Below are 113,854 nucleotides of genomic sequence, written 5' to 3' on the forward strand. Positions count from 1 at the left end.
CAGCAACACCCAACGCACCCACCGCCTGGCACCCTGGCTGGAGTACTACAACACCCAACGCCCACACACCGCACTCGGCGGTCACCCACCCATCAGCCGCCTGTCACCAACCTCATGACCGAGTACAACTAGCGGCCGCGTGCCGGAGGCGGCGGCCGTCGCCGGGAGGGCGGGCCGGGCGGATCAGGCAAGGGAGGAAATGATGCGGGTCCCGGCCTCGGGGGGATGGGCCGGGACCCGCGGTCCGTGACGAGGCGTCAGCGCGTGGCGGCCTCGATGTTCTGCTGGGACTTGCGGATGTCCTGGCTGCCCTGCTCCAGCGCGAGGGCCATCTTGTCGAACGCGGTCTTGGCCTCGGCCCAGGCGCTGCGGAACCGGTCGGCGCCGGGGCCCCACCAGGCGGCGCTGCTGCTGACCGTGCGGCCGTTGAGGTCCCTGATCAGGGCGTCCAGGTTCTTGGAGTGCTTGCTGAAGATCCGGGACAGCTCCTCCAGCTCGCCGAGGTTGGCGCCGCGCTTGTCACCGCTCATCGCTCCGACCCTCCGTCGCCGATCCGCCGCCCGCCGGGAGCGGGACTTCAACTGGAACGTTTTCCGGTCCTGCCGCACTGCGAAAGAATGGCGCCAGCCTACGCCTCCCCGATCACGGGAATCCAGCGGCACATCGGAGATCGGGCGGCGAAACACCCGTAATCCCGCCGTTCGACTGTGACCGGATGTGGCCACACGGCCCCCGCCAGGTGGAGGTTTCGCGGCCCGGCGCCACCGTCCGGCGACGCTCCGCAATGCCGTGACCGGCTTAATTACTGTCCGTCAAGGGCATTTCAGAGCGACCACGCCGCGGGCTTTCCGGAACGACGCCCGCAATGCCGGAAAGAACGTCAGCGGGAGCTCGGGGCCGGGTCGTTCACCGGCTGCGCCTTCGGATCGAGGACCCGCTCGCCCACCAGGACGATGTCGTCGCCGCGCTGGCGGAAGTCGAACCGGCGCGGGACCGACTGGGTGACCTTGCCCGTGCGGTAGCGGACGACGGTGTGCTCGATGGCGTCCAGCGTGATCCGGTCGCCGGTGCGGACGGCGCGCCGGGCGTCCAGGCTGGTGCGGGCGCCGGTGTAGGCGGGGCCGCCCTCGACGGGGGCGCGGTTGCTGTTCTCCAGCTCGTGGAAGGCCCGCTCCTGGACGCGGGCGACGCGCGGGGAGATCCGGACGCCGAGGACCTCGGTCGGCACCTCGGGATGCGGGCGCGCGTGCCGCTGGACGAGCGCCTCGGAGCGGCCCTGGAGCAGCGTTCCGGCGGCGGCCGTGAGCTGCCGGGTGGTGACCGCGTCCACGGCGGACGGGCCGCTCCGGACGGCGGACGACGGCGCCGCGAGGCAGCAGGCCAGGACCACCCCGAGTCCGGCCCGGGTCCAGTGGCGAGCCATCCGGCCCCTTCCCATGCGTTCCCGCTCGCTGACGAGGCTGATCAGCGGCGAAGCTCGGTGGCGAAGCTGATCAGTGGCGAAGATACACCGGCGCGGCGGGGCTTCGGGCGATCCTCGGGAAACGGGGGAATGAAAACCGTTGCCACCCCGTTGGGAGGGGTGAACAGCCGAGAACCAGGGAGGAACGATGAGGAACAGGATCCACCCGGAGTACCGGCCCGTGGTCTTCCGCGACCGCGGTGCGGACTACGCCTTCCTGACCCGTTCGACGGCCGAGACGGACCGGACGATCGAGTGGACGGACGGCCGCACCTACCCGCTGGTCGACGTGGACGTGTCGTCCGCGAGCCACCCGTTCTACACGGGCCGCCAGCAGGTCCTGGACACCACCGGGGCGGTCGAGCGGTTCAACCGCCGGTACAACCGGAGCTGACACGTCCGGACGCGCCCGCCGGGCCGCCAACGCGCCCCGCGCGGCCCCGGGCACGTCCGATCCAAGGCCCGCGCCTCCCCGAGGCGCGGGCCTTCGCCGTGCCCGGACGCCCCGGGGACCGCGCCGCGCCCGGGGCGGGCTTCGCCCGAGAGCGCCTGGTGGCAGGGGTTCGCGCGATAGGTCCCGCTGAGCGGCATCCGCCCTGAAATCTGGCCTCCCGGTGCAATAAGGAGGGCCTTACGAAAACCTCGAACGGCGGTTATCTAGACTGCGTGCGAGGTTTAGGGAGGAGACCCACGTGCGCAAGGTCCTGATCGCCAACCGCGGTGAGATCGCGGTTCGTATAGCCCGTGCCTGTCGCGATGCGGGGCTGGCCAGTGTCGCGGTGTACGCCGAACCCGATCTGGAGGCGCTGCACGTACGGGTCGCCGACGAGGCGTACGCCCTGGGCGGCCAGACCGCGGCGGACAGCTACCTGGACATCGAGAAGCTCCTGAAGGTCGCCGCCGAGGCCGGTGCGGACGCCGTGCACCCCGGCTACGGGTTCCTGGCGGAGAACGCCGACTTCGCGGCGGCCGTCGAGAACGCGGGGCTCACCTGGATCGGCCCGCCGCCCGCCGCGATCACCGCGCTCGGCGACAAGGTGCAGGCCCGGCACATCGCCCAGAAGGTGGGCGCGCCGCTGGTCGCCGGCACCAAGGACCCGGTGTCGGGCGCGGACGAGGTCGTCGCGTTCGCCGAGGAGCACGGCCTGCCGATCGCGATCAAGGCGGCGTTCGGCGGCGGCGGCCGCGGCCTGAAGGTCGCCCGCAGGCTGGAGGAGGTCGCCGAGCTGTACGAGTCGGCGGTCCGCGAGGCGGTCGGCGCGTTCGGCCGCGGCGAGTGCTTCGTCGAGCGGTACCTGGACAAGCCGCGGCACGTCGAGACCCAGTGCCTGGCCGACAAGCACGGCAACGTCGTCGTCGTGTCCACCCGGGACTGCTCGCTGCAGCGCCGCCACCAGAAGCTCGTCGAGGAGGCCCCCGCGCCGTACCTGTCGGACGAGCAGCTCGAGCTGCTGTACACCTCGTCCAAGGCCATCCTGAGGGAGGCCGGCTACGTCGGCGCGGGGACCTGCGAGTTCCTCGTCGGCCAGGACGGGACGATCTCCTTCCTGGAGGTCAACACCCGGCTGCAGGTCGAGCACCCGGTGACCGAGGAGGTCGCGGGCGTCGACCTCGTCCGGGAGATGTTCCGGGTCGCCGACGGCGAGGAGATCGGCTACGACGACCCGGTGCTGCGCGGCCACTCGTTCGAGTTCCGGCTGAACGCCGAGGACGCGGGGCGCGGCTTCCTCCCCGCGGTCGGCACGCTGACCGCGTTCGACCCGCCGTCCGGCCCCGGCGTCCGGCTGGACTCCGGCTACGTCGCCGGGCAGACCGTCCCGCAGGCGTTCGACTCGCTGATCGCCAAGCTGATCGTGACCGGCGCGACCCGCCGGCAGGCCGCCGAGCGGGCCAAGCGGGCGCTGGACGAGTTCGTGATCGACGGCATGCCGACCGTGCTGCCGTTCCACCGGGTCGTGCTGGACGACCCGGCGTTCGTCCCGGCGGACGACGAGACGCCGTTCAGCGTCCACACCCGCTGGATCGAGACGGAGTTCGACAACCGGATCCCGCCGTTCGACGCCGCCGCCGCGGGCGAGGAGGCCGAGGCGGGCGAGCGCGAGCGCGTCACCGTGGAGGTCGGCGGCCGGCGCATCGAGGTCGTGCTGCCCGCCGGCCTGGGCGCGTCCGCGGCGCCCGCGGCCGGCAAGGGCGCGCCCGCCAAGCGGCGCGGCGGCAAGAAGGGCGGCGGCGCCCAGGCGTCCGGCGACTCCCTGGTCAGCCCGATGCAGGGCACGATCGTCAAGACGGTCGTGGAGGACGGCGCGACGGTCGCGGCGGGCGACACCATCGTCGTCCTGGAGGCCATGAAGATGGAGCAGCCGCTCACCGCGCACAAGGCGGGCACGATCAGCGGCCTGTCCGCCGAGGTCGGCCAGACCGTCTCCTCCGGGGCGGTCATCTGCGAGATCAAGGACTGACGCACGGCTTCTGCCACGGCACCCCCGTCCGGCCCGGTTCGGAGGGGGGTGTCGTTTTCGTCACTAAAAGCGGTTTTTACGGAACGCGTGCGGCGGCCCGGTCGTCGGCCCTCATGAGGGGGCAGACTGACATCATGAGTTCCGAGATCCGTACCGTCCGGCCGGTACTCCGCGCCGCGGTATCGGCGATGGTCCTCGCCGTGGCGGTGCTGGCGGGCCTCGCGGCCCCCGGCCTCGCCGCACCCGCGCACGCCGCGTCAGCGCACTCCGCTTCCGCGCACTCCGCGTCCGCGCTGCCGGCGTCCGCGCAGGCCGAGCCCGCGCGGGCGACGGCCCAGGCCGTGCCCGCCGACACCGTCGGGCAGATCGCCAAGGGCCTGCTCGGCTCGCGGCTGTACGTCACCAGCGACTCCGGCGCGAACCTGTCGGCGGCCGACCAGCAGCAGATCAGGTCGGCGCTGAACGGCGACCACGACGCCGACATCCGCGCCGTCGTCGTCCGCAACGACGTGAGCGGGCCGCAGGTCGGGCAGATGCTGAAGGCCGTCGCGAACCGCGTCGGCAAGGGCCAGACCTACGTCGCGATCACCGCCGACGGCACCCGGATGGGCGGGATCTCCAAGAAGCTCGACAGCAACGAGATCAACCAGCTCGTGACCCGCACCGACGGCTCGCCGCTCAAGCAGCGGCTGATCCAGTTCGGGAACCTCGCCGAGAAGAAGGTCGACGACCAGGCCCGGTCCGGCGCGGTCGTCGGGTACGTCGTGATCGGCGTCCTCGTCCTGATCGCGGCGGCCGTCACCAGCGTCGTCCTGGTCGCCCGCAAGCGGCGCCGCGAACGGCACGCCCGGCAGATGGCCGACCTGAAGCAGGGCGTCCAGGAGGACGTCACGCTGCTCGGCGAGGACATCGCCCGGCTCGACCTCAACGTCATGGACCCCGGTCTCGATCCGGAGACCCGCGCCGACTACGAGCGCGCCATGAACTCCTACGACAAGGCCAAGACGGCGACCGAGCGCGCCCAGAGGCCCCAGGACATGCAGGCCGTCACCACCGCGCTCGAGGACGGCCGGTACTACATGACCGCGACCCGCGCCCGCCTGGCGGGCGAGCCCGTGCCCGAGCGGCGCCCGCCGTGCTTCTTCAACCCGCAGCACGGCCCGTCCGTCCAGGACGTGACGTGGGCGCCTCCGGGCGGCGTGGCGCGGTCCGTGCCGGTCTGCGCGGCGGACGCCCGGGCCGTCATGGAGGGCCACGACCCGGACGTCCGGATGGTCCCGTACGGGGGCGGCCGGCGGCCGTACTGGGACGCGGGCCCCGCCTACGCGCCCTACGCCGGCGGCTACTACTACGGCTACGGCGGCTTCGACCTGCTCAGCGGCCTGCTGCTCGGCACCGCGCTGGGGTCGATGATGGGCGGCGGCTTCGGCTGGGGCGGCGGCTACTACGGCGACGGCGGCGGATTCGGCGGCGGCGACGGCGGCTTCGGGGGCGACGGCGGCGACGTCGGCGGCGGCTGGGACTTCGGCAGCGGCGACTTCGGCGGCGGCGGAGACTGGGGCGGCAACGATTTCGGCGGCTTCTGAGGTGGTCTCCCGAGCATGACCCGCATCCCAGGCGACCCGGGGCCCTTGGGCCGCGTCCGGTACGCCCTGGGGTTCCGGCTGCCGCCCCGCAACCGCGAGTGGGTGCGGCACGACCTCACCGACGCGGGCTGGCGGGGCCGGCTGCTGCTGAGGCACCTGTACGTGATGGTCCCGGTCTGCCTGCTGCTGGCGCTGCTGCCCGGCCCGACGTGGATCCGCGCCGCCGTCCCGCTGCTGGCGTTCCTCGCCAGCACCCTCACGGTCGCGATCACCGCCGAGGACCTGCGGCGGTCCCGCCTGCACCGCCACGGCCTGCACTCGCCCGACCGCCGCTGACCGCGCGCCGCCGACCGCGCGCCCGCCGACGGTGGCCGCCGACCCGTGCGCCGCCGACCGGCCGGTCACGGCGCCGTCAGGGCGTCCTAGTACGCGTGCTCGGACATCAGGCGGCGGGACGCCTCGGTGATGCTGCCCGACAGCGACGGGTACACCGCGAACGTGTGCGCGACCTGCTCGACCGTCAGGTGCTGCTGCACGGCGACCGACACGCCGAGGATCAGCTCGCTGGCCCGCGGCGCCACGATCACGCCGCCCAGCACGATCCCCGTGGACGGCCGGCAGAACAGCTTCACGAAGCCGTCCTCGAAGCCCTGCATCTTGGCGCGCGCGTTGGTGAACAGCGGCAGCATGACCGTCCGGGCGTTGACCTCGCCGGAGTCGACCATGTGCTGCGTCACCCCGACCGACGCCACCTCGGGGTCGGTGAAGATGTTGGAGGCGACCCAGCCGAGCTTCAGCGGCTGGACGGCCTCGCCGAGCGCGTGCCACATCGCGATCCGGCCCTGCATCCCCGCCACCGACGCCAGCATCAGGATGCCGGTGCAGTCGCCGGACGCGTAGATGTGCGGGACGGACGTCCGGGAGACCTTGTCGACCTCCACGAACCCGCGCTTGTCGCAGGAGACGCCGACCTCCTCCAGGCCGATGCCCGTGGTGTTCGGCACCATCCCGACCGTCATCAGGCAGTGCGTGCCCTCGACCTTGCTCCCGTCCTCCAGCGTGACGATCACGCCGTTCCCGGACCGTTCGACGCCCGCGGCCCGCGACCGCGACATCACGTTCATCCCGCGCCGCAGGAACACCTCCTGCAGCACGGACGCGGCGTCGGCGTCCTCCGTCGGCAGGATCCGGTCCCGCGAGGACACCAGCGTGACCTTCGACCCCAGCGACAGGTACGCCCCGGCCAGCTCGGCGCCGGTGACGCCGGACCCGACCACGATCAGCTCCTCGGGCAGCTCCGGCAGGTCGTACAGCTGCCGCCAGTTGAGGATCCGCTCCCCGTCCGGCTCGGCGCCGGGCAGCACCCGCGGCGTCGCGCCGGTCGCGATCAGCACGATGTCGGCCCGGATCCGCCGCTCCCCGACCGCGACGACGTGCGGCTCCACCAGCCGCGCCTCGCCCCGGACGATCTTCACTTCCTCGTAGGCGAGCCGTTCCGCGACGTCGAACGACTGGGCCCGCGCGAGGTCCTTGACCCGCTTGTTCACGTTGGCCATGTCGACCTCGAGGCCGCCGACGATGCCGTCGGGGCCGCCGCTGAAGCGCAGCCCGAGCCCGGCGGACTCGGACATGACCGCCATACGGGTCGACGTGGCGATGAGCGTCTTGGAGGGGACGCAGTCGGTGAGCACGCACGCGCCGCCGGGGCCGTCCCGCTCGATGACGGTCACGTCCGCGCCGAGCTGCGCCGCGACGAGTGCGGCCTCGTAGCCGCCCGGTCCTCCTCCGATGATCACGATGCGGGTCACATCTCCCATTGTTTCCTACTCGGACCAGTGATAAGACCCGCGGGGGCGCGATCGCCGCTCCGCGCCGGTCCCGGCCCTCGTGTGGCGTAGCCTTGGCCAACGTGGCTCTGTACGCGGCGTACGCCTCCAACATGGACCCCGAGCAGATGGCGAGCCGGGCTCCCCACTCGCCCATGCGCGGCACCGGCTGGCTGACCGGCTGGCGGCTGACCTTCGGCGGCCAGGGCTTCGACGGGGCCCTCGCGACCGTCGTCGAGGACGACTTCGAGCAGGTCTTCGTGGTGATCTACGACGTCCCGGCCTTCGACGAGAAGGAGCTGGACGCGTGGGAGGGCGCCGCGCTCGGCGTCTACCGCAAGATCCGGGTCCGCGTGCAGACGCTGGACGGCGACGCGCTGTGCTGGCTGTACGTCCTGGACGACTACGAGGGCGGCCTGCCGTCCGCGCACTACCTCGGCATCCTCGCCGACGCCGCCGAGGCGGCCGGCGCCCCGGACGACTACGTCAAGGACCTGCGCGCCCGGCCCTGCAAGTCACTCGGCGACTGACCCGCCTCCCCGCGCGGGCGGGCCGACACGGCGCGGCGGACGCCGGCGGTAGTGTCGGCGATGTGAGCAACGACGCTTTTGACCTGGCGCGGGCCGCCGCCGACGAGCTGCGGACGCGCACCTCCATCGATTCCTTCGACGTGGCGCTGGTGATGGGGTCGGGCTGGGTCCCGGCGGCCGACGCGCTCGGGACGCCGGACGACGAGCTGCCCGTCACGCTGCTGCCGGGGTTCGCGGCGCCCGCCGTGGAGGGCCACGCGGGCAGGGTCCGGATCGTGGAGGTCGGCGGGCACCGGGCGCTGGTGTTCCTCGGCCGGACGCACCTCTACGAGGGGCGCGGCGTGGACGCGGTGGTGCACGGCGTCCGGACGGCGCTGGCGGCGGGCGTCGGGACGGTGGTGCTGACGAACGCGGCGGGCGGCCTGCGGCCGGAGCACCAGCGGGTCGGCGACCCGGTGCTGATCTCCGACCACCTGAACCTGTCGGGCGCGAACCCGCTGACCGGGCCGTCGTTCCTGGACATGACCGAGGCGTACTCGGCGAGGCTGCGGGCGCTGGCGAAGGAGGCCGATCCGACGCTGGCGGAGGGCGTCTACGCGGCGTTGCGGGGCCCGACGTACGAGACGCCGGCGGAGATCCGGATGCTGCGGACGATGGGCGCCGACATGGTCGGGATGTCCACGGTGCTGGAGACGGTCGCGGCCCGGCAGGGCGGCGCGGACGTGCTGGGGATCTCGCTGGTCACCAACATCGCGGCGGGCCTGTCCGGGGAGCCCCTGGACCACGAGGAGGTCCTCGCGGCGGGCCGCGCGGCGGCGGGCCGGATGGGCGAGCTGCTCGGCACCGTCCTGACGAAGCTCTGATCATGAGCGATCTTCGCAGGTGCGCGGAGGAGTGGCTGGCGCAGGACCCGGACCCCGGCACCCGCGCGGAGCTGCGCGCGATCCTGGACGCGGGCGACGACACGGCCCTCGCGGACCGGTTCGGCGCTCGGCTCGAGTTCGGGACGGCGGGGCTGCGCGGCGAGCTGGGCGCCGGGCCGAACCGGATGAACCGGGTGACGGTGATGCGGGCGGCGGCGGGCCTCGCCGCATGCCTCCCGGCCGGCGGCCGGGTGATCGTCGGGTTCGACGCGCGGCACGGGTCGCGGCGGTTCGCGCAGGACACGGCGGCGGTGCTGACGGGCGCGGGGCTGCGCGCCGAGGTGTTCGCCGACCCGGTCCCGACGCCCGTCCTGGCCCATTTCACGAGGTCGTTCGACGACGTCGTCGCGGGCGTCATGGTGACGGCGAGCCACAACCCGCCGCGCGACAACGGCTACAAGGTGTACTGGGGGGACGGCGCGCAGATCGTCCCGCCGCGGGACGCGGAGATCTCCGCCGCGATCGACGCGGTCGGCCGCGTGGACGAGCTGCCGCTCGGCTCGGACTGGACCGTCCACCACGACACCCGCCTCTACCTGGACGCCGTCGCGGACCTGCGCCTCGGCGGGGATCGTGACATCTCGATCGTCTACACCCCGATGCACGGCGTCGGGCGGGACGTCCTCCTCGCGGCGTTCGAGCGGGCCGGGTTCCCCGCGCCCGTCGTCGTCCCCGAGCAGGCAGAGCCCGACCCCGACTTCCCGACCGTCACGTTCCCGAACCCCGAGGAGCCGGGGGCGCTCGACCTGGCCCTCGCGCTCGCCCGCGACCGGGACGCCGACCTGGTGATCGCCAACGATCCCGACGCGGACCGCTGCGCCGTCGCCGTCCCCGGCCCCGGCGGCTGGCGGGCGCTGACCGGCGACGAGGTCGGCGGGCTGCTCGCCGAGCACGTCCTGCGGCACACCGCCGGGGACGACCGCCTCGTCGTGACCACGATCGTGTCGTCGTCGCTGCTCGGGTCGATCGCGCGCGAGCACGGCGTCCGGTCGGCCGAGTCCCTCACCGGCTTCAAGTGGATCATGAAGGCGGGCGGGCCGGGCGACCGGCTCGTGTTCGGCTACGAGGAGGCCCTCGGCTACAGCGTGGGCGACGACCGGGGCGTCCTGGTCAACGACAAGGACGGCATCGGCGCGGCCCTCGCCGTCGCGGCGCTCGCCGCGGAGGCCCGCCGCGCCGGCCGCACCCTGCTCGACCTGCTCGACGACCAGGCCCGCCGGTACGGGCTGCACGCCACGTCCCAGCTGTCGGTGCGGGTCGACGACCTGTCGCTGATCGCCGGCGCGATGGCGCGGCTGCGCGCGGACCCGCCCGCCGAGCTGGGCGGCCGCGCCGTCGAGGCGTTCGACGACCTGTCCGGCGGAGTGGACGGCCTGCCGCCCACCGACGGCCTGCGGTTCCGCCTCGGCGGCGCCCGCGTCGTCATCCGGCCGTCCGGCACCGAGCCCAAGCTGAAGTGCTACCTGGAGGTCGTCCGCCCGGTGTCCGGCGACGTCGCGGCGGCCCGCGAACGCGCCGCCGCCGACCTCGACGCGCTCCGCAGGGACGTCTCCGCCGCGCTCGCCCTCACCTGACCGCGCCGCCCGGCCCGCCGGCCGGCCCTTCCGGGCGGGCCCGGCGGCGCCGGCGCCGGGTCACCTCACCGCGCCCGCGACCAGCAGCCCGACCAGTGCCACCAGCGGGACCAGCAGCGACGCGAGGGCGGGGACCGACCATCCGACCGTCCCGGTCGCGCCGTCCTTCTCCGCCTCCGCCTCGGCGGCCCGGTCGGGCGCCCCCGACTTCGCCTTCGACCGGCGCCGGTCCCGGATCTCGTTCAGCTGCTGCGCCGCGTACGCCGCCGGCGTCCGGCCCTTCAGCACCGCCGCCGTCTTGTCCTGCGACCGGCGCGCCCGCGCCTCCGCCTTCGCCTGCGCGCGCGGCGACGTCTGGTGCACCCACGCCCGCGTCTCCAGCTCCCGCCCGCCCGGCCCGTCGAACTTCACGGTGACCGCGTTCGTCCCCACGATCTCCCGGACGGCCGGCCACGGCGCCCGCGTCTCCCGCAGCGGGTTGCGGACCGTGACCGCCTCCTCGTCCCCGATGATCGCCGGACGCAGCCCGACCGTGTAGGCGATGCCGCAGCCGAGCAGCAGCAGCGCCCCGATCGTGAAGGCGGTCAGCGAGTACGTGGCGTCGCCGGTGACGCCGAACACCAGGTCGATGATGTTCAGCGCGGCGAACACCAGCCACACGTAGGCGGCGATGCGCCCGCCGGTGGAGCGGATGGTCAGAGCCGATTCATGCATGGCCCGATCATGCCAGGGGCCGCGCGCCGCTCCACTTGAGCTGCGCGAATCCGGGCTTGATCACCCCGTTGATCAGTTCCAGCCGCTCGTTGAACGGCACGAACGCCGACTTCATCGCGTTCACCGTGAACCACTGGAGATCGTCCCACCCGTACCCGAACGCGTCCCGCAGCTTCGCGAACTCCCGCGACAGCGTCGTCCCGCTCATCAGCCGGTTGTCGGTGTTCACCGTCACCCGGAAGCTCAGGCTCCGCAGCAGCCCGATCGGGTGCTCCTCGATCGACTTCGCGGCGCCGGTCTGGATGTTCGACGTCGGGCACATCTCCAGCGGGATCCGCTTGTCCCGCACGTACCCGGCGAGCCGCCCGAGCCGCGCCTCGCCCCCGTCCACCTCGATGTCGTCGATGATCCGCACCCCGTGGCCGAGCCGGTCCGCGCCGCACCACTGGATCGCCTGCCAGATCGACGGCAGCCCGAACCCCTCTCCCGCGTGGATGGTGAAGTGCGCGTTCTCCCGCTGGAGGTACTCGAACGCGTCCAGGTGCCGGGTGGGCGGGTAGCCCGCCTCCGCGCCCGCGATGTCGAACCCCACCACCCCGAGGTCCCGGTACCGGACGGCCAGCTCCGCGATCTCCATGGACCGCGCCTGGTGCCGCATCGCCGTGACCAGCGTCCCGACCCGGATCCCGAAGTCACGCCGGGCCTTCGCGAACCCGTCCAGCACCGCCTCGACGACCTGCTCCAGCGTCAGCCCGCCGCTGAGATGCTGCTCCGGCGCGTACCGGACCTCCGCGTACACGACCCCGTCGGCCGCCAGGTCCTCGCCGCACTCGTACGCGACCCTCGTCAGCGCCTCGACGGACTGCATCACCCCGACGGTGTGCGAGAACGTCTCCAGGTACCGTTCCAGCGACCCGGAGTTGGACGCCTCCTCGAACCACGCCCGGAGGTTCTCCGGGTCGGTGGTGGGCAGCGCCTCGTACCCGCCGTCCCGCGCCAGGTCCACGATGGTCGCGGGCCGGACGCCACCGTCGAGGTGGTCGTGCAGCAGCACCTTCGGTGCCCGCCGGATGTCGTCAAGAGTCGGCCGATCGTCCATCTTTAGAATCTACTGCCCGCGGCACCCCGCGGACCTCGGCGACTCTTGCCGACACCCGGGTCGCTCAGTCGGCCTTCGCGTAGTCGCCGATGTTCCCGGCGAAGTCGAACATGATGCACGGCTCGTCCCCGACGACCCACGCGTCATGACCGGGCGAGAGCACGAACACGTCGCCGGGCCCGACTTCCTGCTCGGCGCCGTCCCCCGTGCGCACCCGCATGCGCCCTTCGACGACGTAGCCGTTGTGGTGCACCTCGCAGAGCTCGGTGCCGGCGATGTCCCGGACGGACTCCGTCCAGCGCCAACCCGGCTCGAACGTCGCCTTGCCGAACACCAGCCCGGACATGTTCACGACCTCCAGGTGCCCCCTGGGGAAGTCGCGCCGCTCGTCCGGCTTCTCGATGCTCTTGATCTCCATCATGACGATTCCCCCTCTCGTCATCACTTCCACGCTTCCACCGGCCCTGACCAGGGTCAAGACCCCCCTTCCGGGCACCGAAAGGCCAGGACGCGCACGCGCGGCGGCCCTAATGGTCGTAGGTCATGCCGATGCCGAGGGTGCTCTGCATGGGGAGGAGTCCGGTGCCGACGATGTCGAGAACCACGGGCATCAGCACATCCGCCAGTTCCTTCACCTCGCCGGACGTGAGCAGGTCCCACGGGCCGGCGGCGAGTTCGTCGGTGCGCTTCTCGACCGCCGCGCGAACCCGAACGCCCTCCTCGGTGGCGCTGACCGCCGCAGCGCTCACTTCACCGGCGCGCCCCGTCGCCCCCTCGCCCGCCCGCACCAGGCCGCGAGCGGCGAGACGGTCGCGGGCGGCGTTCCACTGGTCGTCCGTCCACTGCCGGCTGGCGAACACCTCGGCGGGAGCGGCTCCCACGGCGGCGTGCGAGACCAGCGCCTCGGCGGGACCGATGCCGTGAGCCCGGAGCGCCGCTATGTGCCCGTCACCGCGGTGCTCGCGCAGGACGGTGGCAGCCTGCCACAGGACCATGTGCGGCTCCTCAGGCCACGGCAGTGCGGCGTTGGCGGCGGCCATCGGACGGTCCGTCACGTCCGCAGCCTCGGCGACTCGACGCACCGTCCGGGCGGCTTGCCGCAGTTCGGCCGAACCGATCCGGTCGCCCAGGATCCTGCGCAGCACCCGGTCCATGGCGGTACGGCGTGCGGCGAGAACCTGCTCGGGCGTCGCCGTCCGCCAGGCCGGCGCCATGTACCGCTCCACCATCTCCGGGTTGAAGCTGTAGAAGAGCTCGCTCACCGTACGCGCGTCCACCGCCCCCAGAGGAGCGGCCCGGTACGGGAAGTAGCCCGGCCAGCGCTCGTCGACGGCATACCCCAAGGCCGCAGCCTCTTCGGAAGCCTCAGGCGCGTAGTACAGGACGGCATGGACGGGCTCGAGCAGCTGCCACATCTGCCGAACGGTGCTCAGGTCATGCGTCATGGTCATCTCCGTCGCCTCGCGCCCGCCACTTCGCGACCCGCGAACTTGTCACTGTCTAGATTCGGGTACAGCTTCACCTCCGAGCACGAACTTGTCAATGCCTAGTTCCGGGTAGGCGGCCGCTCAGCCCTCCGAGGCGCGGCGAAGAAGAGCCCGGACGTCGTCGACGTACACCAGCCGCCGGAACGGAAACCGGCGGTACCTGATCGGGAAGCGGAAAGAGGCCCGCTCACCCGTCCGGTGCTCCACAAGCACGCGGACCTCCCGGTCCAGGCGCGGCAGTTCACGGTAGAAGAGCCCTACGAGGACGCCGAGTCCACCCCAGGTCCGGGACGGCAGCGCATCCCCGTAGACCAGGGCGGCGCAACGACACGCCCGAGCCTTCGCGCGAACGGCAGGCCAGAACGAGTCCTCGCCCCTGAGGCGGTCCCAGTCCACGGCAAGGTCCTCATGCGTGGGCTTCTGCACTCGCACCTGGCCCTGGCCATTGGCCTGGTCGTGGAGGCTCCGTCCCGACCCCGACCTACGCCCCCCGGACTGCACGCTCGTCGTCGAGCCGTCCAGGACGACCCACCGGAGCGGCACACCACCGAAGCGGCTCCGCTTCCCCTGGGCCGTCCTCAGAGCAGCGTGCAGGACCTGGACGACCTCAGTCCTGGCCTCGGCAGAGAAGCCGTCCAGCTCCCGCACAGCGCTCAGGAGACGCGGTCGAGGATGAGGGGGTGAAGGTCCGGCGTACCGTTCTCCTCGATCGAGAACGCGCCGTCGAGCGATTCCAGAGCGCGCGCGAACCGGGACTCGTCGTCGGCGTGCAGGGTCAGCAGCGGCTGCCCGGCCGTGACGCGGTCGCCCGGCTTGGCGTGGCACGTGACCCCGGCCGCGAACGACACCGGGTCCTCCTTGCGCGCGCGCCCTGCGCCGAGACGCCACGCGGCGACGCCGACGCCGTAGGCGTCCAGACGAGTCAGCACGCCGGACGACGGCGCCGCGACGACGTGGTTCTCCCGCGCGGACGGCAGCGCCGCGTCCGGATCGCCACCCTGAGCACTGATCATCCGGCGCCAGACGTCCATGGCGGACCCGTCCTTCAGCGCGTCCGCCGGGTCCTTCCCGGAGACGCCGGCGGCGGCCAGCATCTCCCGCGCCAGCGTGAGCGTCAGCTCCACCACGTCGGACGGCCCGCCCCCGGCCAGCACCTCGACCGACTCCGCCACCTCGACGGCATTGCCGACCGCGTTGCCGAGCGGACGGTCCATGGCGGTGAGCAGGGCGACCGTCCGCAGCCCGTGATCGGTGCCGATCGCGACCATCGTCTCGGCGAGCTCGCGGGCCGTCTCCGGCGTCTTCATGAACGCGCCGGAACCGACCTTGACGTCCAGGACCAGCGCGCCCGTCCCCTCGGCGATCTTCTTGGACATGATCGAGGACGCGATCAGCGGGATCGACTCGACGGTCCCGGTGACGTCCCGCAGCGCGTACAGCTTGCGGTCCGCGGGGGCGAGCCCGCTGCCGGCGGCGCAGATCACCGCGCCGGTGGAGCGCAGCACGTCCAGCATCTCGGCGTTCGAGAGCGAAGCGCGCCAGCCGGGGATCGACTCCAGCTTGTCCAGCGTGCCGCCGGTGTGGCCGAGGCCCCGCCCGGACAGCTGCGGGACGGCCGCGCCGCACGCCGCGACCACCGGCGCCAGCGGCAGCGTGATCTTGTCTCCGACGCCGCCGGTGGAGTGCTTGTCGGTGGTCGGGCGGTCCAGGGCGGACCAGTCCATCCGCTCGCCGGACCTGATCATCGCCTCGGTCCAGCGGGCGACCTCGGCCCGCGTCATGCCGTTGAGCAGGATCGCCATCGCCAGCGACGCCATCTGCTCCTCGGCGATCTCGCCGCGCGTGTAGGCGTCCACCGCCCAGTCGATCTGGTCGGCGGTGAGCGTCCCGCCGTCGCGCTTGCTGCGGATGACGTCGATGGCGTCCACGGTGTCCTCTCGGTTCGGAACGGAGACCCTGGGGTCGGACCTGGGTCCGACCCCACGGGTGAGGGGGCGGGGCGTCAGGCCCGGGAGATCAGGTCGTCGGGCCCGAAGGCGTCCGGCAGGACCTCCGACATGGGCAGGATGCCGCGGACGGTCTCCAGCAGCATCGGGGCGCCGCCGTGCTCCCACAGGAGCTGGCGGCAGCGCCCGCAGGGCATCAGCGGGTCGCCGTGCCGGTCGACGACCGCCACCGCGACGAGCCGCGGCGACCCCGTCTCGCCGGGCCCGAACAGCGCCGAGACCAGGGAGCATTCGGCGCACAGGCCCACCCCGTACGAGGCGTTCTCGACGTTGCAGCCGGAGATGACGCGCCCGTCGTCCACCAGCGCCGCCGCCCCCACCGGGAAACCGGAGTAGGGCGCGTACGCGCGCTCCATCGCCTCCCGCGCTGCGGTGCGCAGGGCAGGCCAGTCGATATCGGTCATGCACCCATGATCTCTCAGGACGGTGCCGGGTCAGCGGGCCTCGCCGCGCCGGTACCGCAGGCCGTCGGCGGCGGGCATCCGCAGCCGCTGGCTGGCGAGCGCGAGGACGAGCAGCGTCGTCAGGTGCGGGCTGAACGACACGAGCTCACCGGGGACGGCGTCGCTCAGCAGGAACCAGACGAGCAGCGCCGCCGCCGCGACCAGCGACAGCACCGCGCCGACGTAGGCGCCGCGGACCTCGCGCCGCCCGAGGTCCGTCACCACCTGCGAGCGCAGCCGGTTGGCGCGCACGCCCTGCCACACGGCGACCCCGACGAGCAGGATCGTGACGAACAGCAGCAGCGCGTGCACGGACTGGCCGCCGCCCCGCACGTTCATCGCGTCGGTGTAGCCGAACAGCAGCGACCCGGCGGCGAGCCCGCCCGGACGCCAGTTCCCGAAGATCATCGAGGCGAGGCCGATGTAGCCGCGCCCGCCGGTCTGCCCGTCCTGGTAGAGGGTCGCGGCGACGGTGACGAGGAACGCGCCGGCGAGGCCGGAGAACCCGCCCGAGATGATGACGGCCGCGTACTTCATCCGGTACACGTGCACGCCGAGGGACTCGGCCGCGTACGGGTCCTCGCCGCAGGACCGGATCCGCAGCCCGAACGGAGTTTTCCACAGGACCAGGAAAGTGAGCGGGATCAGCAGCAGGCAGACGACGGTGAGCAGTGACAGCCCGTTCGTCACCCCGCGAAGGATGCCCGCGATGTCCGACACCAGGAACCAGTGGTGGCTCTCCAGCGAGCCGAGCCAGTCGGGGCTCTCCCAGCCGCCGATCTTGCCGCCGGACAGCACCGGCAGCGTCAGCGTCTTGATCGGGTCGATCGGCGGCGACTGCCGGGGCCCGCCGCCGAGGTCCTTCGCGTGCCCGACGTTGAAGATCAGCCCGGCCAGGAACTGGGTGAGGCCGAGCCCGAGGATGTTGATCGCGACACCGGACACGATGTGGTCGACGCCGAACGTGACGGTAGCGACGGCGTGCAGCAGCCCGCCGAGGGCGCCGCCGAGGATGCCGAACAGCACCCCGATCCAGGGACCCCACTGGTAGCCCGCCCACGCGCCGGTCCAGGTCCCGAGGATCATCATGCCCTCGAGCCCGATGTTGATCACGCCGGAGCGTTCCGCCCACAGCCCGCCGAGCCCGGCGAGGAAGATCGGCACGGCCAGCCGCAGCGCGGCGCTGACGGTGCCGCTGGAGGTGACGTCGTCGGCTCCGTCGATCACCCGGACGAGCGACAGCAGCACCAGCATCCCCGCCGCGATCAGCAGGTAGTGCGGCCAGCGCAGCCGGAACTTGCCGGTCCCGGCCTTCGCCGGCGCGACGGTCTCGGTCGCGGTCATGAGGTGCTCCCAGCGGCCTCGCGGGCCAGGTCACGGCCGGTGGCGAGCTCCGCGGCGACGGACCGCTGCTGCAACCGGATCTCCCAGCGCCGGACGAGCTCGTAGACGATGACGACGGTCAGCACGACCACGCCCTGCATCACCCCGACGATCTCCTTCGGGACCTCGACCTCCTGGAGGATGTCGGAGGTCTGGTCGAGGAAGGCGAACAGCAGTGCCGCGAGCGCGATCCCCGCCGGATGGTTGCGGCCGAGCAGCGCGACGGTGATGCCGGTGAAGCCGAGGCCCGCCGGGAAGTTCAGCGAGTAGTCGTAGGACTCGCCGAGCAGCCCCGGGATGCCGATCAGCCCGGCCACCGCACCGGACGCCACCATCGTGATCACGATCATCCGCCTGGCGCTGACACCGCTGGCCTGCGCGGCGGACGGGGACAGCCCGGAGATCTTCAGGTCGAACCCGAACCGGGTGTAGTTGATGACCACCCAGAACACGACGCCGACCACGATCGCCAGCGGCAGCAGCCCGTACACCGCGCCGGGCAGGTCGATGCCGATCGCCGACAGGAAGCCGTTCAGCGGCCCGACCCGTCCCGAGTGCGGGATGGTCGCGGTCGCGACGTCGTTGCTGTTCGGCCGGGGCTCGGCGAGCCGCTTGTCGTTCAGCAGGTAGGCGATGACGCCGGTGGCGATCGCGTTCAGCATGATCGTGGACAGCACCTCGCTGACCCCGCGGGTCACCTTCAGCACGCCCGCGATCGCCGCCCACAGCCCTCCGACCAGCACCGCCGCGACGATCACCAGGAGCTGCCCGAACGGCGCGGGCAGCGAGACCGCGCCGCCCAGCGCGGCGGCGAGGAACGCCGCCAGCCGGTACTGGCCGTCCACGCCGATGTTCAGCAGCGCCATCCGGAAGCCGATCGCGACCGCGACCGCCGACAGGTAGTACCGGGTGGCGCGGTTGATGATGTCGACGATGGAGTGCTGCTGCGTGCCGTAGTCGACCATGCTCTGCACGGCGCTGACGGGGTCGGCGCCGGTCAGCCGCAGCAGGATCATCGTGATGCCGAGCGAGATCAGCAGCGCGAGGATCGGCGCGCCGATCTTCAGGCCGAGCCCGGTCGGGCCGAGCCCGCGCAGGATCGCCTTCCACGCCGGCACCGGCTCCGGCCCCGCCTTCGCAGGACGTCCGCCCTCCGAAGGATCGGGCTCGGCCGGCCGGGGAACCTCCACCCGCCCGGCCACCGCACCGGCCTCGGAAGCCGCATCGGCCCCGGAAGCGGCATCGCGCTGGGACTCCGCGTCCTGCTCGGCCGCCGCGCCGGACTCGGCCGCAGGGCCGGACGCGGGCGCCGCGTCCGACTCGGAGGCCGCGTCGGACTCGGATTCTGCGTCGGATCCGGACGCAGCATCACGCTTGGGCGCTGCAGCCGACTTGGAGGCCTCGGCGGGCTTGGATCCTGCGCCGGATTCGGACGCGGCGTCAGGCTTGGGCGCCGCGGCGGGGTCGGGCGGGGTGGGGGTGCCGTCCGGGTCCGGGGTGTCGTTCGGGCCGGTCATGACGGGTCCCCGGCGCCGGTCATGGCGGAGCCGAGCTCCTCCGGGGTGACCGTCCGCGGATCGACCTCCGCGACCAGCCGGCCCCGCAGGATCACGTGCAGGGTGTCGGACATTCCGATGAGTTCCTCAAGATCGGCGCTGATCAGCAGCACGGCGAGCCCGTCGGCGCGGGCCTGGCGCAGGTAGTCCCAGATGGCGGCCTGGGCGCCGACGTCGATGCCGCGGGTCGGATGCGCGGCGATCAGCAGCCGCGGCTCGCCGGACATCTCCCGCCCGACGATCAGCTTCTGCTGGTTGCCGCCCGACAGGGCGGCGGCGGGCACGTCGATCCCGGGCGTCCGGACGTCGTACTCGCGGACGATCCGGGTCGTGTCGCGGCGGGCGCCGCGCCGGTCCACCCAGGGGCCGCGGACGTTGGGGCGCTGCGTCTGGTGCCCGAGCACCCGGTTCTCCCACAGGGTGGCCTCCAGCACGAGCCCGTGCCGGTGCCGGTCCTCGGGGATGTAGGCGATGCCGGCCTCGCGGCGCCGCCGCGTCGACCAGTGCTCGATCTCCTCGCCGCCGTAGACGATCGTCCCGGCGTCCGCGGACCGCAGGCCCATGATCGCTTCGATCAGCTCGCTCTGCCCGTTGCCCTCGACGCCGGCCAGCCCGACGATCTCGCCGCGCCGGATGCGCAGCGAGACGTCGTCGACGACGGGACGGCCCTCGGGGGTGAGGACCGTGAGCCCGCCGACCTCCAGCTGGACGTCCTCGGTGACGGTCGAGTCGCGCAGCTCCGGGGTGGGAAGCTGCGAGCCGACCATCAGCTCGGCCAGCCGCCGCGAGGTGACCCCGGACGGGTCGAGCCGCGTCGCGACCGTGGTGCCGCGCCGGATCACCGAGATGGTGTCGGCGACCGACAGCACCTCGTCCAGCTTGTGGGAGATGAACAGGACGGTGAGGCCCTCTGCGCGCAGCCCGCGCAGGTTGCCGAACAGCTCCTCGACCTCCTGCGGGACGAGCACGGCGGTGGGCTCGTCGAGGATCAGCACGCGGGCGCCCCGGTACAGCACCTTGAGGATCTCGACGCGCTGCCGCTCGCCGACGCCGAGCGTCTCGACGAGGACGTCGGGGTCGACGCGCAGCCCGTACGCCTTCGACATCTCGCGGATGCGGGCGCGGGCGGCGTCGAAGTCGATGCGGCCGCGCAGCAGGCCCTTGGCGCGCGGCTCGGCGCCGAGGATGACGTTCTCCAGCACGGTCAGGTTGTCGGCCAGCTTGAAGTGCTGGTGGACCATGCCGATGCCGCGGGCGATCGCGTCGGCGGGGGTGCGGAACGACACCGCCTCCCCGTCGATCTCGATGGTGCCCTCGTCCGGCCGCTGCATCCCGTACAGGATCTTCATCAGCGTGGACTTGCCCGCGCCGTTCTCGCCGCAGAGCGCGTGCACCTCGCCGGGCTCGATGCTCAGGTTGATGTCGCGGTTGGCGACGACGCCGGGGAACCGCTTGGTGATCGATGTCAGCCGCACGGCCGGCACCTGGTCAGGCACGAGTGCCCCTCCTCCTGCCTCGGGATACGCGGCCAGGGCGCGCGTGCCGGGCGGCGTCGCGTCGGCGACGCACGGCCCGGGCACGCGCGCCCGGCCGGGAGACGGCCGGGCGGGCCGGCCCGGCGGATGCCGCGGCGGCCCGCCCTGTGCCCACTACGGCTTCGTCGGGACGGTGATCTTGCCGGCGACGATCTGCGACTTCAGGTCCTCCAGCTGGGCCTTGATGTCGTCGACGTTGCCGCCGGAGGCGGCGTAGCCGACCCCGTCGTTCTGCAGGTTGTACTGCACCGTGCCGGCCTTGAACTGGTTGTTCGCGACCGACTCGACGAAGTTGAACACCGACAGGTCGACGTGCTTGACCATCGAGGTGAGGATGTGCGTCTTCACGTCGGCGACGGCGGGCTGGTTGTACTGGTCGGAGTCGACGCCGATGGCCCACTTGCCGGCCGCGCCGACGGTCTTGATGACGCCGATGCCGGCGCCGCCCGCGGCGTGGTAGATGACGTCCGCGCCCTTGTCGAGCTGGCCCTTGGCGGCCTCGTTGCCGAGCCCGGTGTCCTTGAAGCCGTTGAAGTTCGGCGGCTCGGTCAGGTACTTGGGCGGCAGCACCGTGATGCCGGGCTTGGCCTTCTTCGCGCCCGCCTGGTAGCCGGCGAAGAACTTCTGGATCAGCGGGACGTCGACGCCGCCGATGAAGCCGATCTTCCCGGTCTTGGACTTCAGCGCCGCGGCGGCGCCGACCAGGAACGAGCCCTGCTCCTCGGAGAAGCAGGAGCCGGCGACGTTGGCGCCCTCGACCTTGCAGCCGTCGGCGTCCACGACGAAGAACTTGGTGTTCGGGAAGGCCTTGGCGACCTTCAGCAGCGACGCGGTGTAGGAGAACCCGACGCCGATGACGGGGTTGTAGCCGGTGCTGGCGAGCAGCCGCAGGCGGGACTCCTTGTCGGAGTCGGGCTCGTCCGGCTGCGCGGAGATCTCCTTGGTGGTGACGTGCAGGTCCTTCTCGGCCTTCGTGAGGCCGGCCGCCGCCGAGTCGTTGAACGACTGGTCGCCGCGGCCGCCGATGTCGAACGCCAGGCCGACCTTGAGGGTCTTCTTGCCGTCGCCGCCGTCGCTGTCGCCGCCGGCCTTCTTGCCACCGCATGCGGAAGCGCCGCCCAGCGTCAGCGCCGCACCCGTCACGGTGACGAGAGTGATCTTCAGTCCACGGCGCAAGGTAGCGCTCCTTCCGTTCCCCATACGGGATCGGCGGCCGCTCGGCCACCGAAATCGTTGGGACGCTACCTCGCGTTTGGTGGATAGCTGCCGCCTTGCACCGTTTCGCAACAGGTCCGTTACCAATGCGTACGCATATCGGCACAGGTCAGCGTGTGGATGATCGCTCCCCGTGACGGTCCTGGCGGACGGTCCGGCGGCCGGCGCCCCGCCGCGGACGCGCCGCGGCGGGGCGCCGGAGGCCCGGCGTCAGGCATCGGACGCCGGGCCGGACTCCGGACAACTGGGACATCACCCGCCGGGCGTCAGGCGTCAGGCGTCAGGCGTCAGGCGTCAGGCGTCAGGCGTCAGGCGTCAGGCGTCAGGCGTCAGGCGTCAGGCGTCAGGCGAGGGTGGCGCCCTCGACGGTCTCCGGGTCGGCCGGGCGGGCGCCGTCCCACAGGGCGGTCAGCGCCGTCGCCGCCAGCACCCGCACCCCGACCGGGATGCACCGCTCGTCGACGTCGAAGTCGCCGCGGTGCAGGTCGTACTCGCCGGGCGAGCCGGGGGTGCGGACGCCGAGCCGGGCGAGGGCGCCCGGGATCGACTCCAGGTACCAGCCGAAGTCCTCGCCGCCGAGGCTCTGCGGCGTCGGCACGACGCCCTCCGGCTCGAGGACCTGCGCGGCCGCGTCCCGGAACATCTGCACGCTCGCCGCCTCGTTCACGGTCGGCGGGACGCCCCGGACGTACTCCAGCGACGCCTCCACGTCGTAGGCGGCGGCGACGGACTGCAAAAGCGCCTTCATCATCTCCGGCGCGCGGTGCCACGCCTCGTCGTCCAGGCAGCGGACGGTGCCCTCGGCGATGCCGTCGTCGGGGATCGCGTTGGCGACGGACCCGGCCGACACCCGCCCCCACACCAGCGACAGGCTGGAGCGCGGGTCGACCCGCCGGGACAGCGCCGCCGGCAGCTCGGTGACGATCTTGGCGAGCGCGTACACCAGGTCGGCGGTGAGGTGCGGCCGGGCGGTGTGCCCGCCGGGCCCGGTCACCTTCACGTACACCTTGTCGCAGGCCGCGGTGATGGGCCCGGAGCGCAGGCCCAGCTCACCGACCTCGATGCGCGGGTCGCAGTGCAGCGCGAACGCGCGGTCGACGCCCGTGATGCCGCCGGCGGCCATCACGTCCAGTGCCCCGCCGGGGGTCTCCTCGGCCGGCTGGAACAGCAGCCGGACCCGGCCGGGCAGCAGCCCCGCCTCGGCCTGCTGCGCGAGGAACAGCCCGGCGCCCAGCACCATCGTGGTGTGCACGTCGTGCCCGCAGGCGTGCGCGACGCCCGGCGCCGTCGACCGGTACGGGGCGTCCTCCTTCTCGTCCTGCAGCGGCAGCGCGTCGATGTCGGCGCGCAGCGCGATGGTCGGGCCGTCGCCCGGGCCGATGTCGCAGAACAGCCCGGTGCCCTTCGGCAGGATCAGCGGTTCGAGCCCGGCGAGGCGCAGCCGCTCGGCGATCCGGGCGGTGGTGCGGTGCTCGTTGTAGCCCAGCTCCGGGTGCATGTGCAGGTCGCGCCGGAACGCGACGAGCTCCTCCTCGTGCCGGGCGAGGAACACCTCGAGCTGCGGCCGCAGGGCCGCCGGGCGCTCGCTGCCCGCGGGGCCGTGCGGTCCCGGGGCGGTCGGTGGTTCAAGGCCGGGCATCACCCCGGGTCCCGGTTGTGTCATGTGCGCCCCCTGCGCGAGGGCGGGGCCGGTCGGCCTCCGCCCGGAGTTCTTCTCGGCGCCGCCGCTGCCGGCCGCGCGGGTGTTCTCTCCTGTGCCGCCGGTGCCGCCCGTGGTGCCGGCGTCACCGCTGTCGTCGCGGGCACCGGACGCGCCGGTGCCCCCCGTGTTCTCTCCCGAAGCGCCCGTCGCGGTTCTCTCGGGACCCCCGTCCGGGCGGGCCGGCCGCTCATGCCCCGGCATGGACGACCTCCCCCAGCGCGACGAACCGGTCCTCGGCGAGTTCGGTGACCGCCGCGTCGACGATGTTCTCCAGCGATCCGCCCGCCGCCCGGATCGCGCGCTGCCGCTCGTACGGGGCCCCGTTCTCCAGGACCTCGCCGGCGACCTTGAGCTCCTCCGCGCAGCCGAGCCGGTCGGCGACCGGTTCCAGCTCGCGGATCAGCTCGTACAGGTCGTCGCGGAGCGGCGCGGTGCCGCCGCCGTCGTCGGTGATGACGATGGCGTCGAGCCCGTAGCGGGTCGCCCGCCACTTGTTGTCGCGGACCACCCACGCGGCCGGCCGCGGCAGCGTGTAGCCGCGGTCGAGTTGCTGCTCGAACAGCGTGACCAGGCTCTGGCACAAGGCCGCCGCCATGCCGACCTCGCGCAGGGTGGGGATCCCGTCGAACATCCGGATCTCGACGGTGCCGAAGTCCGGGTGGGGGCGGATGTCCCACCACACCTCCTTGATGCTCCGGATGGTTCCGGCGCGAAGCAGGGTGTCCATGTAATCCTCGAAGGCCGCCCAGTCGTCCAGCAAGTGGGGAGGACCGGCCGTCGGCAGCTGACCGAAGACGACCGCCCGGCAGGACGCCAGCCCGGTGTCCGCGCCGCTCCAGAACGGGCTGGACGCGGTGAGCGCCAGGAAGTGCGGGAGGTAGGACGACAGCGCGTTCACGATCGGGATCGCCTTGGCGCCGTCGGAGACGCCCACATGGACGTGCACGCCGAAGGTCTGGATGCGCCGGGCCAGCCACTGCATCTGCTCGACCAGGTCGGCGTAGCGCTGGGTCGGGGCCATGATCGCGTCGCGCCAGTCGCTGATCGGGTGGGTGCCGGTGCAGGCCAGCGCGATGCCGCGGTCGGCGGCGGCGGCGCGCAGCTCGCCGAGCGTGGCCGCGAGGTCGTTCTTGGCCTCGCCGACGGTGTGCGAGATCCCGGTCACGACCTCGACGGTGGATTCCATGAGCTCGTGCCGGACCTTGGAGATCTCGCCGCCCTCGCTGAGCGACGGCAGCGCGGCGAGCACCTGGCGCGCGTCCTGCCGCAGGTGCCTGGTCTCCGCATCGACGAGCTGGATCTCCCACTCGACGCCGAGCGTCGTGCCCCTCGATGCGTTGAACTCAATGGCCACGGCCAACCTCCGTCCACAATCCTTGCAGGTCGTTGCGTGGCACGTGGCGCAATTCAGCCAGCGGGTCCCTAAGCCTGGACAAACGCCGGGTCCAGGTCACGTGTTCACACCATCATGGCGCCCGCGCCCGCCACCATGCCGGACTCCCTGCCCTTCGCGGGTCAATTGACCCGTACGGGCGGCCTGCGGGCCCGGGCGTCCCCTACTTTTCGGTCATTGATCATCTACCCGACACCACTCGATCGAACTAGTCCGCCCGTCCCAAAATACCTGTGACGACGGACGGTGACCGAGCCTAGCGTCCGCTTACATACCGTGAGTAGTCATAAGCGCCACAAAAATCGTCTAACGCACCATCCGCCTCATCAGTACCTCGCTTGCCGTCTTCACGGTCGGGTACCCCTTCGCCGGATGTGTCGCCTAGTCTTCGGGGGAGCCATGGGCGTGCGGGGCGGAACGGCCGCTGCGGGACTGAGGAGCGTCGGAAGCTTGCGAGCAGGACGACAGGGGCGGACCGGGGTCCGGCGCGCCGTGCCGAGGATGACCGTACCGATGATCGTGCCGCTGAGCGCGGTCTGCCTGCTGGCGGCCCCGGCGGCCGCGAGCCCGGCGGCGGCGCCGCAGCGCGACCCGGTCGGCGGGCCTCAGCTGGCGAGCCGCGGCATCGTGCTGAACAAGGCGCCCGGCGTCCCCGCGCTGCCGAAGCTGCAGTTCTCGTCCTACCTCGTCGCCGACGCCGACACCGGCGAGGTGCTCGCGGGCAAGGACCCGCACGGGCAGTACCTGCCGGCCAGCACGCTGAAGACGCTGACGTCGGCGACCCTCGTCACCAAGCTCGACCCGAACCGGCTCGTCCGCCCCTCGCAGAAGGCGTGCGACGTCGAGGGCACCAAGGTCGGGCTGACGCCGTCGATGCGGTACAAGGTCTCCGACCTGTTCCACGCGCTGATGATGATGTCGGCGAACGACGCGGCGGTCACGCTCGCCGAGGCCAACGGCGGCATGAGGAAGACCATCGCCGACATGAACACCGAGGCGAAGTACCTGCACGCCGACGACACGCTCGCCGCGTCGCCGAACGGCCTCGACGTCGACTACGGCCTCAACCTCCGCACCCAGCACACGTCGGCCTACGACCTGGTGCTGTTCCTGCGGGAGGCGATGAAGAGCCCGCAGTTCCGGACGTACGTGCAGGCCACCCAGTTCCAGTTCCCTGCGCCGCTGACCAAGAAGGAGAAGAAGAAGCACAAGAAGGTCGGCGGCTATCCGATCTACACGCACAACAAGCTGCTGCCGGGCCAGAAGTACGGCTACCGGGGCATGCTCGGCGGCAAGAACGGCTACACCGTGCACGCCCAGCAGACCTATGTCGCCGAGGCGCGCCGCGACGGGCACACGATCATCGTCTCGGTGATGCACGGCGAGAGCTCGCCGTTCCAGGCCGCCGCCAAGCTGCTGGACTGGGGCTTCGCCGCGCGCGGCAAGGTGCAGCCGGTCGGCACGCTGGCGGCGCCGGGCAACGCCCAGGCGAAGAAGCACGCCGACGGCGAGTCGGGCGGCGTGCTCCCCGGCACCTCGCTGGACTCGTCGGGCGGCTCGTCCGCGCTCGTCTACGAGATCGGCGGCGGGACGGTCGGGGCGCTGCTCGCGATCGGCGTGCTGCTCGCGGTGTACCGCCGCCGTCGCCGCCACCCCGTCCCGAGCCCCGCCGGGAACACCGGTCTCGGCGGCAACGTGGGACCGGGCGGGAACGTCCGCCCCGCCAGGGGCAACGGGCCCGCCGGAAACGGCGGTAACGGGGGGAACGGCGGGCACACCGGGGACTACGCGGGGCCCTACAACGACGGCCCCTACGACTCCTACGACGATGGTTCCTACGAGGACGGCTCCTACAGCGACGGGGCCCGTTAGAGCCGTTCAGAACGCCCGGGCGTCCGTGGCGCCGTCCCGTTCCGGCTCCCGGTGCCCGTCCGGTTCGCGGCGCTTCTCCAGTTCGCCGATCTCCTGGTCGGCGAGGTTCTCCGGGTCCTCGGCGTCGGCCCTCAGCACGACGCGGCGGGTCGCGGTCCACGCGGCGACGAACAGCGTGAACCGGGAGACGATGTTGATCCACACCATCAGCCCGACCAGCACGGCGAACGAGGCGTACACGGGGTTCTGCGTCGTCCGGCCGATCAGCAGCGTCGCGACCTGCTTGAGCAGTTCCAGGCCGAGCGCGCCGAACAGCGCGCCGCGGATGATCCGCCGCCACGGCGCGATCGTCCCCGACAGCCGGGTGAACAGCACCAGGAAGATCACCGTGTCGAACGCGACCGCGCAGGCCAGCGACAGCAGCCGCAGCCCGGTGCCGGCGCCCGGAACGTCCTCCAGTGAGAACCAGCCGAGGACGGTGTGGGTCGCCGACGAGGTGACCGTCGACACCGCCATCCCGCAGATGAGGATCACGCCGAGGAACGCGAGCACGGCCAGGTCCCACAGCCGCTTGAGGAAGTAGTTGCCGCCGCCGGTGGGCGGGTTGCCCCAGATGTCGCGCAGCGACTCGCGCAGCACCTGCACCCAGCCGAGCCCGGTGAACAGCAGCGCGACCAGGCCGACGACGCCGACCGCCGTCTTGGACTGGGCGATCTGCTCGACCTGGAGCTGGTTCGAGAGCCCCGGCAGCAGCTCCTGGACGGCCCTGACGAAGTAGTCGCGGGCCTGCGTGCTGATCCCGACCAGGTAGCCGAGCAGCGAGTACGCCAGCGCCAGCAGCGGGAAGAACGACAGGAACCCGTAGCAGGTCAGGGCGGCGGCGAGCCGGTCGCCGCGGCGCTCCTGGTAGCGCTCGAACGCGCGGGCGAGGTGGTCGAACCAGCGCCAGCGGTCGCGGGCGGCGCGCAGCAGGGCCTTCCCGTCCTCCAGCAGAGCCTCGATCCACCGCTGAATCCCGCTGATCACCTGCCGCATGTACGCAACGTACCCAACCCTTCGCCGCCGATGCGGCGGACGGTAATCAACCGTTGAACGTTGAGTGGCGTTTCCCGTTGCCGAACACGAAATCGCATTGCGGCCGCCATACGCCGTCGAGGCCGTGCTCGTACAGCGAGAAGCCCCACGCCTCGAACTCGGCGCGGTAGGCGGACATGTCCTTGTAGGCGCGGTCCATCACGTCGTCGGGCAGGTGGTGGGCGACGGTGATGTGCGGGTGGTACGGGAACGGCAGCGGCCGGGCGAGCGGCCCCGACGCGACCTTCGCCTGGACGCGCTCGCAGCCGCCGATTCCCTGCGCCAGCGCCACGTACACGACCGGGGACACCGGTCGGAACGTTCCGCTGCCGCGCAATCGGATGCGGAACGGCCTCTCGGAATGCGCGACGTCCAGCAGGTGCGCCTCGATCGCCCCCATCTCGTCCGGGGCGACCTCGGTCGGCGGCATCAGCGTGATGTGCGTCGGGATCGCGGTGGCGAGCGGGTCGCCGTAGGAGGCGCGGGTGCGCTGCAGCTCCGTCCCGTACGGCTCCGGGATCGGGATCGCGACCCCGATCATCCGGACGCCGCCGGCGGCCGGGCCCCCGGGCACCCCGATGAAGGTGTCCGCGAGCCCGGGACGCGCCCCCTCGCCGGCCACGGTCAGCGACCGCGTCCCACGAAGCCGACCCGCTCGCGGACGATCTCCATGGTGCGCGCGGCGACCGCCCCGGCGCGCTCGGCGCCCTTCCCCAGGATCCGGTCCAGCTCCGCCGGGTCGTCCAGCAGCGCGGCGGTGCGCTCCCGGATCGGGGTGAAGGTGCCGAGGACGACCTCGGCGAGGTCCTTCTTGAACTGGCCGTAGCCGGACCCCGCGTACTTCGCCTCCAGGTCGGGGACGGACGTGCCGTCCAGCGCGGAGTAGATCCGCAGCAGGTTGGTGACGCCGGCCTTCTTCTCCTCGTCGTAGACCACCTCGGTGCCGGTGTCGGTGACCGCGCGCATGATCTTCTTGCGCATCGGGCCGGGCTCCTCCAGCACGTCGATGATGCCCTGCGGCGACGACGCCGACTTGCTCATCTTCGCGTCCGGCTCCTGCAGGTCGGTGATCTTCGCGGCGCCCTCGGGGATGTGCGCCTCCGGGGCCACGAACGTCTCGCCGAACCGGTGGTTGAACCGCTGCGCGAGCGTCCGGGTCAGCTCCAGGTGCTGCCGCTGGTCCTCGCCGACCGGCACGCGCAGCACCGCGCTGCCCGGATCCGGTGTGTACAGCAGGATGTCGGCGGCCTGCAGGACCGGGTAGGTGAACAGCCCGACGCTCGTCCCGGACGCCCCCTGCTTGGACGACTTGTCCTTGAACTGGGTCATCCGGCTCGCCTCGCCGAACCCGGTGATGCAGCCGAGCACCCACGCCAGCTCGGCGTGCTCCGGGACGTGGCTCTGCACGAACAGCGTCGCCCGGTCCGGGTCGACGCCCATCGCGATGAGCTGCGCCACCGACAGGCGGGTCCGGCGCCGGAGCAGCTCCGGGTCGTGCTCCACGGTGATCGCGTGCAGGTCGACGACGCAGTAGAACGTCTCGTGCGTGTCCTGCAGCGACACCCACTGCCGCAACGCGCCCAGGTAGTTGCCGAGGTGGAACGAGTCGGCGGTGGGCTGGATGCCGGAGAACACCCGCGGGGCGGGCGCGGCGGCCGGGCTGACTGGGCTGGACGCTTCGGGCATGTGCACGGACCGATTCTCTCAGGTGTCGTCGGAGGCTCCGCCGCCGGTGGCGGCGTCGCCGGCCGGCCGCGGGGCCGCGGCCGGTGGCACGGGCGTCGCCGGCACCGCGGGCCGCACCGCCGGCTGCGCTGACCACCGCGCCGCCGGCCGGGCCGCCTGCTGTACCGCCTGGGGCGCCGCCCGCGGCGTGACGCGCACGCGGGCCACCCGCCGGCCCTCCATCCGGGCCACCCGCAGCTCCCGGTCCGCGGCCGGGACCGAGTCGCCCTCGGCGGGCACGCGGCCGAGCACCGCCATGATGTGCCCGGCGACCGTCTCGTACGGCCCGTCCGGCAACCGGAGGCCGGTCTCGGCGGCGAAGTCGTCCAGGTTGAGCAGGCCGTCGACCTCGACCACGCCGCCGTGCAGGCGCCGTGCCTGCGCGTCCTGCACATCATATTCGTCGCGGATGTCCCCGATCAGCTCCTCCATCAGGTCCTCGAGGGTGACGATCCCCGCGACGCCGCCGTACTCGTCCATCACGATCGCCAGGTGGCAGCCCTCCCGCCGCATCTCCGACAGCACCGGCAGGACCCGCTGCGAGGACGGCAGGAACTTCACCGGCCGCACCAGCGACCCCACGGGCGCGGCCCCGTCCCGCTCCTCGGGGACGAGCAGGTCCCGGATGTGGACGAACCCGATCACCTCGTCGTGGGAGCCGCGGCACACCGGGAACCGGGAGTGCGGGCTGCCCGCCGCGGCCCGCGCCGCGGCCGCCAGCGGCATGGCCGCGTCCAGGAACACCACCTCGGTGCGGGGCACCAGCACCTCCCGCAGGGGCCGCTCCCCCGCCGCGAACACCTCCTCGATCAGCGCCCGCTCGTCCGCGGCGATCTGCGTGTTCTCCGCCACGAGGGCGCGCATGCGCTCCGCGGTCAGCTCCTCGCGCAGCGCCTTCGGATCGCCGCCCGCGAGGCGCACCACCAGGTCCGTCGAGGTGGACAGCAGCCACACCAGCGGCCGCGCGAGCCGGCCCGGCGGCCGGAACGCCGCCGGAGCGGCCGCCTGCTCGCCGCCGAGCGTCCGGTCCATGGGGTGAGCCTTCCCCTTCCGCGCCCCGGATAGCCGCCTCCACGCCGCGGATCGCCGCCCTCGTGGCCCTGACGGCCGGCGCCGCGGTTCGGGATCTCCGGGGGCGGCGATGCGGATAGCCTGGACGGCACCCCGCCGTCCAGTCGTCTTCCCAGGAGGTCCGTACGTGAAGCTGCTCGTCACCGGAGGCGCCGGCTACATCGGCAGCGTCGTCTCCGCACTGCTGCTGGAGGCGGGCCACGAGGTCGTCGTCCTGGACGACCTGTCCACCGGGCACGAGGACGCCGTCCCCGCCGGGGCGCGGCTGGTGCGCGGCACGCTGCGCGGCGCCGCCGCCGAGGTGCTGGGCGGCGGCGGGTTCGACGCCGTGCTGCACTTCGCGGCGAAGTCGCTGGTCGGCGAGTCCGTCGAGAAGCCGGGCCTGTACTGGGACAAGAACCTCGGCGAGTCCCTGGCGCTGCTGGAGGCGATGCGGACCGCCGGGGTCCCGCGGATCGTGTTCTCCTCCACCGCCGCCTGCTACGGCGAGCCGGAGTCGACGCCGATCCTGGAGACCGACCCGACCCGGCCCACCAACCCGTACGGCGCGTCCAAGCTGGCGATCGACACGACGCTCGCCGAGTACGCGCGGCTGCACGGCATCGGCGGCGTCTCGCTGCGCTACTTCAACGTCGCGGGCGCCTACGGCGCCCAGGGCGAGCGGCACACCGTCGAGACCCACCTGATCCCGAACGTGCTGAAGGTCGCGCTCGGGCAGGGCGAGGCGGTGAAGATGTTCGGCGAGGACTACCCGACCGCCGACGGCACCTGCGTCCGCGACTACATCCACGTCGCCGACCTCGGCCGCGCCCACCTGCTCGCGCTGGACGCCTGCGAGCCCGGCACCCACGAGATCTTCAACCTGGGCAGCGGCACCGGCAACTCCGTCCGCGAGGTCATCGAGGTGTGCCGCGAGGTCACCGGCCGCGACATCCCGGCCGAGGTCCACCCGCGCCGCCCCGGCGACCCGGCGGTGCTGATCGCGTCCTCCGACAAGATCCAGTCGCGGCTCGGCTGGAAGCCGGAGCGGGACCTGCGCGCCATGGTCTCGGACGCCTGGACCTTCCTGCGCTCGCGATGACCGATCTCGGCTCCGCGTTCGGCGCGGCGTTCGGGCGTCCCGCCGAGGGCGTCTGGCACGCGCCGGGCCGGATCAACCTGATCGGCGAGCACACCGACTACAACGACGGCCTCGTCCTGCCGTTCGCGCTGTCGCGGGGCGTGTCGGTCGCCGCGGCGCGCCGCGACGACGGGCTGGTCGAGGTCCGCTCCCGGCAGGCGGACGGCACCGTCACCGCACCCGTCGACGGCGGGACGGTCGTCTCCGAGGGCTGGCCGTCCGAGCGGGCCTGGGCCGCGTACCCCGTCGGCATGGCGCGGGTGCTGCGCGAGCGCGGCACCGGCGGCGCGTCCCTGCTGATCGACTCGGACCTGCCGCAGGGCGCGGGCCTGTCGTCGTCGGCCGCGCTGGAATGCGCGACCGCGCTGGCCCTCTGCGGCCTGCACGGCGTCGAGATCGACCGGCCGGAGCTGGCCCGGCTCGCGCAGCGCGCCGAGAACGAGCAGGTCGGCATGCCGTGCGGGCTGATGGACCAGTCCGCGTCGCTGCTCGCCACGCCCGGCCACGCGCTGATGCTCGACTGCCGCAGCGGCCTGTCCGCGCAGGTCCCGTTCGACCCGTCGCGGGCCGGGCTGACGCTCCTCGCCGTCGACACCCGCGCCTCCCACGCCCTCACCGGCGGCGACTACGGGCGGCGGCGCGCCGAATGCGAGGAGGCCGCCGCCCTGCTCGGCGTCGACGCGCTCCGCGACGTCAAGGACCTCGCGGGCGCGCTCGGCCGGCTCCGCGACCCGGTGCTGCGGCGCCGCGTCCAGCACGTCGTCACCGAGAACCACCGCGTCGAGGCGTCCGTCGGGCTGCTGCGCGCCGGCGCCGTCACCGAGCTCGGCGCGATGCTGAACGCCTCGCACCTGTCGCTGCGCGACCAGTTCGAGATCTCCTGGCCGGAGGCGGACGCGGCCGTCGACGCGGCGCTGCGCGCGGGCGCCCGCGGCGGCCGCATGATCGGCGGCGGGTTCGGCGGGTCGGTGATCGTGCTCACCGCGTCCGACCGCGCCGACCGGGTGCGGGACGCCATAGCGGCGGCCTACGCCAGGCGCGGCTGGACGGCGCCGGAGTTCCTCGACGCCGTCCCGTCCGCCGGGGCCCGCCGACTGGCCTGACCCCGCCGCACGGGCTGACGCGTCACTCCTGGAGCGCCGACCTGATGTCGGCGAGGAGGGCGGCGGCCTGGTCGGCGGGACCGGTCTCGTCCAGCGACCGGAAGCCGTCCACCGCGGCGGACGCGTACGGCTCCGCGTCCGCCGCACGCCCGGTCTGGGCGAGGATGCGCGCCTGGTCGTAGGACACGAGCGCGGTCTCCCAGGTGCGGGGCGGGCCGTCCGGCAGGGCCTCCAGGGCGGCGCGGGCCGCCTCCACCGTCGCGACCGCCCGCTCCGGCTCGCCGCTCCACAGCAGGCACATCGCCGCGCGGCGGCGCGCCCGGACGGCCCCCTGCGGGTCGCCCGCACCGGCGTGGGCGTCGGCGGCCTCCCCGAAACGCTCGGCGGCCAGAGCGTCCTTGTCGAGGCTCGTCAGGATCTCGGCCGCCTCCTCCAGGAAATGCGCGGCGGCGCCGGGCTCGCCGTCCTTCGCGGCGTCCTCGGCGAGGGACGCGAACGTCTCGGCCCCGCCCTCCTCCCCCATCGCCTTCTGCGCGTGCGCCAGGATCAGCCGCGCCCGCCTCCTGGCATGCCCGACGGACGGGTCGGCGGGATCATCCTCGGTGAGCGCTTGGAGGACCTCCTCGGCGACCTCGGCGGCCTCCAGGGGACGCCCGGTCGACAGGTAACCGCCCGCGAGGTCCACCCGCACGCGCACGGCGTACTCGTGCAGGCCGTCGGCCGTCCACTCCGCGACCGCCTCGACGAGGTCGGGGACGCCGTCGGCCGGACGGTCCAGCGCGACCAGCGAGGCACCGCGCTCGGCGAGCGCTTCCGCACGCATCGGCGACGGCTCGGGCATCGCGCCGATCGCCTCGTCCAGCAGCGCGATCGTGGCCTCGTCGGGACCGCCCTGGTGCCGCGACAGCGCCCGGGCGAGTTGGAACGCGGGCGCAGCGATCTCCTCCGGGCGCTGCGACGCGCGCGCCAGGTCGGCGGAGCGGCGCAGCGCCGCGATCCCCTCCTCCATCTCGTCGGACAGCAACAGCGCCTGCCCCCGCAGGAACCACACCTCGGCCTCGTCGTCCCGCGCGTCCTCGGAGACGATCCGGCCGAGCGCCGCGTACGCGTCGGCGGGCCGCTCCATCTGCAGGTACACGGTCGCGAGACGGATGAGCGCGGACGTGGCCTCACCGGGCTCGTCCGGGTCCGCGACGGCGTGTTCCGCGGCCGCGATCACCTGGTCCAGGCCGCTCTCGTCGCCCTGGTCGACGCGGAGCGCGCCGAGGCGTCCGAGGGTCCGCTGCCGGCGCCCCTCCGCGCCCAGGTCGCCGAACAGGCGGGCCGCCTCCTCCCAGCACTCGGCCGCGCCCGCGAGGTCACCGGCGACGGCGAGCTCGACACCCCGCGCGTCGAGCCGGCGCGCCTTCTGCAGCGGCGTCGGCTCGGTCTCACCCGCGAGGACGTCGAAGCGCCGCAAGGCGGCCGCCCTGCGGCGCCGGTCGGCGCCGGATCCGCGCCTTCCCGCGATGTCCAGCAGGGCCTCGAGATCCTCCGACGACGCGATGTCGTCCGGCTCCTCCTCCTGCGGGGCGGCCGGCGCGACGGCCGGAGCCGGGGCGGGATGGCGGTGGTGCGCGGCCAGCGGGACGAACCCGAACACCGGCTCGGCCGCCAGCAGCGCCCGCACCTTGCCACCCTGGTGGGACGTGCCGTTGCGGGCGTCGAACCGGGCCGCCAGGTCCGTCGCGCGCGCCTCCAGTTCGGCGCGCAGCTCCGCGACCGGCACGTCCGCCGCGGGACGGCCGCCCGACGCGGGACGGCGGACCGTCACCGCGTCCCGCCCCGACGCCGCGACCCGCCCCAGCACCGCGGCCGCCGCGGCGGAGAACATCATCTCCGCGTGCGCGTGCGGCGCCCGGTCCAGCCACCCGAGATGCCGCTGCACGATCTCCAGCCCGCGCGCGTCGTTCCCGGTCAGCACGCAGAACTCCAGATGATCGGCGATGTCGCCGAGATCGGCGACCTGCCGCCGGTGCGCCCGGTACGCGCGGCGGTGCGCGTCGGCCGCCGCCTCGGGACGGCCCGTCCGCAGGTACACCGGCAGCATCGCCGTCTGGATGCCCTGCGGCTGCTCCTTGCACGACAGCTCGGACGCCAGCACCGGCGCCGCGATCTCCGCGGCCTCCTCGTACCGCCCGGCGTCCGCGAGATGCGCCACCATGCCGGTCGGGTCGCAGCCCTCGCAGTCCGACAGCTGGTCGCGCTGCGCCGCCCGCCACCGGGCGAACCAGTCGTCCGCCGACGGGTCGCCGAGATGCCGCGCCACGATGTGCCGCCGCCGGTACACCGCCTGGAGGCTGTGGCCGCCCGCCCGGTAGCGGCGCTCCATGTCGTCCAGCACCGCACGCGTCCGGTCGAGGGGGATCTCCGGGAACTTCGTCAGGGAGCTCACCACCGCCTTCATCTGCCACAGCAGGACCAGCGGCTCGTCGAACCGGCCGGGATCGCGGTCGTGCTCGGCCAGGGTCCGCCCGAACGTCGCGAACGCCTTCGCCGGCTCGCCGCCGAACTGGTACGCGTCGGTGAGCCGGACCCGCACCCGGAACGCCAGCACCTCGTCGCCGGCCTCCTCCGCGCGGCGCAGCGCGTCCTCCACCAGGACGGTCCGGGCCTCCCCGTACGGAAGCTCCTGCGCCCGCGTCATCAGCGCGTACACGTCGTCGATGCTCACTGGCCCGCCTCCGGGGGATGGACGGCCCACTCCAGCAGGCCGATGAACGAACGGTTCAGCACCGCCGTGTCCGCGGGACGCAGCGGATGGTGCCCGAGCAGCAGCGCCTGCCCGTACAGCGCCTGCACGGCCGGCTCCACCGGCCCGTCCGCGCCGAGCGCCGTCACGCGCCGCGTCAGCGGATTGCGGTAGTTCAGCACCAGCTGCGGACGCTCCACCCCCGCCGACGCGCCGACCGCGCCGAGCACGTCCGCCCAGAGCTCGCCGGCCTCCTCCCGCGCCCGCGACAGCTCCTCCCGGAACTGCGCGTCCCGGCTGGTCAGGTACAGCGCCGGCAGCGACGCCGGATCGAAGTCCCGGACGACCACCTCGCAGCCGAGCCGCTCCACCGCCCGCTGCGCCGCCGCCAGGAACGGCCGCAGCGCCAGCTCCGCCGCCGGATCCAGCAGCCCGAACGCCGTCGCCAGCTCGGACGCGTCCAGCCGGGCCAGGCGGACGTCCGGATCGAGGTCCGGCAGCCGCTCGATGATCTCGGTGTCGTGCACGTAGCCGCCGTTGACCAGCCCGACGCCCTGCGCGCCCGCCACCGCCGACAGCCGCCGGAACTCCTCCACGCTGCCGGTGAACCGGCCGTCCGGGTGCCGCCGCCGGAACTCGTGCAGCGTCATCGGTCCCGCCGACGTCTCGTACTCCATCCACCGGTCGACGATCCGCAGCATGTCGTCGTCGTGCAGCGCCATCGCCTTCACGCCGAGCTGGTGCAGCCGCAGGAACGCGCGCAGCCGCGGCGGATCGGTCTCCGCCAGCCGCACCAGCCACTGCCGCAGCACCTCGCCGAGGCCCTGCCGCGCCGACTCCAGCAGCTCGTCCTCGAACAGCGCCTCCCGGCTCGCCGTCGGCCGCAGCTCCCCCGCGTCCACGACGCACCGGACGAAGAACGCCCACTCCGGCAGCAGCCCCTGCACGCTCTCCGCCAGCAGCATCCGCTTCAGGTAGACGCGGTGCGCGCCGCGCGCCGTCGGCGACACCGGCTCCGGCAGGACGAACGCGACCCCGGTCAGCCCCGCCTCCGCCACCTCCAGGTCCACCACGTCGAACGGCGTGAACCCGTACAGCTCCTCGCAGTACCGCTCCAGCGCCCGCCGCCGCGCCGCCGGATCGCGGTACGACGCCCGCCACGGCGGGCCCTCGCCCGTGACCGGGACCCCGTCCACGACCAGCTCGATCGGGAGCAGCGAGCCGTAGGTGCGGGCCAGCTCCGCCACCACCGGCGCGCTCAGCAGCTCCGCCGACCCCGGCCGCGCCCGCAGCGTCACCGTCGTGCCCGGCTCGTCGCGCTCTCCCGGCTCGACCCGGTAACTGCCCTCCGACCGGCCCGTCCACCGGACCGCGCCGCCGCCCTTCGCGGACCGCGACACCACCTCGATCTCGTCCGCCACCAGGAACCCCGACAGCAGCCCGATGCCGAACTGGCCGAGGAAGTCGTGCCGCGCGAACCCCAGCTCGTCCCGCTTCGACGACCGGCCGATCGTGGCCAGCAGCGTGTGCACCTCGTCCGCCGTCAGCCCCACGCCGTCGTCGTGCACCCGCAGCGCGCCGCCGCCGGTCTCGATCACCACGCGGCCGCCGCCACCGCCCCGCGCCGTGATCGCGTCCACCGCGTTCTGCAGCAGCTCGCGCAGGTACACCCGCGGGCTCGCGTACAGATGGCGGCTGAGCAGATCCACCACGCCGCGCAGATCCACCTGGAAAGCCTGATCCGCCACCCGCGTCCCTCCCCGTCGCCTTCGAAGCGATCACACCCTAACGACCGCTGCCGACAGGTTCGCGGGAATTACGACGCGAACGAGCCCCGGACCGCGGAGGTCCGGGGCTCGCGCGTACGCCGTACGGGTACGGGCCGGTCAGATCGGGCGGCCGGTCAGATCAGGCCGAGCTTGCGGACGGCGTCGCGCTCCTCCGCCAGCTCGTTCACCGACGCGTCGATCCGCGCGCGGGAGAAGTCGTCGATCTCCAGACCCTGGACGATCTCCCACTTCCCGTCCTCGGTGGTGACCGGGAACGAGGAGATCAGGCCCTCCGGCACGCCGTAGGAGCCGTCCGACACGACCGCCATCGACGTCCAGTCGCCGTCGGCGGTGCCGTTCACCCAGGTGTGCACGTGGTCGATCGCCGCGGACGCCGCCGACGCCGCCGACGACGCGCCCCGCGCCTCGATGATCGCGGCGCCGCGCTTGGCGACGGTCGGGATGAAGTCGTTCTCCAGCCAGGCCTGGTCGTTCACCGTCTCGGCCGCGTTCTTGCCGCCGATCTCCGCGTGGAACACGTCCGGGTACTGCGTGGCGGAGTGGTTGCCCCAGATCGTCATCTTCTTGATGTCGGCGACGGACACGCCCGCCTTCTTCGACAGCTGCGCGAGCGCGCGGTTGTGGTCCAGGCGGGTCATCGCGGTGAACCGCTCGGCCGGGACGTCCGGCGCGTGCGACTGCGCGATCAGCGCGTTGGTGTTGGCGGGGTTGCCGACCACCAGCACCTTCACGTCGTCCGCGGCGCCGGCGTTGATCGCCTCGCCCTGCGGCTTGAAGATGCCGCCGTTGGCCTCCAGCAGGTCGCCGCGCTCCATGCCCTTCGTGCGCGGGCGGGCGCCGACCAGCAGCGCCACGTTCGTCCCCTCGAACGCCGCGGTGGCGTCGTCGAAGATGTCGATGCCGCTCAGCAGCGGGAACGCGCAGTCGTCCAGCTCCATCGCGGTGCCCTCGGCGGCCTTCACCGCCTGCGGGATCTCCAGCAGCCGCAGGCGGACGGGTACGTCCGCGCCGAGCAGGTGTCCGGAGGCGATGCGGAACAGCAGCGCGTAGCCGATCTGGCCCGCGGCGCCGGTAACGGTGACTGTGACTGGGGTGCGCGTCATGCGTCCTTCTCCTGCTGTGACCTGACGGGGCTCAGGCGGCCATCCTTCGAACCCGACCGCCGAAGAGCCCCCAGGGAACCGGTCCGCCGCACGGGTTCTCTCGCCGTCGAGATATTTCCGACGTCAGGCTATCGCGCGCGGCCCGCCCGTCATGCGCCAGGTGCCCGCCCCGGCATGGTTCACACCCCGCGCACGCGAAAGGCCGCCCCGGGACGAACCCGGGACGGCCTCATCCCCGCCGAGGCGGGGCCGGCTTCCCGACCCCGTGTGCGCGGGGGGCACGGCAAGGACACTCCTTGCCTGACCAGTGAGCAGGGACCATCCCCGCATGTGCGGGGAGCGTTCGAGTGAACGCCAACGGTCATGTCACACTGCTCAGGCGTTGACCTTCTTCTGGAGGTTGGTGTCCAGGGCCTCGAGGAACTGCTGCGTCGTCAGCCAAGGCGTGTCGTTTCCGACCAGCAAGGCCAGGTCCTTGGTCATCTGGCCGGCCTCGACGGTCTCGACGCAGACCTCTTCGAGGGCGCGGGCGAAGCCGATGAGCTCCTTGTTGCCGTCGAGCTTGCCGCGGTGCTCGAGGCCGCGGGTCCAGGCGAAGATCGACGCGATCGGGTTGGTCGACGTCGGCTTGCCCTGCTGGTGCTGCCGGTAGTGCCGGGTCACCGTGCCGTGCGCGGCCTCGGCCTCGACGGTCTTGCCGTCGGGCGTCATGAGGACGGAGGTCATCAGGCCGAGCGAGCCGAAGCCCTGCGCGAGGGTGTCGGACTGCACGTCGCCGTCGTAGTTCTTGGCGGCCCAGACGAAGCCGCCCTCCCACTTGAGCGCGGCGGCGACCATGTCGTCGATGAGCCGGTGCTCGTAGGTGATGCCCTTGGCCTCGAAATCGGCCTTGAACTCGGTCTCGAAGATCTCCTGGAAGAGGTCCTTGAACCGGCCGTCGTAGGCCTTGAGGATCGTGTTCTTCGTGGACAGGTACAGCGGCATCTCGCGGCTCAGCGCGTACCGCATGCTCGTCCGGGCGAAGTCGCGGATCGAGTCGTCGTAGTTGTACATGCCCATGGCGACGCCGCCGCCCGGGAAGTCGGCGACCTCCATCTCCATGGGCTCGCCGCCGTCCCGCGGCGTGTAGGTGATCGTCACCTTGCCGGGGCCGGGGACCACGAAGTCGGTCGCCTTGTACTGGTCGCCGTGGGCGTGGCGGCCGATGATGATCGGCTTCGTCCAGCCGGGCACCAGGCGCGGGATGTTCGACACGACGATGGGCTCACGGAAGATCACGCCGCCGAGGATGTTGCGGATCGTTCCATTGGGGGAACGCCACATCTTCTTCAGGCCGAACTCTTCGACGCGCGCCTCGTCGGGGGTGATGGTGGCGCACTTGACGCCGACGCCGTGCTCGGCGATGGCCTTCGCGGCGTCGATGGTGACCTGGTCGTCCGTGGCGTCACGGTGCTCGATCCCCAGGTCGTAGTACCTCAGGTCCACGTCGAGGTAGGGCAGGATCAGCTGGTCCTTGATGAATTTCCAGATGATCCGCGTCATTTCGTCGCCGTCGAGTTCGACGACCGGGCCCGCTACTTTGATCTTGGGCATGCTGTTGCTGTCCCTTTCCTACACCTGGCCAGCAGTCCTTGTAAGGCTCAACTGGCAAGGCTAGCCGAGGCCCGGAAGCGGTCTAGACCTGGGCTCCCGGCGAGACCGGCCGCACCCCCGGCGACCTGCGGAAACATCGTTAGCCGGGCGAACCGTCCCGGCGCCGGACGAGCAGCAGCCGCACCCCGCGGGCCGCCATGACCAGGGCGATCAGCACGCCGAACGCGCCCGCGCCGACGAGGCCGGTCTTGTTCATCGGGGGGATGCTGAGCGCGACGAACGCGACCATCTCGCCGAGGATGACGAGCGTCCAGCAGTCGATCGGGCGGCTGCGGACGGCGAGCAGGCCGAGCTGGGACTCCGGCAGCAGGAGCCGCGCGAGCGCGCCGAACAGCAGCGCGGCGGCCATCAGGCCGGAGCCCTTCCGGAAGTAGTCGAGGGCGCAGAGGGCGAGGCCGCCGCCGACGCCGCTGAGCACGATGAGGTACGGCAGCCGCGCGAGCCACTGGGGGGCGGCGCTCTTGCCGGCCGGCGCCCTGCGCCGGCGCCGGTGCACCTGGGTGCTCATGGGTCCACGGTAATGCCGATCGGCGCGTGGCACGACATCTCGGCGCGGCGGGGCGGGGTGTTCGAAGCCGGGTGAGGGGTCCGGTGATCGTTCGTCCGGATCGGCGGCCGGACTTGTGCTCCGGCGACGGAATCGCACCCGGTCCGGCTGGTGGCGAAGAGCCCCGAATGCCTTGCGCCATCGGTGCTACTCGCCAGTAGGAGGGTGTGACGGGGGTCCGCCCGGGTAACCCGGCAGACAGGGGTCGCTAACTAGCTGGGAGGACTGCCGTGGAGGGGCCGTTCATGCGGATCGAGGACAGCGGGCTGGTGGTGCCGCTGCGCCCCGACGTAACGACGGTCGGGAGAGGGAGAGGAGTCGACATCCGCCTCGACGACCCGAGTGTGTCCCGTTTGCACGCCGAGATCGTGCGGCGCGGCCCGTACGTCTACGTCGTCGACATGGGTCTGTCCCGCAACGGGACCCGTGTCAACGGCCGGCCGATCGCCCGCCGTGTGCTGGAGGACGGTGACGTCGTGAGCTTCGGCACGGCGCGCTGCCGGATGGGGGGCATCCCCCGTGAGGAGGTCGACCCGGACGTCGAGCTGCGGCGTGCCGTGGCCCCCGAGCTCACCCGCCGCGAGGTCGACGTACTGACCGCACTGTGCCGTCCCGCACTGTCCGACGAGGCGTTCGTGGCCCCCGCCACGGCGCGCGACATCGCGGGAGAGCTGGTGGTGACCGAGGCCGCGGTGAAGCAGCACCTGCTGCGGCTCTACCAGAAGTTCCGGATCCCGGAGGGGGCCAACCGGCGCACCCGGCTGGCCAACGAGGTCATCGCGATGGGGCTCGTCCGGCCGCTGCCGCCGGTGCACGTGCCCCAGCAGGGCCGCCCTCCGATCGACGGGCGCCCGCCGGGGATGCGGGGCCCGGCGGAGGCGCGCAGGCCGGGAGCGCCGGGACACGCGCCCGGCCATCCGGGTCCGGCGCGTACCGCGCACACCACGGCTGGCCGCAGGGCCAGCTGAGGGTGCCGGACCGGCCGGGCCGAGCGTGCGGTCGCCCTTGACGGCAGCGCGATGAGGGCGACCGCCGGACCCGCCCGAGCGGGGCCGCGCAAGTGACGGCGCGGCTCCGTCCGGGAGTGTCCGGGTGAAGCGGAGGGGCCGCCACCGTGGGTGTCGGTGGCGGCCCTCACGCATGTCCGGGACCGGTCAGGCCGATCCCTCGGCGGCCTCGACGACGTTCTGCAGCAGCATCGCGCGGGTCATGGGGCCGACGCCGCCGGGGTTGGGGGCGACCCACCCGGCGACGTCGCGGACGTCGGCGGCGACGTCGCCGGTCAGCTTGCCGTCGACGCGGGAGACGCCGACGTCGAGGACGGCGGCGCCGGGCTTGACCATGCCGGCGGTGATCAGGCCGGGGACGCCGGCGGCGGCGACGACGATGTCGGCGGCGCGGGTGTGCGCGGCGAGGTCGCGGGTGGCGGTGTGGCAGAGGGTGACGGTGGCGTTCTCGCTGCGGCGGGTCAGCAGCAGGCCGAGGGACCGGCCGACGGTGATGCCGCGGCCGACGACGGTGACCTCGGCACCCTTGATCGGGACGTCGTAGTGGCGGAGCAGCTCGATGATGCCCTTCGGGGTGCAGGGCAGCGGGCCGGGCTGCATCAGCACGAGCCGTCCGAGGTTCGTCGGGTGCAGGCCGTCGGCGTCCTTGGCGGGGTCGATCAGCTCCAGCACGCGCTGCTCGTCCAGGCCCTTGGGAAGCGGGAGCTGGACGATGTAGCCGGTGCAGGCGGGGTCGGCGTTGAGCTCGGCGACGGCCTGCTCCACGTCGGCCTGCGAGGCGGTCTCGGGCAGGTCGCGGCGGATGCTCTCGATGCCGACCTCGGCGCAGTCGCGGTGCTTCATGTTCACGTAGGAGCGGCTGCCCGGGTCGTCGCCGACCAGGACGGTGCCGAGGCCGACGGACACGCCGCGGTCGCGGAGCGCCTCGACGCGGCGCTTGAGGTCGGAGCGGATCTCGGCGGCCAGGGCCTTGCCGTCCAGAATCTGTGCGGTCATGCATGCCTCCGCGGTGTCTCGCCAGGGACCGAGCCCGGCTCGAGGTCCCGTCCACCCAGGCGCGCGGTGTCCGGACTGTCGTTCGCTCCCCGGTGGTGATCCACCTTGACCGCGCCAGTCGCGTCGAAACCCCATGGTAGCCGCCCCGGGGGGCGGCGAGTGGCTCGCGGAAATCGCCGTGAAGTGGCCCTGCCGGACGCTCAGCGGCCCCTCGTAGCGTGGACTCCATGAGCGACGAGTGGTTTGCCCGGCCGGTCCTGACCGGGCGTTACGTGCGTCTGGAGCCCCTTTCCCTCGACCATGTGGACGGGCTGTTCGAGGCGTCGAAGGAGCCGTCGATCTGGACGTGGAAGAGCGAGCACCAGCCGGAGACCGTGGACGCCATGCGCGCCTGGGTCGAGAAGGCGCTGGCGGGGTGCGAGCGCGGGCTCCGGCTGCCGTGGGCGCAGGTCGACGTGGCGACCGGGGAGGTCGCGGGGAGCACGTCGTACTACGAGATCGCGCCGCACGACCGGGGGCTGTGCATCGGGCACACCTGGCTGGGGGCGCGCTGGCAGCGGACGGGGTTCAACACCGAGTCGAAACTGCTGCTGCTTCAGCGCGCCTTCGACGACCTGGGGGCGATCCGGGTGGGCTGGCACACGCACATCCGCAACGAGCGGTCGCGGGCGGCGATCGAGCGTCTCGGCGCGTCGTTCGAGGGGATCCACCGCAAGCACCGGGTCCTCGCTGACGGGTCGATCCGCGACACCGCCGTCTTCGCGATGACCGACGACGACTGGCCGGAGGCGTCGAAGGCGCTGCGCGGCAAGCTGCGCTGACGACCGCCGAAGGGCCGCGCTAGTCGTCGGCGCGTTCGCGGCGGGCCAGGATCCGGTCGGTGCCGTGCCAGCCGAGATGGCCCGCGAGCATCGCGGCCAGCACCGCGGCGACGAGCCCGACGGCCTGCCGGGACTCCATCAGCAGCGCGTCGGCCTGGCCGATGTGGGCGACCAGAAAGGTCGTCAGCGAGTCCATGCGCGCCTCCCTAGGCGGGCGATCGCGCCGGGGGTCGGGAACGTCAGGGGGCGCGGCCAGCCAGAGGCTACCTCCCGCGGAGAAGTGAAAAGGACGGCCGGTGCGGGACGCGCTCCCGCACCGGCCGTCCTCAAGCCCCGGCCGTCACCGGCCTCAGTGGAAGAAGTGCCGTGTTCCGGTGAAGTACATCGTGATGCCGGCCTTCTTCGCGGTCTCGATCGCCAGCTCGTCGCGGATCGAGCCGCCCGGCTGGACGACGGCCTTGACCCCGGCCTCGACCAGCACCTCCAGGCCGTCCGGGAACGGGAAGAACGCGTCGGACGCGGCGACCGAGCCGCGTGCCCGCTCCTCGCCCGCGCGGGCGACCGCGAGGCGCGCGGAGTCGACCCGGTTGACCTGGCCCATGCCGACGCCGACGGTGGCGCCGCCGGACGCCAGCAGGATCGCGTTGGACTTGACGGCGCGGACGGCCCGCCAGGCGAACGCCAGGTCGCGGAGGGTGTCCTCGTCGGCGGCGTCGCCGCACGCGAGCTCCCAGCCGGACGGGTCGTCGCCGGGCGCGTCGACCCGGTCGACGGTCTGCACGAGCAGGCCCCCGTCGATCCGCCGGGACTCGGTGGCGCCGCCGGGGGCGTCCGGGCAGATCAGCAGCCGGGTGTTCTTGAACCGGTTCTTCAGCACGGTCACGGCCTCGTCCTCGAAGGACGGGGCGACGACGACCTCGGCGAAGCTCCCGGTGATCTGCTCCGCCATCGCGGCGGTGACCGGCCGGTTCGCGGCGATCACGCCGCCGTAGGCGGACGCGGGGTCGCATTCGAGGGCCAGCCGGTGCGCCTCGGCGATGTCGGCGCCGACCGCGATGCCGCACGGGTTGGCGTGCTTGATGATCGCGACGCAGGGGTCGGTGAAGTCGTAGGCGGCGCGGCGGGCGGCGTCGGTGTCCACGTAGTTGTTGTAGGACATCTCCTTGCCGTAGATCTGCTCGGCGCCCGCGAGGCCCGTCTCGCCGGGCACCCGGTACAGGGCGGCGCGCTGGTGCGGGTTCTCGCCGTACCGCAGGGTGTTCGACCGCTCCCAGGTGGCGCCGATGAAGTCCGGCCACCGCGTCTCGGCGGCCTGCTCGTCGGGCGCGTACTCGCTCGCGAACCAGGACGCCACGGCGACGTCGTAGGACGCGGTGTGCTTGTAGGCGAGGGCGGCGAGGCGGCGCCGCTGCTCCAGCGTGAAGCCGCCCTCCTTCACCGCGTCGAGGACGTCCCCGTACGCGGACGGGTCGACGACGACCGCGACGGACGCGTGGTTCTTCGCGGCGGCGCGGACCATCGTCGGGCCGCCGATGTCGATCTGCTCGACGCACTCGTCGGGCCCGGCGCCGGACGCGACGGTCGCGGCGAACGGGTACAGGTTCACCACGGCCAGGTCGAACGGCTCGACGTGCAGGTCGTCGAGCTGCTGGAGGTGGTCGTCCTTGCGCCGGTCGGCGAGCAGCCCGGCGTGCACCTTCGGGTGCAGGGTCTTGACCCGGCCGTCCAGGCACTCGGGGAACCCGGTGAGCTTCTCCACCTTCATCACCGGCACCCCGGCGGCGGAGATCCGGCCGGCCGTGGACCCGGTGGAGACGATCTCCACCCCGGCCTCGTGCAGGCCCCGGGCGAGCTCCTCCAGCCCGGTCTTGTCGTACACGCTGATCAGTGCGCGCTTGATCGCCACCCGACTCACCGGTCGAGCTCCCCTCGTTCCGTCTGACCTGGACTGCCGGACGGTCCGCCGTCCGGCGCGGCGCCGCCGGTCGGGCCGTCGCCGCAGGTTCTGCATTTCATCGAGACCCGCCGGCCCCGCGTGGTCCAGCCGTCGCGGGCCAGCCGTCCGACGACGTCGACCAGGAGCCGGCGCTCCACCTGCTTGATGCGCTCGTGCAGGGAGTCCTCGTCGTCGTGCCAGCCCACGGGGACGGTCTCCTGGGCGATGACGGGTCCGGTGTCCACGCCTTCGTCGACGAAGTGAACCGTACAGCCCGTGACCTTCACCCCGTACGCCAGGGCGTCCCGTACGGCGTGCGCGCCGGGGAACGAGGGCAGCAGCGCGGGGTGGGTGTTGACGATCCGGCCGCCGAACCGGGCCAGCACCGCCGGGCCGAGGATCTTCATGAACCCGGCGGACACCACGAGGTCGGGTTCGTGCTCGGCGATGGCGGCGGCGAGCGCCTCGTCCCACTCGGCGCGGGACGGGAAGTCGGGGATGCGGAGGGTGAACGCGGGCAGCCCGGCGCGCTCGGCGCGCTCGGTCCCGCCGATTCCGTCGCGGTCGGCGCCCACGGCCACCACTTTCGCCCCGTAGGCTGGATCTGCGCAGGCGTCGAGCAGCGCTTGTAGGTTGGTCCCCGCGCCGGAGACGAGGACGACGAGCCGGGCGGACACCATGACTCCCTTGTGGACGGTGGGGTGGACGGTGGGGTTGTCGGCAATCGCCATGAAGCCTATCGGCCCTGTTCGGCGCGGTTGAATCCACGGTTGGGAGGAGCGGACGTGAGCGAGCAGCCGGGAGGCCCGGCCCATCCCGTCGAGCAGGGGCGGGATCCGGCGGGACCGCCCCCGGGCCCCGGCCCGGGCTCTCCCCTGGGTCCCCCGCCCGGGCAGCGGCCGGTGGAGCGGACCGGCCGACGGGCCCTGTGGCTGGGCGTCGTCGCCCTGGTGACCTCACTGTTCTTCTACCCGCTGGGGCTGGTGCTGGGCGTGGCCTCGCTGGTCATCGGGATCCGGGCGCGGCGGCGGGCGCGGACGGCGCGCGCGACCTCGCCGGGCGCCGTGCCGGGCATCGTGCTCGGCGCGGTGGGCCTGGCGTTCTCGACGCTGTCGGTGGCGCTGACGGTGTTCCTGTGGTCGGAGCTGAGCGGCTACCAGGAGTGCCTCGGCGCGGCGAACACCGGCACCGACAAGACCGCCTGCAAGCACGAGTACTACCCGAGGATCGAGAAGAAGCTCGGCCTGCCCGCGGGCAGCATGGACAAGTACGGCGACCTGCTCTGATGCCCTGACCCGCCCCCGGCCCTCCCGGCCGGGGCGCGGGGCCTGGTCGCGGCGCGGGGCCTAGGAGTCGCGGCGCGGGGACCGGTCGGGGTGCGGCTCCTCGCGCAGGACGTAGATCGCGCCGCCGCGGTTCTCGGTGCGCTCGGGGTCCTCGCGCGGCGGCGGGACGGGCTCCGGCTCGGGATCCTCGACGATGTGGCCTTCGAGGACGACCTTGCCGTCCCGCTCGTCCGGTTCGGGCTCCGCCGGCGCGGGCTCCGGCCCGGGTTCCGGCTCGGCACCGGCCAGGACGGGCTCGTCCGCGATCAGCTCGGGCAGCGGGTCGGCCGCACGGCCGCGACCGCGCGGCCGGCGCGGCGCCAGCACCGGTTCGGCCTCCTCGAACTCCAGCGGGCCGGGCACGTAGGGCGAGGGGCGGGAGGCGGGCGGCTCCTCGGGCGCCGGCGGGGGCTCGTCGAGGACGGGCGCGGGCAGCGGAACCGCCGCCTCCGGCAGCCGGGCCTGGGACGGCTTCGCGGCGGGCCGCCGCGCCTTGCGCTTCTTCCGCTTGCGGGGGCGGGCGGGTGCCTCGTCCTCCTCCGGCCGCCGCATGAGCCGCCAGTTCGCCGCCCACGCCGCGAGCGCCGCGGAGATCCCGACCTCCAGCGCCGCCAGCAGCCCCACCTGCCAGGCCGACGGCCCGACCGTCGCCATCCGCCCGCCGCCGAGCGGGCCGCCCGACAGCGCCGCCAGCACCGCGACGACGCCGCCGGTCAGGGTCCCGGACACGAAGCCCCACAGCGGCGCGCCCTCCGACGTCGCGCTCGGCATCGTCCGGATCGTCAGCACCCCGCCGACCGCGCCCGCGACGAACGGCGCCGCGAGCGCCAGCAGCGACACCGCGGGAGCGGGGCCCGCCTGGGGCAGCGCGGCGAGCGGCGGGAACGCGGGGACCGTGTCCAGGAACACACCGGTGGGCGACACGCTCGTCCCGGCGCCGACCGCGAACCCGGGGCCGACCGCGTAGGCGATCCCCCAGATCACCGCGTTCGGCAGGAACGCGAGTTCCACCAGCAGCAGCAGGACGCCGCCCACGATGCCGGGCGCGAGCAGGTCGTACACCCGGTCGGACTCGGAGATGTGCAGCGCCAGGGACCCGCCGACCAGGACGGCGCCCGCCGCCGCCAGCACCGCGACCGACCCGGCGACCCCGATCACCAGCGACCGCGGGCGGTCCGGCAGCAGCCGCAGCAGCGCGCCGAGCCCGGACCGGACCCGCCGCCCGCGCGCCTCCGCCGCGACCTGCGCGGCGACCACGGCCCGCGCGGCGCCGAGGCCGCCCGCGATGACGGCGACGAGGAGGCAGCCGAGCAGCGCCTGCCACGCGGACGGGTGCACCTCCGGCGCCGACACCGCGAGCGCCATCAGCATCGCCAGCAGCGCGTACGGGACGGCCAGCGCCGCCGCCACCCGCACCACGGCGACCCGCGGCCGGGCCGGCAGCCCGAGCCCCCGGATCATCCACGCGCCGCCCCGGTACAGCAGCGCGCCGGGGAGCACCAGCACGCCCAGCGGCAGCAGCCCGACCCGGCCGTGGCCGTAGGAGAACCCCGCGTGGTGGGAGACGAGCCAGAAGTTCACGGCGGTGCGGAACACCCCGGACAGCCCGTGCCCGAGCGCGGTCTTCGGCGCCGCGACCCAGCCGAGCAGCGTCACGGTCGTCAGCACGGTGAGGCCGATCCCGACGCACCACAGCGACGCCACGAGCCCCGTCACGTACAGGGGGCGGCCGTTGCCCGGCGGCGGCGCGGGGGGCCCGCCGCGCTCCTTCCCGGGCCGGGGCGCGTCCTCGCGGCGCCGCCCCCTCGGGTCCCTCGCCGGTTCGGGGGTCGCGCGCTGTCCCGGCCTCACGTCGCTCACCCGCCCATGCTGGCACCCCGCCCCCGCGCGCCCGCCCCCTCGACCCGGCGTGTCGCCTTTGTCGCGCCGCCGCGCGTCCCCGCGGGGCGGGGCCCCTCGGCCCGGCGGCTCCCGGGACGAACGAAAGACGCCCGGGCCGCGACGGCGGCTCGGGCGTCTTTCGGTGCCTGGTCAGGCGATCGGAAGACCTCAGAGGTTCTTCATGATCTCCCGCATGATGACGGCGGTCTCGCTCGGGGTCTTCCCGACGCGGACGCCGACCTTCTCCAGGGCCTCCTTCTTCGCCTGCGCGGTGCCGGCGGAGCCGGACACGATCGCGCCGGCGTGGCCCATCGTCTTGCCCTCGGGGGCGGTGAACCCGGCGACGTAGCCGACGACCGGCTTCGTGACGTTCTTCTCGATGTAGGCGGCGGCGCGCTCCTCGGCGTCGCCCCCGATCTCACCGATCATCACGATGGCGTCGGTCTCCGGGTCCTCCTGGAACGCCTTGAGGGCGTCGATGTGGGTGGTCCCGATGATGGGGTCGCCGCCGATGCCGACGCAGGTGGAGAAGCCGATGTCGCGCAGCTCGTACATCATCTGGTAGGTCAGCGTGCCCGACTTCGACACCAGGCCGATGCGGCCCGGGGTGGTGATGTCGGCCGGGATGATGCCCGCGTTCGACTTGCCGGGCGAGGCGATGCCGGGGCAGTTCGGCCCGATGATGCGGGTCTTGTTGCCCTTGGACTCGGCGTACGCCCAGAAGTAGGCGGTGTCGTGCACCGGGATGCCCTCGGTGATGACGACGCAGAGCGGGATCTCGGCGTCGATCGCCTCGACGACGGCGTCCTTGGTGAACTTCGGCGGGACGAACACGACGGACACGTCCGCGCCGGTCTCCTGCATCGCCTCCTTGACGGTGCCGAAGACGGGCAGCTCGGTGCCGTCGAAGGTCACGGTCTGGCCGGCCTTGCGGGCGTTCACGCCGCCGACGACCTGGGCGCCGGAGGCCAGCATGCGGCGGCCGTGCTTGGTGCCCTCGGAGCCGGTGATGCCCTGAACGATGATCTTGCTGTTGTCGGTGAGCCAGATGGCCATTGTCATGCACCTGCCGCGGCGAGTTCGGCGGCACGCTTGGCCGCGTCGTCCATGGTGTCGACCTGCTGGACGCCGGTGAGCCCGGCGTCGGTCAGGATCTTGCGCCCGAGCTCGGCGTTGTTGCCGTCGAGGCGGACCACGAGCGGCCGGTCGACGGCCTCGCCGCGGTCGGCCAGCAGCTTGTAGGCCGAGACGATGCCGTTGGCGACGGCGTCGCAGGCGGTGATGCCGCCGAAGACGTTGACGAACACCGACTTGACGTCCGGGTCCGACAGGACGATCTCCAGGCCGTTCGCCATCACCTCGGCGGACGCGCCGCCGCCGATGTCCAGGAAGTTGGCGGGCTTCTGGCCGCCGAACGCCTCGCCGGCGTAGGCGACCACGTCCAGGGTGGACATGACCAGGCCCGCGCCGTTGCCGATGATCCCGACGGAGCCGTCGAGCTTGACGTAGTTGAGGTCCTTGGCCTTCGCCGCCGCCTCCAGCGGGTCGGCCGCGGCCTTGTCCTCGAGCTTGTCGTGCTCCTGGCGGAACCCGGCGTTGTCGTCGAGCGAGACCTTGCCGTCGAGGGCCTTCACCTGGCCGTCGGCGGTGAGGATCATCGGGTTGACCTCGACCAGCGTGGCGTCCTCGTCGGTGAACACCGCCCACAGCCGCTCGATGAGCTGCGCGGCGCCGTCGAGGGCCTCCTCGGGCAGCCGGCCCTGCTCGGCGATCTCGCGGGCCTTGGCCCGGTCGACGCCGGTGAGCGGGGAGATCGGCACCATCGCGAGGCGGTCGTGCGGGACCTCCTCGATCTCGACGCCGCCCTCGACGGAGCAGATGGACAGGAAGGTCCGGTTGGCGCGGTCGAGCAGGAACGAGAAGTAGAACTCCTGCGCGATCGCCGAGCCCTCCTCGACCAGGACCCGGTGGACCGTGTGGCCCTTGATGTCCATGCCGAGGATCCGGCCGGCGAGGGCCTCGGCCTCGTCGGCGGTGTCGGCCAGTTTCACGCCGCCGGCCTTGCCGCGGCCGCCGGTCTTGACCTGGGCCTTGACGACGACCTTCTTGCTGCCCGCGGAGAACAGTTCCTCCGCGATGGCGCGCGCTTCCTGGGGAGTCGAGGCGACCTTGCCGGTGGGCACCGGTACCCCGTACTCGGCGAAGAGTTCCTTCGCCTGATGTTCGAACAGGTCCACGAGGGCGTCCTTAAAACGGATCGACAGCCAGATGACCACGCGAGTGGGGGTACACGGGTGTCCGTGCGGCCGGCACTCCGCGGTCCGCTCCGTCGATGCAGCCTAGTCAACCCCGGTCCGTGCTGCCGCCGCCGGGTCCATTTGTCGTCCCGTGTCCGGAAACCGCAGGTGCGGGCGGTGCGATGGGGAGCACGTACGCTCCTCACGACGATGACTCTATTGGCATAGTTTGATGTACTTGTGTGAGGCCAGGGGGGAGACGAGGCCCATGGGGCAGCAGCGGGGGGACGTGCGCACCGCCGCCGTACCCGCGCCCCTCGGGACCGTCCCCGTCCGGCGCCGCGCCGCGTCCGCGCGGCTGCGCGGGCGCCGGATCCGCCGCGGCGCCGCGTTCCTGGTCGTCGCCGCGCTCGTCGCCGTGGCCGGGGCGAACGTGCCGGAGCCGTCCGCGCCGGGCTGGGCGAGCCCCGGCCTGGTGGGCGGCGGCGGATGGCCCTTCGCGGGCGTCCCGCTCGATCCGGACGACGCCGACGGCGCCGCGTACCTGGCCGACAGCTCGGCCGTGCGGCTCGCGGACGGGCGGGTGCTGCTCGTCCCGTCCGGCGGGGAGGCGCCGATCACGGTCGCGGCGGACGATCCGCGGGTGGCGCAGGCGGTGCGGTCCGACAGCGCGTGGCTCGCGTCCGGCACCGTCCCGGAGGGCCCCGCGGGCTCCGGCTTCCGCGACATGGCGGCGCGCGCGCTGCTGGACCTCCGGCTGCTGACGCCGCCGAACGGCGCGTCGCTGGCGTCCTGGTACGGGGCGTGGCGGTACTCGTGGCCGCGCGACTCCGCCTTCGCCGCCGCCGCGTTCACCGTGACGGGCCATCCGTCGGAGGCGCGCCGCGTCCTGCGGTTCCTGGCCCGGGTCCAGACCGGCAACGGCCTGTGGGCGGCCCGGTACAACGCCGACGGGACCGCCGTGACGGACGGGCGCCCGCCGCAGCTCGACTCGCTGGGCTGGGTGCTGTGGGCGAGCTGGCTGTACCGGGCGCAGAACCCCGGCGCCGACGACCTCCCGGACCTGTGGCCGATGGTGCGGCGCGCCGCCGACCATCTGGCCGGGTCGCTGGACGCGGAGGGCCTGCCGCCCCCGTCGTCCGACTACTGGGAACGCGATCACGGCCGCGAGCAGGACCCGCGGCGCCCGACGCTCGGCGTGGTCGGGCCGGTGCTGGCGGGCCTGCGGGCGGCGGCCGACCTCGCGCGGGGCTACGGCCAGGGCGCCGAGGCGGCGCGGTGGCGGACGGCGGCGCACCGGGTGTCGGACGCGCTGGACCGGCAGTTCGCGCCCTACGAGTACCCGCGCTCACCCGTGCAGGACGGGCTGAGGGACACGTCCGTGACGTTCATCGCACCTCCGTTCGCGCCGGCGGACCGGGCCGTGACCGGGGCGATCGCGGCCGCCGAGCGCGCGCAGGCGCTGCCGAACGGGGGCGTGCTGCCGGGCGAGAGCTGGTCCGGGACGCCGGACGTCGCGTGGACGCCCGAGACCGCGCTGTTCGGGCTGTCGGCCGCGTCGGGCGGCCGGACGGTCGAGGCGGTCGCGCGCCTCGGCTGGCTGTCGGCGCACCGGACGTCGCTGGGCGCGCTGCCGGAGAAGGTGGGTCCGACGGGCCGCCAGGCGGGCGTGGCGCCGCTGGGCTGGACGGACTCGCTGGTGCTGCTGACGCTGTCGGCCCTGCGCGAGCCGCTGCCGATCCCGCCCGCGTCCTGACCCCGCGCCCTGCTCAGGCGGGCCGGGCTCAGGCGAACTGCTCGTAGCCCATCTTGAGGACGAGCGCGGCGACGACGCACAGCAGCACGACCCGGACGAACCCGGTGCCGCGGCTGATCGCCATGTGGGCGCCGAGCTGCGCGCCGGCGGCGTTGCAGACGGCCATGGCGAGCCCGATGGCCCACAGCACGTGCCCCTGGACGGCGAACACGGCGAGCGCGCCGAGGTTCGTGCCCGCATTGATGATCTTCGAGGTGGCGGAGGCGTCGACGAAGTCCAGGCCGAGCAGCGTCGTGAAGGCGATGACGAGGAACGTTCCCGTCCCGGGGCCGACGAGCCCGTCGTAGAAGGCGATCGCGACGCCAGGCACGACGATCGCGTGGGCCGTCCGGCGCCGGGTCCGCAGGACGAGCCGGGGGGCGCGGCCGAGGTCCGGCTTCAGCACGACGAGCGCGGCGACGGCGAGCAGCACCACCATGATCACCGGTTTGAGCACGTCGGACGAGATCGCCGCGGCGCACAGCGCGCCGCCGGCGGCGCAGCACACCGCGAGGGCCGCGGCCGGGCCGCCGACCCGGACGTCCGGTTTGGCCTTGCGGGCGTAGGCGACGGCGGCCGAGGCGGTGCCGGCGATGGAGCCGAGCTTGTTGGTGGCGAGCGCGGTCGCGACGGGCTGTCCGGGGTTGAGGAGCAGCAGGGCGGGCAGCTGGATCAGCCCGCCGCCTCCCACGACCGCGTCGACCCAGCCGGCCGAGGTGGCGGCGGCCAGCATGACGGGCACCTGCTCGGCGTGCACGGGGACTCCAGGGGGTAAGGGGTGTTGAAAGTATGACCATAACCCCCCGGGGTGCCCCGCCCGGGCGTCAGGCCGCCCACTCCCCCGCGAGGACCGCCCAGACCTGCTCGTCGCGGCGCTCGCCGCCCAGCACGTACGCGTCCCGGAGCACGCCCTCGCAGGTCATCCCGAGCCGCTTCGCCACCGCCGCGCTGGCGGTGTTGCGCGGGTCGCAGATCCACTCCACCCGGGCCATCCCGCGCACCCCGAACGCCCAGTCGATCATGTGCCGGACCGCGGTGGTGACCAGGCCGCGGCCCCGTGCGCCCGCGTCCAGCCAGACCCCGACCTCGCAGACGCCGCGCGGGGCGTCGAACACCCGGAAGACGGTCCCGCCCTCCAGCACGCCGTTCACCCAGATGCCGTAGACGCGGCCCTCGTCCCGGGCCTGCTTCTCCGCGTAGTCCCGCAGGAACAGCCGCGCGGTCGCCTCGTCGACGACGGTGCGCGCCCACGGGATGTAGTCGATGACGTCGGCCCGCACGCGCTCGGCGTGCGCGGCGAACTCGGCGGCCTGCCACGGCTCCAGCGGACGGAGCTCGGCGTCGTCGGCCAGCGTGACGGCGAACATGGAGGGCCTCCCGGGGGGTACGTACCGAACGTTTGTTATGTATCGTACGGGACATGCCGGCCCGAGGTGATCACGACGCCCGCCGCCGCGACGTCTCCGAGGCCGTCTGGCGGGTCCTCGCCGACCGCGGCTTCGGCGGGCTGACGCTGCGCGCCGTCGCCGCCGCGATGGGCGCCTCGACGGGCCTGCTCACGCACTACTTCCCGAACAAGAAGGCGCTGGTCTCCTACGCCCTCGACGTCGCCGACGAGCGGACCGCGAGCCGTTCCCTGCGCGGCACGGAGACCCCGGGCCTCGCCGCCCTCCGCGCCGCGCTGCTGGACGTCCTGCCGCTGACGCCGGAGGCCGCGGTGATGAACCGCGTGTGGGTCGGCTCGTGGGACGGCTCGCTCGCCGACCCCGAGCTGCGCGAGCGCGAGATGCGGCGGTACCGCGGGTGGCGGGCGCGGCTGCGCGTCCACGTCGCCGCCGCCGTCGAGCGCGGCGAGCTGCCCGCCTCGTCCGACGTGGACGACGTCACCGCGGCCGCGGCCGCGTTCGCGCACGGCCTCGTCGTGCACGCCCTCTTCGACGCCGAGGAGTACCCGCCCGAGCGGCAGACCCGGATGCTCGACGCCTGGCTCGACGCGCTCGCCCCCTGACCGGCCGGGACCGGCCGCCGCCCTACGCGAGGGCCTGCGCGGTCGTCACCGGCGCATGAGGGCGGTAGTGCCCGCCGCCAGTGCCAGAAGCACGGCGGCGAGCCCGAACGCGACCCGGGCCGCGGACGCGGGTCCGTGCGGCAGCGCGCGGAGGAACGCGGTGCCGAGGACGGCGATGCCGAGCGTCCCGCCGAACTGCTGGACGGCGTTGAGCAGCCCCGCGGCGGATCCCGTCTCGTGCGGCCGGACGCGCGCCAGCGCCGCCGTGAAGAACGGGACCGTGAACAGCCCGTTGCCCGCGCCCGCCAGGGCCAGCGCGCCGAGCAGCGGCCAAGGGTAGGCGTCCGGGTAGGCGCCGTAGACGGGGATCGCCGCGCAGACCCCGGCCAGCGTGACCGCGAGCCCGGCGACCATCAGCCGCGGGCCGAAGCGCGGGACGAGCCGGGTGCCGGCCAGCCAGGACGCGGCGGCCATCGCGGCCGACCAGGGCAGCAGCGTGAACCCGGCCGTCAGCACGTCCTGACCGAGGCCCAGCTGGATCTGCAGGACGACCACGACCATCAGCCCGTTCACGACCGCGAAGAACAGCGTCGAGGTCGCCAGCGCGGCCGGGAAGCCGCGGTCGCGGAACAGGCCCGGCTCGACGAGCGGAGCGGCGGCCCGGCGCTGGTGCAGGGCGAACACGGCGAGCAGCAGGGCGCCGCCGGCGAGCATCGCCCACGTCCACGCGGGCCACCCGGCCGCGTCGCCCTGGATCAGCGGGTACACGAGCATCGCCGCACCGGCGGTGGCGAGCACCGTGCCGGCGGCGTCCAGCCGGGGCCGGCGCTCCGCGCGGTCCTCGGGCAGCAGCGGCACGGTCGCGAGCACCCCGGCGGCGAGGGGCAGGTTCACCAGGAACGCCGCCCGCCACGACACCGCGTGGGCGAGGAGCGCCCCGAGCACCGGCCCGCAGACCGCCGACAGCCCCATCACCGGCCCGATGCTCCCGAACGCCTTCGCCGTCTCCGGCCCGTCGAACATCGCGCGGATCAGCCCGATCGTCTGCGGGATGATCAGCGCCGCCGCGGCGCCCTGCACGGCCCGCGCCGCGATCAGCGCGCCCGCCGACGGCGCCACCGCGCAGCACGCGGACGCGACCGCGAACCCCGCGACCCCGAGCGCGAACACCCGCCGCCGCCCGGCGATGTCGCCGAGCCGGCCGCCGGTGATCAGCAGCACCGCGAACGGCAGCGTGTAGGCGGCGCTGAACCACTGGATCCCGGACTCGCCGCCACCGAGGTCCCGCCGGACCACCGGCGCCGCGACCTGCACGATCGTCGCGTCCAGCAGGTTCATCGCCTCGGCCGCCAGCAGCGTGGCCAGGGCCGCCCACCGCCACCGGTGGACGGCGTCCGCCCGTGTCTCCTCCCGCACCCGCATGGCACGTCTCCTTTCGGTTCCGTGCCCCAGCCTCGGAGGAGGGCCGCACTACGTTCCAACCACGGCGCTCGAATAGCGGTTATCTTCCATCTGAGCGGCCGAGATGAGGGATCATGATGCTGGACGAGCTGGACCGCGCCGTCATCCACGCGCTGCACATCGACGGGCGCGCGCCGTTCAGCCGCATCGCGGACGTCTGCGGCGTCTCCACCCAGACCGTCGCCCGCCGCTACCGGCGGCTCCGTTCCGGGGCGGGCCTGCGCGTCGTCGGCGTCCTGGACCGCGACACCGGCCCCGAGACGCACTGGACGGTCCGGCTGACCTGCACTCCGGCGGCCACGCAGGCCCTCGCGCACTCGCTCGCCGCGCGGCCCGACACGTCCTGGGTGAAGCTGACGTCCGGCGGGACGGAGATCTTCGCGATCGTGCACGTCCCGGACGGCGCGGGGGACAAGGAAGGCACGGGCGCCCCGCACGCGATGCTGCTGCACGACGTCCCGCGCCGCGCGGGGATCACCGCCGTGTCGGCGCACTGCCTGCTGCACACCTACCTCGGCGGCCCGACCGCCTGGCGCGGCATCACCCGCGCGCTGACCCCCGAGCAGCAGGAGCGGCTGAGACCGCCCGCCGCCGCGGACCCGCGCCCGCTGACCGCCGCGGACCACGCGCTGCTGGACGTCCTGCGGCACGACGGCCGCGCCGCCCACACCGCCCTCGCCGCCGCGACCGGCTGGTCACAGGCGACGGCGGCGCGCCGCCTCGCCGGTCTGCGCGCGAGCGGCACGCTGTTCTTCGACGTCGAGGTCGACTCCGCCCGGCTCGGCGGCACCGCGCAGACGCTGATCTGGATGTCGGTCGCCCCGGGACGGCTCGACGACGTCGCCACGACCCTCGCCGGGCACGACGAACTCGCCGTCGTCGCCGCGACCACCGGCCCCACGAACCTGCTGGCGCAGGCGCTCTGCGACGGCCCCGCCGACCTGCACCGCTACCTCACCCGCGAGCTCGGCGCCCTGGACGGCATCCGGACCGTGGAGACCGCGCCCGTGCTGCGCACGCTCAAGCGCGCCGGTGCGGTCAGAGCTTCTCCACCGGCGCGAACCGCAGGACGAGGCGCTTGACGCCGTACTCGCCGCCGAAGTCGACGCTGGCGGCGGCCTTGTCGCCGGCGCCGTCCACGGACACGACCGTGCCGAGGCCGAACGAGTCGTGGGTGACCTTGTCCCCCGGCGCCAGAGCCGGGACCTCCCGGTTGCCCGGCGACTTCACGCCGGGCCGGGCCGCCATCCGCGACATCGCCGACGACGACGCGGACGACGCCTCCCGCTCCCAGTCGATCAGGGTGCCGGGGACCTCGCCGAGGAACCGGGACGGCGGGTTGACCTGCGGCGCGCCCCACGAGCTGCGCATCGTCGCGCGGGACAGGTACAGCCGCTGCCGCGCGCGCGTGATGCCGACGTAGGCGAGGCGGCGCTCCTCTTCGAGCTCCTTGGGGTTGCTCATGGCGCGCAGGTGCGGGAAGACCCCGTCCTCCATGCCGGTGAGGAACACCACGGGGAACTCCAGGCCCTTCGCGGTGTGGAGGGTCATCAGCGTGACGACGCCCTGGTCGGTCTCCTCGGGCTGCTCGCCCGGCGGGACCGGGCCGCCCTTCGCGCCGCCGGGGATGGAGTCGGCGTCGGCGACCAGCGCCACCTGCTCCAGGAAGTCGGGCAGCCGGCCCTCGGCGGACTCCCCGTCGAGGCGCTCCTCGAACTCGCGGGCGACGGCCTCCAGCTCGCGGAGGTTCTCCACGCGGGTCTCGTCCTGCGGGTCCTTGGAGGCCTGGAGCTCGGCCAGGTAGCCGGATCTGTCGAGGATCTGGACGACCAGGTCGGCGGGGGTGAGCGACGCGGCGGCGGCGCCCAGCTCGTCCAGCAGCAGGACGAACTCGCGGACCGCGTTGATCGACCGGGTCGCCATGCCCGGGACGTCCTCGGGGACGCGCAGCGCCTGCCAGAACGAGATGCGCTCGCGCGACGCGTACGCCTCGACGCACGCCTCCGCGCGGTCGCCGATGCCGCGCTTCGGCACGTTCAGGATGCGGCGCAGCGAGACGGTGTCCTCGGGGTTGGCGAGGACGCGCAGGTAGGCGAGGAGGTCGCGGATCTCCTTGCGCTCGTAGAAGCGGACGCCGCCGACGACCTTGTAGGGCAGGCCGACGCGGATGAACACCTCTTCGAACACGCGCGACTGCGCGTTGGTGCGGTAGAACACCGCGACGTCGCCGGGGCGGGCGTCGCCGGCGTCGGTGAGCCGGTCGACCTCGTGCGCGACGAACGCGGCCTCGTCGTGCTCGTTGTCGGCCACGTAGCCGGTGATCTTGTGGCCCTCGCCCTGGTCGGACCAGAGCCGCTTCGGCTTGCGGTCGGCGTTGCGCTCGATGACCGCGTTCGCCGCCGACAGGATCGTCTGCGTGGAGCGGTAGTTCTGCTCCAGCAGGATCGTCGTCGCGTCGGGGTAGTCGCGCTCGAACTCCAGGATGTTGCGGATCGTCGCGCCGCGGAACGCGTAGATCGACTGGTCGGCGTCGCCGACGACGCACAGCTCGGCGGCGCCGACCCCCTCGACCGGCGCGGTCAGCTCCCTGACCAGCTCGTACTGCGCATGGTTGGTGTCCTGGTACTCGTCGACGAGGACGTGCCGGAACCGGCGCCGGTAGTGCTCGGCGGCCTCCGGGAACACCTGCAGCAGGTTGACCGTCATCATGATCAGGTCGTCGAAGTCCATCGCGCCGGCCTGCTGCAGCCGCGCCTGGTACATCTCGTACGCCTCGGCGAGCGTCTGCTCCATGTGCGTGGACGCGCGGTTCTTGAACGTCTCGTAGTCGATCAGCTCGTTCTTCAGGTTCGACACCTGGGCGCTGAACGACTTCGGCGGGTACCGCTTGGGATCGAGGTCCAGCTCGCGGCAGACCAGCGCCATCAGGCGCTGCGCGTCGGCCTGGTCGTAGATCGAGAAGCTCGTGGGGAAGCCGAGCCGCTTGGCCTCCCGGCGCAGGATCCGCACGCAGGCGGAGTGGAACGTCATCACCCACATGGCCCGCGACCGCGGCCCGACGAGGGCGTCGACGCGCTCCTTCATCTCGGCGGCGGCCTTGTTGGTGAAGGTGATCGCGAGGATCTGGCCGGGGTGCGCGCCCCGCTCCCCCAGCAGGTGGGCGATGCGGTGGGTGAGCACGCGGGTCTTCCCCGACCCGGCGCCCGCGACGATCAGCAGGGGGCCGCCGGAGTGCACGACGGCGGCGCGCTGCTGCTCGTTCAGGCCGTCGAGCAAGGGGTGAGCTTCGGTCTTCGACATCACGTGCGAGTGTACGGCGCCGCGCCGACGTTTTCGGCGGCCTCGCCGCCGCGGGCGTCAGCGGGATCGGGGCGGAGCCGCCCGGCAAGGGGCTGCGGCGGACGGCCCGGACGGCGCCGCCGCGCCCCGCGTGGCGAGGTGCGCGGCGTCCCGTCCGGGCCTTCCCGCTCGGCGCCCTGCCCGGCGGCCCCGGATTCGGCGGCCCGGCCGATCAGGTCTTGCGGTGCTCGCGGGCGGACTCGGCGGCGAGGTGGACGGCGGGGAGGTCGGCGCCCGTCGCGGCCATGGACGCGGCGGCGACCGCGCCCTCGACCAGCGGCGCGTCGGCGAGCAGGACGCCCTCGCCCTCGGCGTCCTCGATGAGCATCTTGGCGGTGAGGACGGAGCTGCCGATGTCGGCGAGCAGCAGCACGCCGTCGCCGCCGTCGGCGCGCTGCACGGCGTCCTCGACGAGGTCGATGCTGGTGCCGAGGCCGCCCTCGGAGTCGCCGCCGGCGGGTTCGACGACGGCCTTCCCGACGCCCATGGCGCGGGCGACCTCCGCGACGCCCTCGGCGAGCGTCCGGCTGTGCGAGATGATCACGATTCCGACCACGGGTTCACTCCCGCCCGGTGACGTCGGCGAGGGCGCGCAGGACGAGTGCGGTGGACGAGGCACCGGGGTCCAGGTGGCCGGCGCTGCGCGGGCCGAGGTAGCTCGCGCGGCCCTTGCGGGCCTGCATCGGGACCGTCGCGGCGGCGCCCGCGTCGGCGGCGTCGGCGGCGGCGCGGGCGCAGCCGGGGAGGTCGGCGCCGTCCGCGAGCGCGGCCGCGAAGGCGGCGGCCGCCGGGGCCAGCGCGTCGACCATGGTCTTGTCGCCCTCGTTCGCCTGCCCCAGCTCCTGGACGCCCTCCAGGGCGGCCTTCAGCGCGGCGCCGACCGCGGCGGCGTCCGCCTCGGACGCGCCGCCGAGCGCCTTGCCCGCGCGGCGCAGCGCGGTGCCGTAGAGGGGGCCGGACGCGCCGCCGGTCTTGGACACGATGGCCCGCCCGGCGGCGATCAGCACCTTGCCCGGCCGCGTCTCGCCGAGCTCCGCGTCGCCCGGGAGGGCGGCGACGGCCGCGGTGAACCCGCGGTGCAGGTTGTGGCCGTGGTCGCCGTCGCCGATGGCCGCGTCGAGCCGGGTCAGCCGCTCGGCCTCGGCGGCGACCAGCTCGGCGGCGCGGCGGATCCACGCCGCGGCGCCCCGGGCGTCCAGCCCCCCGCCCGCCTGCTCGTCCGCCCGTCCTTCCATCGGGGCGGTCACCGGCCCCACCGCAGCGCCGGCGTCTCGACGGGCGCGTCCCAGAGCCGGGTCAGCTCGGGCGTCAGCCGGCACACGCTGATCATGCTGCCGGCCATCTCCAGGCTGGTGACGTACGGGCCGACCAGGGGGCGGGCGACCGTGGCGCCGTGCTCCTCCAGCCAGCGGGCCGTCGCCGCGTAGGCGATGTACTGCTCCATCAGCGGGGTGCCGCCCATCCCGTTCACCAGCACGAGCAGCTCGGACCCGGACACCGGCATGTCCGCGTCGATCGCGCTGAGGGAGGCGTCCACGATCGCGTCGGCGTCCGCCAGCGGGACGCGCTCGCGGCCGGGCTCGCCGTGGATGCCGATCCCGAGCTCCATCTCGCCCTCCTCGAGCCGGAACGTCGGCTCCCCGGCGGCCGGGACGGTGCACGGCGACAGCGCGACGCCGAACGAGCGGCTCCGCTCGTTGACCTCGCGGGCGACGGCGGCGACGGACGCGAGGTCGGCGCCCTCCTCCGCGAGCGCACCCGCGATCTTCTCCACGAACAGGGTGGCGCCCGTGCCGCGCCGGCCGGCGGTGTAGAGGCTGTCCTCCACGGCGACGTCGTCGTTGACGATCACCGACTCGACCTCGATGTCCTCGTCCTCGGCCAGCTCCGCGGCCATCCGGAAGTTCAGGACGTCGCCGGTGTAGTTCTTCACGATGTGGAGCACGCCCGCGCCGCCGTTCACCGCCATCGTCGCGGCGATGATCTGGTCCGGGACGGGAGAGGTGAACACCTGGCCGCAGCAGGCCGCGTCGAGCATGCCGTGGCCGACGAACCCGGCGTGCAGCGGTTCGTGCCCGGAGCCGCCTCCCGACACCAGGGCGACCCTGCCGGCGCGCGGCCCGTCCGCCCGCACGACCGTGCCGTTCTCGGGATCGACCCGCAGCGACGGATGCGCGGCGGCGAGGCCGCGCAGCGCGTCGGCGACCACGTTCTCCGGATCGTTGATGAGTTTGCGCATGTCTCAGCTCTACCCCGGCACGGCCTCCCGTCCCAGACCCAACCGCGATCTTCATGCGCCGGTTTTACCGGGATGCTTCGGACGTCCCGCCCGTCATAGGTTGCTCGGGTGACGAAAGCCCCCGTTCTCCTGTTCGACTGCGACACCGGCATCGACGACGCCCTGACCCTGCTGTACCTCGCCTCCCTCGTCCGCGCGGGCGAGGCGGAGCTGGCCGGGGTCGGGACGGTGCACGGCAACATCGACCCGCTGACCGGAGCCCTGAACACACTGCGCGTGCTGGAGGCGGCCGGGGTGGAGGCGGGCGGGAAGGGGGTGCCGGTCGCGGTCGGCGCCACCCGCCCGATGGCGCAGGACGTCCACTACGCGCTCGACTGGCACGGCAGGGACGGCCTCGGCGACACGAACCTGCCCGAGCCGGCGGGACGGCCGGTCCCCGGGTCGGCCGCCGAGCAGATCGTCCGGACGGCGCGGGAGCGGCCCGGCGAGGTGGTCCTGCTCGCCACCGGCCCGCTGACCAACCTCGGCGCGGCGCTGCTGCTGGACGAGGAGCTGCCGTCGCTGGTCCGCGAGGTGGTCGTGATGGGCGGCGCGTTCGGCCACCCGGGGAACATCACCACGCACGCCGAGGCGAACATCTGGCACGACCCGGAGGCCGCCGACCTGGTGTTCGCGGCGGACTGGCCGGTCGTCCTGGTGCCGCTGGACGCCACCCACCCGACCGCCGTCCACGACGACTGGCTGGACCGGCTGGCGGCGCACGGCTCCCCCGTCGCGCGGTTCGCTGCCCGGATCCTGGAGTTCTACGCCGACGCCTACACGCCGGTGCTGCGGCGCCGCGGAGCGGTCATCCACGACGCGCTCGCCGCGATGCTGGCGATGGACCCCGGCCTCGGCGAGTACGTGCAGCGGCCGGTGCGGGTGGAGCTGCGGGGCGAGCTGACGCGCGGCACGACCGTGTGGGACGCGCGGTCCCTGCCCGCCGACGACACCCGCCGCCCGTTGAAGATCGCGGTCGGCAGCGACGTGCGGGCGTTCCAGGAACGGCTGCTCGCCGCGGTCCTGTCGCTCTGACCCGCGCCTTGATGGCACCGCCGTGGCACCGCCGTGGCACGACCGCCCGGGAACGCCCGCGGGGCCCGGCGCGGGCCGCCGGAGCCTTCGGGAATTGGCCGATCTTGGGTGTGCCCGTATCCGGCCGCAGACTTTATTGTTGAATCCGTGACCGACGTTCTGGACGACAGCGGACTGCAGCGGATCCTCGCCGTGATGGCGCATCCGGACGACGTCGACTTCGGCTGCGCCGGGTCGGTGGCGGGCTGGACGGACCAGGGCATCGAGGTCGTCTACCTGATGGTCACCGACGGCGACGCGGGCGGTTTCGACGACGGCGTCACCCGGGAGGAGATGGCGTCGCTGCGCCGCGAGGAGCAGCGCGCGGCGGCCAAGTGCGTCGGCGTCACCGATGTCAGGTTCCTCGGCTACCCGGACGGCCGGGTCGAGGCGACGCTGGACCTGCGCCGCGACATCGCCCGCGTGATCCGCCAGGTGCGGCCGGACCGGGTGCTGATGCCGAGCCCGGAGCGCAACTACGAGCGGATCTACCCGAGCCACCCGGACCACCGGGCGGTCGGCGCGGCGGCGCTCGACGCGGTGTACCCGGACGCCCGCAACCCGTACGCGTTCCCGGAGCTGCTGGCCGACGAGGGCCTGGAGGCGTGGACGGCCCGCGAGGCGTGGCTCAGCGGCGGCCCGGTGGTGAACCACTACGTCGACATCACCGACCAGTTCGACCGGAAGGTGAACGCGCTGCGGTCGCACGCCAGCCAGACCGCCCACATGGGCGACGAGCTGCCGGACATGCTGCGCGGCTGGCTGTCGGCGAACGCCAAGGCGGCGGGGTTCGCGGACGGCCGCCTTGCCGAGGCCTTCCAGGTGGTCGACACGGCCTGACCGGCGCCCGGAGCGTCCCTCGGCGGAGCGCCCGAACGGTCACGCTGCAAATTCATCGCGTCACATGCCGTAATCTCCATCGAATCGGGCATGCACCCCCCGTGTCCTGATTCGGGGGGATGTCATGCCGCATGAGATCGAGGCGACCGCCACCACCTATGCCGCCCCGGAAGTGATCTTCAAGCATCTCTTCGTGGCGGATTCCTGGAACGAGTGGGCCGCGTTCTGGGCCCGCGCCCGGCACGAGGTCGTCGCCTACGACCCGCCGCACCACTGCGGGTACGTCGCCATCGCCGGGCTGCCGCGCGGCTACCGCGTCGACATCACGCTGGAGCCGCACGGCGTGAACACGCTGATCCGCTGGCGCGGGTCGTTCGACGGCCGGATCCCGGGCACCGCGCCGCTGAAGGGCGCGATGCTGCGCCGCCGCTTCGGGTCGTTCGCGCGCCGCGTCGCCTGGCACGCCGAGCGCTGCGAGCCGGGCTGCCCCGCCCGGCTGCCCGTCGAGTTCTGAGCACGGACCGCCCGACGGCCGGCCGCTCCCGGGCCGGCGCGGAGGCCGCCGTCCCGCGCAGGTGATCTTCCCGTCGCGGCGGGTAGGAGCCAGGTGATCATGGCGGCCCTCGGGGGACGGGCCGCCGTCGCGCGAATCGGGGGATCGCATGCGACGCAGCCTCACCGTGTTCGGCATCACCATCGGCGCCGTGACCGCGACGGGACTCACCTGGACGATGACGCACGGGCATCCGCCCGGAACCGTCCGCCGAACGGAGCACGGCTCCTCCGGAGAGCGGGTGGTGACGGTCGCGAAGGCACCGGTGTTCGACCCGCTCCGGCTGCGCGGCAACGTCCTGGCCTACCTGCACGGCCGGCCGGGGCGCGCCGGCGTGATGGCCACCGACCTGCGCAGCGGCATGACGTTCGGCGTGGACGAGACGTCCCGGTACGTCACCGCCAGCGTCATCAAGGTCGACATCCTCGCGGCGCTGCTCCTGCAGCACCAGCGGCAGGGCGTCGCCATGTCGGACGGCGAGCGCGCCCTGGCGGCGCGGATGATCCGGAGGAGCGACAACTCGGCGGCGGACGCGCTGTACGCCGACATCGGCCGCGACGCCGGGCTCCGGAGCGCCGACGCGGCGTTCGGCCTCGACCGCACCGACCCGTATCCGGTGTCGTGGGGGTCGTCGTGGACGAGCCCGTCCGACCAGGTGCGGCTGGTGCGGATGCTCGCCTCGGGCGGCGGCCCGCTCACCGCGGCGAACCGCCGGTACGTCCTGGGCCTGATGGGCTCGGTGACGCCGTCCCAGGCGTGGGGGATCAGCGCGGCGGCGCGTCCCGGCGAGAAGGTCGCGCTCAAGAACGGGTGGGTGCCGCTGCGGTACGAGGGCAACGGCTGGGCGGTCAACAGCATCGGCCGCATCACCGGCCGCGGGCACGACTTCGTCGTCGCGGTGTTCAGCGCCGACAGCCCGACGATGGCGGAGGGCGTGGCGACGGTCGAGCACCTCGCGTCCATGGTGGTCTCGCCCCTGCGCGAGGCGGGGCGCGAGGCCGGCTGATCCGCGGCTCTCAGCGGGCCGTCAGGGCTGTGAGCGGAGCGTCAGCGTTCTGTCAGCGCGTGCGGTGAGCCTACGGGAAGGCGGCACGAACTTCCCGAAGGAGCGGCTCATGCGCAACAGCAACGTCCTGATCTCCGGTGCGAGCATCGCCGGCCCGGCCCTCGCGTACTGGCTCGACCGGTACGGGTTCGCGGTGACGGTGGTGGAGCGGGCGCCCGCGATGCGTCCCGGCGGGCAGGCGATCGACGTGCGGGGGCCGGCGCTGGACGTCGCCGGCCGGATGGGGATCCTCGACGCGGTCCGCGGGCTGAGCACCGACCTGCGTGGCATGTCGGTCGTCGGCCAGGACGGCGAGGAGCTCTTCCGCACCACCGAGCGGACCGCCAGCGGCGGCGACCTCGCGAGCCCCGACGTGGAGATCCTCCGCGACGACCTCGCCGAGCTGATCGCCGGGGCGGGCGGCGACCGGATCGAGTACCTCTTCGACGACTCGATCGCCGGGCTGGAGCAGGACGGCGACGGCGTCCGCGTGATCTTCCACGGCGGGGGCACCCGGACGTTCGACCTGGTCGTCGGCGCCGACGGGCTGCACTCGGGCGTCCGGCGGCTGGCATTCGGCCCCGAGGACTCCTACCTGCGCCACCTCGGCTCCCACCTCGGCGTGTGGACGGCCCCGAACCTGCTCGGCCTGCGCCGCTGGCAGACGATCTTCCCGGTGCCGGGGAACGCCTGGGGCGCGATGGCGATGAGCGTCCGCGGCGACACCGAGCTCCGCGTCTACATGGGGTTCGACTCGCCCGACCCGGTCTCCTACGATCCGCGCGACGTCCGGGACCAGAAGCGGCTGCTCGCGAGCCGCTTCGCGGACGCCGGCGGGGAGATCCCGCGGCTGCTGGAGACGATGCGGGACGCGCCGGACTTCCACTTCGACGCGATGGCGCAGATCCGCATGGACGCCTGGTCGGCGGGGCGGGTGGTGCTGCTCGGCGACGCCGGGTACTGCGGCTCCCCCGCGTCCGGGCAGGGCACCAGCATGGCGATGGTCGGCGCGTACGTGCTGGCGGGCGAGTTGAAGGCCGCAGACGGCGACCACCGCGCGGCGTTCGCCGCCTACGAGGCCGAGCTCCGCGACTTCGTCACCGCGAACCAGGAGCTCGGGATCAGGAACGCCGCCCGGAACCGGGACCGGTTCGCCACCGAGACGGGCGGCACCGAGACGGGTGTCACTGAGATGGGCGTGGCGGGCGAGGAGCGGATGGACGACGTCTACGCCGTCACGAACTCCTACAAGCTCCGCGACTACTGAAGGGGGGTCCGGGGTCGGGCTGAGCGGCGGGCCGGCCGCCCAGCGGGGACCGCCGGAGGTCAGCCGCGGATGGGGCGGCTGAGCTTCTTGCCCTCGGCGGCGTTCACCGCCAGGCAGGTGACGGTGCGGTCGCCGTCCCGCCACGAGTCCGCCGTCGGGTAGTAGAACGACCGGCCGAGGTGCGCGCGGGCCGGGTCGCGGTCGAGCCTGCGCTGGATGCGCAGCCTGCATCCGGTGGAGGCCAGCCGGCTCATCTGCTGATCGTCCGGCATCACGGCCTGCGTCAGCTTGAAGACGGCCAGCACCTCGCCGTCGTGCGGGCCGGTGCAGGGCACCTTCTTGACGCTCTCCACCTCGACCGGCGGGGCCGACTCGCCGGCCGGCGCGCCGGAGGAGACCGGGTCGTTGATGCAGTCGCCGACCTTCATCGTGTACGCGTCGATCTTCTTCGGCTTCGTCGTCTTCGGCTTCGGCGTGCCGGACGGGCCGGTGGCGGACGACGAGGAGTCCGAGCCGGGGATCACCAGGTAGCCGATCACCCCGCCCACGATCCACAGCGCGGACAGGACGATGCCGGCGATGGCGAGGCCGCGGCCCTTGCCGCCGCGCTCGCCGATCTGGCGGAGCGAGATGACGCCGAGGACGGCGCCGACGACGCCGCAGCAGCCGAGCAGTCCGGTCACGAACGCGGCGATGGCCATGCCGTTCGTCTTGTCCTGCGGCGGGCCGGAGCCGTACGCGGGCTCGGACGGCATCGGCGGGGGCGGATAGGGGGCCATGGGATCGGGGCCCGGCTGACCGGGCCCCGGAGGTGGATAACTCATGGGGAGCGACCCTGCCACACCCCGCGGACCACGTGATCATGATGCGCGACATTCCGGACATTACATTTTGCTCACGCCCGCCGCGGTCGCGTAGGCCCCGGACGGGCGGCGGAGGCTCCCGCCATAGCTTAGCGATCGCTATCGATTGCTAAGCTATGCGCATGGAGCCGCCCACGACGCCGCCGACCCCGCGCGAGGAGCGGATCGCGGCGGCGCTGCGCCAGATCAGCGCCGGGTTCGCGGCCCTGGCCGACGCCGTCGCGGCCGACCCCGCCGAGCCCACGGAGGAGAGCCGCTACCGCGGGCTCATCTCCGAATGGGGCCGGCAGGGCCTCACCCGGGCGGAGGCCAGCGCGCTGTTCCGCAAGCACGGCTTCTCCCCGCAGGCCGCCGGCGGCTGGGTCCGCGGCGACTGGCTGGAGGTCCGCGACGACGGCCGCCGCTACCTCACCGAGCGCTCGCTCCGCTGGCGGGCGGAACAGGAGGACCCCGAATGACCGTCACCGCCGAACCGTTCAGCGTCCGGATGGAGGTCCGCGTCTACGAGATCGACCCCCAGCTGCACCTCAACGGGGGCTTCTACGTCCAGTACGCCGACCACGCGCGCTTCGCCTGCGTGCAGGCCGCCGGGGTCTCCGTCCAGGACCTCATCGGCGGCGGCCTCGGACCCGTCAACCTGGAGACCGTCATCAAGTACCACCACGAGCTGCGCGGCGGCGACCAGGTCGACGTGACCTGCGAATGGGAGTGGGGCGGCGGCAAGACCTACCGCGTCCGCCACGCGTTCCGGCGCCCGGACGGCACCGTCGCCGCCGAGGTCACGCACGTCAGCGGCCTGCTCGACCTGGAGACGCGGCGCCTCGTCGCCGACCCCCGGCACGCGTGGCGCACCCGGGCGAGCAGGCCGGAGCTCCTCGGCCTGGACCGGGCACCCGCGCCCGCCCGGGCCGAGGCCGCCCGCTAGACGAGGCGGCGGGCGGCCGCCCAGCGGGACAGCTCGTGCCGGTTCGACAGCTGGAGCTTGCGCAGCACGCTGCTGACGTGCGTCTCCACCGTCTTCACCGAGATGAACAGCTCCTTGGCGATCTCCTTGTAGGCGTAGCCGCGGGCGATCAGCCGCAGCACGTCCCGCTCCCGCTGCGTGATCTGGTCCAGCTCCGGGTCGACCGCCGGGACGTCCGTCGCCGCGAACGCGTCCAGCACGAACCCCGCGAGGCGCGGCGAGAACACCGCGTCGCCCTCCGCGACGCGGCCGATCGCGTCCGTCAGCTCCGGCCCCGAGATCGTCTTGGTGACGTAGCCGCGCGCGCCGCCCCGCACCACCCCGATCACGTCCTCCGCCGCGTCCGACACCGACAGCGCCAGGAACCGCGACGGCACCACCCCGTTCAGCCGCCGCAGCACCTCGATGCCGCCGCCGCCCGGCAGGTGCACGTCCAGCAGCACCACGTCCGGGGCCGTCGCGCGGATCACCGACACCGCCTCGTCGACGTCGCCGGCCTCCCCGACGATCTCGACGCCGCCGCCGAGCTCCGCCTTCACCCCGGTCCGGAACATCTGGTGGTCGTCGACCAGCACGACCCGCTTCAGCTCGCTCACACCCTGCTCCTTCGAGGGGGGACGACCCCCACTCCCCCCGGCTCGCTCATGCCTTTTCCATCTCCAGCCGGACCTCTGTGCCTTCCCCAGGGGCGGTGCGGACGGCGGCCTTGCCGCCGTTGCGCTCCATACGTCCGATGATGGACCCCCGGACGCCCATCCGGTCCTCCGGGACCTGATCCAGGTCGAATCCCTTCCCCCGGTCCCGTACGAAGATGGCGACCTTCTTCCCCTCCACCTCCGCGTACACCGACACCGACGGCGACTCCGCGTACTTCGCGGCGTTCACCATCGCCTCCCGCGCCGCCTGCAGCGCCGCGCCCAGCCGGTCGTCCAGCTCGGTGTCGCCGACGCACACCACCTCGATCGGCACGCCGTGGTCGTCCTCGACCTCGCCCGCCGCAGCCTTGATCGCGGCGGCGAACGTCTGGTCCGGATCCGAGCGCGGCTGGTAGAGCCACGTCCGCAGCGTCCGCTCCTGCGAGCGCGCGAGCCGCTGCACCTCCCGCGCGTCGTGCGCGTTCCGCTGGATCAGCGTCAGCGTGTGCAGCACCGAGTCGTGGATGTGCGCCGCCAGCTCCGCCCGCTCCTGCGACCGGACGCGCTCGGCCCGCTCGGTGTCCAGGTCCTGCCAGAGCCGCACCACCCACGGCGTCACGATCAGCGTCACCCCGGTCAGGATGATCAGCATCGCGATGACGACCGACCGGGCCTGCCCGACGTCCACCCGCTGCGCCACGAACCCGCCGATCCCGCCGACGACCAGCAGCAGCCCGAGCAGGCTGCGCAGCCAGCGCTGCCGCAGCGGCAGCACCCACCGCTGCCGCTGGTCCCGGTCGGCCTGCTGCCACAGGATGGCGACGCCGACGCCGCCGAGCACGAACGGCCAGATCGCCCACTGCATCAGCCCGCCCGCCTGGCCCGCCGCCCCCCACGGCAGGGCGGCCAGGCCGAGCGTGACCGCGGCGTAGGCGGCGAGCTGCCCCCAGTCGCGGCCCCGCCGCACCGCCGCGCCCTCCCGCGCGGGCACCAGGATCCAGAACGCGCCGTACGCGGCGAGACCGAGCCCGCTCGCGATCGTCAGCAGGACGAACGCCGACCGGACGATCAGCACGTCGACGCCGAGGTGCGCGGCGAGCCCGCGCGCCACCCCCGCGACGAGCCGCCCTTCCGGCACCCGTTCGAGCCGCGCCCCCTCGGGCCCGGCCGGCGGCGCGGCCGTCACCCCGCCCGCCGCTCCCGCGTCCTGCGGGCCTTCGCCACGTACTCCCACGTCACCGATCGTCACACGCCCCGGGCCGCACCGCATCAGGGCCGCACCCCGATTTCCCTCAGGGTCCCCCGCGCCGGGCTCGTCAGGAGTCGAACCAGACCACCAGGCGGACGTCGTCCGGCGAGGTCCGCTCGGCGAGCGTCTCCATGACCCGCCAGACGCGCCGCCACGCCCCGTCCGGAGGCACCACGTCCCGGCGGCGGAGGGTCGCCGCCCGGAAGACGGTGTCGCCGAGTTCGAACTCCTGGCCTTCGGACCAGCGCACCCGGCCCTCCAGGACGTCCTCGTAGGACGCACCGGTCGCCTCCATGAGGCGCGGCCCCCAGAGGCTCTTTCCCATGGGCTCCAGAGTGCCGTCGGGCCGGCGGAGGTACTGGCGCATCCGCTGATCGGCGCCCTCGGCGGGTTCGTCCCAGTCCACCCTCGCCACTTCGGCCCAGCTGATCCAGGTCGCGTCGTGGTGCTCCCAGCTCTCCGCCGCCTGCCGGACGGTGTCGGACAGGTCCCGGGGCAGGCCGCGCCCGGCCGCCAGCGGGCGGAACGTGGCGTAGTTGCGGACCCCGAACAGGCAGCCGAACGCGTCGTAGTCCCGATCGCCGTAGAGCAGGTCGAGGTCGATGGCGGCACGCCATGTCCCGGACGCGTCCGGCCGGAGGGGCCGTTCGCGGCATTCGATGTATCCGCTGATATCGGTTCCCATGGTGCGATCGTCGCAGTGCCGTCAATCCGTTTCCGGTGGCCGGTCGCGCGGCGAGGGGCCATATCCGGGACGGGTCAGGGTCGTCCCCGATACCGGCGGGCGGCGGGAGCGGACACGATGGTGGGCATGGTCGAGGAACGCAACGCCGGCGAGCACCGGCGGCTGGCACGGGATCCGGAGCGGCGCGTGCTGGCCGGGGTCTGCACCGGGCTCGGGCGGTACACGGGGATCGACCCCGTCGTCTTCCGGGTGGGGTTCGGGCTGCTGGTCCTCGCGCACGGGCAGGGCGTCTTCCTCTACATCGTCGCCGCCCTGCTGATGCCGTCGAGCCCGGGCGAGTCGTCGCCCGCGGAGCGGCTGTTCCGGCGGTGGTTCGACGCGCCGGCCGTGCTGTCGGCGCTCGGGGCGCTGCTGTGCCTCGGCGTCGCGCTCAGCCTGTTCGGCGGCGTCTCGACGGACTCGATCGCCGTGCTGGTGGTGTTCGGGCTGGTCATGCTGGTCGCTCACGCGCGGGGCGTCGACCTCGTCGGCGCGGCCAGGTCCCTGCCGGAACGGTTCGCCGGGCACCCGCCGGGACCCTCCGGCGACTGGGCCCCGGCGGCGAGCGTCTCGCTGGAGAAGGAGGCGCCGGTCCGGACGGGCGGCGGCCTCCCCGAGGGAATGATCGACCTCGCCACCTTCGGGCGCCCCCGCACCGCGGAGCCACTCGTGGAGCCGCCCGCGGAGCCCTGGGACGACGCGCCTCCGCCCGAGCGGCGGCGCGAGCGCCCGAAGTCGCCCGCGGCGACGATCACGCTGCTGGCGGCGATGGCCGCCGGCGCCGCACTGATCCCCGTCGCCCGCGGCTACCCGGCCCCCGAGGCGGCGCTGGTCGTCATGGCGCCCGCGCTCGCGGTCGTCGGGCTGGGCCTGATCGTCGGCGGCTGGTTCCGGACGCGCGGCCTCGCCGCCGTGGGGACCCTGCTCGCCCTGGCGCTGCTGGCCACCTCGGCCGCGGCGGAACTGCCGAACAACCTGAAGTACGGCGACATGGAGTGGCGGCCGATGAACGCGACCAGCACGCACCAGGAGTACAGGATCGGCGTGGGGCAGGGAACCGTGGACCTGACCGCGCTGCCGCTGTCGACGGGCCAGCGCGTCTCGGTCGACGCCCGCGTGGGCCTCGGCGGGTTGGAGGTCAAGGTGCCGCAGGGCGTCCGGGTCCGGCTGGACGCCCGGATCGCGCTCGGCGACCTGCGCATCGAGTACCGCACGACCAGCGGCCCGAACGCGAAGGTCATACGGGTGCTGGAGCCGGAGGGGGCGACCGTGAAGAACCCGCCCGAGATCGACCTGCGCATCCGCGGCAAGGTCGGAGACGTGGACGTGCACCGTGTCTGAGCGGCGCCGCAGGTTCGACCCGGCCGGCCCGGTCACCGGGATCTTCTTCCTCGTGCTCGCGGGGATCTTCCTCGCGGACGGGCTGTCCGGCGGGGACGCCGTCGCGGCGGAGGTGATGGCGCCGGTCGTGCTCATCGGGCTGGGGATCGTCGGGACCGTCCGGGTGCTGACCCGGTCCCGCCGCAGGCAGCTGAGGTGACAGGGGTCACCTGCGAGGCCGGGAACATCCGCTCCGGAAGCGGCTGTTCGAAGGATTCGTGAAGTTCTCCGGGAAGAGCGTCCTGCTCGTGGCGCGGCTGCACGTGGACCTGTGCCGCCTCGCGAGCGTGCTGTGTAGCCGCTGAGTTCCTCCGCGCCCACCGCTCGTCCCCCTCGTCACAGCCGGTTCACGGCTGCCCTGGAGAACCCCTCGATGAATCCGCGTGTCTGGAAATGGCAGTTCTGGCAGCAGATCGTGCTGTCGCTGGTGCTCGGCGTCGCCGCCGGCGCCCTGATCAACAACTTCGGCGGCGGGGAGAAGACCGCCGCCGACTGGCTCGACCCGTTCGGCGACGTCTACGTCAGCCTGCTGAAGGTCGTCGTGGTGCCGCTGGTCTTCGCCGCGATCGTGGTGAGCGTCGGCCGGCTCCGCAATGTCGGCAGCGTCGCGCGGCTGACCGCGAAGACCCTCGGCTGGTACGTGGTGACCTCGGCGATCGCGACCGCGATCGGCCTGACCGTCGCGCTGCTGGTCAAGCCGGGACAGGGGCTCGGGAAGCTCGCCAGCGAGTCCGCCGCCACCGACCCCGTCACCTGGACGCAGGTGCTCCACAACCTGTTCCCGTCCAACATCGTGAAGGCGATGGCGGACGGCAACGTGCTCGGCGTCGTGACGTTCGCGGTGCTGTTCGGCGCGGCGCTGGTCGCCATCGGCCCGCGCGGCGAGCGGCTGACGAGCCTCATCGACGACCTGTACGTCGTGATGCAGAAGGTCGTGTGGTGGGTCGTGCGGCTCACCCCGATCGGCTCGTTCTTCCTGATCGGCTCGGTCGTGGCGACCTACGGGCCGAGCTCGCTCGCGCCGCTGGCGAAGTTCACCGGCGCGATCTACCTGGCCGTCGTGATCATGCTGCTGGTCGGGTACCCGGTGCTGCTGCGCGCGTTCGGGCGGGTGAGCCCGCTGAAGTTCCTGCGCAACTCCTGGCCGGCGATCCAGTTCGGCTTCGTGTCGTCGTCCTCGCTGGCGACGCTGCCGATCGCGCAGCGGGTGTCGGTCGAGCGCAACGGCGTCCAGCGGGAGTACGCGAGCTTCGCGCAGCCGCTCGGCGCGACGATCAAGTTCGACGGCTGCGGCGCGATCTACCCCGCGGTCGCGGCGGTGTTCGTCGCCCAGTACACCGGCGTCCACCTGGGCGTCGCCGACTACGCGCTGATCGCGCTGGCCGCGGTGATCGGGCAGCTCGGCACCGGCGGCACGCCCGGCCCGGCGCTGGTCGCGCTGACCCTGACCCTCACCACGGTGGGGCTGCCGCTGCAGGCCGTCGGCTACCTGATCGCGATCGACAAGGTCATCGACATGGCCCGGACGGCGCTGAACGTCACCGGCCAGCTGACCGTCCCGGTGCTGGTCGCGCGGTCCGAGGGGCTGCTGGACGAGGCGGTGTTCAACGGGCCGCCGAGGGAGCTGACCTCGGCCCCGTCCACGCCGGACGGGACCGATGCGGCCGGCGTGGACGAGGAGGCGCCGGCCCGCGACCGCGCGGCCGAGCCCGTCCCTGCCTGACCGACCTGCGCCGGGAGCGCGGGAGGCGCCCCTGCGAGGCCACCGCTCCTTCCCACCACGGGAACGCCCGCACCGGACAGGTGCGGGCGTTCCGCGTGTGACCCGTGCCGCACCGCCAGGACATCCCCGTCCGGTGGGGACGCGAAGTAGTGTGATCCCAACGGCAGGTGATCGGGGATCGAGGTGTGATGGCAGGGCAGCCCGGTGTCCCGGAAGCGGGCGGCACGGACGTGCTGCCGGGCTCGCGGTCCGCCCTCGATCCCGGCCGCGCGATCAAGCCGGGGCGGCACGGGCTGTCCCCCGAGACGGTCGCCGGCATCCAGCGCGAGCGGCTCATCGACGCGTTCGTGCAGGTGGTGTCGGAGCGCGGGTTCGCGCACACGACGATCGGACGGGTGACCGAGGGCGCGGGCGTCACGAAGAAGACGTTCTACACGCACTTCACCGATCTCGACGACTGCTTCCTGGCCGCCTACCAGCGCGGCATGGACATCCTGCTGCGGCGGATGACGGAGGCGTACGAGGCGGCGCCGTCGTGGCCGGACGGGATCCGGGCGGCGCTGCGCAGGATGCTCGCGATCCTGGCGGCGGAGCCGCGGTTCGCGCGGGCGTCGCTGGTGGAGGTGAACGCGGCGGGTCCGCAGGTGCGGCAGGCGCGGATCGACAACCTCGCCCGGTTCCGCGCGTTCTTCGAGGACCCGTCCCTGCCCCCGGTCCCGGTCGCGGTGATCGACGCGATCGTGGGCGGGATCTACAGCGCGATCCACGTGCAGATGGAGACGGGCGAGGCGGAGCAGCTGCCGTCGCTGCTGCCGGCCCTCACCTATTTCGTGCTGCTGCCGCTGATCGGCCGCGAGGCCGCCTCCCCCTACCTGACCAGCGAACACTGAGATAGTCGGTCGCTTCGCAGGTCGGGACACCCCCCGCCCGATCCCGGTTGTCGCGCTGACCGGATGCGGCCGAAGATCGCCGATCCCGTTGACCTGAAAAACCTACGGGTTTCTAGTGTCGGTGGATCTTGTGTGTGCGCGATCACTTCTCATCCGCCTCGGGGGACTTCTCGCCAAGGGAGGCGATGGCATGCGCCATCGGCACAGCAGGACGGGGTCGCTGGCGCTGGCCGCGGTCCTCGGGATGACCGCCTTAGCCGCCTTCAACGCACCCGCGGCCTCCGCCGACACCGGCGGGGTGACCGAGGCCGCGCTGCCCGTCGCGGACGTCGTGCCCGTCGGGATCGCCGCCGGCGCGGACGGGGGCGCCTGGTTCGCCGCGAACGCCGGCGGGATCGGGCACGTCGACGCCGGCGGCAAGGTCACCGAGTACCCCGTTCCGGACAACTCGCAGAAGCTGGCGGGCATCCCCGACGGGATGGCCACCGGATCGGACGGCACCGTCTGGTTCACCGACCTGTCCGGCGTCGTCCCGCGCGTCGGCCGCGTCGACACCGCCACCGGCAAGCCCACCCTCTACGAACTTCCGACCACCGGCGACGTGAACTTCGCCAACGCGCAGGTCTCCGACATCACCGCCGGGCAGAACGGCGCGATGTGGTTCACCGGCGGCTACTCCGGCGCCCTCGGCAGGATCGACTCCTCGGGGAACGTCACCGCCTACGCCACCGGCCTCGCCCCCTCGGCCGTCACCCTCGGCCCCGACCAGGCCGTCTGGTTCACCGACAAGTCCGGCTCCATCGGCCGGCTGGACCCGGCCACCGGCGCCGTCACCTCCTACCAGACCCCGTCCGGCGGGCACGGGTCGCCGGCGCTCGGCGGCATCGTCGCCGGCCCGGACGGCAAGCTCTGGTTCACCGAGCCCGGCGTGAGCAAGGTCGGCAGCATCGACCCCGCCACCCACGACATCCAGGAGTACGCCACCCCCATCGCCGACTCCCGCCCGTTCGGCATCGCCGCGGGCAAGGACGGCAGGCTCTGGGTGACCGAGTCCGCGACCAGCAACGTCGCGAGCGTCGACCCGGTGAGCGGCGCGATCCAGGAGTACGGGCTGCCGAAGACGCTCTCCGCGCCCGCCGAGATCACCGCGGCGCCCGGCGGCGACCTGTGGATCACCGAGCCCGGCCGCGGGCTCATCGGCCGCTTCGACCCGTCCGCGCCGCCGCCCGCCAACCCGAACCCGGCCGTCCCCCCGTTCTCCCCCGGCGCCTACCCGAACGGCGCCGCCGCGTTCATGAACCGCTGCCCGGCCGGGCAGATCTGCCAGACGCAGGTCACCACCGGCGGCACCGTCACCATCGGCTCGTTCAAGCAGACGCTCCCGGCCGGCGCGATCCGCATCACCGGCTACCTCGGCGCCGCCGACGCGACCGGCGACCCGGTGCTCGCCCCGCCGGTCATCGGGCAGCAGCTCGAGTCCGCGCCGGTGGACGTGCCCGGCGGCCTCATCGGCCAGCTCCCGCTCGTCGGCCCGATCCTCGGGCAGTCGCCCGCCGCGATGTGGGACGTCAACAAGCTGACGGTCACGCAGACCCTCAACGGCCCGATCCACGTGTCGCTGGCCGGCGGCGGCATCGGCGCGAACGCGTCGCTGAACATCCACCTCAACAACCAGCTGCTCGGCTCGTCCTGCGTGATCGGCCCGCTGAACGCGAGCCTGTCGCCCACGTTCACCGCGGGCTCCCTGACCTTCGACGACGCGATCTCCTGGATCGCCGGGCAGATCTCGATCAGCGCGCCGGTCGCCGTGCCCGCCGCGAAGGGCTGCGGCCCGTTCGGCATCCTCGACGGCGTCATCAACCAGATGATGGGGCTGCCGTCGCCCGAGTCGAAGAACTCCATGTCGCTCACCGGCGTGCTGAGCCTCGCGAGCGGCATCAACCCGAGCAACGTCCCGGTGGGGCTCGCCCCGTCCGCCACGGCCAAGGCGAAGGCGTCCCAGCTCCTCAAGAGCGCCCGGACGGCGAAGAAGCCCGCGCACGTCGCCAAGGCCCCGAAGAAGGTCACGCTCCGGCTGAAGGCCCGGCACTGACCTCGACGCATCACCGAAGGAGCGCACATGCGGAGGTACGCCCTCGCCGGTCTCGCCGTCCTGGCCCTGCTCGCGTCCGGCTGCAGCGGCTCGGACGACGGTGCCGCGGCGTCCGGCGGGGGCGCCGCGGCGTCCGGCGGCACCGCCCGCAGCGCTCCGCTTCCGACCAGGCCCGGGGCGGTCGTCACCAACGGCGTCCGCCCCGGCGCGGAGAAGAAGACCGCGCTGGACGGCACCTGGACGTCCGCGAAGGGCGGCGAGAAGGTCGCCCTCTACCTCTACCGGGGCGCCGCGGCGCTGAACTCGCCCGGGTTCTGCACCGGCACCATCGACGCGTCCGCGCGGATCAGGCTGACCTGCGCGAGGGGCTCCCGGACCCGGACGAGCGGCCGCGCCGTACTGCGGTCCGGCGCGCTCGTCGTCAGCTGGCAGAACGGCCCGCAGGACACCCTCCACCGCCACTGACCCGCAAGCACCCGCAGCAACCCCGTACCGGCACCCGCACGCAGCCCGCGCCCGCCTGCACCGGCCCCGCACGCAGCCCGCACCGGCCTGGACGCAGCACGCACGACGCCGGTCCAGCAGTCCGCTCGCGCGGACCTGCCGCGCCAGCAGGGCGAAATCACTGCCGGCCGGGCAGCCCGCACCGGTACCCGGACACGGCCCGCGCCTGCCTGCACAAGCCCGCAACACAGCCCGCACGGCCCGGAACACAGCCCGGAACGCAGCCGCCCGCGCCTGCCTGGGCGGGCCTTCGCGGGCGCTGTGCGGTCGGCTGCTAGGCGGCGTGGAGGCTGAGGGCGAAGGCGGGGCCCGGGTTCGTGAACGTCTGCGGGCCGCCGTGGACGCGGATCCGGTTGGCCCGCAGCGGCCGCTCCGTGACGCCGTCCGCGGCGATCGCGACCTCCGCCAGCTCGCCGGCGATCAGCGTGCTGACCTGCCCGTGCACGGTCGCGCCGTGGCCGGGCGGCCACGTCGTCAGCCACAGCCGGACGCCGTCCGGCGCGTCCAGGGCGACGTGGACCGGGCCGGCCTCGTCGAAGACGACGCGGCGCCACCAGCCGGACGGGTGACCGGCCAGTTCGCGGACGCGGACGGCGAGCTGCCCGACGGTGGGCGGGCGGGCGGTGACGGTGCGGCCGTGCGGGTCGTCCTGGCCACGCATAGTGAGATCGGGAACCATGTCCTGGATGTCCTGGTGTGAGCCGGATCCGGGTGAGCGCCACCCGGGAGCAACGGGATGATCAGCGGCTACAGGCAGGACACAGCGCGCTCGCCACGCGGCGGAGGGCCACGGGGCTGTCGGCGGGAACGCGCGCTGGCATGGGAACAAGGAGACACTCCGTGACCAACGGTTGTCAAGCCGAACACCTCCGTTCACCCGCCGTGCACCCTTGATCCGTCCCGGTCCGTCACGATCCGTCCGATAACGGATCAAGGAACGGAGTCTGCGATGGACCGGCGAACCGTGCTGCGCGGTGGTCTCGTGACGACCGCGGGAGCGGCCTTTGCCCTGCTGAACGACGGCCCGGCGCGCGCGGCCGGGCTGCTGCGGACGGGCCGTCCGCGGCTCACCCACGGCGTGCAGAGCGGCGACGTCACCGCGAACGAGGCCGTGATCTGGGCGCGCTCGGACCGGCCCGCGCGGATGCTCGTCGAGATCGGCGACCGCCCCGACTTCCGGAACGCCCGGACCCTCCGCGGCCCCGTGCTCACCCCGGACACCGACCTGACCGGCAAGGCGTTCCTGCGCGGCCTGCCGCCCGGCCGCGAGTTGCACTACCGCGTCCGGCTGGACGACCTGGACCGGGGCCTGGCGTCCGAGCCGGTGGCCGGCCGGCTGCGCACGGCGCCGCGCGCCCGCCGCGACATCCGGTTCGTCTGGTCCGGCGACCTCGCCGGGCAGGGCTGGGGCATCAACCCCGACCTCGGCGGCTACCGCATCTTCAAGGCGATGGCCGCGGTCGACCCCGACTTCTTCCTGTGCAGCGGCGACCTGGTCTATTCGGACGGCCCGATCTCCGAAACGGTGAAGCTGCCGGACGGGTCGACGTGGCGCAACCTCACCACGGCGGAGAAGTCCGCCGTGGCCCAGACCCTCGCCGAATACCGCGGCCAGTTCCGCTACAACCTCGAGGACGCCAATCTCCGCGCGTTCAACGCCCAGGTCCCGATGCTGTACCAGTGGGACGACCACGAGACGCTCAACAACTGGTACCCCGGCGAGATCCTGGACCTGCCGCAGTACACGGAGAAGCGGGTGGACGTGCTGTCGGCGCGGGCCCGCCGCGCCGCCTTCGAGTACACGCCGATCGCCGTTCCGGCGGCGAAGGGCGGGCGCATCTACCGCAAGATCTCCTACGGTCCGCTGCTCGACGTGTTCATGCTGGACATGCGCACCTACAAGTCGCCGAACGACGCGGACGACTCGCCCACCCAGCGCGACGGCCTGCTCGGCGCCGAGCAGACCGCCTGGCTCAAGGGCGAGCTCCGCCGTTCCCGCGCCACCTGGAAGATCATCGCGAACGATCTGCCCATCGGCCTCGTCGTCCCCGACGGCACCGCGCAGGAGGCGGCGGCCCAGGGCGACAACGGCGCGCCGCTCGGCCGCGAGCGCGAGATCGCCGGGATCCTTTCCGACATCAGGAAGAACCATGTCCGCAACACGGTCTGGCTGACGGCCGACGTCCATTACACGGCCGCCCATTACTACGACCCGGCCAAGGCGGCGTTCAAGGACTTCGACCCGTTCTGGGAATTCGTCTCCGGCCCGCTGAACGCCGGCGCCTTCGGCCCGAACAAACTCGACGGCACCTTCGGGCCGGTCGCGAAGTTCGTCCAGGCGCCGCCGCACGCCAACACCTCGCCCGCCGAGGGCTACCAGTTCTTCGGCGAGGTCGACATCGACGCGCATTCGGCGACGCTCACCGTCCGTCTCCGCGACCTGGACGGAAAGGTCCTGCACACCGAGACGCTGAACCCCGCCCGCTGAACGGCGCCGGAGGCCGCGCCTCCCCCATGGCGCGGTCTCCGGCGGCCGGCGGCGCTCAGCGGGTGATCAGGACGTACGCGATCACGGTGAGCACCGCCGTCACGATGAGGTACCTGGCGAACACGTAACGCACATACCCCGCAGATCGGGGCACAGTCCCCGACCTGGGATCATCGACCCTGTGAACCCCGTGCGCACCCTCGTCCCGCCCGTGGCGGTGCTCGCCCTGTGCCTCCTCGTCCCCGGCTGCTCCGGCGGCGGGGACCACCGGAAGGCCGACTGCGCGAAGATCACCGCCGCGCTGCGCACCCCGTCGGAGTCGGACGACGTCCAGGGGATCATCGGCGCCCTGCGCCGCGTCCGCCCGGAGCTGAAGGACGACCACCTGGCCGGGCAGGTCGACGTCGTCCTGGACGTGGGCGCGAAGCTGAAGAAGAGCGGCGGCGACGAGACCGGCGGGAAGCTGCTGTCCGACTCCGAGGCGCTCCGCTTCAGCAAGGCGACCGACGACATCACCAAGACCTGCGGCACGCCGTCCCCCTGACGCCGCGCCGGGCCGAGTGCCCCGGCCGGTTCGACGGCCCGGTCCGACGGCCCGGGATCGGCGGTAACCCGTGCGGGCCCCGCGGACCTTTAGGGGTGAGGGGCCCCATCTCGGGTTTGGAGTCGGAGTGGCGGACGATGCGGCGGAACGGTTCACGGTGCTGTTCAGGCGGCACCACGCGCGTGTGCGGGCGTACGTGCTGCGCAGGGCGGACGAGGAACGCGCGGACGACGTGGTGGCGGAGGCGTTCACCGCGGCGTGGCGGCACATCGACCGGCTGCCCGAGGATCCGCTGCCCTGGCTCTACCGGGCGGCGCACAACTGCCTGAACAACGACCGGCGGTCCCGGCGGCGGCGCGAACGGCTGGCCGGGCGGCTGGCCCTCCACCACGAGGACGCGCCCGACCACGCGGCGGGCGTGGTCGAGGAGGTGCGGTTGCGGGAGGCGCTGTGGCGGCTGCCGGACGCCGACCGGGAGGCGCTGATGCTGGTCGGCTGGGAGGACCTCGACCACCCTTCGGCCGCCTTCGTGGCGGGCTGCTCCGCGGCGGCGTTCAAGGTGCGGGTGCATCGCGCCCGCAAACGCCTGGCCGCCCTGCTCACCGACGAGACCAGCCCCGCAGAGGAGGCGGCACGATGAACGACCTGGACGGCCTGCTGGCCGCCGCGAACCCGGTGCGCGCGGAGGACCTGGAGTACGGGGAGCGGGAGGAGGCGGTGCTGCGGGGCATCACCGCCCGGCGGCGCGGCCGGTGGCACCCGAAGTGGAGCCCGCGGCCGCGGCGGAGGTGGGCGCTGCCCGGGACGGCCGCCGCCGTGGCGGCGGTGGCGGCCGCGGCGGTGGTGGCGTGGAACGCGGTGACGCCCGAGCCCATCCCCAGGCAGCGGTTCGTGACGTCCGGGCCCGCGCACGCGGTGCTGATGGCCGCTGCGGAGAAGGCCGACCGCACCGAGCCGAAGCGGTTCTGGCACGCGGAGGGCGAGGTCGGGCAGCTGATCCAGCGCGACCACCGCGGCCACCGGTACACGCTGCTCGCGTCGTTCCCCACGGCGACGTGGTTGCCGCGCGACCCGGCCGACGGGGACGGCGTGCACTACTACGACATGGGCGCCGTGCGGCTGCGGCCGGTGAGCCCGGCCGACGCCCGGGAGTACCGGTTGGACGGGTCGCCGCAGCCGAACGAGAACCCGGACCCCGACGCGGGCGTCTCGGTCCCGGACGTCCCGGCGGGCCCGCGGCCCGACGACAGCGTCTTCGAGGGGAACCCGGCGCGGCTCCCGACGGATCCGGCCCGGCTGCGGACGGCCATGCTGACCTGGGTCCGCGACCGCGGCGGCCTGCCGCACGACCCGGACGCGTGGCTGTTCCGGGAGGCGCCGAAGCTGCTGACCGATCCGGTGTCGCAGCCGTCGCAGAAGCTGCGGGCCGCCGTGTACCGGATGCTCGCGGGGCTGCCCGGCGTGCGGGACCTGGGCGCGGTCCGCGACCCGCTCGGGCGCCCGGCGCTCGGCGTCGCGATGGAGGAGACCACCCGCGACCTCGGCACCCTGCAGTGGCAGATCCTGCTCAGCCCGTCGGAGGACTTCCTGATGGCGACCCGCGCCGTGGTGGTGCGGCCGGGAGAGGCCAACAGCCGGGTGCCCGCCGGGACCGCGCAGTACTACACGTTGCAGCGGACGGCCGGGTGGACCGACACCCCGCCGGCGCAGAAGCCGCCCGGCGCGCGGAACTGAGCGGTCACGGCCTCCGGTCGAGCCAGGCCTGCAGGCCGTCGAGGATGCGTTCGAGGCCGAACTCGAAGCTCTCGTCCGGCTCGACGCGGATGGTCGGATTCTGCCGCCACCAGGCGGCATAGCTGGGGTAGTCGTCGGCGACGCGCTCCACGAACGGGCGGAGCTGCTCGACGAGGTCGGCGGGCGACTTCCCGGCGTCGCGGGTGGCGCGCTCCAGCGCGGCGTCGGACGTCGCGTAGCCGATGGCGTGCGACATCAGCAGGTTGCTGGCCCAGCCGACCTCCGCGCCGGACAGGCCGGCGGCGGTCAGCAGCGCGATGGTGCGGTCGCTGACCCGCATCGCGTTCGGGCCGATGGCGGGGTGGTTGCCGAACAGCCCGAGCACCCAGGAGTGGCGGAGCAGGACCGTCCGGAAGGCGCGGACGACCCCGGCCGCCGCCTCCCGCCAGCCGACCTGGTCCGGGTCGGGGATCTCGACCTCGCCGAGGATCTCGTCGACGACGAGTTCCAGCAGCTCGTCCTTGTTGGCGACGTAGAAGTACATCGAGGTCGCGCCCGCGCTGATGCTGGCGGCGAGGCGGCGCATGCTGAAGCCCTCGATGCCCTCGGCGTCCAGCAGCGCGACGGCGGCGCCGACGATCTCCTCGCGGCTGAGCTGCGGGCGGCCCCGGCGCGGACGGCCCGGCCGCAGCCAGACCGAGCCGGCGACGGGATCGGTTTCAGGGGCCATGCGACGTCCTTCTGACCAGGGGATGCTCGGCCGCCCCAGATTATCGGTTGACGAACGACGTACCAAAGTTAGTACAGTGTGCGAAAATTCGATCGCCGTACGAACGGGGATGCCATGTCCGCCCGCAACCCGCGCCGCTGGGTGATCCTCGGCGTGCTCTGCCTCAGCCTGCTCGTGGTCGTCATCGACAACACGGTGCTCAACGTCGCGATCCCGTCCCTGGTGAAGGACCTGCACGCGAGCAACTCCGACATCCAGTGGATCCTGGACGCCTACATGCTGGTGTTCGCCGGGCTCCTGCTCACCGCGGGCGCCCTGTCGGACCGGTTCGGGCGCCGCCGCGGCCTCGTCACCGGCCTCGTCCTGTTCGGCGGCGCGTCCGGGCTCGCCGCGCTGGCCGACTCGTCCGGCGAGCTCATCGCCGCGCGGGCGCTGATGGGCGTCGGCGGCGCGTTCCTGATGCCCGGCACCCTGTCGATCCTCACCACCGTCTTCGACGACGAGGAGCGCAAGAAGGCCCTCGCCATCTGGAGCTCGGTGCTGATGGTCGGCGCCGTCGCGGGCCCGCTCGTCGGCGGCCTGCTGCTGCGCGACTTCTGGTGGGGCTCGGTGTTCCTGCTGAACATCCCGATCGCGGTCCTCGGGGTCGTCGCCGCGCTGCTGATCATCCCCGAGTCGCGGGGCCCGGCCGCCCGCCCGGACGTGGTCGGCGCCGTGCTGTCGACCGCCGGGATGACCGCCCTCGTGTGGGGTGTGATCGAGACGGCGCGGGACGGCTGGTCGTCCGGCCGCACCCTCGGCGGGTTCGCCGTCGCGGTCGTCATGATCACCGCGTTCGGGCTGTGGGAGCGGCGCTGCGCGGAGCCGATGCTGCCGATGGGCCTGTTCCGGGACCGCAACTTCAGCGGCGCCAGCCTCTCGGTGGTGCTGATGTCGTTCTCGGCGGGCGGGCTGCTGCTCGCGCTCACCCAGTACCTGCAGTTCGTCCTGGAGTACAGCCCGCTGAAGGCGGGCGCCGCGTTCATCCCGCTGATGGTCGCCGCGATGGCGTTCAACGGGGTCGGCGTGGTGGTCGACAAGAAGTTCGGGGCCCGCGTCGCGGTGGCCGCCGGCCTGCTGCTGCTCGCGGCCGGCTTCGGCGTGCTGGCGACGCTGTCGCCCGGCGACGGCTACCCCAGGCTCGCCGTCGCCCTGGTCGTCATGGGGATGGGCAGCGGGACGATGGGGCCCGCGGCGTACGGGACGCTGCTCGGCGCGCTGCCGCCCGAGCGCGCCGGCGTCGGCTCGGCGGTCAACGACACCGTCCAGCAGGTCGGACAGGCGCTCAGCGTCGCGGTGCTCGGCAGCGTCCTGTCGGCGGCGTTCTCCGCCCACATGCCGGACGGCGTGACCGGCGCGGCGCGCGAGTCCATCGGCGACGCGCTCGCGGTCGCGGCGGCCAAGGGCGACGCCGGGCTCGCGGCGGCGGCGCGGGACGCGTTCACCGACTCGATGGCGACCATCGCGGTCGTCGGCGTGGTCGCCGGCATCGCCGCGGCCGTGCTGGCGTTCCTCGTCCTGCGCCCGGCCCCGTCGGCGCGGGAGGACGCCCCGAGCACGCCGGTCGACGTCGCCCCGTAGACGCCTTTTACAAATCACCATATGACACTTCATTACCGGCGACGCATCACCGGTTTTTAGTGGACCGCTACATTCACTTTACCCCTCCTATACGTTCTGGATGAGTAACTATTCACGACGCGGAATAGCGACACATTCGCGTTGTTCGAGGCGTGACAGTTCCCCCGGTCCGGTGCCCTCGCGGCACGGGCCTGCCACACCCCAGAACAGAGGAGTGACACGTGAGTTACGGAGACGAGCTACGACGCGAGATCATGTCGGAGGGGGTCACCCCGCTCATCGGAGTGTTCGACATGTTCTCCGCCTCCGTCGCCGCGAAGCACTACGACGGCCTCTTCGTGTCCGGATTCGGGTTCGCCGCGTCGCACTACGGGCTGCCCGACATCGGCTTCATCGCCTGGCCGGACCTGGTCGCGTTCGTGCAGCGGCTGCGGCTCGCCTTCCCCGGCCGGCACCTGCTGGTCGACATCGACGACGGGTACGTCGACCCCGAGGTCGCCTGCCACGTCGTCGAGCAGCTGGAGATGATCGGCGCGTCCGGCGTCATCCTGGAGGACCAGCAGCGGCCGCGCCGCTGCGGGCACGTCGACGGCAAGCGGATCCTCCCGCTGCCGGAGTACCTCGAGAAGCTCGACATGGTGCTGCGCACCCGCAGCGACCTCGTGGTGGTCGCCCGCACCGACGCCACCGACGAGGACGAGATCCTGCGCCGCGCGCAGGCCCTCGCGGAGACCGACGCCGACGTCGTCCTGGTCGACGGCGTCCGCAGCGTCGACTGGATCCGCCGGGTCCGGTCGGTGATCGGCGGCAAGCCGCTGCTGTTCAACCAGATCGCGGGCGGCAGGTCGCCGCGCATCTCGCTGCCCGAGCTGACCGAGCTCGGCGTGGACGTGGCGATCTACAGCACGCCGTGCCTGTTCGCCGCGCAGAGCGCGATGGACGCGGCGCTGCTCGAACTGAAGGCCGCCGACGGCCGGCTGCCCGAGATGACGCCCGACGCCGTCGGCGTCAAGGAGTCCATCGAACTGCTCGAACGCAACATCAGCCGGCACCACCGGCCGAACGGCCGGGAGATGGCGGGCACCCCCGCCTGAGCCCTCCGAACACCGGCATCCGCCCATCGCGGTGATTCCCCACCCGGGAGTCGCCGCGATGTTTCGTCCTGCAGGAGTTTCCTCCTGCACGCATTTCTTCCTTGCACGAGTTTCGTCCGCCCATGAATAAAGGGGTCACCATGCAAATGCTCATCAGACTTCTGGTCCTGTCCGCCCTCACCTGCGCCGCCGCGGTCGCGACGGCCGGCGTCACCTGGGCGTCCACCTCCCCCTCCGCCCCGGCGGCCCCGGCGGCCCCGGCCTCGCACGGGGACAGCCTCGTCAGCGCGTTCAACAACACCGGCGACGACGCCGGCAACGACAGCTGGCTGGAGATCGACCGCTCGTTCAACCTCGCCAAGGGCGACGGCAGCCCGGGCAGCGACATCATCAACGAGGTCAGCGGCGCGTCCAGCGGGATGTCGCCCGGCTCCGCGAACGGGTCGCTGTCCGGCACCTCGACGACCACGTCCCCGCCGCGGTCGGACGACGAGTGACGCCCGGACGGCGCCCGCGCCCCGGCCGGGCGCCGTCCGCTCACCCGCAGGTGACGATCGAGCGGCCCTTGGGGCAGGTCAGACGGCATTGATGTGAAGAGGGCGGAAATCCGGAAAAGTAAGGGGTATCCGATTACGGTCGGTTGGTGATCGCCCACGGAACGGGGGCGGCCGCGACCGGCGAGGAGTGACAGTGACCCCCGAAGCACGAACGGACGCCGTGGAGGCGTCGCATATGAACCGGGTCGACGTGAACCCCGGCGTCGACCGCGCGACGGAGCCCGACGAGGACCAGGTCCTGCGCGAGCTGTACGGAGAGCCCGGCGAGGACGGGATCCACCGCGGGGAGGGGGCCTCGTGACGGCGGCGAGCATGCTGGCGGAGGCCCGCAAGTCCCTCGGGATGTCGGGCCGTCCCAACACCATCACCAAGGAGTACGCCGCCAGGCACGGGGACGAGTTCCTCAAGGCGTCCTGGTGCGACATGGCCGTCACCTACTGGGCGCGGCACAGCGGCAACGCGGGCGCCGTCCTGCTCGGCGGCGACCGCGCGTACACCGTCTGGCACGCCGAGGACTTCCAGAAGGCCGGGCGCTGGCACGCCGGCACGACCGCGCAGGTCGACGCGGCGAAGCCCGGCGACATCGTCTTCTTCGACTGGGGCGCGTCCAACAGCGTCTCCGCGATCGACCACGTCGGCGTGGTCGAGAAGGCGCTCGGCGGCGGGCGGGTCCAGACGATCGAGGGCAACACCTCCGACGCCTGCAAGCGCAGGGTGCGCGGCGCGGACGTGATCGCGGGCTACGGACGGCCCGACTACAGCGGCGACAACTGGACGGAGGCCATCGTGGGCAAGCTGCCGCAGGTGAGCAAGGGCGACACGGGCGAGCACGTCGAGAGCGTGCAGGGGCTGCTGCTGGCGCGCAGCCATCCCGAGGTGGCCGTCAACGGGCACTTCGACGACACCACGGAGGCGGCGGTGAAGGCGGTCCAGAAGTGGGGCGGCGTCACGGCGGACGGGATCGTCGGGCCGGACACCTGGCCGGTCCTCCTCCGCGTTCACTAGGACCCGCGTTCACGAGGACCGGAACTCTTTCCGGTCCCGCGCAAATAACCCACGTCGGGGTCTAGTACGCGATTCAACCGCGGCATACCTTCGTAAGGTCGCATGTCGCGGAGCGGTTCCGGCAGGCACGCCGCGGAGTGCTCCAGAGAGGCGGGGCCCCGATGACGTGGCCAGATCAGCGCGGTCCGCCCGGGGACGTCCTCTCTCCGGTCCACCCCGAGACGTCCCTGGGAGAAACGCATGCCACGTATCCGTGTCGAGGTCGACGGTGCGACGTACGAGGACGACGTCGAACCGCGGCTTCTTCTCGTCCACTATCTGCGCGACCGGCTGGGGAAGGTCGGCACCCCGGTGGGGTGCGACACCAGCAACTGCGGAGCCTGCACCGTCCTGATGGACGGGATGAGCGTCAAGAGCTGCTCCGTGCTCGCCGTCCAGGCCGACGGCCGTGACGTCACGACCGTCGAAGGGCTGGGGATCGGCGGCGCGGAGCATCCGATGCAGCGCGCCTTCCACGAGGAGCACGCGCTCCAGTGCGGCTACTGCACCCCCGGCATGATCATGGCGTCGATCGATCTGCTGCGGGAGAACCCCGACCCGTCCGAGGAGGAGGTCCGGGACGGGCTGGAGGGCAACCTGTGCCGGTGCACCGGCTACCAGAACATCGTGAAGGCCGTCCGGCGCGCCGCGGCGGAGATGCGGACGCCCGCGCAGGAGCGGGAGGTGACGCCATGACCGCGACGGCCGAGGGCCCCGCGAAGGAGATGGGCTCGCCCCGGAAACGGTCGGAGGACGCCCGGCTGATCACCGGGCGGACGAAATGGACCGACAACATGGCGCCGGCGGGGACGCTGTACGTGGCGTTCCTGCGCAGCCCGCACGCGCACGCGCGCATCGCCAGGGTCGACGTCGGGCAGGCGAGGAGCCGCCCCGGGGTGGTGGCGGCGTTCAGCGGCGCCGACTTCGCGGACGAGCAGGGGACGCTGCCGTGCGCGTGGGTCGTCACCGAGGACATGAAGCATCCGGACCATCCGCCGATGGCGGTGGACGAGGTCCGGTACGTGGGCGAGCCGGTGGCGTGCGTGGTCGCGCGGGACCGGTACGCGGCGTTCGACGCGCTGGAGGAGATCGACGTCGACTACGAGCCGCTGCCCGCCGTGGTGGACATGGAGGCGGCGGTCGCGGACGGCGCCGACCTGGTCCATGAGGGCCTCGGGACGAACACGTCGTACACGTGGGTGTTCGAGAACGGGGACATGGACGCGGCGATGCGGGACGCGCCGGTCGTGCTGGAGCGCCGGTACGTGCAGCAGCGCCTGATCCCGACGGCGATGGAGCCGCGGTCGGTGCTGTGCGTCCCTGAGGGCGACGAGTTCACGCTGTACTCGGCGACGCAGATCCCGCACATCCTGCGGCTGATGCTGGCGACGGTCACCGGGATCGGCGAGCACCGGATCCGGGTCGTCGCGCCGGACGTCGGCGGCGGCTTCGGGTCCAAGCTCCAGGTGTACGGCGAGGAGGTCCTCGCGCTGCTGCTGGCGCGGCGGCTGGGCCGTCCGGTGAAGTGGACGGAGTCGCGCAGCGAGGGGAACATGACCGTCCACCACGGCCGCGACCAGATCCAGCGGCTGACGCTCGCGGCGGAGCGGGACGGCCGGATCCGCGGCGTGAAGGTGGAGCTGCTCGCCGACATGGGCGCCTACCTGATGCTGGTGACGCCCGGCATCCCGCTGCTGGGCGCGTTCATGTTCAACGGCATCTACAAGATGGACGCCTACTCCTTCACGTGCTCGGGCGTGTTCACCACGAAGACGCCGACGGACGCGTACCGGGGCGCGGGGCGCCCGGAGGCGACGTTCGCGATCGAGCGGCTGATGGACGAGCTGGCCGCCGAGCTCGGCATGGACCCGATCGAGGTGCGGCGGCGCAACTGGATCGCGCACGAGGAGTTCCCGTACGACACGATCGCGGGCCTCACCTACGACAGCGGGAACTACGAGGCGGCGACGGACAAGGCCCTGGAGCTGTTCGAGTACGACAAGCTGCGCGCGGAGCAGGCGGACCGGCGCGAGCGCCGCGACCCGGTGCAGCTCGGCATCGGCGTGTCGACGTTCACGGAGATGTGCGGGCTGGCGCCGTCGCGGGTGCTGGGGTCGCTGTCGTACGGCGCGGGCGGCTGGGAGCACGCGTCGGTCCGGGTGCTGCCGTCCGGGAAGGTCGAGGTCGTCACGGGGTCGTCCGCGCACGGGCAGGGCCACGAGACGGCGTGGGCGCAGATCACCGCGGACCGGCTGGGCGTCCCGTTCGAGGACGTGAAGGTGCTGCACGGCGACACGGCCGTGTCGCACAAGGGCATGGACACCTACGGGTCGCGGTCGCTGGCGGTCGGCGGGATGGCGCTGTACTCGGCGTGCGACAAGGTCGTCGACAAGGCCCGGAAGGTCGCCGCGCACCTGCTGGAGGCGTCCGAGCAGGACCTGGAGTTCGAGGGCGGGCGGTTCAGCGTCCGGGGCGTCCAGCAGGAGGGCCGGACGCTGCAGGAGGTCGCGCTGGCCGCGTTCGCGGCGCACGACCTGCCGGACGGGATCGAGCCGTCGCTGGACTCCGACGCGACGTTCGACCCGGACAACTTCTCCTTCCCGCACGGCACGCACCTGTGCGCGGCCGAGGTCGACACCGAGACCGGGATGGTGAGGATCCGCAAGTACGTCGCGGTGGACGACGTCGGCAAGGTCGTGAACCCGCTGATCGTCGAGGGGCAGGTGCACGGCGGGCTCGCGCAGGGCATCGCGCAGGCGCTGTACGAGGAGGCCGTGTACGACGCGGACGGCAACCTCACGACGACGACGATGGCCGACTACCTGATCCCGTCGGCGGCGGACCTGCCGTCGTTCACGACCGACCGCACCGAGACGCCCGCGACGTCCAACCCGATGGGCGTGAAGGGCGTCGGCGAGGCCGGCACGATCGCCTCGACCCCGGCGGTCGTGAACGCGGTCGTGGACGCGCTGCGCCCGTTCGGGGTGGACGACGTCCCGATGCCGTGCACGCCGGAGCGCGTGTGGCGCGCGCTCCGCTCGGAGTCCACGCCGGACACCGCCGAACCGGGAGCGGGCGGCGGTCTCGGATCGGCCGGAGGTGCCCAGTGATCCCCGCGACGTTCGACTACGTGCGGCCCGCGTCGGTGGACGACGCCGCGCGGGCGCTGGCCGACGCCGGCGAGGACGCGAAGGTCCTCGCCGGCGGGCAGAGCCTGATGCCGCTGCTGCGGATGCGGCTCGCCTATCCCGACGCGCTCATCGACCTCGACCGGCTGGACGGGCTGCGGGAGATCCGCGACGACGGCGGCGCGGTGGTCATCGGCGCGATGGCGACGCATCACCAGGTGGTCGGCGACCCGCTGGTGCGCGAGCACCTGCCGCTGCTGGCGCGGGCGACGGAGACGGTCGCGGACCCCGCGGTCCGGCACCGCGGAACGTTCTGCGGGTCGCTGGCGCACGCGGACCCGGCGGGCGACCTGCCGGCGGTCGCGCTGGCGCTGGACGCGGTGCTGCTGGCCCGGTCGGTGCGCGGCGAGCGGGAGATCCCGGCGGCGGAGTTCTTCGTCGACTGGATGACCTCGGCGCTGGAGCCGGACGAGCTGCTGGTCGGGGTCCGGGTGCCGAAGCTCGGCGAGGGCTGGGGCGTGCACTACGAGAAGTTCCACCGGACGGCGCAGGCGTGGGCGATCGTCGGGGTCGCCTGCGCGGTGCGCCGGTCGGGGGACACGGTGGAGGACGCCCGCGTCGCGCTGACCAACATGGGGCCGGCGCCGGTCCGGGCGAGCGGGGTCGAGGAGGCCGTCCGGGGGCGCGCGGCGTCGCGGGAGGCGTTCCAGGCCGCCGCGGCGCACGCCGCCGAGGGCACCGAACCGCCGGCGGACCTGCACGGGTCCGCCGAATACCGGACGCACCTGGCGTCCGTGCTGACCGCGCGGGCGCTGAGCGCGGCGGCGAACGTATGAACGAGCCGGCTCGGCGGGTGCGCGGGATCGTCCCCTCGCACGCGGCGCGCGGCTGAGTCGCGGCCGTGCGGCCGGGTCCCCGCGCCCCGGGGCCCGGCCGCGCGGCCCGCCCGTCCCCCGGGGGGCGTGGGGCCACCCCGCACTGGCGGCGCCCAGGTGATCGCCGTAAGGTCGCGAGGAAGAACACCGGACGATAAGGACCATGATCATGGAGCTCGACCACGAATTCACCGTCCCCGTGCCGGTGGATCGGGCCTGGTCGGTGCTGCTCGACGTGGAGCGCGTCGCGTCGTGCATGCCGGGCGCGACCCTCGACTCGGTCGACGGCGACGAGTACGCGGGCCGGATGAAGGTGAAGGTCGGCGCGATGACCATCACCTACCGGGGCACCGCGCGCATCGTCGCGGCCGACGAGCCGTCCCGCACCGTCACGATGGAGGCGTCCGCGAAGGAGGCGCGCGGCTCGGGCACGGCGTCGGCGACCGTCCAGGCGAAGCTGCACCAGCAGGAGGACGGCACGACCCTCGTGTCGGTGCGCACCAAGCTCAACGTGACGGGGCGGCCCGCGCAGTTCGGCCGCAACATCCTGTCCGAGGTCGGCTCGAAGATCATCGCGCGGTTCGCGAAGGCGCTCGCGGCGGAGCTGGAGTCGCCGGCCGAGCCGGAGGCCCCGGAGGCCGGGGCGGCCGCGCCCGCGGAGCCCGTCCAGGAGGTCGTACCGGTGCCGGAGACCCCGGCCGAGGAGCCGGCCCCGGTGCCCGAACCGGCCGTCGAGAAGGCCGCGGAGCCGGAGCAGGCGCCGGAGCCGGAACCGGCGAAGGCGGAGGTGGCGCGCCCCGCGCCGGCCGCGCCGCCGCGGCACGCGGCGCCGTCCGAGCGGCCGCCCCTGCGGCTCGCGCGCGACGACGACGCGATCGACCTGCTGGAGGTCGCGGGGCCGTCGCTGGTGAAGCGGGCCGTCCCGGCGGCGGGCGGCCTCGTCGTCCTGCTGCTGCTGATCCGCTGGCTGGTGCGGCGCCGCAGGCGCTGACGGCCCGCCGAGGCTCGGAGCCGGTTCAAGCGCGGGTCAACGATCGGCATGCGATCGGCGACGACGGTGGAACGCGCCGCCGCGATGGCGTGGCCTTGTCCCGTGGACACGATCGAGCTGCAGCGGATCTCGGGGATCGAGAACGACAACTGGTGGTACCGGGAACGGCGCGCGATCATCTCCGGTGAGCTGCTGCGGTTCAGCGTGCCCGGCGCGGCCGTCGACATCGGCGCCGGGGCGGGCGCGGACGCGCGGACGCTGGCCGGGCACGGCTGGCGGGCGACCGCCATCGACCTGAACCCGGGCGCGGTAGCGCTCGCGCGCGCACAGGGCGTCGAGGCGTACGAGGGCGACGCCCGCTACCTCCCGCTCCCCGGTGAGCAGTACGACCTGGCGCTCGCGATGGACGTGCTGGCGCACGTCGACGACCACGAGCGCGCCGCCGCCGAGATCGCCCGGGTGCTGAAGCCCGGCGGGACGGCGCTGGTGTGCGTCCCGTGCGACATGAGCCTGTGGTCGGCGCACGACGTCGCGCTCGGGCGCGTCCGCCGCTACACCCGCGGCGCCCTCACCGAACTCCTCGAAGGCGCCGGCCTGCTGCTGGAGCGGCTGTGGAGCCGCGGCGTGCTGCTGCGTCCCGTGCTGCGCCGGCTCCGGCACCGGACGACGCGCCGCGAGGACCTCGCTCCCCTGCACCCGCTGGCGAACGACGCCCTGCGGCTGTCGATGGCCGTGGAGCGGCGGCTGCCGCTGTGGTCGTGGCCGGGCACCTGGCTGTTCGCCCGCTGCCGCCGCCCCGGCTGACCGGGCGGCGTTCACGCGCGGCGAGCCGTCGTCATGGCGGGGCTCATGACGGCGGCTCGCCGCAGGTCAGCGGGGGAAGACGTGGTCGATGACGCGGGACGCGGCCTCGCCGTCGTCGTGCGGGCAGTACTTGACGAAGAAGTCGTCGTACCGGCCGCTGTACTCGTCCTCCAGGGCGGGCGCCTCCCGGACGGCTTCGGCGACCTCCTCGGACGTGGCGACCAGCGGCCCCGGCGCCTCCAGGTCCAGGTCCAGGTAGAAGCCGCGGACGTGGTCGCGGTAGCGCTCCAGGTCGTAGGTGTAGAAGACCATCGGGCGGCCCAGGACCGCGTAGTCGAACATGGCGGACGAGTAGTCCGTCACCAGCATGTCGGACGCCATGTAGAGGTCGGCGATGTCGGGGTAGCGGGTGACGTCGATGACGAAGTCGTCGGACGCCAGATGGGCGCGGTCCGTGACGAGGTAGTGCGCGCGCAGGAGCAGGACGTGGTCCTCCCCGAGCGCGCGCCGCATGGCCTCGACGTCCAGCTCTAGGTGGAAGCCGCGGCGGTCCGGGGTGTGGTGCTCGTCGTCCCGCCAGGTCGGCGCGTACAGCACCACTTTCTTGCCCTCGGGGATGCCGAGGCGCTTGCGGATGTCCGCGCCCACGCGCTGCCACTCGGGAGCGCTCATGACGTCGTTGCGCGGAAACCCGGTCTCCAGGACCTCTCCGCTGTAGTGGAACGCGCGCCGCATCACCTGCGTGGCGAACGGGCTGGACGACAGCAGGTAGTCCCACCGGGGCACTTCGCGCTGTATCCAGTCGAGCTTCTCGGTGCGCCGGTACGGCAGGTCCTTCAGGTCGTAGCCGAGCCGCTTGAGCGGGGTGCCGTGCCAGGTCTGCAGGTAGATCTGCCCCGGTCGCTTGGCGAACCAGTACGGCGCCCCGTAGTTGGTGACGATGTACTGTGCGCGCGCGAGCGTTCGGTAGTGCTCGCGTGTGTCCGCCTGGACGGTCCGGGCCTCGCCCTCGACGGCGAACTGGCCGTCCCGTGAGACCCACACGCATTCGAGGTCGGGCCTGCGCTTGGCGAGCTCCTCGTAGAGCGCGCGCGGGTTGCAGCTGTACTGGGACGCGTTGCAGCTGTCGAACACGACGATGTCCGACAGCGGGCTGCGCAGGTAGACGGGATAGTCGTTCTGCTGCAGGAGCCGCTGCGCGTGCCGTCCGCGCTCGTCCTCCGACAGGGCCGGACGGCTGTGGATCTGCACCGCGTCGGTCTGGTGGACGCCGACCTCGAACTCGTGCGTCCCGACGCGCCGCCATTCGGGCAGGGCGGGTATCCCGGCGCGCTCGGCGACGACGGCGACGTCCCCGGACCGGGTGGGCGCGATCAGGTCCCAGGCGCCCTCGGCGAGCGGCAGGTCCGTCCCGAACACCGGCAGGCGCGCGGGCGTGAGCGCGGCGGTGAACCGGTTCCCCTCCCAGGTCAGCGGCACCTCGTGCGCCTCGCCCGAGCGGCTGCGGTGCAGGACGAGGCGGCCGGGCCGGTCCTCCGGGTCGGCGTAGGTGCCGGTGAGGGTGAGCCGGCCCTCGGCGTCCCATGCGGCCTGCGTGACCACGGGCCGGAAGCCGCGCTCGATGCCGCGCAGGTTGCCGTACGCCGTGCGGGTCACGACGAACTCGCGGCCCCGCCAGGCGAACCTGGCCTCGGCGAGATTCGCGGCCATGGTGAGCCGGAGCGGGCCGCCCTCGCCGCTCAGCCGGATGTCCCAGTCGATGACGTCCAGCAGGTGCGCGTGGCCGGGAGCGGTGCGCGGGATGCCGTCCTCCGAGCCGTGATCCGGCCCTCCGCCGGGCCCGCCGACCGGGCGGACGCCGGGGGCGGACGCGTCGTCGGCGGCCTCGGGGATCGAGAGCAGGCCGTCCAGCGGAAGCGTCGCGGTGAAGCTGAAGCCGGTCCCTTCGGCCGCCGGCGTCACCGCCGCCGGGCGGACCGTGACGTCGCCGAACACCTCCGTCCCGCCGTGCCGCCGCGCCGCCGTGATCGCCGCCCCGGCGCCGAGCGCCCGGTTCGTCCACCCGGTCAGCTCCAGCACGTCGCCCAGCCGGCGGAACCCGGTGAGCACGGCCCGGGACGCCTTGACGTGCACGGCGAACCCCTCGTCGCCGTCCGCCGGCTGGACCGCGACGTGCTCGGCGGGCTGCCGCGCGGCCGTCCACCGCACCCGCGGCGCCGCCGCGGTGACCCGCCGGACGGCCTTGTGCCCCGCCGTCGTCACCTCCGCGTACAGCTCCCACGCGGCGGTGCGCCACTCCTCGCCGTCGCGCAGCGCCTCCGGGTCGATCCGGACGGCGAACCCCGACCACTCGTAGGAGACCAGCGCCTGCCCGGAGCGGGCCGTGGCCTCGGGGCAGCGGGTCCGCTCCACGTCGAGGCGGACCTCCTGCCCGGTCCGGGCGTCGCGCAGCCACATCCGGATCTTGGAGTCGTGCGCCGACGACACGTCGAGGCGGGCGAGGTGCGCGAACCCCTCGATCGTGAGGACGTCCCCGTCCCAGCCGGCCCGCTCCACCCCCGCCCACAGCTCGAACTCGTCGGTGACGTCGTACACCTCGTCGGGGACCGCGCGGTGCGGGTCGCCGAAGAACGGGTAGCGGGCGTACCAGCGCTGCCGGAACCGGCCCTTCGCGACGAGCGGGACCTCGTCCAGGCCGCCCTCCTCGAACCGCAGCACCTCCAGCAGCTCGGGCAGCATCCGCTCGCCGAGCAGGTGCAGCTCCAGCCGCTTGATCGCCTCCAGCCCGGACACCGCCGCCGGGTGCGCCTCCGCGACGATCTCCGCGCCGAGGCCGACCAGCCGGCGGCGCTCCTGCTCGGACGCGGCGGGCAGCGCGTGCACGAGCGCGCGGACGTCCAGGTCCAGCGCGTACATGTCGTGGGCGGGCAGCAGTTCCGGCGCCCGGTCGCGCAGGACGCGGCGCACCATCCCCAGCGCGGCCATCCGGTCGATGATGTCGCCGAGCTCCTGCCGTTCCCGCTCGTAGGCGCCCAGGTGGTGGCGCCAGAAGTAGACGGTGGCGTCGAGGACGTCGACGGAGGACGCGAGGACGTGCGTCTCCATCGCCACGGTCAGGTCGCCGTACTGCATCGCGGGGAACTCGAACTGGTGGGCCTCCCAGAACGAGCGGCGGAACACCTTGTTCCACACCGTCCGGTCCTGCAGCAGCGCCGGCTGCCGGGAGATGTGCGTGGACCGCGCCGTCGCCGCGTACGGCTCCGCGTGCAGCCACGACTGCCATACGCCCTCGTCGTCGAGGCACATGACGTTGCCCCCGGCGATGTCCGACCCGGTCGACTCCAGCGTCCCGACCAGCAGCTCGTACGCGTACGGCGGGAGCGCGTCCTCGCCGTCGACGAACGCCAGGTAGCGGCCTCCGGCGTACCGGACGCCAGTGTTGCGCACCGGTCCCGCGGACGGGTCGGTGGGCGGGACGAGCGCGAACCGGTCGTCGCGGCGCGCGAACGCCTCGGCGACGGCGGCGGCCTCGTCCGCGGCCCCGTCGTCCACCATGATCACTTCCAGGTCGCGCAGCGTCTGCCCGGCCAGCGACTCCAGGCATCCGGCGAGGTGGTCCCCGGCGGCGCGGAACGGTACGACGACGCTGATCTTCGGTGACACGGGTTCTCCAGGGGTTGCGGGGTGGTGCGCGCGGTGATGAGACGGTGATGGTGAGGACGGTGTCGAACGTGGTGGCGCGCGGTGCCGCCCGGGACGGCACCGCGCGACGCGCCGGATCCGCGCGGCGCCGCTCGGGACGGCGCCGCGCGGACGTCAGAGCACGCGGTCGAGGACGCGGGCGGCGGCCCGGCCGTCGTCGTGCGGGCAGTACCGGGCGGCGAACGCGGCGCGCGCGCCGCGGTACCCGGACTCGATCGCCGCCGGCTCGGCGAGCGCCTCGACGACCTGCTTGGACGTGCGGAGCAGCGGCCCGGGCGCCTCGGCGTCGAAGTCGAAGTAGAAGCCGCGCACGTGGTCGCGGTAGCGCTCCAGGTCGTAGGTGTAGAACAGCATCGGCCGGCCGGTGACGGCGAAGTCGAACATCGCCGAGGAGTAGTCGGTGACGAGCACGTCGCTGATCAGGAACAGCTCGGAGATGTCGGGGTAGACCGACACGTCCATGACGCAGTCGCCGGGCCGCCACTTCGGCCGGTCCGTCACCAGGTAGTGGGTGCGGAGCAGCAGCACGTGGTCGCGGCCCAGCGCCTTCCGGAACTGCTCGACGTCCAGTTCGAGGCGGAACGCCCGCTTGCCGATGGCGAAGTGGAAGTCGTCCCGCCACGTCGGCGCGTACAGCACGACCCGTTTGTCCTCGGGGATGCCCAGGCGCCGTCGTACCGCCGTCGCTATCTCGCCGCGGTGCGGGCTGTTGAGGACGTCGTTGCGCGGGTAGCCGCTCTCCAGGACCTCCCCCTGGTAGCCGAACGCGCGCCGGAACAGCGGCACGGAGAACGCGTTCTGGGACAGCAGGAGGTCCCACTGCGGGACGTCGTGCTGCATCCAGTCCATGCCCTCGGTCCGCTTGTAGGGCATCTTCTTGACGTCGTAGCCGAGCTTCTTGAGCGGCGTACCGTGCCAGCACTGCACGTACGTCTGGTCCTCGCGCTTGGTGAACCACTCCTGCTGCGACCAGTTGCCGAACACCCAGCGCGCCCTAGCGAGGACCTCGTAATGCTCGCGGGAACCGGCCAGGACGGTCCGCGCACCGGCGGGCTTGCCGAACTGGCCGTTCTCCGTGACCCATACGCAGTCGACGTCCAGTTCCCTGCGGCGAAGCTCGTCGTAGATGCCGCGCGGGTTGCACGCGTATTGGCGTCCCTTGTACGCGTCGAACACGGCCAGATCCCGCACGGGCAGGTTCAGGTGGCGCCTGTAGTGCCCTGACCGGATCCTCGCCTGCGCGTAGGGGCCGCGCTCGTCGTCGTCGAGGGCCGTCTGGATGTGGAGCTGGAGCTGGTCGGTCTTGTAGACGCGGACGTCCACGCGGTGCAGGCCCGTCTCGGTGGGCTCCGGCAGGCGCCGCAGGGCGTGCCGCCGGACGGCCATGGGCCGTTCCGTCCCGCCGAGCGACGCGAACACGTCCCAGCGGCCGGACACCAGCGGGCGCGACAGCCCCAGCACCGGCATGCGCTCCGGCGCGAACTTCGCGGTGAACCGGTCGCTCTCCCAGCGCAGCGCGACGGTGTGCTCCTCGCAGGACCGCCGCCGCCGCAGGACCAGGGCCTCAGGGCGGGCCGCCGGATCCGTGCAGGTCCCCGATAGTCGGAGCAGCCCATCGGGCGACCACGACACCCGGTCCACGACCGGCCCGCCGTCGCGCGCGACGACGCGGACCTCGCTGCGCCGCGTCCGCGCGACCTCCAGCTCCCCGCAGGGGGCCGGGTGGACCGCGCCCGCCGCGTCCTCCTCCAGGTACGGGCGGACGCCGCCGGGCAGGCTGATCTCCCAGTCGCCGAGATGCCGGGCGAGCGCGCCGACCGGCAGCTTCGCGCGGAACCCGTACCAGCCGTCCGCCGCGCCCTCGGCCGGCTCGACCGGTCCGACCACCGTGGCGCGCCCCGCCTTCGGCACCGCGGTGACCCGCGCGTCCCCGTCGAGCGGCGTGCGGCTCCAGCCGTCCAGCCACAGCTCGCCGCCCTCGACGTGGGATCCCGCCACCGTCGCCTCCGTCCGGCGCACCTGCACGACGAACCGGCGCTTCGCCGCGACGCCCTGCACCAGCACGCCCGGCGCGCACTCCTGGTCGTCCGGCCACTGCCGGGCGCTCAGCCGCGGGTTGGCGAACGTGCGGCGCCGCCGCAGCCCCCGGTTGACGATCTCCACGCACGGGATCCAGTCGACGTCCCGCCAGCGGCCGAAGATCCGCAGCGCGGCCGGGTCGATCTCCGCGACGAACCCCGACCAGTCGTAGGACACCACCGACTGCCGGGTCCGCGCCGTCACGTCCGGCCGCCGCACCCGCCGGATCGGCACCCGCATCAGCCCGCGCCGGTTGGACGCGAGCAGCCACAGCCGGATCCGGGAGCCGTCCTCGCTGGAGGAGTCCAGGTGCCGGATGTAGGCGTGCCCTTCGAGCCGCAGCCGCCCGCCGACCCAGGTCGCCCGGTCGATCACGGCCGCCGGCTTCAGCTCGTCGGTCACGTCGTACACGTGCAGCGGGACGCCGCACTCCTCGTCCTCGAAGAACGGGTACTCGGCGTACCAGCGGTGCCGCAGCCCGCGCCGTACCCGCGCGGTGTCGTTGTGCTTGCCGAGCTGCACGAACCGCAGCACGTCCATCAGCTCGGGCAGCTTCTTGCGGCACAGCAGATGCATCTGGAGCCGCGTCATCGACGGGAGCCGCCTGATGACGCGCGGGTTGATGCCCTCCGCGAGGGCCGCGCCCATGGCGACGAGTTCCTCGCGGTTCTCGTCGTCGGTCCTGGGGAGTGCGTCGAGGACGACGCGCAGCTCGATGTCGACGAGCACGTGCTCGTCGTAGGTGGCGACGAGCTGCGGCGCGTAGGAGGCCAGTCCCTCCCGCACCACGCGCGCGGAGCGCAGGCGCTGGCAGAGGTTGTCCCAGTCGTAGCGGTCCTCGGTAATGGACCCCGGCCGCTTGCGCCAGTAGTAGACGGTGTCGCTCAGCACGTCCACGGAACCGGCCAGCGCGTGCGCGCGCGCCGTCACGGGCGGGTCCTCATAGAAGCCGGTGGGGAACTTCAACTCCGCGCGGTCCCAGAACGCGCGCCGGTACACCTTGTTCCACGGCGTACGGTCGCGGATCAGCAACCCGTGCGACGACACGTGCGTCTTCAGGCGGGTCTCGGTGAAGACCCCGCTGTGCAGGACCGACTGCCACGTCCGGTCGACGTCCATCCGCTCGACGTTTCCGGACGCCATGTCCGACCCTGTGCGCTCCAAGGAGCCGACCATCCTGCTGTAGGCGTCGTGCTCAACGACGTCGTCGGCGTCGGCGAACGCCAGGTACTCCCCCTTCGCCAGCCGCACCCCCGCGTTGCGGGACGGCCCCGGCCCCTCGTTGTCGCGCACCAGCAGCCGGAACCGCGGATCGCGGTCGCACATCTCCTTGGCGATCACCGCGCCGTTGTCGTCCGACCCGTCGTCCACCATGATCACTTCGAGGTCGCGCAGCGACTGCCCGGCGATCGACTCCAGGCACGCGCGCAGGTACTCCTCGGTGTTGTGGAACGGGACGACGACGCTGAGCTTCGGGGACATGCGGCCTCCTAGGGGCCGGGGGGACGAGCCCCCGCACCCCCCGGTTCGCTTCGCTCGTGCCAGTAGGTCGGTTGACGGGGGCCGCCGCCGAGCGAGAGCGGAAACCCCGCCACACCGAGCATGGTGACACGAAGTGATCAGACGAACGCGGATCGCTATTGCCAGTCCGTCCCCTGACGCAGACTTGACCCGCCCTGCCGTCCCTTTACCGCGTCCTGACCCGCCCGCCGCACCGGGCCACGGCCGCGCGGGACCGCCCTGAAGGCGCCCGGTGGTGCCGGGGCGTCAGGCCGGCCGGATGCCCGGCGAGCCGGTGCCGAGCTCCGCGATCGCCGCGCGGACCCCCGCCGCCAGCGCCTCGAACTCCTCCGCCCGCGGCGACGTCGACCGGAACCCCAGCCCGATCCGCCGGAACGGCGCCGGGTCGGCGAACCGGTGCAGCGACAGGTTCGGCGCCCGCCGCGTCTCCACCGGCAGCGCCGTCTCCGGCACCAGCGTCACGCCGAGCCCGCCCGACACCAGCTGGACGAGCGTCGCCAGGCTCGTCGCGTACGTCGCCGACGGCGCCCGCGCGCCCACCTCCCGGCAGACGTCCAGCGCCTGGTCGCGCAGGCAGTGCCCCTCGTTCAGCAGGATCACGTCCAGCTCGTTCAGCGCCTCGCGCGGCACGCCCTCGGCGTCCAGCTCGAACGACGCCGGGGTGACCAGCACGAAGTCCTCGTCGTAGAGGGGCAGCTCGGTGACGCCCTGGGCCGGTGCGGGCAGCGCGAGCAGCACCACGTCGAGCCGCCCGGCCAGCAGTTCCGCGACGATGTGGTCGGTCTGCTCCTCGTGCACCGACAGCTCCAGGTCGGGGAACTCCGCCGCGAGCCGCGGCAGCACGACCGGCAGCAGATAGGGCGCGACGGTCGGGATCACCCCGACGCGCAACGGCCCGACCAGCGGCCCGCGCACCGCCCTGACCTCCTCAACCAGCCGGTCCAGCTCCGCCAGGACGGTCTCGGCCCGCCGCGCGACCCGCTCGCCCGCCGGCGTCAGCAGCACCCTCCGGGTCGTCCGCTCGACGAGGCGGGTGTCGAGGCTCTCCTCCAGCGCGGCCACGGAGCCCGACAGCGCGGGCTGGCTCATCCGCAGCGCGGCGGCGGCGTCCCGGAAGTGCAGATGCTCGGCCAGCGCCAGGAACGCCCGGAGCTGCGACACCGTCGGCCTGCTGATAACCGTCCCCTATCACCGCATCGTCGACAGATAACCGGCGCCTCACACTACCCGGCGGCCCCAGGGGCCCGGCCCATCCACTCGGCCGCAGCGGGCAACGAACGGGCGGCTCGTGAGTGTAAGGAGCGTGGAAACCGACATAGTGGCGAACATGCGCCACCCCCGCCGCGCGGCCGGCGCCGTCCCCGAGGCGGACGCCCCCGAGGCGGACGATCGCGCCGCGGCCACCGCCGCCCTGACCGCCCTGTTCCGCGAGCACCAGCTCGGCCTGGCCCGCACCGCCCTGATGATCGTCGGGGACCGAGCCACCGCCGAGGACGTCGTGCAGGACGCCTTCACCGACCTCTACCGCAGGATCGACCGCCTGACCGACCACGACCGGATGCTGCCGTACGCCCGCGCCGCGGTGGTGAACAAGTGCCGCACCGTGCTGCGCCGGCGCAGGCTGGCGTTCCGGACGGGACACGCGCACGAACCGCCGGTGTGGTCGGCGGAGTCGGCGGCCATGCTCGGCGAGGAGCGGCGCGAGGTGTTCCTCGCGCTGCGCCGCCTTCCGCGGCGCCGCCGCGAGGCCCTGGTGCTGCGCTACTACCTGGACCTGGACGAGCGGGAGATCGCCGAGATCATGGGGATCGGCGTCGGCACGGTCCGGTCCACCGTCTCGCGGGCGCTCGCGTCGCTCGCCGATTTGCTCGGGGAGGAAGCATGACCAGGACCGAGGACCGGCTCCGCGACGCGTTCGGCGCAGCGGCCCGAAGCATGCCGAACGGCTCACTGGACCCGCTCACCGTCCCGTCCCGGCGTCGGCGCCGTCCCTGGACGGTGCCCGCCGCGGTCGCGGCGGGGCTCGCCGCCGTCGTCATCGGCGGCACGGCGGTCGGCGGGGCGATTCCGCGGGCCGTGCACAGCGGCCCCGCCGCGGGCGCCGCCGGGCCCCGGCACGTCCTCGCGATCCGCGACGGGCGCGCGGTCGTCGAGAACGCCACCGCGCAGGGCCTCACGAAGGCGGCCTCGCTCGGCGGGCGGTACGAGGCGGTGGTCGCGACCGGCGACGGGCGGACGTTCTTCCTCGCCGGCAAGGCGAGCGGCGCCTCCTACGCCTTCTACCGGCTCACCCTCGCCGCGGACGGCACCCCGTCGGCCCCGGAACGGGTCCCCGGCGGGACCGTCCGGCTCGACTCGGGATTCGGCAAGCCGGAGAACCTCGCGGCCAGCCCCGACGGCTCCCGGCTCGCCGTCGTCGGCACCGCCGGGGGGCGCCCCGAGGCCGTCGTCATCGACGTCCGCACCGGCGGCCGGCGGACCTGGAGCACCAGCGGCGGGTCCGTCACCAGCGCGACGTGGGCGCCCGACAACCGCACCCTCGGCTTCGTCCACACCCCCGGCGGCCCGTCCGGCCGGGCGGTGCTCCGGCTACTCGACACCGGCCGGCCCGGAACCGACCTGCTGTCGTCCCGCGTGCTGCGCCCCGCCGAGGTCACCGGGACGCGGGTGAACGGGCTGATCAACGTGTTCGTCCTCAACCCCGACGGGCGGACCGCCACGGCGCAACTCCAGGGCGCCAAGCACGGCCCGGACGACGACGCCTCGTTCGTCCTCGCGACGCTGTCCACGGCGGACGGGCGGCCGACGGGGCGGGTCGTCCGGCTGCCGGGCGACTCCTTCTTCGTCAAGTCCGACGGCTCCGGCGCGCACTTCCTGCAGCTCGTCGACGGCCGGCCCGGGCGCGTCGACGGCGACGCGTTCGCCTGGCTGAGCCGCGCCGCCGACTACGACGACCTCGCCTGGTGACCCGTCCCCCCGCCCGCCGGTAGCACGACCGCTGCGGTTCCGGCCCGGGTGCCCGCCGACCGCCGGGCGCCCGGGCCGCCACCACGGCCCCAGCGAGCTCCGGGCGGCCGGATTCGTCCGCCGCCCCGGTTCGAGGACCCGGGATGCCGGCCCTGTCCGGAGATCCTCTATCCTCATCCGTTACGGAGCGTGTCGCCCGTTCCGGGGCGCGAATGTGATTTCGATCAACTCGTGGCGCCGACCGGGCCTCGCCGAGAGGGTCTCTGCCCCGGTCCGATCGGGTTTGCCGACTTCCAATAAGAAGCTCCTATCAATCCGTTGCGATAGATCGATTTCTCTTTTCTTTGCCGGTGCGGCACGCTGAGTGACATCAGCCGCCGGGCACCATCCCCGCCGCGGCGGCCTTCCCACGCCTCTCCGGGCGAGAGGCGCGCACTTTTCTCGTGACAAAAGGAGCATGCGTGCTTACTGTCGGTGACCAGTTCCCCGAGTACGAACTGACCGCCTGCGTCTCGCTGGACCCGGACAACGCCTTCGAGACGATCAACCACAAGTCCTACGAGGGCAAGTGGCGCGTCGTGTTCTTCTGGCCCAAGGACTTCACCTTCGTCTGTCCGACCGAGATCGCCGAGTTCGGCCGCCTCAACGAGGAGTTCGCCGACCGCGACGCCCAGGTGCTCGGCGCGTCCGTCGACAACGAGTTCGTCCACTTCGCGTGGCGCAAGGACCACCCGGACCTGCGCGAGATCCCGTTCCCGATGCTGTCGGACCTCAAGCGCGAGCTGTGCGAGGCCCTCGGCATCCTCACCGAGGACGGCGTCGCGCAGCGGGCGACCTTCATCGTCGACCCGAACAACGAGATCCAGTTCAGCATGGTGACCGCGGGCTCCGTCGGCCGGAACGTCAAGGAGGTCCTGCGGGTCCTCGACGCCCTGCAGAGCGACGAGCTGTGCCCCTGCAACTGGAACAAGGGCGAGGACACCCTCGACGCCGCCAAGCTGATGGCCGAGGCCTGATCCCCCACCCGCCTCACCCCGCCGGCCGGCCGGTCCGCGCGGCGCCGCGACGCGCCGCGCCGCCACCGGTCCCGGCCCCCGACGGCCGGTCGCGCCCGCGGCCGGCCGTCCGCAGGAAAGGACTCGACATCATGAGCGTTGACGCGCTGAAGAGCGCCCTCCCGGGCTACGCCAAGGACACCAAGCTCAACCTCGGCTCGCTCACCTCCACCTCGCAGCTCACCGACCAGCAGCTGTGGGGGACGGTGCTGGCCTGCGCCCTCGCCACCCGGAGCGCCACCGTCATCCGCGAGCTGGCCGAGGACGCCGGCGACAACCTGTCCGCCGAGGCGTTCGAGGCCGCCAAGGGCGCCGCGTCGATCATGGCGATGAACAACGTGTACTACCGCGCCACGCACCTGATCGGCGACGAGACGTACGCGACCCTGCCCGCCAAGCTGCGGATGTCGATCATCGGCAGGCCGGGCGTGGAGAAGGTCGACTTCGAGCTGTGGTGCCTCGCCGTGTCGGCGATCAACGGCTGCGGCCGGTGCCTGGAGTCGCACGAGAAGGTCGTCCGCGAGGCCGGCCTGTCGCGCGAGCTCGTCCAGGAGGCGCTGCGGATCGCCGCGGTCGTCAACGCGGCCGCCGCGACCCTGGACGCCGAGGCCGCCCTGGCCCCCGTGACCGTCTGACACCCCCGCGCATGCGCGAGGCCCGGGTGCGATCCGCACCCGGGCCTCACCCGTCCCCGCTATCGCGGGCCCGACGCCGCCGGGCCACCGGTGCTCGGCATCCGCGACGGGCCGTCCCCGCGACCGGGGCCGGAGGTCACTCCCACTCGATGGTGCCCGGGGGCTTGGAGGTGATGTCGACGGCGACCCGGTTGACCTCGCGGACCTCGTTGGTGATCCGCGTCGAGATCTTCTGCAGCAGGTCGTACGGGAGCTTCGCCCAGTCGGCCGTCATCGCGTCCTCGCTGGTCACGGGGCGCAGCACGATCGGGTGGCCGTACGTCCGGCTGTCGCCCTGCACGCCCACGGAGCGGACGTCCGCCAGCAGCACCACCGGGAACTGCCAGATGTCGCGGTCCAGGCCCGCGCGCGTCAGCTCCTCGCGGGCGATCGCGTCCGCCTCGCGCAGGATGTCCAGCCGGTCGCGGGTCACCGCGCCGATGATCCGGATGCCGAGCCCGGGACCCGGGAACGGCTGCCGCCAGACGATCTCCGACGGCAGGCCGAGCTGCTCGCCGAGCGCCCGCACCTCGTCCTTGAACAGCGTCCGCAGCGGCTCCACCAGCTGGAACTGCAGGTCCTCCGGCAGCCCGCCGACATTGTGGTGCGACTTGATGTTCGCCGCGCCGGTGCCGCCGCCCGACTCCACCACGTCCGGGTAGAGCGTGCCCTGCACGAGGAACTCGACCGGCTCCGCCGCGTCCTCGCCGACGATCTCCCGTGCCGCCTCCTCGAACACCCGGATGAACTCGCGGCCGATGATCTTCCGCTTCTCCTCCGGGTCGCTCACCCCGTCCAGGGCGGCGAGGAAGCGGTCCTGCGCGTCCACGACGTGCAGGTTCACCCCGGTCGCCGCGACGAAGTCCTTCTCGACCTGCTCCGGCTCGCCCTTGCGCAGCAGCCCGTGGTCGACGAACACGCAGGTCAGCTGGTCGCCGATGGCGCGCTGGACGAGCGCCGCGGCCACCGCCGAGTCGACGCCGCCCGACAGCGCGCAGATCGCCCGCTTCCCGCCGACCCGCTCCCGGACGGCCTCGATCGACTCGTCCGCGATGTTCACCATCGTCCAGTTCGGCCGGCAGCCCGCGCCCTCGTAGAGGAAGCGCCGCAGGATCTCCATGCCGTTCTCGGTGTGCAGCACCTCCGGGTGGAACTGCACGCCGAAGAAGCCGCGCTCCCGGTCCTCCATGCCGGCGACCGGCGTCACGTCCGTGCTGGCCGTCACCGTGAACCCGGCGGGCGCCTCGCGCACGAAGTCGCGGTGCGACATCCACACCGCCTGCTCGTTCGGCAGCCCGGCGAACAGCATCCCCGGCGACGTCACGGCGACGGTCGCGCCGCCGTACTCGGCGACGTCGGAGTTCTCCACCGCCCCGCCGAGCGCCTGCGCCATCACCTGGTGGCCGTAGCAGATCCCGAGGGTCGGCACGCCCAGCTCGAACAGGCCGTCCGGCGCCGCCGGCGCCCCCTGCTCGTACACCGACGCCGGCCCGCCCGACAGGATGATCGCCTTCGGCCGCTTGGCGAGCATCTCCGACGCCGGCATGGTGGACGGCACGATCTCGCTGAACACATGGCACTCACGGACCCGCCGCGCGATCAGCTGCGCGTACTGCGCGCCGAAGTCGACGACGAGAACGGTGTCAAAGGACTGGTCTACGGCCACCAACAACGCCTTTCGCACGGGCCTGGAAGAAACACCAGTCTACGGGGCCGCATCCAGGGCCGATGCGCCCGGCAGGGTCACGGCGGTCACATGGGGCGACTGGCCGAAAACGGTCGGCTTCCGTTTACCTTGATCACACGCGCAGCAGGACTTCTCTCTGATACGTCTTGATAACGCCCTGTGTCCAGTCGCTGTCCGTACGCATTCAGCGCCCCTCCCTAGGAGTGCCGTGAAGCTGCTCGCCGCCGCCGCCCTCATCGCCGCCCTCGTCCCCGCCGTACCGACCGGTCCGGCGGGAGCGAGCGCCACGGCCGGGCGAGCACACCCCGACGCGTCCCGCGCCGCCGCGCCGGCCCGCCTCGCCGGGTCGCGCGCCGCCGCACCGGCCGGTCCCGCCGACCCGAACGCGTGCGCGGCGCCTTCGGACGCCCGGCTGCGACGGCCCGGCGCGCACGTGCGGGAACGCAACGCCCTCACCCGGGCTGAGTCCGCGAGCGTGGAGCAGCGCCTCGGCCAGGCACTCAGGAGCCTCGGCCTCGGCGCCATGGACCGGCCGGACGACCAGTCCGCCCCGTCCGACCTGCGCGCCGCCGGCGAGATCAGTGTGCCGGTGTACTTCCACGTGCTGCACGACGGCTCCACCGGCAACGTCCCCACATCGGTGGTGAAGCGGCAGATCAGCGTGCTGAACGCGTCCTACGGCGGCCGGTACGGCGGCGCGAACACCCGCGTGACGTTCCACCTGAAGGCGATCAGCCGCTCCGACAAGGCCCCCTGGTTCAACGAGCCGGAGCGCTACGAGGGCACCTACAAGCCGATGCTCCGCAAGGGCGGCAAGGGAACGCTGAACCTCTACAGCGCCCGCATCGGCGGCGACCTGCTCGGCTGGTCGACCTTCCCGTGGAAGTACAAGTCCGAGCCCAAGATGGACGGCGTCACCATCCACTACGGCAGCATGCCCGGCGGCCCGATCGACAACTTCAACCGCGGGTTCAGCGCGACCCACGAGGTCGGCCACTGGCTCGGGCTCTACCACACGTTCCAGGACGGCTGCGGCGGCAAGGGCGACCGGGTGTCCGACACCCCGGCTGAGCGCGACCCCACCAACGGCTGCCCGTCCGGCAAGAACACCTGCCCCGCCTTCGGCAACGACCCCGTCCACAACTTCATGGACTACAGCTACGACACCTGCATGTCCTCCTTCACCGCCGGTCAGGGCGCCCGCATGCACAAGGTCTGGGCCGCCTACCGCCGCTGACCCCACCAACGAGCCCCCACCCCACCACCGCGCGCCACAAGCCCCCAACACGCACGCGAGTCACACTCGACCACCACGCACACCCCCCGGCCACCCAGCCCAAGCGGGGCCCGGCACGAACGAGCAGCACAGACACGCCACGTCACCCCGCTTCCAGCGGCCCGGCACAGATGCGCGCCACAGACGCGCCACGTGTGCCCGCCTCTGGCCGGAGTCCTGCGGCGAGGCTCTCCCGGCGCGGCGGCAGACCGCCGGGGACGGGCCCGCTGGCCCGGCCCCGGGGCGTCGCCCGACGGCCGCACGGCACGCGTGCAGCATGAGCGGCCCGACGCCGGTGGTCCAGCACGATCAAGCAGCACGGGCGGCAGCACAAGCGGACCGGCACCAGCAGACCGGCACCAGCGCACAGTACCGGCGGCCCCAGTACCGGCGGCCCCAGCACCGCCGGGCAGCAACGTCCGGCAGGTGGTCGGCAACGCGGACGGCCCGGCGGTGGGACCTCAGCAGGAGCGGCCCAGCACGGCCAAGCGACACCGCTAACAAGGCACCAGCGCACGTCCCCGGTGACCCCAACACTGGCGGCCCGGCACCAGGCGGCCCGGCACCAAGCGGCCCGGCACCAGGCAGCCCGGCGCCAGTGCACGGTACGGGTGCGCGGGCGGGTGGGCTGATCGGAGCGGCCCGGCACCAAGCGGCCCGGCACCGGCGGCCCGGCACCAGTGCACGGTACGGGTGCGCGGGCGGGCGGGCTGATGCGGGCGGCCCGGTGGGATCGTGCTGCGCGCGGGTGAGCAGGTGGTCAGCGGGCCTTGTATGCCGCGAGCAGGCGGTCGGCATCGGCGGCTGGCAGGCGGCGGACGGCCTCGCGGAACGTGACGCCGGAGACGTCGGCCATGTGCCCCTCCACCCATGCCGTCACCCAGGCGGGGTCCTTCTTCGACAGCTCGCGCAGCACCCACCCCAGTGCCTTGCGGATGAAGAACTCCTTCTCGCCTATCAGGACGTCCCCGTACCGGGTGAGCCGGTCCAGGTCGGCGGTTCCGGCGCGGATGCCCGGTAGCAGCGCCAGGAGCGACGTGCGCCGTATCCACATGTAGGGATCGCGGACCCACACGTCCAGCACCGCCCCCAGGTCGGGATGGCGGACGATCAAGCGGCCGACGACCCTGTCGGCGAGCTGGTCCACCATCACCCAGCCCGCCGAGTCGCGGATGAGGCGCTCGGCCACGGCCAGGTCGCCGGGCACGAGCAGCTCCACTCGCTTCGCCAGCACTTCCACGGCCGCCATGCGTGCCTCGTGGACGGGACGGCCGTCGTCCGTCGCCGTCCACAGCGCGTCCACGAGCCCGAGCAGCTCGTCACGCGCAGGCCGCACTCTGACCGCCGACACGGCGATCTTCCGCAGCGCCGGGACGGGCACTCCGATGTGCGCGAGGTCGCTCTTCAGGTAGCGCTTCTCGCTGTCGGCACGCACCGGATCGGCCTGGGCGCGCAGCTCGCCCAAGATCCGCTCGGCCTCGTCCTCGGCGTCCATGCGACGACGTTACGCGGTCCGTCCGACAATCCGGTGCGCACGCCGGTGGCCCGACGATCCGGCGTCCACGCTATGCCGCCGGTCCGACATTCCGGCGCTCGCGCTACGGCGCCGCATTCAGCATTTCTCATCCCTATTCGTCCAGGTTTGCCAAAGACGCACTCCTTGTCGGCAATCACCCTGGTTCCAGCGATGACTCCGCTCCCCCGCGCGCCCCTCACCGGGCGCGCCGCCCCCAAGGAGTTCCATGAAACGCGCTGGAATCGCCACCGCCATCGGCATGCTCGCCGCGTTCACCGCCTACGCGCCCGCGGCCGCCCCCGCCCTCTCCGCTCCCGTCCCGGGTGCGAAGTGCAGCTCCGAGACGTCCGCCGCGCAGGCCCGCGTCCGTGCCGGCTCTCACGCCACAGAACGGCACCAGCCCGGGGCCGCCAAGGTCGCGGCCATGGAGAAGGACTTCCACAACCGTCTCGGACAGCTCGCCACGTCCGGCCGCCTCAAGGCCGCTGCTGCCGCCTCGATCACCGTCCGCGTGCACTTCCAGGTCATCACCAGCGGCAGCACGGGCTCGCTGTCCGACGCGACGCTCAACAAGCAGCTCAGCGTCCTCAACGCCGCCTATGCGCCGAGCGGTGTCTCCTTCACCCTCGCCTCCATCACACGGACGAACAACGCGGCATGGTTCTCCGACCCAGAGGGCAACGAGACGGCGATGAAGACCGCGCTGCACACCGGCGGCGCCCAGGACCTCAACCTCTACACCGCCGACCTAGGCGACAGTCTCCTCGGCTGGGCCACGTTCCCCAGCGACTACCGCTCCAAGCCCAAGATGGACGGCGTCGTCGTCCACTACCAGAGCGTCCCCGGCGGATCGCTCACCAACTACAACGAGGGCGACACGGCCACCCATGAGGTCGGCCACTGGATGGGGCTCTACCACACGTTCCAGGGCGGCTGCAGCGGCCAGGGCGACCGGGTGTCCGACACCCCCGCCGAGCAGAGCCCCGCCTCAGGCTGCCCCACCGGCCGTGACACCTGCTCCTCGTCGGGCCTGGACCCCATCCACAACTTCATGGACTACAGCTACGACTCCTGCATGTACGAGTTCACGCCGGGTCAGACCCAGCGCATGAGCGACCAGTGGGCCGCCTACCGCGCCTGAACCGGCCCGGTCCCGGCGCCGGAGACCCACCCCCTCCGGCGCCGGGCCCTGCTCCTTCACGGCGCTATACGCGGGTGAAGGTGTCGGCATTGGTCAGGACCGCATGCGCCCATGGCAGTTCGATCAGCTCGGGCGGCCGTCCTGGTGAGGGCGGCTTCACTGCCGCATCGGACACCACATGCCACACCGTCTCCAGCCGTCCGTCCCGCAGGAGTCCGGTGAAGGACGCTACGGAGTCGCCATGCGGCGCCGAGCGGCCGAACGCGAAGTGCGCGCACGCGCCGACGTGCAATCCCATGATCTCGGCTTCTTCGCCGGCGAACGCGCTGTCGCCGAGCGCGGTGCGGAACGTGCCCCGCAGCCTGCCGCCGGTGTCGCCGGTAATGACCAGGATCGACCTGTACTGATTGCGCCATGTGCCGACCCAGTTCACGGTGTCGTCGTTGCTCATGCCTTCACGATCATCGTCGCGAACCCTCTTAGCCAGTGGCCGAATAGTCGCGATACGGGATTATCCTGCCGCCCATGCTGCACCGCGTCGCGGCACTGGTGACGCCGCCTCAGTCGACGTTCGAGCTGGGATGCGTGGCCGAGGTCTTCGGCATCGACCATCCCGGCGTCGAGATCCGCTACCCCTTCCGCATCTGCGCCGTAGGAACCGGGGGCGGTGGCGACCAAGGCGGGCTACCGCATGTTCGTCGAGCACGGCCTCGGGCTACTCGCCCAGGCGGATTCGGCGTGCCTCACCGGCTGGCCGGACCGGGAAGCGCGGCCACCCCAACGCCTCGCGCGCGCCCTCACGGGAGCCCATGAACGCGGCGCCCGCATCGTCGGCGTCTGCTCAGGCGCGTTCTTGCTCGCCGCCGTGGGGCTCCTTGACGGCCGTACCGCGACAACCCATTGGCGCATGGCGGACGAACTGGCCCGGTGCTATCCCGACGTGACCGTCCAGCCTGACGCGCTGTACGTCGACCACGGTGACGTCGCCACGAGCGCCGGCACCGGCGCGGCGATCGACCTCGCGCTGGAGCTCGTCCGTCGCGACTTCGGCGCCGCGTACGCCAACGACATCGCGCGGCACATGGTGCTTCCGCCGCACCGCGACGGCGGCCAACGCCAGTACTCCCGCGTCCCGCCGTCCCGGGACGTCGGCGACGAACGGGCGCTCTCCCCGGTCCTCGAATGGGCCGAGGCGAACCTGCACAGGCCGATCAGCATCGACGAACTCGCGGAGCGGGCCGCCGTCTCCCCGCGCACGCTCGCGCGCCTGTTCGACCGGCGGCTCGGCACGACGCCCGGACGATGGCTTCTCCGGCGCCGCGTCCAGGAGGCCTGCGCCCTGCTCGAACGGACGGACGCGACCATCGAGTCCGTCGCGTCCGCCACCGGGTTCCCGGACACGTCGAACTTCCGCCGCCGCTTCGCCGACGAGATGGGCACGACCCCGAGCGCCTACAGGCGGACGTTCTCCGTCCCTCGCCGATCCACTCCACGATCACGATCGAGCCTGGCGATGGGCCTCGCGACCAGGAACGATGCGGCTTCGCCAGCCGAATGACCACCGCCTCCACCGCCGGGGCGGCGGAGGGTTATCCACAGAATGACGTTCCACTTCCCCGGCCGTGGGCGGGGCGTGAGCATGGGACGCGGTGGGCCTGCCAGGAGGCGCCGGCCGCGTTCCGGTTCGGAGGCGGGGACGAGCCGGAAGGCGAACCGGTCAGGTGATCTCGACGATGGGAAGGTGGAGTGCCGCTGGAGCGTCCGCTGGAACGACGGGATTCTTCGGAAGGACGGGGGTGATTCTTCGATAGGTGTCGCCCGGCTCGGGGCGGGTGTCGGCCTCGCCCCGGTTGGGCCAGAAGGACATCGCGCGTTCGGCCTGCGCGGTGATCGTGAGGGACGGGTTGACGCCGAGGTTGGCGGAGACCGCCGAGCCGTCCACGATGTGCAGGCCGGGGTGCCCGTACACCCGGTGGTAGGCGTCGATGACGCCGGATTCGGCGGAGTCGCCGATGGCGCAGCCACCGAGGAAGTGCGCGGTCATCGGGACGTCGAACAGATCGCCCCAGGTGCCGCCGGCGATCCCGCCGATCTCCTCGCCGATCAGCCGGGTCGCCTGGTGCCCCTCGGGGATCCAGGTGGGGTTCGGCTCCCCGTGCCCCGCGGACGCGCGAACGTCCCAGCCGAACGGGCCCCTCTTCGGGCGGAGCGTGATCGAGTTGTCCCGGGTCTGCATGACCAGCGCGATCACGGTCCGCTCGGACCAGTGCCGGACGTCGAAGAGCTGGATCAGATCACGGGGGCGGCGCACCGCCTCGCGCGCGAACTTCAGGATCCGGGGCGTGTGCCGCTCACCGGGCCCGTCCCCGTCGATCAGCAGGGTCTGCAGCCCGGCGAGGAGGTTGGACCCGCGGCCGTAGCGGACGGGCTCGATGTGGGTCTCGGGAGTCGGATGGAAGGAGGAGGTGATCGCCACGCCCTTGGAGAAGTCCGGGCCGGGCGTGCCGTTGCGGCGGCCGCCGCCGAGGATGGCCTCGGAGTTGGTCCGCGTCAGCGCCCCGAGCCGGTCGGACAGGCGCGGCAGCAGGCCGGTGCTCTTCAGCTTGTGGAGCAGCTTCTGGGTGCCGTAGGTTCCGGCCGCGAACACCACCTGCCCGGCGGTGAGCGTCCTGCGGTTGCGCCCGAACGAACCGGTCCGCACGATCTCGACCGCGTAGCCGCCGCCCGCCAGCGGCTTCACCGAGGTCACGCGGCTGAGCGGCATCACCCGGGCCCCGGCCTTCTCGGCGAGGTACAGGTAGTTCTCGGTGAGCATGTTCTTCGCGCCGTGGCGGCATCCCACCATGCACTCGCCGCACTCCAGGCAGCCGCGGCGGCGCGGGCCCACGCCGCCGAAGAACGGGTCGCCGCTCTCGACGCCCGCGCCACGGCCGAAGTAGACGCCCACCGGAGTCCTGACGAAGGTGCCGGCCGCGCCCATCCGGTCGGCCACCTTCCTCATGACCTTGTCGGCCTCGGTCGTGGTCGGGTTCTCGACGACGCCCAGCATGCGCTTGGC

The 113,854-nt window shown here is 73.1% G+C and carries 104 protein-coding genes and 1 riboswitch (1 of these 105 cut by a window edge); of the genes, 52 read left to right on the plus strand and 52 right to left on the minus strand.

Going from position 1 to position 113,854, the window contains the following annotated elements:
- Positions 1 to 118: integrase core domain-containing protein (locus J4557_RS20695; RefSeq protein ID WP_208268587.1), on the plus strand; the 118-nt coding region annotated here is incomplete at its 5' end.
- A 139-nt stretch (positions 119 to 257) separates the two neighbouring features.
- On the opposite strand, the gene J4557_RS20700 is transcribed toward J4557_RS20695, so the two are convergent.
- On the minus strand, positions 258 to 530 hold the full coding sequence (locus J4557_RS20700; RefSeq protein ID WP_151543653.1) for a WXG100 family type VII secretion target: 273 nt from the start codon (positions 528 to 530) through the stop codon (positions 258 to 260).
- A gap of 350 nt (positions 531 to 880) precedes the next feature.
- Complete coding sequence (locus J4557_RS20705; RefSeq protein WP_208268383.1) at positions 881 to 1,423, minus strand: hypothetical protein; 543 nt, start codon at positions 1,421 to 1,423, stop codon at positions 881 to 883.
- Positions 1,424 to 1,610: 187 nt separating this feature from the next.
- Between J4557_RS20705 and J4557_RS20710 the strand changes: the two genes are divergently transcribed.
- The 4 genes from J4557_RS20710 to J4557_RS20725 all read left to right on the plus strand — a co-directional run bounded on the left by J4557_RS20710 (position 1,611) and on the right by J4557_RS20725 (position 5,843).
- On the plus strand, positions 1,611 to 1,856 hold the full coding sequence (locus J4557_RS20710; protein WP_151543655.1) for a type B 50S ribosomal protein L31: 246 nt from the start codon (positions 1,611 to 1,613) through the stop codon (positions 1,854 to 1,856).
- A 298-nt stretch (positions 1,857 to 2,154) separates the two neighbouring features.
- Positions 2,155 to 3,921 (plus strand): acetyl/propionyl/methylcrotonyl-CoA carboxylase subunit alpha, encoded by a 1,767-nt coding sequence (locus J4557_RS20715; protein WP_208268384.1) that lies wholly within the window; start codon positions 2,155 to 2,157, stop codon positions 3,919 to 3,921.
- 134 nt (positions 3,922 to 4,055) lie between these two features.
- Positions 4,056 to 5,507, plus strand: coding sequence for a hypothetical protein (locus J4557_RS20720; protein ID WP_208268385.1), 1,452 nt, complete (start codon positions 4,056 to 4,058; stop codon positions 5,505 to 5,507).
- A gap of 15 nt (positions 5,508 to 5,522) precedes the next feature.
- Positions 5,523 to 5,843 (plus strand): DUF5313 family protein, encoded by a 321-nt coding sequence (locus J4557_RS20725; protein ID WP_208268386.1) that lies wholly within the window; start codon positions 5,523 to 5,525, stop codon positions 5,841 to 5,843.
- Between the two features lie 86 nt (positions 5,844 to 5,929).
- Here the strand turns inward: J4557_RS20725 and J4557_RS20730 are convergent, their stop codons facing one another.
- Positions 5,930 to 7,315 carry an NAD(P)H-quinone dehydrogenase gene (locus J4557_RS20730; RefSeq protein WP_208268387.1) on the minus strand — a complete coding sequence of 462 codons (1,386 nt, stop codon included), beginning with the start codon at positions 7,313 to 7,315 and terminating at the stop codon, positions 5,930 to 5,932.
- A gap of 101 nt (positions 7,316 to 7,416) precedes the next feature.
- On the opposite strand from J4557_RS20730, the gene J4557_RS20735 reads away from it, so the two are divergent.
- From J4557_RS20735 to J4557_RS20745, 3 genes are all read left to right on the plus strand, one after another.
- On the plus strand, positions 7,417 to 7,863 hold the full coding sequence (locus J4557_RS20735; RefSeq protein WP_208268388.1) for a gamma-glutamylcyclotransferase family protein: 447 nt from the start codon (positions 7,417 to 7,419) through the stop codon (positions 7,861 to 7,863).
- Positions 7,864 to 7,925: 62 nt separating this feature from the next.
- A complete protein-coding gene (locus tag J4557_RS20740; protein ID WP_208268389.1) occupies positions 7,926 to 8,726 on the plus strand; it encodes a purine-nucleoside phosphorylase in 801 nt (266 codons plus the stop codon).
- A gap of 2 nt (positions 8,727 to 8,728) precedes the next feature.
- Positions 8,729 to 10,360, plus strand: a complete 1,632-nt coding sequence (locus J4557_RS20745) for a phospho-sugar mutase (protein WP_208268390.1) — start codon at positions 8,729 to 8,731, stop codon at positions 10,358 to 10,360.
- Between the two features lie 60 nt (positions 10,361 to 10,420).
- Here J4557_RS20745 and J4557_RS20750 read toward each other — a convergent pair whose 3' ends face one another.
- The 13 genes from J4557_RS20750 to J4557_RS20810 form a co-directional block, all read right to left on the minus strand.
- Positions 10,421 to 11,074: a PH domain-containing protein gene (locus J4557_RS20750; RefSeq protein ID WP_208268391.1), complete on the minus strand. Its 654-nt coding sequence runs from the start codon at positions 11,072 to 11,074 to the stop codon at positions 10,421 to 10,423.
- Positions 11,075 to 11,081: 7 nt separating this feature from the next.
- Positions 11,082 to 12,173 (minus strand): adenosine deaminase, encoded by a 1,092-nt coding sequence (locus tag J4557_RS20755; protein ID WP_208268392.1) that lies wholly within the window; start codon positions 12,171 to 12,173, stop codon positions 11,082 to 11,084.
- Between the two features lie 64 nt (positions 12,174 to 12,237).
- A complete protein-coding gene (locus J4557_RS20760) occupies positions 12,238 to 12,615 on the minus strand; it encodes a cupin domain-containing protein (RefSeq protein WP_243776123.1) in 378 nt (125 codons plus the stop codon).
- 85 nt (positions 12,616 to 12,700) lie between these two features.
- Positions 12,701 to 13,618: an SCO6745 family protein gene (locus J4557_RS20765; RefSeq protein WP_208268393.1), complete on the minus strand. Its 918-nt coding sequence runs from the start codon at positions 13,616 to 13,618 to the stop codon at positions 12,701 to 12,703.
- Between the two features lie 123 nt (positions 13,619 to 13,741).
- The gene (locus tag J4557_RS20770) at positions 13,742 to 14,308 is read right to left on the minus strand and encodes a hypothetical protein (RefSeq protein ID WP_208268394.1); all 567 of its coding nucleotides are present in this window, start codon (positions 14,306 to 14,308) and stop codon (positions 13,742 to 13,744) included.
- A 5-nt stretch (positions 14,309 to 14,313) separates the two neighbouring features.
- The gene (locus J4557_RS20775) at positions 14,314 to 15,588 is read right to left on the minus strand and encodes a thymidine phosphorylase (protein ID WP_208268395.1); all 1,275 of its coding nucleotides are present in this window, start codon (positions 15,586 to 15,588) and stop codon (positions 14,314 to 14,316) included.
- Between the two features lie 74 nt (positions 15,589 to 15,662).
- Positions 15,663 to 16,070 carry a cytidine deaminase gene (locus tag J4557_RS20780; RefSeq protein ID WP_208268396.1) on the minus strand — a complete coding sequence of 136 codons (408 nt, stop codon included), beginning with the start codon at positions 16,068 to 16,070 and terminating at the stop codon, positions 15,663 to 15,665.
- Between the two features lie 30 nt (positions 16,071 to 16,100).
- Positions 16,101 to 17,453, minus strand: a complete 1,353-nt coding sequence (locus J4557_RS20785; RefSeq protein ID WP_208268397.1) for an ABC transporter permease — start codon at positions 17,451 to 17,453, stop codon at positions 16,101 to 16,103.
- Positions 17,450 to 19,009: an ABC transporter permease subunit gene (locus J4557_RS20790; RefSeq protein ID WP_243776124.1), complete on the minus strand. Its 1,560-nt coding sequence runs from the start codon at positions 19,007 to 19,009 to the stop codon at positions 17,450 to 17,452. Before J4557_RS20790 ends, J4557_RS20785 begins: the two co-directional genes overlap by 4 nt.
- Positions 19,006 to 20,544 (minus strand): ABC transporter ATP-binding protein, encoded by a 1,539-nt coding sequence (locus J4557_RS20795; RefSeq protein ID WP_372442507.1) that lies wholly within the window; start codon positions 20,542 to 20,544, stop codon positions 19,006 to 19,008. Before J4557_RS20795 ends, J4557_RS20790 begins: the two co-directional genes overlap by 4 nt.
- Positions 20,545 to 20,697: 153 nt before the next feature.
- Entirely contained in the window at positions 20,698 to 21,759 is a 1,062-nt protein-coding gene (locus J4557_RS20800; protein WP_243776125.1) for a BMP family lipoprotein, read from the minus strand.
- 382 nt (positions 21,760 to 22,141) lie between these two features.
- Positions 22,142 to 23,461 carry an amidohydrolase gene (locus tag J4557_RS20805; RefSeq protein WP_208268398.1) on the minus strand — a complete coding sequence of 440 codons (1,320 nt, stop codon included), beginning with the start codon at positions 23,459 to 23,461 and terminating at the stop codon, positions 22,142 to 22,144.
- Positions 23,462 to 23,687: 226 nt separating this feature from the next.
- A complete protein-coding gene (locus J4557_RS20810; RefSeq protein WP_208268399.1) occupies positions 23,688 to 24,854 on the minus strand; it encodes a glutamate--cysteine ligase in 1,167 nt (388 codons plus the stop codon).
- A gap of 552 nt (positions 24,855 to 25,406) precedes the next feature.
- Between J4557_RS20810 and J4557_RS20815 the strand changes: the two genes are divergently transcribed.
- Positions 25,407 to 26,765: a D-alanyl-D-alanine carboxypeptidase family protein gene (locus tag J4557_RS20815; protein ID WP_243776127.1), complete on the plus strand. Its 1,359-nt coding sequence runs from the start codon at positions 25,407 to 25,409 to the stop codon at positions 26,763 to 26,765.
- Positions 26,766 to 26,771: 6 nt separating this feature from the next.
- Here the strand turns inward: J4557_RS20815 and J4557_RS20820 are convergent, their stop codons facing one another.
- Genes J4557_RS20820 through J4557_RS20835 form a run of 4 tightly spaced genes read right to left on the minus strand, consistent with a single transcriptional unit; the run spans position 26,772 to position 30,596 of the window.
- On the minus strand, positions 26,772 to 27,800 hold the full coding sequence (locus J4557_RS20820) for a YihY/virulence factor BrkB family protein (RefSeq protein ID WP_208268401.1): 1,029 nt from the start codon (positions 27,798 to 27,800) through the stop codon (positions 26,772 to 26,774).
- Positions 27,801 to 27,846: 46 nt separating this feature from the next.
- Positions 27,847 to 28,461, minus strand: coding sequence for a 2'-5' RNA ligase family protein (locus J4557_RS20825; RefSeq protein ID WP_307800106.1), 615 nt, complete (start codon positions 28,459 to 28,461; stop codon positions 27,847 to 27,849).
- Positions 28,462 to 28,463: 2 nt separating this feature from the next.
- Positions 28,464 to 29,525, minus strand: a complete 1,062-nt coding sequence (trpS, locus tag J4557_RS20830) for a tryptophan--tRNA ligase (RefSeq protein ID WP_208268593.1) — start codon at positions 29,523 to 29,525, stop codon at positions 28,464 to 28,466.
- Positions 29,526 to 29,543: 18 nt separating this feature from the next.
- Positions 29,544 to 30,596, minus strand: a complete 1,053-nt coding sequence (locus tag J4557_RS20835; protein WP_208268402.1) for a hemolysin family protein — start codon at positions 30,594 to 30,596, stop codon at positions 29,544 to 29,546.
- A 166-nt stretch (positions 30,597 to 30,762) separates the two neighbouring features.
- Here J4557_RS20835 and galE point away from each other — a divergent pair, with 166 nt between their 5' ends.
- A complete protein-coding gene (gene galE / locus J4557_RS20840; protein WP_208268403.1) occupies positions 30,763 to 31,716 on the plus strand; it encodes a UDP-glucose 4-epimerase GalE in 954 nt (317 codons plus the stop codon).
- Complete coding sequence (gene galK, locus J4557_RS20845) at positions 31,713 to 32,858, plus strand: galactokinase (protein ID WP_208268404.1); 1,146 nt, start codon at positions 31,713 to 31,715, stop codon at positions 32,856 to 32,858. Before galE ends, galK begins: the two co-directional genes overlap by 4 nt.
- Positions 32,859 to 32,880: 22 nt before the next feature.
- On the opposite strand, the gene J4557_RS20850 is transcribed toward galK, so the two are convergent.
- From J4557_RS20850 to J4557_RS20870, 5 genes are all read right to left on the minus strand, one after another.
- The gene (locus tag J4557_RS20850; protein WP_208268405.1) at positions 32,881 to 35,571 is read right to left on the minus strand and encodes a hypothetical protein; all 2,691 of its coding nucleotides are present in this window, start codon (positions 35,569 to 35,571) and stop codon (positions 32,881 to 32,883) included.
- Positions 35,568 to 37,337 carry an HSP90 family protein gene (locus J4557_RS20855; RefSeq protein WP_208268406.1) on the minus strand — a complete coding sequence of 590 codons (1,770 nt, stop codon included), beginning with the start codon at positions 37,335 to 37,337 and terminating at the stop codon, positions 35,568 to 35,570. The genes J4557_RS20850 and J4557_RS20855 overlap by 4 nt, the downstream gene beginning before the upstream one ends.
- 155 nt (positions 37,338 to 37,492) lie before the next feature.
- Positions 37,493 to 38,482 (minus strand): malate dehydrogenase, encoded by a 990-nt coding sequence (locus J4557_RS20860; protein WP_208268407.1) that lies wholly within the window; start codon positions 38,480 to 38,482, stop codon positions 37,493 to 37,495.
- Between the two features lie 375 nt (positions 38,483 to 38,857).
- The gene (locus J4557_RS20865; RefSeq protein WP_208268408.1) at positions 38,858 to 40,075 is read right to left on the minus strand and encodes an NADP-dependent isocitrate dehydrogenase; all 1,218 of its coding nucleotides are present in this window, start codon (positions 40,073 to 40,075) and stop codon (positions 38,858 to 38,860) included.
- Between the two features lie 139 nt (positions 40,076 to 40,214).
- Positions 40,215 to 40,643 carry a DUF3017 domain-containing protein gene (locus tag J4557_RS20870; RefSeq protein ID WP_208268409.1) on the minus strand — a complete coding sequence of 143 codons (429 nt, stop codon included), beginning with the start codon at positions 40,641 to 40,643 and terminating at the stop codon, positions 40,215 to 40,217.
- 269 nt (positions 40,644 to 40,912) lie between these two features.
- Between J4557_RS20870 and J4557_RS20875 the strand changes: the two genes are divergently transcribed.
- Positions 40,913 to 41,650, plus strand: a complete 738-nt coding sequence (locus J4557_RS20875; protein ID WP_190868510.1) for an FHA domain-containing protein — start codon at positions 40,913 to 40,915, stop codon at positions 41,648 to 41,650.
- A 186-nt stretch (positions 41,651 to 41,836) separates the two neighbouring features.
- Here the strand turns inward: J4557_RS20875 and J4557_RS20880 are convergent, their stop codons facing one another.
- Positions 41,837 to 42,685 carry a bifunctional methylenetetrahydrofolate dehydrogenase/methenyltetrahydrofolate cyclohydrolase gene (locus J4557_RS20880; RefSeq protein WP_208268410.1) on the minus strand — a complete coding sequence of 283 codons (849 nt, stop codon included), beginning with the start codon at positions 42,683 to 42,685 and terminating at the stop codon, positions 41,837 to 41,839.
- Positions 42,686 to 42,731: 46 nt separating this feature from the next.
- Positions 42,732 to 42,817: riboswitch (ZMP/ZTP riboswitch) on the minus strand.
- Between the two features lie 95 nt (positions 42,818 to 42,912).
- Here J4557_RS20880 and J4557_RS20885 point away from each other — a divergent pair.
- Complete coding sequence (locus J4557_RS20885; protein ID WP_208268411.1) at positions 42,913 to 43,506, plus strand: GNAT family N-acetyltransferase; 594 nt, start codon at positions 42,913 to 42,915, stop codon at positions 43,504 to 43,506.
- A gap of 19 nt (positions 43,507 to 43,525) precedes the next feature.
- On the opposite strand, the gene J4557_RS20890 is transcribed toward J4557_RS20885, so the two are convergent.
- From J4557_RS20890 to purN, 3 genes are all read right to left on the minus strand, one after another.
- Positions 43,526 to 43,702: a hypothetical protein gene (locus tag J4557_RS20890; RefSeq protein ID WP_208268412.1), complete on the minus strand. Its 177-nt coding sequence runs from the start codon at positions 43,700 to 43,702 to the stop codon at positions 43,526 to 43,528.
- 153 nt (positions 43,703 to 43,855) lie between these two features.
- Complete coding sequence (gene purH, locus J4557_RS20895; RefSeq protein WP_208268413.1) at positions 43,856 to 45,421, minus strand: bifunctional phosphoribosylaminoimidazolecarboxamide formyltransferase/IMP cyclohydrolase; 1,566 nt, start codon at positions 45,419 to 45,421, stop codon at positions 43,856 to 43,858.
- The gene (gene purN / locus J4557_RS20900; RefSeq protein WP_208268594.1) at positions 45,418 to 46,122 is read right to left on the minus strand and encodes a phosphoribosylglycinamide formyltransferase; all 705 of its coding nucleotides are present in this window, start codon (positions 46,120 to 46,122) and stop codon (positions 45,418 to 45,420) included. Before purN ends, purH begins: the two co-directional genes overlap by 4 nt.
- A gap of 105 nt (positions 46,123 to 46,227) precedes the next feature.
- On the opposite strand from purN, the gene J4557_RS20905 reads away from it, so the two are divergent.
- On the plus strand, positions 46,228 to 46,728 hold the full coding sequence (locus J4557_RS20905; protein ID WP_208268414.1) for a hypothetical protein: 501 nt from the start codon (positions 46,228 to 46,230) through the stop codon (positions 46,726 to 46,728).
- 60 nt (positions 46,729 to 46,788) lie between these two features.
- Here J4557_RS20905 and J4557_RS20910 read toward each other — a convergent pair whose 3' ends face one another.
- The 3 genes from J4557_RS20910 to sucC form a co-directional block, all read right to left on the minus strand.
- Positions 46,789 to 48,627 carry a cell division protein PerM gene (locus J4557_RS20910; RefSeq protein WP_307800109.1) on the minus strand — a complete coding sequence of 613 codons (1,839 nt, stop codon included), beginning with the start codon at positions 48,625 to 48,627 and terminating at the stop codon, positions 46,789 to 46,791.
- 189 nt (positions 48,628 to 48,816) lie between these two features.
- A complete protein-coding gene (gene sucD / locus J4557_RS20915) occupies positions 48,817 to 49,704 on the minus strand; it encodes a succinate--CoA ligase subunit alpha (protein ID WP_208268415.1) in 888 nt (295 codons plus the stop codon).
- Positions 49,705 to 49,706: 2 nt separating this feature from the next.
- Positions 49,707 to 50,885: an ADP-forming succinate--CoA ligase subunit beta gene (gene sucC / locus J4557_RS20920; protein ID WP_208268596.1), complete on the minus strand. Its 1,179-nt coding sequence runs from the start codon at positions 50,883 to 50,885 to the stop codon at positions 49,707 to 49,709.
- A gap of 268 nt (positions 50,886 to 51,153) precedes the next feature.
- Between sucC and J4557_RS20925 the strand changes: the two genes are divergently transcribed.
- The gene (locus tag J4557_RS20925; RefSeq protein WP_243776128.1) at positions 51,154 to 52,641 is read left to right on the plus strand and encodes a glycoside hydrolase family 15 protein; all 1,488 of its coding nucleotides are present in this window, start codon (positions 51,154 to 51,156) and stop codon (positions 52,639 to 52,641) included.
- 28 nt (positions 52,642 to 52,669) lie between these two features.
- Here the strand turns inward: J4557_RS20925 and J4557_RS20930 are convergent, their stop codons facing one another.
- Together J4557_RS20930 and J4557_RS20935 are read right to left on the minus strand one after the other, a co-directional pair.
- The gene (locus tag J4557_RS20930) at positions 52,670 to 53,437 is read right to left on the minus strand and encodes a sulfite exporter TauE/SafE family protein (RefSeq protein ID WP_307800110.1); all 768 of its coding nucleotides are present in this window, start codon (positions 53,435 to 53,437) and stop codon (positions 52,670 to 52,672) included.
- A 67-nt stretch (positions 53,438 to 53,504) separates the two neighbouring features.
- Positions 53,505 to 54,047 carry a GNAT family N-acetyltransferase gene (locus J4557_RS20935; protein WP_208268416.1) on the minus strand — a complete coding sequence of 181 codons (543 nt, stop codon included), beginning with the start codon at positions 54,045 to 54,047 and terminating at the stop codon, positions 53,505 to 53,507.
- 53 nt (positions 54,048 to 54,100) lie between these two features.
- Here J4557_RS20935 and J4557_RS20940 point away from each other — a divergent pair, with 53 nt between their 5' ends.
- Entirely contained in the window at positions 54,101 to 54,688 is a 588-nt protein-coding gene (locus J4557_RS20940; protein ID WP_208268417.1) for a TetR/AcrR family transcriptional regulator, read from the plus strand.
- Between the two features lie 45 nt (positions 54,689 to 54,733).
- On the opposite strand, the gene J4557_RS20945 is transcribed toward J4557_RS20940, so the two are convergent.
- Positions 54,734 to 56,110: an MFS transporter gene (locus J4557_RS20945; protein WP_208268418.1), complete on the minus strand. Its 1,377-nt coding sequence runs from the start codon at positions 56,108 to 56,110 to the stop codon at positions 54,734 to 54,736.
- A gap of 113 nt (positions 56,111 to 56,223) precedes the next feature.
- Between J4557_RS20945 and J4557_RS20950 the strand changes: the two genes are divergently transcribed.
- Positions 56,224 to 57,231 carry an Lrp/AsnC family transcriptional regulator gene (locus tag J4557_RS20950; protein WP_208268419.1) on the plus strand — a complete coding sequence of 336 codons (1,008 nt, stop codon included), beginning with the start codon at positions 56,224 to 56,226 and terminating at the stop codon, positions 57,229 to 57,231.
- Here J4557_RS20950 and pcrA read toward each other — a convergent pair.
- The 4 genes from pcrA to dhaK all read right to left on the minus strand — a co-directional run bounded on the left by pcrA (position 57,188) and on the right by dhaK (position 61,727).
- Positions 57,188 to 59,449, minus strand: a complete 2,262-nt coding sequence (gene pcrA, locus J4557_RS20955; RefSeq protein ID WP_208268420.1) for a DNA helicase PcrA — start codon at positions 59,447 to 59,449, stop codon at positions 57,188 to 57,190. The two genes, J4557_RS20950 and pcrA, sit on opposite strands and share 44 nt — an antisense overlap.
- 211 nt (positions 59,450 to 59,660) lie before the next feature.
- Complete coding sequence (gene dhaM / locus J4557_RS20960; protein ID WP_208268421.1) at positions 59,661 to 60,044, minus strand: dihydroxyacetone kinase phosphoryl donor subunit DhaM; 384 nt, start codon at positions 60,042 to 60,044, stop codon at positions 59,661 to 59,663.
- 4 nt (positions 60,045 to 60,048) lie between these two features.
- Positions 60,049 to 60,735, minus strand: a complete 687-nt coding sequence (dhaL, locus tag J4557_RS20965; RefSeq protein ID WP_307800111.1) for a dihydroxyacetone kinase subunit DhaL — start codon at positions 60,733 to 60,735, stop codon at positions 60,049 to 60,051.
- On the minus strand, positions 60,732 to 61,727 hold the full coding sequence (dhaK, locus tag J4557_RS20970) for a dihydroxyacetone kinase subunit DhaK (protein WP_208268422.1): 996 nt from the start codon (positions 61,725 to 61,727) through the stop codon (positions 60,732 to 60,734). Before dhaK ends, dhaL begins: the two co-directional genes overlap by 4 nt.
- 108 nt (positions 61,728 to 61,835) lie before the next feature.
- Between dhaK and J4557_RS20975 the strand changes: the two genes are divergently transcribed.
- The 5 genes from J4557_RS20975 (at position 61,836) to J4557_RS20995 (ending at position 66,545) form a co-directional block, all read left to right on the plus strand.
- Entirely contained in the window at positions 61,836 to 62,801 is a 966-nt protein-coding gene (locus tag J4557_RS20975; RefSeq protein ID WP_208268423.1) for a nucleoside hydrolase, read from the plus strand.
- A gap of 195 nt (positions 62,802 to 62,996) precedes the next feature.
- Positions 62,997 to 63,680 (plus strand): PIG-L deacetylase family protein, encoded by a 684-nt coding sequence (locus tag J4557_RS20980; protein WP_208268600.1) that lies wholly within the window; start codon positions 62,997 to 62,999, stop codon positions 63,678 to 63,680.
- Positions 63,681 to 63,804: 124 nt separating this feature from the next.
- A complete protein-coding gene (locus J4557_RS20985) occupies positions 63,805 to 64,194 on the plus strand; it encodes an SRPBCC family protein (protein ID WP_208268424.1) in 390 nt (129 codons plus the stop codon).
- Positions 64,195 to 64,342: 148 nt separating this feature from the next.
- A complete protein-coding gene (locus tag J4557_RS20990; RefSeq protein ID WP_208268425.1) occupies positions 64,343 to 65,239 on the plus strand; it encodes a serine hydrolase in 897 nt (298 codons plus the stop codon).
- Between the two features lie 109 nt (positions 65,240 to 65,348).
- Positions 65,349 to 66,545, plus strand: a complete 1,197-nt coding sequence (locus J4557_RS20995) for an FAD-dependent monooxygenase (RefSeq protein WP_208268426.1) — start codon at positions 65,349 to 65,351, stop codon at positions 66,543 to 66,545.
- Positions 66,546 to 66,604: 59 nt separating this feature from the next.
- Here the strand turns inward: J4557_RS20995 and J4557_RS21000 are convergent, their stop codons facing one another.
- Positions 66,605 to 67,300, minus strand: a complete 696-nt coding sequence (locus J4557_RS21000; protein WP_208268427.1) for a DUF4190 domain-containing protein — start codon at positions 67,298 to 67,300, stop codon at positions 66,605 to 66,607.
- Between the two features lie 230 nt (positions 67,301 to 67,530).
- Here J4557_RS21000 and J4557_RS21005 point away from each other — a divergent pair, with 230 nt between their 5' ends.
- Together J4557_RS21005 and J4557_RS21010 are read left to right on the plus strand one after the other, a co-directional pair.
- On the plus strand, positions 67,531 to 67,866 hold the full coding sequence (locus J4557_RS21005) for a hypothetical protein (RefSeq protein WP_190863327.1): 336 nt from the start codon (positions 67,531 to 67,533) through the stop codon (positions 67,864 to 67,866).
- Complete coding sequence (locus tag J4557_RS21010) at positions 67,863 to 68,333, plus strand: acyl-CoA thioesterase (RefSeq protein ID WP_208268428.1); 471 nt, start codon at positions 67,863 to 67,865, stop codon at positions 68,331 to 68,333. The genes J4557_RS21005 and J4557_RS21010 overlap by 4 nt, the downstream gene beginning before the upstream one ends.
- Here J4557_RS21010 and J4557_RS21015 read toward each other — a convergent pair.
- From J4557_RS21015 to J4557_RS21025, 3 genes are all read right to left on the minus strand, one after another.
- Positions 68,330 to 68,959, minus strand: coding sequence for a LuxR C-terminal-related transcriptional regulator (locus J4557_RS21015; protein WP_243776147.1), 630 nt, complete (start codon positions 68,957 to 68,959; stop codon positions 68,330 to 68,332). The genes J4557_RS21010 and J4557_RS21015 overlap by 4 nt on opposite strands.
- A 55-nt stretch (positions 68,960 to 69,014) precedes the next feature.
- Positions 69,015 to 70,193, minus strand: coding sequence for an ATP-binding protein (locus J4557_RS21020; protein WP_307800131.1), 1,179 nt, complete (start codon positions 70,191 to 70,193; stop codon positions 69,015 to 69,017).
- 130 nt (positions 70,194 to 70,323) lie between these two features.
- Positions 70,324 to 70,941, minus strand: coding sequence for a hypothetical protein (locus J4557_RS21025; RefSeq protein WP_208268431.1), 618 nt, complete (start codon positions 70,939 to 70,941; stop codon positions 70,324 to 70,326).
- Between the two features lie 126 nt (positions 70,942 to 71,067).
- On the opposite strand from J4557_RS21025, the gene J4557_RS21030 reads away from it, so the two are divergent.
- The 7 genes from J4557_RS21030 to J4557_RS21055 all read left to right on the plus strand — a co-directional run bounded on the left by J4557_RS21030 (position 71,068) and on the right by J4557_RS21055 (position 77,530).
- On the plus strand, positions 71,068 to 72,321 hold the full coding sequence (locus J4557_RS21030; RefSeq protein ID WP_208268432.1) for a PspC domain-containing protein: 1,254 nt from the start codon (positions 71,068 to 71,070) through the stop codon (positions 72,319 to 72,321).
- Complete coding sequence (locus J4557_RS21035) at positions 72,314 to 72,520, plus strand: hypothetical protein (protein WP_208268433.1); 207 nt, start codon at positions 72,314 to 72,316, stop codon at positions 72,518 to 72,520. The genes J4557_RS21030 and J4557_RS21035 overlap by 8 nt, the downstream gene beginning before the upstream one ends.
- 58 nt (positions 72,521 to 72,578) lie before the next feature.
- Positions 72,579 to 72,665 carry a putative leader peptide gene (locus J4557_RS52200; protein WP_360747061.1) on the plus strand — a complete coding sequence of 29 codons (87 nt, stop codon included), beginning with the start codon at positions 72,579 to 72,581 and terminating at the stop codon, positions 72,663 to 72,665.
- A gap of 68 nt (positions 72,666 to 72,733) precedes the next feature.
- Positions 72,734 to 74,083 (plus strand): dicarboxylate/amino acid:cation symporter, encoded by a 1,350-nt coding sequence (locus tag J4557_RS21040; RefSeq protein WP_208268434.1) that lies wholly within the window; start codon positions 72,734 to 72,736, stop codon positions 74,081 to 74,083.
- 188 nt (positions 74,084 to 74,271) lie between these two features.
- Positions 74,272 to 74,973, plus strand: a complete 702-nt coding sequence (locus tag J4557_RS21045) for a TetR/AcrR family transcriptional regulator (RefSeq protein ID WP_208268435.1) — start codon at positions 74,272 to 74,274, stop codon at positions 74,971 to 74,973.
- Between the two features lie 190 nt (positions 74,974 to 75,163).
- Positions 75,164 to 77,065, plus strand: a complete 1,902-nt coding sequence (locus J4557_RS21050; RefSeq protein ID WP_208268436.1) for a Vgb family protein — start codon at positions 75,164 to 75,166, stop codon at positions 77,063 to 77,065.
- 27 nt (positions 77,066 to 77,092) lie between these two features.
- Positions 77,093 to 77,530, plus strand: coding sequence for a hypothetical protein (locus tag J4557_RS21055; protein WP_208268437.1), 438 nt, complete (start codon positions 77,093 to 77,095; stop codon positions 77,528 to 77,530).
- Positions 77,531 to 77,843: 313 nt separating this feature from the next.
- Here the strand turns inward: J4557_RS21055 and J4557_RS21060 are convergent, their stop codons facing one another.
- Positions 77,844 to 78,230, minus strand: a complete 387-nt coding sequence (locus tag J4557_RS21060) for a cupin domain-containing protein (RefSeq protein ID WP_243776129.1) — start codon at positions 78,228 to 78,230, stop codon at positions 77,844 to 77,846.
- Between the two features lie 288 nt (positions 78,231 to 78,518).
- On the opposite strand from J4557_RS21060, the gene J4557_RS21065 reads away from it, so the two are divergent.
- The 4 genes from J4557_RS21065 (at position 78,519) to J4557_RS21080 (ending at position 82,335) form a co-directional block, all read left to right on the plus strand.
- On the plus strand, positions 78,519 to 80,057 hold the full coding sequence (locus J4557_RS21065) for an alkaline phosphatase D family protein (RefSeq protein ID WP_208268439.1): 1,539 nt from the start codon (positions 78,519 to 78,521) through the stop codon (positions 80,055 to 80,057).
- 181 nt (positions 80,058 to 80,238) lie between these two features.
- Positions 80,239 to 80,601 carry a hypothetical protein gene (locus J4557_RS21070; protein WP_208268440.1) on the plus strand — a complete coding sequence of 121 codons (363 nt, stop codon included), beginning with the start codon at positions 80,239 to 80,241 and terminating at the stop codon, positions 80,599 to 80,601.
- Between the two features lie 127 nt (positions 80,602 to 80,728).
- Positions 80,729 to 81,241, plus strand: coding sequence for an RNA polymerase sigma factor (locus J4557_RS21075; RefSeq protein ID WP_208268441.1), 513 nt, complete (start codon positions 80,729 to 80,731; stop codon positions 81,239 to 81,241).
- Entirely contained in the window at positions 81,238 to 82,335 is a 1,098-nt protein-coding gene (locus tag J4557_RS21080) for a CU044_5270 family protein (protein ID WP_208268442.1), read from the plus strand. Before J4557_RS21075 ends, J4557_RS21080 begins: the two co-directional genes overlap by 4 nt.
- Before the next feature lie 4 nt (positions 82,336 to 82,339).
- Here J4557_RS21080 and J4557_RS21085 read toward each other — a convergent pair whose 3' ends face one another.
- On the minus strand, positions 82,340 to 83,065 hold the full coding sequence (locus J4557_RS21085; protein ID WP_208268443.1) for a TetR/AcrR family transcriptional regulator: 726 nt from the start codon (positions 83,063 to 83,065) through the stop codon (positions 82,340 to 82,342).
- A gap of 114 nt (positions 83,066 to 83,179) precedes the next feature.
- Here J4557_RS21085 and J4557_RS21090 point away from each other — a divergent pair, with 114 nt between their 5' ends.
- The 10 genes from J4557_RS21090 (at position 83,180) to J4557_RS21135 (ending at position 93,178) form a co-directional block, all read left to right on the plus strand.
- Entirely contained in the window at positions 83,180 to 84,685 is a 1,506-nt protein-coding gene (locus tag J4557_RS21090) for an MFS transporter (protein WP_208268444.1), read from the plus strand.
- A gap of 221 nt (positions 84,686 to 84,906) precedes the next feature.
- Positions 84,907 to 85,779, plus strand: coding sequence for an isocitrate lyase/PEP mutase family protein (locus J4557_RS21095; protein WP_208268445.1), 873 nt, complete (start codon positions 84,907 to 84,909; stop codon positions 85,777 to 85,779).
- Between the two features lie 146 nt (positions 85,780 to 85,925).
- Positions 85,926 to 86,276, plus strand: a complete 351-nt coding sequence (locus J4557_RS21100; protein ID WP_208268446.1) for a hypothetical protein — start codon at positions 85,926 to 85,928, stop codon at positions 86,274 to 86,276.
- Between the two features lie 193 nt (positions 86,277 to 86,469).
- On the plus strand, positions 86,470 to 86,637 hold the full coding sequence (locus J4557_RS21105; protein WP_208268622.1) for a hypothetical protein: 168 nt from the start codon (positions 86,470 to 86,472) through the stop codon (positions 86,635 to 86,637).
- A complete protein-coding gene (locus tag J4557_RS21110) occupies positions 86,634 to 87,341 on the plus strand; it encodes a peptidoglycan-binding protein (RefSeq protein WP_307800112.1) in 708 nt (235 codons plus the stop codon). Before J4557_RS21105 ends, J4557_RS21110 begins: the two co-directional genes overlap by 4 nt.
- Before the next feature lie 240 nt (positions 87,342 to 87,581).
- Positions 87,582 to 88,076, plus strand: a complete 495-nt coding sequence (locus tag J4557_RS21115; protein ID WP_190863281.1) for a (2Fe-2S)-binding protein — start codon at positions 87,582 to 87,584, stop codon at positions 88,074 to 88,076.
- Positions 88,073 to 90,490, plus strand: a complete 2,418-nt coding sequence (locus tag J4557_RS21120) for a xanthine dehydrogenase family protein molybdopterin-binding subunit (RefSeq protein WP_208268447.1) — start codon at positions 88,073 to 88,075, stop codon at positions 90,488 to 90,490. The genes J4557_RS21115 and J4557_RS21120 overlap by 4 nt, the downstream gene beginning before the upstream one ends.
- Positions 90,487 to 91,344 carry an FAD binding domain-containing protein gene (locus J4557_RS21125; RefSeq protein WP_208268448.1) on the plus strand — a complete coding sequence of 286 codons (858 nt, stop codon included), beginning with the start codon at positions 90,487 to 90,489 and terminating at the stop codon, positions 91,342 to 91,344. Before J4557_RS21120 ends, J4557_RS21125 begins: the two co-directional genes overlap by 4 nt.
- A gap of 202 nt (positions 91,345 to 91,546) precedes the next feature.
- Complete coding sequence (locus J4557_RS21130) at positions 91,547 to 92,374, plus strand: SRPBCC family protein (protein ID WP_208268449.1); 828 nt, start codon at positions 91,547 to 91,549, stop codon at positions 92,372 to 92,374.
- A gap of 102 nt (positions 92,375 to 92,476) precedes the next feature.
- On the plus strand, positions 92,477 to 93,178 hold the full coding sequence (locus J4557_RS21135) for a class I SAM-dependent methyltransferase (RefSeq protein ID WP_307800113.1): 702 nt from the start codon (positions 92,477 to 92,479) through the stop codon (positions 93,176 to 93,178).
- A 66-nt stretch (positions 93,179 to 93,244) separates the two neighbouring features.
- Here the strand turns inward: J4557_RS21135 and J4557_RS51705 are convergent, their stop codons facing one another.
- From J4557_RS51705 to J4557_RS21150, 3 genes are all read right to left on the minus strand, one after another.
- Positions 93,245 to 96,841: a bifunctional glycosyltransferase/CDP-glycerol:glycerophosphate glycerophosphotransferase gene (locus J4557_RS51705; RefSeq protein WP_208268450.1), complete on the minus strand. Its 3,597-nt coding sequence runs from the start codon at positions 96,839 to 96,841 to the stop codon at positions 93,245 to 93,247.
- Positions 96,842 to 96,994: 153 nt separating this feature from the next.
- Positions 96,995 to 100,441 (minus strand): bifunctional glycosyltransferase/CDP-glycerol:glycerophosphate glycerophosphotransferase, encoded by a 3,447-nt coding sequence (locus J4557_RS21145; RefSeq protein WP_208268451.1) that lies wholly within the window; start codon positions 100,439 to 100,441, stop codon positions 96,995 to 96,997.
- A 285-nt stretch (positions 100,442 to 100,726) separates the two neighbouring features.
- A complete protein-coding gene (locus J4557_RS21150; RefSeq protein WP_307800114.1) occupies positions 100,727 to 101,641 on the minus strand; it encodes a LysR substrate-binding domain-containing protein in 915 nt (304 codons plus the stop codon).
- Positions 101,642 to 101,783: 142 nt separating this feature from the next.
- Here J4557_RS21150 and J4557_RS21155 point away from each other — a divergent pair, with 142 nt between their 5' ends.
- From J4557_RS21155 to ahpD, 4 genes are all read left to right on the plus strand, one after another.
- Complete coding sequence (locus J4557_RS21155; RefSeq protein ID WP_307800115.1) at positions 101,784 to 102,365, plus strand: SigE family RNA polymerase sigma factor; 582 nt, start codon at positions 101,784 to 101,786, stop codon at positions 102,363 to 102,365.
- A complete protein-coding gene (locus tag J4557_RS21160; RefSeq protein ID WP_208268452.1) occupies positions 102,362 to 103,447 on the plus strand; it encodes a TolB family protein in 1,086 nt (361 codons plus the stop codon). The genes J4557_RS21155 and J4557_RS21160 overlap by 4 nt, the downstream gene beginning before the upstream one ends.
- Positions 103,448 to 103,908: 461 nt before the next feature.
- A complete protein-coding gene (locus J4557_RS21165; RefSeq protein ID WP_208268453.1) occupies positions 103,909 to 104,463 on the plus strand; it encodes a peroxiredoxin in 555 nt (184 codons plus the stop codon).
- Between the two features lie 131 nt (positions 104,464 to 104,594).
- Positions 104,595 to 105,137, plus strand: coding sequence for an alkylhydroperoxidase, AhpD family (gene ahpD, locus J4557_RS21170; protein WP_208268454.1), 543 nt, complete (start codon positions 104,595 to 104,597; stop codon positions 105,135 to 105,137).
- 136 nt (positions 105,138 to 105,273) lie between these two features.
- Here ahpD and guaA read toward each other — a convergent pair whose 3' ends face one another.
- Positions 105,274 to 106,842 (minus strand): glutamine-hydrolyzing GMP synthase, encoded by a 1,569-nt coding sequence (gene guaA, locus J4557_RS21175; protein WP_208268455.1) that lies wholly within the window; start codon positions 106,840 to 106,842, stop codon positions 105,274 to 105,276.
- 229 nt (positions 106,843 to 107,071) lie between these two features.
- Between guaA and J4557_RS21180 the strand changes: the two genes are divergently transcribed.
- On the plus strand, positions 107,072 to 108,100 hold the full coding sequence (locus tag J4557_RS21180; RefSeq protein ID WP_307800116.1) for a zinc metalloprotease: 1,029 nt from the start codon (positions 107,072 to 107,074) through the stop codon (positions 108,098 to 108,100).
- Positions 108,101 to 108,899: 799 nt separating this feature from the next.
- Here the strand turns inward: J4557_RS21180 and J4557_RS21185 are convergent.
- Positions 108,900 to 109,634, minus strand: coding sequence for a DNA alkylation repair protein (locus tag J4557_RS21185; RefSeq protein WP_208268456.1), 735 nt, complete (start codon positions 109,632 to 109,634; stop codon positions 108,900 to 108,902).
- Between the two features lie 247 nt (positions 109,635 to 109,881).
- Here J4557_RS21185 and J4557_RS21190 point away from each other — a divergent pair, with 247 nt between their 5' ends.
- Entirely contained in the window at positions 109,882 to 110,796 is a 915-nt protein-coding gene (locus J4557_RS21190) for a zinc metalloprotease (protein WP_208268457.1), read from the plus strand.
- Between the two features lie 64 nt (positions 110,797 to 110,860).
- Here the strand turns inward: J4557_RS21190 and J4557_RS21195 are convergent, their stop codons facing one another.
- Positions 110,861 to 111,247, minus strand: a complete 387-nt coding sequence (locus J4557_RS21195; RefSeq protein ID WP_208268458.1) for an avidin/streptavidin family protein — start codon at positions 111,245 to 111,247, stop codon at positions 110,861 to 110,863.
- A 216-nt stretch (positions 111,248 to 111,463) separates the two neighbouring features.
- On the opposite strand from J4557_RS21195, the gene J4557_RS21200 reads away from it, so the two are divergent.
- Positions 111,464 to 112,354 carry a GlxA family transcriptional regulator gene (locus J4557_RS21200; protein WP_307800117.1) on the plus strand — a complete coding sequence of 297 codons (891 nt, stop codon included), beginning with the start codon at positions 111,464 to 111,466 and terminating at the stop codon, positions 112,352 to 112,354.
- A 159-nt stretch (positions 112,355 to 112,513) separates the two neighbouring features.
- On the opposite strand, the gene J4557_RS21205 is transcribed toward J4557_RS21200, so the two are convergent.
- On the minus strand, positions 112,514 to 113,854 hold the 3' portion of the coding sequence (locus tag J4557_RS21205) for an FAD-dependent oxidoreductase (RefSeq protein ID WP_243776130.1). The gene runs 417 nt beyond the window's last position; only the last 1,341 of its 1,758 coding nucleotides appear in the window; the start codon falls outside the window, past its right edge; it ends in the stop codon at positions 112,514 to 112,516.

Source organism: Actinomadura nitritigenes, assembly GCF_017573545.1.
Classification (GTDB): Bacteria; Actinomycetota; Actinomycetes; order Streptosporangiales; family Streptosporangiaceae; genus Spirillospora; species Spirillospora nitritigenes.

Bases quoted from the DNA above. Each gene is read 5' to 3' on its own strand.
- J4557_RS20950 (WP_208268419.1), top strand. From the start codon at position 56,224: ATGATGCTGGACGAGCTGGACCGCGCCGTCATCCACGCGCTGCACATC.
- J4557_RS21195 (WP_208268458.1), bottom strand. From the start codon at position 111,247: ATGAGCAACGACGACACCGTGAACTGGGTCGGCACATGGCGCAATCAG.
- J4557_RS21090 (WP_208268444.1), top strand. From the start codon at position 83,180: ATGTCCGCCCGCAACCCGCGCCGCTGGGTGATCCTCGGCGTGCTCTGC.
- J4557_RS21045 (WP_208268435.1), top strand. From the start codon at position 74,272: ATGGCAGGGCAGCCCGGTGTCCCGGAAGCGGGCGGCACGGACGTGCTG.
- J4557_RS21130 (WP_208268449.1), top strand. From the start codon at position 91,547: ATGATCATGGAGCTCGACCACGAATTCACCGTCCCCGTGCCGGTGGAT.
- J4557_RS20720 (WP_208268385.1), top strand. From the start codon at position 4,056: ATGAGTTCCGAGATCCGTACCGTCCGGCCGGTACTCCGCGCCGCGGTA.
- J4557_RS20980 (WP_208268600.1), top strand. From the start codon at position 62,997: ATGGCGCATCCGGACGACGTCGACTTCGGCTGCGCCGGGTCGGTGGCG.
- J4557_RS20945 (WP_208268418.1), bottom strand. From the start codon at position 56,110: ATGCGGGTGCGGGAGGAGACACGGGCGGACGCCGTCCACCGGTGGCGG.
- J4557_RS21005 (WP_190863327.1), top strand. From the start codon at position 67,531: ATGGAGCCGCCCACGACGCCGCCGACCCCGCGCGAGGAGCGGATCGCG.
- J4557_RS21145 (WP_208268451.1), bottom strand. From the start codon at position 100,441: ATGTCCCCGAAGCTCAGCGTCGTCGTCCCGTTCCACAACACCGAGGAG.
- J4557_RS21115 (WP_190863281.1), top strand. From the start codon at position 87,582: ATGCCACGTATCCGTGTCGAGGTCGACGGTGCGACGTACGAGGACGAC.
- J4557_RS20710 (WP_151543655.1), top strand. From the start codon at position 1,611: ATGAGGAACAGGATCCACCCGGAGTACCGGCCCGTGGTCTTCCGCGAC.
- J4557_RS21190 (WP_208268457.1), top strand. From the start codon at position 109,882: ATGAAACGCGCTGGAATCGCCACCGCCATCGGCATGCTCGCCGCGTTC.
- J4557_RS21085 (WP_208268443.1), bottom strand. From the start codon at position 83,065: ATGGCCCCTGAAACCGATCCCGTCGCCGGCTCGGTCTGGCTGCGGCCG.
- J4557_RS20925 (WP_243776128.1), top strand. From the start codon at position 51,154: ATGGGGCAGCAGCGGGGGGACGTGCGCACCGCCGCCGTACCCGCGCCC.
- J4557_RS21100 (WP_208268446.1), top strand. From the start codon at position 85,926: ATGCTCATCAGACTTCTGGTCCTGTCCGCCCTCACCTGCGCCGCCGCG.
- J4557_RS20885 (WP_208268411.1), top strand. From the start codon at position 42,913: ATGAGCGACGAGTGGTTTGCCCGGCCGGTCCTGACCGGGCGTTACGTG.
- J4557_RS20745 (WP_208268390.1), top strand. From the start codon at position 8,729: ATGAGCGATCTTCGCAGGTGCGCGGAGGAGTGGCTGGCGCAGGACCCG.
- J4557_RS20820 (WP_208268401.1), bottom strand. From the start codon at position 27,800: ATGCGGCAGGTGATCAGCGGGATTCAGCGGTGGATCGAGGCTCTGCTG.
- J4557_RS21120 (WP_208268447.1), top strand. From the start codon at position 88,073: ATGACCGCGACGGCCGAGGGCCCCGCGAAGGAGATGGGCTCGCCCCGG.
- J4557_RS20985 (WP_208268424.1), top strand. From the start codon at position 63,805: ATGCCGCATGAGATCGAGGCGACCGCCACCACCTATGCCGCCCCGGAA.
- J4557_RS20755 (WP_208268392.1), bottom strand. From the start codon at position 12,173: ATGGACGATCGGCCGACTCTTGACGACATCCGGCGGGCACCGAAGGTG.
- J4557_RS20765 (WP_208268393.1), bottom strand. From the start codon at position 13,618: ATGACGCATGACCTGAGCACCGTTCGGCAGATGTGGCAGCTGCTCGAG.
- J4557_RS21065 (WP_208268439.1), top strand. From the start codon at position 78,519: ATGGACCGGCGAACCGTGCTGCGCGGTGGTCTCGTGACGACCGCGGGA.
- dhaK (WP_208268422.1), bottom strand. From the start codon at position 61,727: ATGCGCAAACTCATCAACGATCCGGAGAACGTGGTCGCCGACGCGCTG.
- J4557_RS20790 (WP_243776124.1), bottom strand. From the start codon at position 19,009: ATGACCGGCCCGAACGACACCCCGGACCCGGACGGCACCCCCACCCCG.
- J4557_RS20705 (WP_208268383.1), bottom strand. From the start codon at position 1,423: ATGGCTCGCCACTGGACCCGGGCCGGACTCGGGGTGGTCCTGGCCTGC.
- ahpD (WP_208268454.1), top strand. From the start codon at position 104,595: ATGAGCGTTGACGCGCTGAAGAGCGCCCTCCCGGGCTACGCCAAGGAC.
- J4557_RS21060 (WP_243776129.1), bottom strand. From the start codon at position 78,230: ATGCGTGGCCAGGACGACCCGCACGGCCGCACCGTCACCGCCCGCCCG.
- J4557_RS20940 (WP_208268417.1), top strand. From the start codon at position 54,101: ATGCCGGCCCGAGGTGATCACGACGCCCGCCGCCGCGACGTCTCCGAG.
- purN (WP_208268594.1), bottom strand. From the start codon at position 46,122: ATGGTGTCCGCCCGGCTCGTCGTCCTCGTCTCCGGCGCGGGGACCAAC.
- sucD (WP_208268415.1), bottom strand. From the start codon at position 49,704: ATGGCCATCTGGCTCACCGACAACAGCAAGATCATCGTTCAGGGCATC.
- J4557_RS20815 (WP_243776127.1), top strand. From the start codon at position 25,407: ATGATCGTGCCGCTGAGCGCGGTCTGCCTGCTGGCGGCCCCGGCGGCC.
- J4557_RS20865 (WP_208268408.1), bottom strand. From the start codon at position 40,075: ATGCCCAAGATCAAAGTAGCGGGCCCGGTCGTCGAACTCGACGGCGAC.
- J4557_RS21010 (WP_208268428.1), top strand. From the start codon at position 67,863: ATGACCGTCACCGCCGAACCGTTCAGCGTCCGGATGGAGGTCCGCGTC.
- J4557_RS20995 (WP_208268426.1), top strand. From the start codon at position 65,349: ATGCGCAACAGCAACGTCCTGATCTCCGGTGCGAGCATCGCCGGCCCG.
- J4557_RS21000 (WP_208268427.1), bottom strand. From the start codon at position 67,300: ATGCCGTCCGAGCCCGCGTACGGCTCCGGCCCGCCGCAGGACAAGACG.
- J4557_RS20700 (WP_151543653.1), bottom strand. From the start codon at position 530: ATGAGCGGTGACAAGCGCGGCGCCAACCTCGGCGAGCTGGAGGAGCTG.
- J4557_RS20880 (WP_208268410.1), bottom strand. From the start codon at position 42,685: ATGACCGCACAGATTCTGGACGGCAAGGCCCTGGCCGCCGAGATCCGC.
- J4557_RS20935 (WP_208268416.1), bottom strand. From the start codon at position 54,047: ATGTTCGCCGTCACGCTGGCCGACGACGCCGAGCTCCGTCCGCTGGAG.
- J4557_RS21025 (WP_208268431.1), bottom strand. From the start codon at position 70,941: ATGGGAACCGATATCAGCGGATACATCGAATGCCGCGAACGGCCCCTC.
- J4557_RS20760 (WP_243776123.1), bottom strand. From the start codon at position 12,615: ATGACGAGAGGGGGAATCGTCATGATGGAGATCAAGAGCATCGAGAAG.
- J4557_RS20835 (WP_208268402.1), bottom strand. From the start codon at position 30,596: ATGGACCGGACGCTCGGCGGCGAGCAGGCGGCCGCTCCGGCGGCGTTC.
- J4557_RS20860 (WP_208268407.1), bottom strand. From the start codon at position 38,482: ATGACGCGCACCCCAGTCACAGTCACCGTTACCGGCGCCGCGGGCCAG.
- J4557_RS20805 (WP_208268398.1), bottom strand. From the start codon at position 23,461: ATGACACAACCGGGACCCGGGGTGATGCCCGGCCTTGAACCACCGACC.
- J4557_RS21160 (WP_208268452.1), top strand. From the start codon at position 102,362: ATGACCAGGACCGAGGACCGGCTCCGCGACGCGTTCGGCGCAGCGGCC.
- J4557_RS20750 (WP_208268391.1), bottom strand. From the start codon at position 11,074: ATGCATGAATCGGCTCTGACCATCCGCTCCACCGGCGGGCGCATCGCC.
- J4557_RS21055 (WP_208268437.1), top strand. From the start codon at position 77,093: ATGCGGAGGTACGCCCTCGCCGGTCTCGCCGTCCTGGCCCTGCTCGCG.
- J4557_RS20785 (WP_208268397.1), bottom strand. From the start codon at position 17,453: ATGACCGCGACCGAGACCGTCGCGCCGGCGAAGGCCGGGACCGGCAAG.
- J4557_RS20725 (WP_208268386.1), top strand. From the start codon at position 5,523: ATGACCCGCATCCCAGGCGACCCGGGGCCCTTGGGCCGCGTCCGGTAC.
- J4557_RS21185 (WP_208268456.1), bottom strand. From the start codon at position 109,634: ATGGACGCCGAGGACGAGGCCGAGCGGATCTTGGGCGAGCTGCGCGCC.
- galK (WP_208268404.1), top strand. From the start codon at position 31,713: ATGACCGATCTCGGCTCCGCGTTCGGCGCGGCGTTCGGGCGTCCCGCC.
- J4557_RS20890 (WP_208268412.1), bottom strand. From the start codon at position 43,702: ATGGACTCGCTGACGACCTTTCTGGTCGCCCACATCGGCCAGGCCGAC.
- pcrA (WP_208268420.1), bottom strand. From the start codon at position 59,449: ATGTCGAAGACCGAAGCTCACCCCTTGCTCGACGGCCTGAACGAGCAG.
- J4557_RS20990 (WP_208268425.1), top strand. From the start codon at position 64,343: ATGCGACGCAGCCTCACCGTGTTCGGCATCACCATCGGCGCCGTGACC.
- J4557_RS20870 (WP_208268409.1), bottom strand. From the start codon at position 40,643: ATGAGCACCCAGGTGCACCGGCGCCGGCGCAGGGCGCCGGCCGGCAAG.
- trpS (WP_208268593.1), bottom strand. From the start codon at position 29,525: ATGCCCGAAGCGTCCAGCCCAGTCAGCCCGGCCGCCGCGCCCGCCCCG.
- J4557_RS20780 (WP_208268396.1), bottom strand. From the start codon at position 16,070: ATGACCGATATCGACTGGCCTGCCCTGCGCACCGCAGCGCGGGAGGCG.
- J4557_RS21040 (WP_208268434.1), top strand. From the start codon at position 72,734: ATGAATCCGCGTGTCTGGAAATGGCAGTTCTGGCAGCAGATCGTGCTG.
- J4557_RS21050 (WP_208268436.1), top strand. From the start codon at position 75,164: ATGCGCCATCGGCACAGCAGGACGGGGTCGCTGGCGCTGGCCGCGGTC.
- J4557_RS21030 (WP_208268432.1), top strand. From the start codon at position 71,068: ATGGTCGAGGAACGCAACGCCGGCGAGCACCGGCGGCTGGCACGGGAT.
- J4557_RS21080 (WP_208268442.1), top strand. From the start codon at position 81,238: ATGAACGACCTGGACGGCCTGCTGGCCGCCGCGAACCCGGTGCGCGCG.